The organism is Blautia sp. AM28-27 (genome assembly GCF_003480905.1).
GTDB lineage: Bacteria > Bacillota > Clostridia > Lachnospirales > Lachnospiraceae > Fusicatenibacter > Fusicatenibacter saccharivorans.
Map to the genome: position 1 here is coordinate 1 of NZ_QUJK01000001.1, position 112,640 is coordinate 112,640.

Here is a 112,640-nt window from a genome sequence, read left to right on the forward strand (position 1 = left end):
AAAAAGGCTCCTTTCGAAGCCCTATAGTAGTCCAGAATTTTGTCCGCACCCTCGAGTATGAAACTTTTTCTGTAAAATAATGTTTAGAAGGTTCTTCTATGATACAATAAATATCATTAGGAGGACCTTTTATTATGGCAAGACAAAAGAAACCGGTACATCGAGTACAAATGACCGAAGGAAAACGAAACATCATCCATCAGCTCCTGGAAGAGTATGATATCCAGTCTGCTGAAGACATCCAGGATGCGCTCAAGGATCTTTTAGGCGGTACCATTAAGGAAATGATGGAAGCGGAAATGGACGATCATCTCGGCTATGAAAAATCAGAACGTTCGGATCATGATGATTACCGCAATGGGTATAAGCGCAAACAGGTCAACAGCCGATATGGATCGATGGAAATCGAAGTGCCGCAGGACCGAAAATCAACATTTGAACCACAGGTGGTGAAAAAACGTCAGAAAGATATTTCTGATATTGATCAGAAGATTATTTCTATGTATGCCAAAGGAATGACTACCCGACAGATTTCCGAAACCATCGAAGATATTTATGGCTTTGAAACCTCGGAGAGTTTTATTTCCGATGTAACCGATAAGATCCTGCCACAGATCGAAGACTGGCAGAACCGGCCGTTGGACGAAGTCTATCCCATTCTCTACATTGACGCAATTCACTATTCCGTAAGGGATAATGGTGTGATCCGAAAGCTTGCAGCTTACGTGATTCTTGGAATCAACACGGAAGGAAAGAAAGAGGTTCTGACCATCAGCGTTGGCGACAACGAAAGCGCAAAATACTGGCTTTCCGTTATGAACGAACTGAAAAACCGGGGTGTCAAAGATGTATTAATCATCTGTGCAGATGGTTTAACCGGCATCAAAGAAGCAATCGCTGCTGCTTTTCCAAAAACCGAGTATCAGCGCTGTATCGTACACCAGGTAAGAAATACACTGAAATATGTCCCTGACAAGGACAGAAAAGCATTTGCAGCGGATCTGAAGACCATTTATCAGGCCGCAGATGAAAAGAAAGCGCTGGCAGCCTTAGATCGTGTAACTGAAAAATGGTCTCCCAAATATCCGAATTCCATGAAACGCTGGAAGGATAACTGGGATGCCATCTCTCCAATTTTCAAGTTTTCAACGACGGTCAGAACGGTGATTTATACCACCAATGCGATTGAATCCCTGAATTCCACCTACCGGAAGCTGAATCGGCAGAGAAGCGTATTCCCAAGCGATACGGCCCTTTTAAAAGCGCTGTACCTGGCCACTTTTGAGGCTACGAAAAAATGGACCAGTACGATTCGAAACTGGGCGCAGGTATATGGCGAACTGAGTATTATGTACGAAGGTCGTCTTCCAGAATAACGAGTAAACCGACGATCAAGACAGGCGGAAAACCGCCTGCTCTTGACATGCCATTCAACAACTGTTATATATAAAACAAGGGTGAAAAGCTCAAACTGTAAGCTCACCACCTTTGCATATCATAGAAGAATCTTATTTACAGACTTTTTCTCACAGTCTCGTAAAAGTCAGAGATTGACCTTTACCCGATTCTTTATTTCCAGATATTCATGTCAGACAAGATAGACATGGTTATTTCAGTTGCGTTGCTTCCGGTAGCACCGCTATCGGCTCCGATGTTGGTAGCAAAAAAGTATGTATTATCTGCAGTTTCAAGTAAGCCCACAAACCATCCATTCACATCCTGACCATCCACACGGCCGGTTCCGGTCTTTCCGTAGAATGTTCCGGCATCGGAAGCGGAAAGGCAGATGGCATCTTTTACCGCATTGATGTTTTCAGGGGCAAAGCCGAAGCTGTTATTCTGCAGCCTGGTTAAAAGTTCGACCTGTTCTACTGGCGAAATCTCCAAGGATGATTCCATCCAATAGGTGGAGAAATCTCCACTCATATTTTCATTTCCATACCCAATTTCTTGAATATAGCTGTAAATGTTAGAGGCTCCAAGCTGTTCATCCACGGATTGGAAATACCAGTTAACAGAGGAGTTCATTGCAGACTGTAAGGTCTGATTTGCATTCCATGCTTCAAATGGATAGGTTTCTCCACTCCATGCTATCAAGGAGTCATCTGGTGTAATGATGCCCTCTTCCAATCCGAACAAGGCATCATATATTTTGTAGGTGGAGTTTGGTGCAACTCGCAGGGTAGCATGCTCCATGTCGTGTATACTCCATGCATCATTTTCCAAATCATATAAAACAAAACTGCCTTCATATTTGCCAAAGTATGTAGAAAGGTCTACATAGGATATATTTTCTGATGAAGAATCCCATTGATAGTGGCTTCCATCTGCTGCGTATGTAGAAATAAAAGGTGCGAATCCCATGAGAAGAACAGCAGTCAGTATGAATGCAGTCATGCCTTTTACTCTTTTTATAAATGTTGGCTTCTCATAAGAGGCAATGTTGATAATTCTCCTCTTCATCTGCTTCATGTTTCCACCAAGGCCGGCAGCAAACGGAAAAGGAGTAAGAGAAACCTTTTCAGCAAAGTTGATCAGTGTATTGCCATAATCCTCGTAAGCATCCTCTTCAAGCATCTTTAAAACAGAGGTGTCACAGGCAACCTCTCTGTCATTACGCATTTCTTTCAGTGCGTACCAGACAAGAGGATTGAACCAATATATTACTCCGGCAAGGTTCATCAGATAACTGGCAACAGCATCTTTGTGATTATAGTGCTGCAGTTCGTGCAACAGCATGTACCGCATATCGGATTCGTTGTAATCAGAGATCAGATGAATCGGCAGATAAATACACGGTTTCAAAAGTCCCACAATAATCGGGGATTTTAAAAATGCGGTACTGTAAACGGGAATACTTCTGTGAATTCCCATTTCCTCCATACATCGATGATATAGTCTGCGGACTTCCGGGTTCTGAAGGGGAAGTGCAGATTTCTCCAAAGTGCGTAGACGGAGAGAGGATTTGATTACCAATATAATCATTGCAAAAATGCCTACAATCCATATTCCTAATAATATGTATCCGGCAATGGATGGTGTTTCACTATTTACAGAAAGTGAGAAATCATTCATCCAGTCTGTATTTCCGGTCGGATTAATTCCCACAGCTTCTCCCATAGCGGTTGCGGTGCCGGAAGCAGGAGAGCATCTTAAGCTACCGAGCCACGAGAAGATTTGCGGAAATCCGATTAGACGGAACGGTATAAAGGGAACTGCCAGCAACCCAAGAAGCAGAAACCACAGATTATACTGCATCCGGCTGGACAGGTTGTTTTTGAATATCTGCTTGGCTATCAAAAGAATTCCGATGATACCGCTGATAAACACATTGCATATTAAAAAGCGTATCATAAAATTAGCCACGTTAATTGCCTCCTTTTTGGTGCCTCTTGGAAAGAAGGGAGCGGAGAGTATCTATTTCTGTTTCAGACAGTCTGTCATTTTCTATATATGCAGACAGCATCGCAGTGATATCACCGTCATAATAACGTTCCAGAAAAGAATTGCTTTCCTGACCGATGTATTCGCTTTCTTTCACGACTGGGGTATAAACGAACACTCGGCTCTGTTTTTCATAAGTCAGAACACCTTTGGTCACAAGGCGTTTGATTAAAGTCTGTATCGTTTTCGGACTCCAGCTTGTGGTCTGTAATAGTTTATCTGTTATTTCATTGGTACTGATCGGCGCATGTTTCCATACGATTTTCATAACTTCAAATTCAGCTTCAGAAATCTGTGGTAAATCGCTCATTTCAAATCCCTCCTTAAATCTTACGGATGTAATAAATATATTATAGACGTTATTGGTATGATTGTCAATTTCATAAAATAGATATTGACTTGAAATCTTACTTGTGTAATAATTAAATATTACAAGAGTAAGATTTAGAAAAGGCAACAAAAAGAAAAGAACCAGAATCACAACGGATTAGCTGGTTCCTTTAATCGTTTGAATTACCTCTTTTATGTATGAGTGCTAAGAGGTATTCAATTGCTGGAAGAATCTCGGCTGCCTCTTGCTCATCACATTCCTGTAGCATCAATAACAGTTTTTGTTTTTTCAACCCGTCCGTGGCAGTGGCAGGGTGGAAAATTTGGTCTGCAGGAATGTGTAAATAAGCGATGATCTGGCACAATACTTCGAACTTGGGATTCCCACGGTCATTTTCAATATTCAGTATTGTACGTTCATCACAACCTATTTGTTCAGCTAATGCTGCTTGAGATAGATGGGCTTCTTCTCTGGCAGCCCGAACTACCTTCGCAAGATTTTTACATAGTCATGCATTACAATTCACCTCAGAGATAGTTTACACTACAGGTTGAATATTATGAATTACATCAAAGTACAGGTATGAGATGAAATAAATTACACCATAAAAGGAGAAATCACATGGACACAGGAAAGCAACGTAGAATGCGATGTTTGTTGAAGTTACTGAAATTTGCCCATGGATAAAAACGCATTGATAGGTGTATCGCAATTCACAGAACGATAGAATTGCGATACACCTATTTTATATTTCAAGAGAAAATAAAAAGGAGGCTCATGATGAAAGAGATGGAAGCAAAGACAGAAAACAGATATGAGTACAGAAAACCACAGGAAAAGAGGAAACATATGATAGCACCGGATTTATTTGAATTTGCATATGTACCGGATTGGTATGGACATTTAGCGGAATTGGAGAGGTTGGCTCTGCCGGAGTCTTGGAAATTCCGAAAGCCGAGCCGGGAAACAAAGAATACAGACACGCCCATTTTAGAACGTTACATACATACAATTTTTCGCAAGCAGGTTATTGACTTTAATTCAGAAAGTGATCCAAGAAAGGCAGACAGTATTTTTCATTTGGAAAACGAATGCGTCTGCTTCCATACTGGATTATACACACCTCAGTACAAGGGGATTTATGGTTATTTTGAAAGAAACAATTTTTCGGATTCTTTAAGAGATTGGTATTTTAGAGGTTTTTGTGATGAACTGTCTCCAAAGTTAAGATACATCGAGCCATTACCACAAAAGCCCGTCTATCATATGGCGCAGAGTGGCATTAACTTTAATCCAGAGTGGCCTATAAGAGTAAACGTAAATCACATATTGGGAGATGAAGAGAACCTGGAGCGAATTCCGGCTAAAATTCGGAAGGTGAAGAATCTGCCGCTATTGTTTGAAACAGCAGTAGAACTTGGAAGAAGGAAGTCGGTAATTGAACCGGGGCTTGTAGTCCCACAGGGATATCAGGGGAGAGTGCAGTATCTTCTTCCGGTTTATCTGACGAATATGCAGAAACCTGACCTTGCCATGACACTGACGGTTATGGATGGGTACTATTTGGGTAATACCTGTCTGACGTTGGAGATGACCATGATGCTATCATTTCAAAGCGGATATGGGAATGTGTACAGCTTGAAATAAAACGCAGGAAAAAGTACCTGGAGGAGCATGGGACAAACTCCTATTCCCACCGGCCGGAAAGCAATCCATTTGCATCCAAGATAATTTGTGGAGACTGCAATAAGGTATTTGCACGGAAAGGCTGGCGGAGCAGCACGGGCGTTGATCGTAAGGTATGGCAGTGCAGTGAACGCTACAAGGTCAAAGGAGTCATGGGATGTGCCAACCGCCACGTGGAGGAAGAAACGCTGATAAAGGCATATCTGATGGCTTGGAATGCGTTGGTGGAGAATCGAGAGGATTTCATGGGGCAGTGGACGGAACAGCTGCAGAGCGAGAACCTCTTGGAAGGTTATCGGGCAGAGAAGTTCATAGAATATACTGATGGGGCAGAGCCTTTGACGGAGATGGACACGGACTTCATGCTGAAAACACTGGACCACATCAAGGTCTTTGAAGATGGAACATTGTTGGTGGTGTTCTTGGACGGAACGGAGATTGAATGTAAAAATGAAGAGGAGTAAGAAAAGATGCCGATTGGGAGTTGCGATTCCTGATCGGCTTTTTTTCTTGCTCTTTTGCAGATGGTAAAAAAACAGGTGATATGGTAAAATAAAATAGATAGCTTGAACGAAAGGGAGGATTGCATAATTTGGAGAGACATCAAGGTAGTTGGAAGGTTGAAGGAGAAGAAGAGTATAATATTGGGGAATTAGTTATAGACAATGATTATATTGAATTTTTTGTAAGAGGTAAATCTATTCCTTGGGCTTGTACTTTTATAGGTTCAAATGGAGAACATCCAATAAAAGTGTATGCTAAAGGACCTGGAGAAACAAAACATAGGTCATTAAATATGAGTATTGGATATAGAGTAGTGAAGGTCGCTATGACAAATGCAGGATTTCAAGAGGGGTTTGAAATAAACAATATTAGTGCATTCTCATTTGAAATTCCAGAACTTGTTGATTGGTTAAAAATAAATAGTGTGTCAATAGGTTTTACAGAGGCGAACGAGTTATTTGCAATTGAAGAGAAAATAGAATCTATTATTATAAAAAATGAAAATCCACATATTGAAATATCATTTGGGCCTGCATCACCGTTTATGCCACCGGAAATAAATGATAGGGTAGAATATGTGGTAAAAAACTATCCAAGAGTTCATGTGTCATATGAGGAAATGGTAACTGATGAAAGAGTGTATGCAGATATACAAATTTTAATGCGTTTCTTTGGTATGCTTATAGGGTATGTTTCTTATGCGAAAGATATTCGATTAAATATTGAGGGTAAAGACTTAAAAACATGGATATGGTTTAATGAAGATTTTTCGCATAACCTAAGGCACCTTAACGGGATAGATAGATTCAGAACGGAATATTCTCAGGTGAAAGATGAATTAGCAAATTATTTTGAAAATTGGTATACATTTTCTAATGATGATTATTTCTTTTTGCCGAGACAGATGTTCTTTAATAGTAATAGAAAAAGAGAAATATTTGCAGAGGATTTGTTTGTACAGTATGTAAAAATTTTAGAAGGTTATCATCTAAGAATATCAGGTGATGAGAAAAAAGCGGAACAATTGGGTATAGAAATTTTAGAGCAGCTAAAAGATGAAAATGTAAAGAAGGTGTTAAGTGAGCCGTTCAAAAAAGCTGGTTCATCTTATAAGCCAAAGACAGTTGCTCAATGGATACAAGGAGGATTTTTGAGCCGAATTACCCTTGAAACACGATTGAAGAAATTAGACGAAGAACACGGTTCTATAGTGGCTGGAAACACCGAGTATGTATATAAAGAATCGAATGCAGACAAATATTTTAGTGCAATCGTAAAAACAAGAAATTACTATTCACATTATAAGCCTGATCGTGATGGAGTGCTGACATTTGGACAAATGTGTAATAGTATAGATGTGTTAAAATGTTTGATTATAATGATTTTGTTTAGTCATATGGGAATGGACATCGATACTGCGAAGCAGATAATGATACACGATGATAAATTGTGGATGTATACTTCTTGTATGAAGAAGGATCAGGATATAGAGGGGTAAACACTATCCCCCTAAGTGGGGTATAAACCTTTTCGCAAAAGGTGACGGTTTCGCTATTTAGTATAAGAAGTAACTTTCACCGCATGTGGAAACCGTGTGCTTCTTGAGCAGAAGAAAATAGATACAATAGTGGATGAATTGACAAAATCAAAACGAGGTTATTTGATTCGCAAAACTTAAAAGTCTATTATAGAAAACAATAGGAAGTTACAGGAGAATTTTGCAAATGAAAACAAGGAGATTAGGAAAAACCAATTTACAGGTCAGCGAGATCGGTTTCGGCGGCGAGTGGCTGGAACGCCATTCAGAGGAGGAAGGTGTGGAGCTGATCCACTATGCATCTGAGCAGGGAATCAATATTCTCGACTGCTGGATGCCGGATGCGAAATCGAGGGATATCATCGGAAATGGAATCAAGGAAAACCGTGACAAATGGTTCATTCAGGGTCATATTGGTTCGACGTTAAAAGACGGTCAGTATTACCGAACCAGAGATATGAAATATGTGCGCCCGGCGTTCGAGGATCTGCTGAAACGGCTGCAGACAGACTATATCGACCTTGGAATGATTCATTATATTGATTCCGAGGAGGAGTGGGATCAGATTCAGCACTCTGACTACATGGACTACGTGATGGAACTGAAAAGCAGCGGTGTGATCCGCCACATCGGCATGAGTTCCCACAACCCGAAAGTCGCTGTCAAAGCGGCGGAATCCGGCTATGTGGAGATGATTCTGTTCAGCATTAACCCGGCATTTGATATGCTTCCGGCCAGTGATAACATTGACCAGATGTTTGCCGAAAAATTCGACGAGGGACTGAAAGGAATCGATGCGGACCGTGCAAAATTATACAAAGTCTGTGAGCAGAACGATGTCGGAATTACCGTTATGAAGGGCTTTGCAGGCGGCCGTCTTTTTGATGAGAAACGCTCTCCGTTCGGCGTAAAGCTGACCCCGGTGCAGTGCATTCACTATGCGCTCACAAGACCTGCCGTCTGTTCCATCCTGTGCGGTTACGATACGAAAGAACAGGTGGATGATGCCGTTGCGTACGAGACAGCATTCGAGGAGGCGAAAGATTATGCATCCGTTATCGCCAATGCGCCGTTCCATTCCTATCGTGGAGAGTGTACCTACTGCGGTCACTGCAAACCGTGTGTCGCAAATCTTGATATCGCAATGATTAATAAATTCTATGATCTTGCGACGATGCAGCCGGAGGTTCCGGCAACCGTAAAATCGCACTATGAATTACTGGAACACACAGCATCCGAGTGCGTCGGATGTCACGCCTGCGAGACGCGCTGCCCGTTCGGTGTACCGATTGCGGAACGGATGGAAATAACAGCACAGCTTTTTGGATGCTGACAGAAAAGAAAAAGATGATAGAAGGAGAAGTTAAGCAATATGGCAGTAAATAAAAATGGAATTGTTGTATTAGGAGCAATTTTTGTGGATATCAAAGGTTTCCCGGAGGATATTTATGTCCCGGACGGAAGAAACGCAGGTCATGTGGAGTACATCCACGGCGGTGTCAGCCGAAACGTCGTAGAAGATATCGCAAACCTTGAGCTCCGCCCGACCTTTCTTGGAATCGCAGACAATACCGCGCTCGGCGAGGATGTTGTGCGCAAACTGCAGCGCCATAAAGTCAACACGGAATATATGAAAGAAATCCCGAACGGCATGGGAACGTGGCTTGCCGTCTTCGATCACAACGGCGATCTGGCAGGATCCATTTCCCAGCGGCCGAACCTGATGCCGATCCTTGGTATTCTGGAAGAAAACGGCGATGAGATCATTGCGAACTGCGATTCTGTTGTGGCAGAGATTGATATGGACAAGGACATCATCAAAAAGCTTGTCCAGCTCTGCGAAAAACATGAAAAAAAAATGTACGGTGTTGTCAGCAACATGAACATCGCAGTCGGAAGACGTGATCTTCTGCAGAAATTTGACTGTCTAATCTGCAATCAGCTCGAGGCGGGTGTATTCTTCTCTGATGATTACAGCGAAAAAACACCAGAAGAGATGGAATACATTCTTGCCGAGCGCCTGAAAGTGGCAAACGTTCCGGCGATGGTGGTAACGATGGGCGGCGAAGGCGCTGTCTACGCAGTGGCAAACGGGGAAAAAGGCTTCTGTCCGGCACAGAAGATCCAGGTAAAAGACACGACGGGAGCAGGGGATGCATTCTGTGCAGGCGTTTCTGCCGGCCTGACCTACGGAAAAACACTTGGCCAGGCTGTGGAAATCGGTACGCGTCTGGCTGCATCGGTCATCACATCCCCCGAAAATGTCTGCCCGCGCTTCCTGCCGGAGGAATTTGGCATTCAGGCGTAAGAAAGAGATGGAATGATTTTGGAGCAGACTACGAAAGCCTTTCGGGGCACGCTCCAGGAAAATGAAACAGGAGATTTAGGCTATGAAACTATTGTATGGAACCGGCAACCCTGCAAAACTCGATGTGATGCGCCGACGCCTTGCAGACCTTGGCATTGAGCTGATCGGACTGAAAGATCTTGGGGAGGTCAGGCTGCCGGAAATTATAGAAGATGGAAAAACGCCGCTGGAAAATGCCAGAAAAAAAGCGGAAGCTTACTTTGAAGCGCTTCACATGCCGGTATTTTCCTGCGATTCCGGCCTGTATTTTGACGATGTGGCAGAGGAAGACCAGCCCGGTGTCCATGTGCGGACCGTGAACGGAAAGTATCTGTCCGATGAAGAGATGACGGCACATTACGCTAATCTGGCGAAAAAGTACGGCGGTCTGACAGGACATTACCAAAACGCAATTTCACTGATTCTCGATGAAACTCATCGTTATGATGCGATGGAACCTTCGATGAAGAGCGCTTCGTTTGGGCTGGTTGGCACACCGCATCCAAAGAGCAAAAAAGGTTTTCCACTCGACCGTCTGTCGATCGATCTGCAGACAGGAAAGTATTATTACGACCGGAAGGAAAAAGAAACGGGGTTTGATCCACTCGATCAGCTTGCAGTAGAAAGCGGTTTTCCACAGTTCTTTGAGCGGGTCACGAAGGAATACAACAGAATGGAACGATATGAATTTCGCACGATCCGCCAGGAGGAGATGGAGCAGGGCGTTGCCATTGAACTTGCCTGTTTTCCGCCGAATGAGGCGTGCTCCGAAAAGAGCATGCGTGAGCGTGTGCAGTACGCGCCGGAGCTGTTTCTGGCGGCAGTAGACAAAGAGACTGGAAAAATCGCCGGAACACTGAACGGACTTGCAACAAACGAGACAAAGTTCCGCGATGCTTTTTTCGATGAGATCAGCCTGTACGATCCGGAAGGAGAAAACGTTATGCTGCTGGGGCTTAGTGTTCTGCCGGAGTACCGCGGCCGGGGAATTGCCCGCGCACTGATGGAGGAGTACTGCCGCCGGGAGCGGAAAAACGGAAGAAAACGGCTCATTCTGACCTGTCTGCAGGACAAAGTAGAGATGTATCAAAAGATGAATTTCCACGACGATGGAATCTCCGCATCCACCTGGGGCGGCGAAGCGTGGCATGATATGACGCGAGATATATAAAAATTTTATATATTCCTCTTGACAAACCACTTCCATAGTCTTATGATATATATAAAATTTATATATATAAATGTTTTATATATCAGAGACTTACGGAGGTGGTTTTTATGTATTTTCCGGTATCAGCACTGCTGATCGAATTTATGATCCTGTCGATTGTGAACCGGGAAGATTCCTATGGATATGAGATCAGCCAGACCATCAAGCTGGTTGCCGATATCAAAGAGTCGACGCTGTACCCGATTCTGAAAAAACTGGAAAAAGCAGGCTACGTGACGACGTATTCCGCAGAGTACCAGGGAAGAAAACGGAAATATTATTCGATTACAGAAGAGGGAAAAACACAGATGGTGTATCTGCAGGGCGAATGGAAGTCCTACCGTGACACCATCGACGACATCATCGAGGGGAGGAAAAAAGGATGACAAGTCAGGAATACTTGAATCAGCTGCAGAAGTATCTGAAAAAACTTCCGCAGAGTGATTACGAAGATGCAATGGAGTACTTCACTGAGTACTTTGCAGATGCCGGCCCGGAAAACGAGCAGGCGGTGATAGAGGAGCTTGGAACACCAAAGATTGCGGCCGCAGAGCTGATGATGAATCTTCTGGATAAAAAGATGGATGAACACACGGCTATGGAACAGGAGGAGAAAAGAAATGAAAAGAAAAAAACGACAGGCGCCAGCGTCATCTGGATCGCCGTTCTCACCCTGTTTGCGGCTCCCATCGGAGCACCGGTTCTGATCAGTGTCATCATTGTCCTGCTCTGCGTGGCGCTTTGTGTGGCGTTGTTCGACATGAGTATCTTTCTGGCCGCAGCGGTCGGCGTGGCAGGCGGAATAAAGCTGCTGCTGCGGGGAATTCTGGCAGTTACGGTTTCCTTCGGCGGCTTTTCTCTTATCACCGGAATGGGCATTTTACTGATTGGAATCAGTATTTTGTGTATTGTGTTCGGCGTATACCTTGCAAAATGGATGGGATGGCTTTTTGTGTTGTGCGCACGGAGAATAACAAGAAAAGGAGGCCGAAGATCATGAAAAAATGGACCAAGGCAGCATTGCTGACAGGCTGTGCATGCTGTATTGCCGGTGCAGCACTTATACTCTGCGGCTGGGCAGACGGCGGAAAAGCGTATGTGGAAACGTATGATCTGAATGCGTTTGACGGTTCGGCAACAAAGGAAGAAAGCATTTCCGTGCAGGAAAAAATAAAAATAGATAATTTTGACAAATTACAGACAGATCTTGCGATCGGCGATCTGCGCATCCTTCCGTCCGGTGACGATTCCTGTTATCTCGCCTGGCGGATTCCGTCGAAAAAAGGAGAGACTGCAGTGGAATATCGCGTGCGGGACGGTGTTCTGAGCATCGAAGAGAGAAGCGCAGTGTCCGATACGATTTACATTAATATTGACTTTGCGGAAGAAATCCTAAGCGGCGGTAAAGAGTCGGAAACAGGAGTGATTTTGTATGTACCGGAAAAGAAGGTACTGAAAAAAATAGAGGTAACGATGGGATTCGGCGATGTGCAGATGAATGGCATCCGGGCAGAAAGCGGAAACCTGCAAAATGCGGATGGAGATATCACACTTTTCGGATGTGACATGCAGAATATCAAATGCAAAGCAGATTACGGTGATGTGGAACTGAAGAGCGGAACGTGGGAGAATGGGTCGATCACGCTGGAGGATGGCGATGCGAAAATCCAAAACACGAAGCTTTCAGGAGACGTGTCGGTCAAAAACTCCTACGGCGATATTGACCTTGAACTGGGTGAAAAAGATCTGGAACAGCTGGAAATTACGGCAAAGACAGAGTTTGGGGAGATCGATGTACCGGATACCATGGAAAATCTGCTGCGGAAAGAGGAGGACGAGCAGAGCTTTTCCTATGCACCGGATCAGGCTGCGGGCAGAATCACACTGATGACAAAGGATGGTGATATCTCGATGGAAAACGATTAAGCGATGAAACAAAAGGCGGGACAAATAAGACAAAAGTGACAAAAACACAGGAGGCTGTTTGGAGGGTTTCACTAAAAAAGAGAGAAACACCCCAAACAGCCACTTTTTTTGTACTTAAAGTTTAAGTTTTTAACTTGATTTGTAGATTGCGGTGCTTTAAAATAAAAGTAATCAAGCATTGTGGAACGGGCTCCACAGACCGGCAGCGGGGGAAAAGCCGGAACGAGTCAGAGAAAACAGCCCAGTGTTAGAATAGGAGTTAGGAGAAACTATGGCAAGTATTAGAGATGTCGCGATCAAAGCGGGAGTAGGAATCGGAACGGTATCCCGTGCACTCAATGGAAGCGGGTATATTTCCGATGAAACAAAACAGAAGATCATGCAGGCGGTGGAGGAACTGAACTATAAACCAAATGAGCTTGCCCAGAACCTGTTCCGCAACAAGTCCGGTTTTATCGGAATTGTTGTTACAAATCTTTCACATCCGTTTATGGCATCTCTGGTTAAACATGTCGAGAATAATCTGTACACCAATGGCTACAAGTGCATGCTCTGCGAGGTTGGGGACAATCCGAACCGCATCGAGGAATTTGTGGAAATGCTGCAGCGAAATGTCATGGACGGCATTATCTGCTGTGCGGATATCCCGTCTTCTATCAGCCTGGCGGAAATTCACCGTCCGATTGTCATGATTGACCGCTACGTTACCGAAGGGATTCCGTGTATACATTCCGACCATAAGCGCGGCGGTGAGCTTGCGGCGCAGGCACTTTTGAGCGCAGGATGTAAGAACGTGCTCTATTTTGCATCGAGTGCAACAGAGCGTGGTTACTCCATGGATCGTTACCGACGGTTTGCGGAAGTCTGCAAACAGCATAAATGTAAAATTACAGCGATTGATGCCGGAAGCAAGATTCCGAATTTTCAGAGCGGCCCGACGATCTGGAAAAAATACATCAGCTATTTTGATGGAATTGATGGACTCTTTACAGCCGATGTCACAGCGGCAGCGTGCATGAAGATGTTGCAGAAAAAAGGGATTAAGATTCCGAAAAAACTGAAGGTGGTCGGCTACGACGGCCTGGATTTTACCCGCTTTTTGACACCGGAGCTGACGACGGTCCGTCAGAATGTGCCGGAAATCGCAAAGCGGAGCGTGGACACAATCATCCGCATGATTGACGGAAAGAAGATTGAGGAGATGGAGCAGATTGTGGATGTGACCTTCCGAAAAGGAGAAAGTACCTGAAGATAACAAAACAGGGAATTACCGAATTTTGCATCATTTTCCGGAATTGCGATAGAACAGAAGAAGAACAGATATCAGGGACACTCGATCTGAAAAGAGAGGGTGTCTCCTTTTTATGTATAAAATAAAAATGAAATAAAACCAACTTACATGCGGCAAAAGGACAGAAAGACTGAGTAAAAGGATATGAAATCGCTGCTGAAATAGTTGTAATTGTCGAAAAAATAGTGGAAAACAGAAAAGTGGAACATATGGAACAGAAAAAGCATGGAACAGCGGAATATGTGGAACAGGAGAATGGGAGAAGAAAGAAGATAAGTGTGAATTTTATGAAAAGCAGGATGCATATTGCACAAAAACATAAAATAAAAATTGTGAAAATGATAAAAATGACGAAAAAATATTGAGAACTTGTTGACATTGGACGAACTGCGTACTATGATACAGATATGGAACAGGTTCCACAAGACAAAGTGCCAAAACGGAAACAATGCGAATGTGGAACGAAAAGCGGTTGGTAAAGCTTTTAGAGAAATAAGGAGGGAACTATGAAGAAAAAAACGTCATCGCCGAAAACGGCAGAAAGTGGAAAATTGAAAAAAGCGCTCTCGTGCTGGCAGCTGTACATCCTGCTGATTCCTGCACTGATCTGGCTGATCGTTTTTGCTTACTATCCAATGTACGGCCTGATCATCGCCTTTAAGGATTTTAAAGGCCGCATAGGAATCATGGGAAGCCCGTGGGCAGATCCGATTTTCAAGTATTTCAAGATGTTCTTCAGTACCAGTATTGCCATGACGGCAATCAAGAACACAATCATCATCAGTCTGGAGAGCCTGATCATCGGATTCCCGATTCCGGTTATCTTCGCACTCTTACTGAACCAGGTACAGAGAAGCGGACCGAGACGAATCATCCAGACCATCTCCTACGCACCGTACTTTATGTCAAATGTAGTTGTAGTCAGCCTGATTTCCGTACTGTTTTCCGCAAACGGTCTTGTAAACCACGCGGTTATGGGAGCCGGCGGAAAAGCAATCATGTTCACCAGCCTTCCGGAGTACTTCCGTAAACTCTTCATCGGAAGTAACATCTGGCAGACGATGGGATTCAATGCCATCATCTTCATCGCAGCACTGACCGCAATCAGCCCGGAATATTACGAAGCAGCAACGATGGATGGTGCTTCCAGATTTCAGAAAATCCTTTACATTGATTTACCTCTGATTATGCCGACCATCATCCTGATGCTGATCCTTCAGGTAGGTAACATTATGAACGTGGGATATGAAAAAGCTTATCTGATGCAGAACGGTACCAATACAACCGTCAGTGAGATCATTTCGACATACGTATACAAAGTAGGTCTCCAGACCGCGCAGTACAGTTTTGCGACAGCCGTTGGCTTGTTTAACTCCGTTGTAAACTTCATTATTCTGGTTATCACAAACGCAGTTGCAAAGAAGACCAGCGATATCAGTATTTTCTAAGAGTCAGGGGGCTTGAAAAATGGCAAATAATAACACTGTGAAAAAGAAAAAAGTAAAAATGAGTACGGGAGACAAGGTCTTTGCCGTGATCAATACCATCATCATGATCCTTGTCTGCATTGCAATTGTATATCCTCTGTATTACGTGCTTCTGGCATCTGTTACAGACCCGGTTGTTGTAAGCTCCGGTAAATTCCTTCTCTATCCGGAAGCATGGTACACCAACGGATATGCAACCACACTGAAATATCAGCCGCTCTGGACCGGCTATGCAAATACCATCAAGTATACCGTAGTAGGAACGCTGATTTCCCTGGTATGCACCATTCCGGCCGGATATGCACTTTCCAGATACGATATGGTAGGAAGAAAACCAATCATGTTCCTGTTCACCTTCACGATGTTCTTCAGCGGCGGTATGATTCCGATGTACTTAACTGTACAGCAGCTGCACATCTACAACACAACATGGGCAATGATTCTTCCGGTAGCAGTATCCGCTTATAACCTGATCGTATGCCGCTCCTTCTTTGAAAGCGGTATTCCGGTCGAGCTTCTTGAAGCAGCAAAAATCGACGGTTGCAGCGACTTTGGATTTTTCTTCAAAATTGCAATTCCGCTGTCGAAAACGATCATCGCAGTTATGTGTCTGTTCTATGCGACTGCAATGTGGAACCAGTTCTTCAACGCGCTGATGTTCCTACAGGATGACAGCAAGATGCCTCTTCAGGTCGTTCTTCGAAATCTGGTACTGATGAATCAGTCCAACCAGATGGGAAGTAGTGCTTCTGAGATGGTAACAAAACAGAAACTGGCTGAGCAGTTAAAATACTGCGTTGTAGTTGTTTCTGCATTCCCGCTGCTGTGCGTATATCCTTTCCTGCAGAAATATTTCGCAAAAGGTGTTACAATCGGTGCAGTCAAGGGCTGATGCAGAACAGAAAATTTATTGTTGCAGAATTCATGGATATAGCAGACATGATTTATGTGTAGGAACACAAAAATACTAACGTATTTCACTGCCGGAAAAGGCAGCAAAATAAAGGAGGAACAATATGAAGAAAAAAATCGTATCCGTATTACTGGCAAGCCTTATGGTAACCAGCATGCTCGCAGGCTGTGGAAACAGCTCAGGCAGCTCAAGCAGCTCCGGTGCAGGAAGCACAGGAGGAGACACCACCTCTGCATCCGGTACAGAAGCAGGTGACACAGGTCTCACAGCAGAAGAGCAGGAAGCAGTAGACGAGGGAATCATCCAGCTCGACGGTACCCTTCCGATCATCAAAGATCCGGCAAAGTTCGAAGAAAAATACGGAAAAATTTCCGCTCTGATCGTAAACTCTGCAGACAGAACTGTAGAAGTAGGCGACCTTGCTATGTGCCAGAAATGGTTCGAGGACACAGGAGTAGAGTTTGACTGGCAGCCGATCCCGCAGGAGAGCGCAACAGAGAAAATCAACCTGATGCTTTCTTCCGGACAGGATCTTCCGGATGTATTCTGGAACTTCGGCGATGGTAAATCCGGAAACACCGTAGTTCAGTACGCAGACCAGGATGTATTCCTTCCGACCGAAGGCCTGATCGAAGAGTACATGCCGAACCTGAAAGCATTTCTCGATGACAATGAGCAGTATCAGCTTGAGATCACCGCTCCGAACGGCCATAAATATGGATTCCCGTACGTAGAGGAAATGAAGGGTCTTGTATTAACACCTGGACCATTCGTGATTAACAAAACATGGCTGGATAAAGTAGGCAAAGAAGTGCCGACAACCGTAGACGAGTGGGTAGACTGCCTGAAAGCATTCCGCGACGGCGGCGATCTGAACGGCAACGGCGAAGCTGATGAAATCCCAATGGCAACCTGGTTCGGTGCAACCGATACCTTTGGTTCCTACAACCTGTTCTATCGTTTCACGGGTGCATTCGGATGCGCTGACTCCTACTGCGGAGGAAATGCATATGCGGATCACTTAAGACTGGTTGATGGAAAAGTTACCTTCACTGCAACAGACGAAGCATTCAAGAAAACAGCAGAATTCTTCAATATGCTGTATGAAGAAGGACTGATCTGGAACGGCTCCTTCGAGGCAGACTCCAGTATGGCATTCAACGCTTCCCTGATCAAAGAGAACGTTGCAAAGATCGGTTCCTTCGGTGTTTGGGGCGATCAGGAAATTACAAACCAGGAAGTACATGATCAGTACGTAGCAGTTCCAAGACTGCAGGGCGAAGACGGTATGACCGGTTTCGAGTGTAACTACTCTGAGCTGCAGGATTCTTCCGATACAGCAATCACAACAACCTGCAAATTCCCGCACGTTGTTGCAAGATTTGTAGATTACATGGTAGGCGATCCGGAAATTTCTGTTACATCTAACTGGGGTGCAATCGGATACAACTATGAGAAAGACGAGGACGGCATTCTTCGTACACCACTTGATGAAAATGGAAACTACAAACCTCTGAATCCGGATTATAAGAACTTTGGTGAGGCTCGTGTAAACTCCACAACCTGCCGTGGTTCTATGATCGTTCAGAACGAGTACTATGACACCGTTTGCGGATACACCTTCGATGCAGTAAAACTTCTCGAGATGCAGAAAGAAAACGGTAAAGATGACATCATGGAAGAGTATGACACTATTCCGCGTGTTCTGATGACCCAGGAAGAGATTCAGCGTCTGGCACAGATTCAGCCGACCATCTCCGATATTGTTGATCGTTACATCACCACATGGGTAACTGGCGGCGTTGATGATGCAAGCTGGGATTCCTATAAAACAGAGCTGGAAGGCGCTGGCTTGAATGAACTGGTTGAGATTTACCAGGGCGCAGTAGATCGAGCAGCTTCTGCAGCAAACTAAAAATCGTGCGAAAAGCGGTTGCGAAAAAACAGTAACGTAAACGATTTGCAATTGATATTCTATAACTAAAGAAATTCTAAATGTGGCCATGTTGTATCCCATATAACATGGCCATATTTAAAAAGAAGACTATTTCGTTTGTATTTCTTTTTTGTTGAAGTTCCAAATGGAAAACGATAAAATAGGAAAAGAGAGAACAGGAAAAGAGGGATCACATGAGTAAACAGGGAAAAAGAGATTTTAGACCGAACATTCATTTTACACCGGAGAAAAACTGGAACAACGATCCAAACGGACTGATTTATATCGATGGTATCTGGCACCTGTATTATCAGTACAATCCAAATGACGTTGTATGGGGACCGATGCACTGGGGTCATGCAGTATCGAAAGACCTGATTCACTGGGAGCATCTGCCGGTCGCATTGTACCCGGATGAGATCGGAACGATGTACTCCGGAAGTATGGCATACGATGAAAATAACAGCAGCGGATTTGCGAAATACGGTGAGAAGCCGATGGTGGCTGTCTACACGGCGCACAATATGGAAACAGGTCTGGAGCAGCAGTGTATTGCATACAGTCTGGATCAGGGAAAGCATTTTGAAAAATATTATGGCAACCCGGTGATCAAAAACCCGGGCACACCGGATTTCCGTGATCCGCGCGTCTTCTGGAATGACAAAAAGGACTGCTGGAGCCTTGTTCTGGCATCCGGCGACCACGCAGAGTTTTATGCATCCCAGGATCTGAAAAACTGGAAGAAAACGGGCGAGTTCGGTGTTGGTGTCAATAAAGTGCCGACCGTATGGGAATGCACCGATCTGATCCGTGCTAAAACAGGAAATGAATTTGACGGATTCAAATGGATTCTGATAGTCAGCATGATACATCCGGGAACCGAAGGCCGTTCCAATATACAGTATTTCGTCGGCGATTTTGACGGAGATACCTTCCAGTGCACCGAGATCACAGACGAGCCGCTGTGGATTGACTTCGGATTCGACAACTATGCGGGCGTAACGTATGGAAACTACGACCGTCCGGTTTACCTTGGATGGGGCGTTAATCCGCTCTACGCGAATTTCGTTCCGACCGGTGAGTATTCCGGCCTGATGACACTGCCGAGAGAACTTTCACTCTGTGAGACCGAGGAGGGCTACCGCCTGAAAACAAAACCGTTCGGGATCGACGAGTACCGTGCGGGCGCATTCCCGATCGGAAATCAGAAACCGCTGCTGACCGAGAGCTTTGGACTTCTCGTGCAGGGTAATTTCGGAAGAATTGCACTGAAAAACAGCAGAGGTGAGGAAGTAGTCATCGAGGTAACGGTGGACAGCATCACGGTGGACCGCTCTAAGAGCGGCGACCTTAGTTACTTTGAGGATGTAGATCCGAAGCTCTTCAAAAAAGAGGATCTGCTGGTATCCACAACAAAACGTTACATGCGCGGAAATGTCAACATGGAGATTATTTTTGACGTTTCTTATCTGGAGATTTATGCAGATGGCGGTCTGGAGACCGCTTCCGTATGCGTTTATCCGGATGCACCGTATCAGGTGGTTTCCACAGACGGAGATCTGGAAGTGAAAATGTACACCATTAAAAAATAGGGGATATATTTATTTTGGAAGGTTTTACAAAAATGATGAAAAAAAGAGATTACAGACCGAAAATCCATTTTTCGCCGGAAAAAGGCTGGATGAATGATCCGAACGGTATGGTTTATGTGGACGGCGAATATCACTTCTTTTATCAGAAGTACCCGTATGATACCAGCTGGGGACCGATGCACTGGGGCCATGCAACATCACGCGACCTGATTCACTGGGAGCATCAGCCAATCGCACTTTATCCGGATGAACTTGGATTTATCTTTTCGGGAAGTGCTGTGTATGATACGCAGAATTCTTCTGAGTATGGTACCAATGAAAATCCGCCAATCATTGCTATTTATACCAGCCATCACAAGGACGGTTTGGAACAGCAGAGTATTGCATACAGCAATGATAAGGGCCGGCATTTTGAAAAGTCATATCTGAATCCGGTCATCAAAAACCCGGGAATTTCCGATTTCCGTGACCCGAAAGCGTTCTGGAATCCGGTCAGAAGATGCTGGAGTCTTGTTCTTGCAGCGCAGGACCGTGTCTTCTTCTACGCATCCCAGGATATGAAAAACTGGGAGAAAACTGGAGAATTCGGACCGGAAGGAAACCATGTGAAGGGTGTATGGGAATGCCCGGATCTGTTCCCGATTGAGTATAAAGGAAAAAATGTATGGGTTCTCGTTGTCAGCATGACGAAAGCTTCCGAAGATGACCACTGCAAAATGCAGTATTTCCTGGGTGATTTCGATGGAGAAAAATTCCTCTGCACCTATCCATCCGATGAGCCAAGATGGCTGGATGAAGGCTTCGACAACTATGCAGCCGTTACATTCCAGAATGCGAAAGATGTTCTGCTGATGGGATGGGGTATGAACTGGCAGTATGCAGCGCAGACTCCGACAGAAGGGTACTGTGGACAGGCAACTCTGGCAAGAAAACTGTCCCTGACAGAAGTAGATGGTGCTCTGACCCTTGCGGCTGCTCCGGCCGGACTGGAAAAATTCCGCCACAGCAGCTATCCGATCGAGAATCACACAACGATCCGCACAGAGACCTTTGGACTGAAGGTTTCCGGAAAAGGAGATGCGAAAATCTGTCTGAAAAACTCAGTGGGACAGAAATTGAAGATTTATGTAACTGACACCAAAATCACGGTTGACCGTACCATGGCGGGCTACAAAGAATTCAGTGAGCACTTCATGACGGAAAAATATTCCATCAGCACCGCAGCGAGAAAGAAAGACGGAGCATGGAATCTGGAGCTTGTTTTTGATGTTTCCATTCTGGAACTGTTTGCTGAGGACGGCGTAGATGCTATTTCTACAGTGGTTTATCCGGAGACACCGTACGACCGTATAAGCTGGAAGGGTGATCTTTCTGTTGAACTTTACGAAATTGATGCATAAGGGCTGCGAGAAAGGGGAAAAGCAAAATGGGATACTTTAAAGATGTGACACCGGAATCAGCTGGAATCAGCTCCAAAGGAATTTTGAATTTTCTCGACCGGATGGAAGAAAGCCAGATTGAGCTGCATAGCTTTATGGTGATCCGCCATGGACAGTGTGCAGCGAAGGGCTGGTGGAAGCCGTATGATGAAAAATTCCGTCATCCACTGTATTCGTTCAGCAAATCGTTGACAGCAACGGCGATTGGTTTTGCAGAGCAGGAGGGAATCTTATCGCTGGATGAGAAAATTGTCGATATCTTTCCGGACCTGCTGCCGGAAAATCCATCCGAAAATCTCAAAAAAATCACGCTGCATCACCTGTTGATTATGGGTTGTGGTCACGAGACGGAGATTATGGACAATTCCGAAAACTGGATTTCTACCTTTCTTCATCATCCAGTGCTCCATGAGCCGGGAACGTTTTATAAATACAATACAGCCGGAACTAACATGCTGGCTGCCGTTCTGAGGAAAAAAACGGGACAGAACGTCACAGAGTTTCTGAAATCCCGTCTGCTGGAGCCGCTTGGCATCACATCCCTTACCTGTGCGCTGCTCGGAGACGGAACGGAGCTCGGTGGAGGCGGTATGAAGATGGTGACGGAGGATATGGCAAAATTCACGTATTTTCTGTCCAGACAGGGCGAGTGGGAAGGAAAACAGCTGCTTCGAAAAGAATGGTTTGAACGCGCCTGCCGCAAACAGATTGAGACGGAGGGCGATTCGGAAGGCCACGTAAAAGACTGGGCGCAGGGCTACGGCTATCAGTGCTGGATGTGCCGTTATCCGGGCTCCTTCCGCGCAGATGGTGCGTACGGTCAGTTCGGCGTTGTGTTCCCGGATCTCGATCTGATTGTGATTCTGACAACAGCAACTGAGCAGACACAGGAGGAACTGAGCGCACTGCAGGAGGAACTGATCCCGTATGTGAAGAAAGAGGCAGGAGAGCTGCCACCGTCCCCACTTGCCGGTGCAGTAAAAGAGCGTACCGCAGATCTGGCTCTGCCGCCGCGCAGAGGAACGAGAAATCCGTTTATGGAAGAGAAGGTAAGCAAGCATGTTTATGTATCTGCCCCGCTGATGGGGAACCAGCAGCTGCCGGATTCCGCAGAAATTCTGATCGGCGGAAGCGGCCTGTTTTCGCTGGAGACAAGTCCGATTCAGGAGATGCGATTCTCCTTTGGCAGCGATAAGATGTACTGGAAAGTACAGGAAGGCGGGAAAGAAAAGGAATTTGTCCTCTCCATGCGCCGGGATTTTGCCTATAGTGAAGCGGATGGTCATATTTATGCTGGTTCTGCTGCATGGCGTACGCTAAATACGCTCGAGATGGAGATTCGGCGGATGGACGGTTTGAGTGGTGGTCGCATGATCGTCAGATTCCAGAAGGAAAATCTTCTGCTGGAGGCAGAGGATACGCTGATTAGTGTCGGTGGACTCGGTATTTCACCACGTCAGGCACTGACTGTATTTGGAATAAAAAAAGATTAAACAGGTCGAAAGAGAGAAAAACCGGCGGAATTTTCCGTCGGTTTTTCCATAACAGTGTGAAAATCCTGTAAAAAAAAAGAAAAACGATATGCAAAGCCGAACGGAAGAATTGCCAAGTCTCTCTGAACATGGTAAACTTTTACCTATATTGGAAAAGAATCGACACAAAATATCGAGATACAGGAGGCTCTATGTCAGTTTTTTCAGATTTATTATCCGAATATATCACCATGAAGGATGTCGGGGTTTACCCGCTTTCACAGTTCTGCGGACTCGATCGTTCTTTCATGTATAAGATCATCAATGGAAAACGAAATCCGTCCGGGGAGGATGTTGTGCGGAAGATGGCGCAGTTCATGCAGCTGACGCCGCAGGAAAAAATAGATTTCATGGATGCGTTTTACATTGCCCAGATGGGTGCGGAAGTTTATTACCGACGCAAATCAGTCGGAGAACTGATTGAAACGTTCAGCCGCCGCGAGGGGAAAAAGGAATATATCTTCCATGAGGCGGAGATTGCAAAACTGGAATTGAACGGGGGGGGGGTAGCGGAGAGATTCCCTTTCGGGGCACAGTGCATGTGCGGCATGCAATTTTACAGTTGTTTTCCGGCGAAGCTGTAAAAGAAAACGGAAAAATTTCCGTTCTGGTCCAGCCGGACTTCGATTTTGCCATGGAACTTCTGCAGGTATTCGGGGAACAGAACCCGAATTTGACGATTCAACATCTGTTCTGCATGAACAACAACGAGAAGATGGTTTCGATGCGGAAAAATTACAACCTGAGTTGTCTGCAGAAAATTCTCCCGATCTGTGCCTGCGGCTGCGATTACCGTGCGCGGTACTACTACGACAATGTGACGGCACGGCTGAATGAGTTCCGCCTTTTCCCGTACCTCATCCTGACGGAGCACTGTGCGCTTGCTTTCAGCGCCGATTACCAGAATGCACTTTTGTTCCGGGAGGAGACGACGCTGCGGATGATGCGCGAGATGTTTGAAGGCTATTTCAAACAGTCGGAGCCGTTGTTTGAACGTCTTGACACGGTACAGTCCCAGCTTGGCTATACGGAAACACTGATTCGTCACTTTATCGCATCAGATTCCCCGCGGTATTTCTTCCAGAGAATGCCGTGTCTTTCCGGCCTTCTGACAGCAGAAATGCTGGAGCGCCATCTCGTAAAAGAAATGCCGGGGCGTGAGCAGATGATACGGGCGGTTGCACAGTACGCAAAGGTGATGCAGACACAGGTACTGGATAAAAAAACGACGATGTTTTTTTCAGAGGATGGCATCAAAAGTTTCCTGGACACGGGCCGCGTGGATGAGTATCCAAAAGAGTGCTATTCTCCGCTGGACTTTGACGAGCGTATTGCCCTGATCCGCCGCTTTCTGGCGCTGCGGGATCGCGCGAATCTTCGTATGATCCGGGAAACGAAAGAGAGAGCAGAGCATGCGCTGAATATTTCGGTCAATGCAAACGAGGGCTATCTTCTGTTCCAGACGCGGACAGAGCGGCTGATTTACCTCAGCATCCGGGAACCGAGCATTCTTATGGCATTCTACGATTACCTGGAATCCATGAAACCGGAAGAACTCTGCACGGAAGAGGAGATGCTGGGACGTGTCGAAGCCATTCTGCATGAATTTGTGGCTTGTCATTCCAGAGAAGGTTCGATATAATAGAAAAAAGGATATTTCCAAACCGGTCATCTCGGGTGAGTTCCGGTGTGTGTCTGCTGAAAAGAAGGCTGGACACACACCGGGCGGAAACCTGTGGATGACCGGTTTTGACTGTACGAAAAAGAAATGGGGGTTTTTACGAATGAGTGCAGAAAGTAAGACAAGAATGACGGAGGGCAGCATTTCGAAAAAGATGATTCTGTTTGCGATTCCGCTGTTTCTTGGCAATCTGTTCCAGCAGTTGTACAACACGGCTGACTCACTGATTGTAGGAAATTTTCTGGGAAGCAATGCGCTGGCAGCGGTCAGCTCTTCGGGCAATCTGATCTTTCTGATGGTTGGTTTTATTAACGGTATCGCAATGGGCGCCGGTGTCGTGATTGCAAGGTATTACGGAGCGAAAAACCGGGAAGATCTGCAGAAAGCGATCCATACGACCGTGGCGTTCGGCCTGGCGGCCGGTGTAGCGCTGACTGTGCTTGGCATGTATCTGGCGCCGAAAATCCTTGTGCTGATGGGAACACCGTCCGATGTCCTGCCGCAGTCCGTCGAATATTTCCGTACCTATTTTGCAGGATCTCTTGGTTTTATCATGTATAACATTTTCGTCGGCATCCTGCAGTCCGTTGGCGACAGCCGTCACCCGCTGATCTATCTGATCGTATCGTCGTGCATCAATGTTGTGCTCGACCTGCTTTTTATCGGAGGGCTTGGCATGGGGGTCGGTGCGGCGGCGCTTGCAACGGTCATTTCCCAGTTCACAAGCGCGATTCTCTGCATGATCCATCTGCTGCGGACGAAGGAAGAGTATCGTCTTCATATCCGCAAAATCCGCTTCGATGGCAGAGCGCTCGGTGAAATCATCCGCAACGGTGTGCCGTCCGGTTTCCAGAACTCGGTTATTTCGATCGCAAACGTTTTCGTGCAGACGAACATCAATGTATTCGGGAAAATGGCGATGGCAGGCTGCGGTTCATATGCAAAAATCGAGGGTTTTGCATTCCTTCCGGTTACATGCTTTACGATGGCATTGACGACGTTTGTCAGCCAGAATCTCGGTGCAAAACAGTATGACCGGGCGAAAAAAGGAGCGCGGTTTGGCATTCTCTGTTCCATTACCATCGCCGAGCTGATCGGGTTTGTGATCTATGCGGCCGCACCGACTTTGATTGCGGCGTTTAACAGCGATCCGGCCGTTGTCCATTACGGCGTGATGCAGGCGAGAACGATTGCACTGTTTTATTTTCTGCTGGCGTTTTCTCATTGCATCGCGGCTGTGCTCCGCGGTTCCGGGCACGCCGCGGTTCCCATGGTTGTCATGCTCTGCGTCTGGTGCCTGTTCCGCGTCAGCTACATTACCGTGACGGTCCGGCTGATCCCGGATATCCGCGTGATTTTCTGGGCTTACCCGCTGACCTGGAGTATCAGTTCTGTCATTTTCCTGTATCTGTTTTTGAAAGGAAAATGGGTATACGGTTTTGAAAAAGGAGGAAAACAAAGATGAACGCAGAATCGACGAGAGAAGCGCTTGATGTGGCATCGCTGGCGGGAGACATCCTGCTGGCGAGCGGTGCGGAAATCTTCCGTGTGGAGGAGACGATCGACCGCATTGCGCGGGCGTATGGCGTTGACTCCAGCGATGCGTTTGTGTTGAGCAGTGGTATTTTTCTGACAGCTGAGAGCGGAAAAAAGCAGGAATTTGCCCGCGTGCGTCACATTCCGCTGTCGGCGGCGCGGCTCGACAAGGTAACGGCAGTCAACCAGCTCTCCCGCGAAATCGAGGAGGGGCTGCACGCGCCGAAGGAGGCGAAGGCCTGGCTGCTCGACATTCAGCGGATGCCGGACAAACCAAGATGGCACCAGGTACTTGCATCCGGTGTCGGAAGCGCGTGCTTCTGTTTTCTGTTCGGCGGCGATGTGGTGGACAGCATGGTAGCATTTCTGTCGGGCTTTGTTCTGTACTTCTATCTGCTGTACCTGCTGCGCGGCAGAATGTCAAAAATTGCGACGAATATTTCCGGCGGCGCGCTTGTCACACTGATTGCCGTTTTTCTGTATCAGGCGGGGATCGGCCATCATCTGGACAAGGTCATCATCGGTTCGATTATTCCGCTGGTGCCCGGTGTCAATTTCACGAACGCCATCCGTGATATTGCGGATCAGGACTACATCGCGGGTTCCGTGCGGATGCTCGATGCGCTGCTTGTGACATTCTGTATTGCGCTCGGCGTCGGACTGATTATCACAGGATATCATCAACTGGCGGGAGGGCTGCAGCTATGAGTGATACCATTCGTTTAATTGCGGAATTTTTTGCCGCCTGCGTCGGAACGATTGCGTTTGCGCTGCTGTTCCAGGTGCCGCGGAAATACTACCTGTACTGCGGACTGGCAGGTGCCTGCGGCTGGATCTGCTATAAACTGATCCTCCCGCATACGACAGAGCCGGTGTCCATCTTTTTTGCAACGGTGCTCGTCATCCTTCTGTCGCGCAGCTTTGCGGTGTACAAGCGCTGTCCGGTAACGGTATTTCTGATTGCGGGTATTTTCCCGCTGGTGCCGGGAAGCGGCATCTACTGGACTGCTTTTTACGTGGTAACCAATGATCTGGAGCGCGCCGGTGCAAGAGGATTTCTGACACTGAAGGATGCAGTTGCGATTGTGCTTGGCATTCTCTTTGTTTTTGAGTTTCCGCAGAGCTGGTTCCGTAAGGTGTTGACAGACAAAAGCAAATAACCTATTATTGTAGTAGAGATTATAAACAAGGAGGAAGGAAAACAAATGGCATTAAATCAGTTTTCCAGAACACAGCTTCTGCTCGGACAGGAGAGCATGGATCTTCTGGCGAATGCAACCGTTGCCGTTTTCGGTATCGGCGGCGTGGGCGGCTATACCGTGGAGGCACTGGCAAGAAGCGGTATCGGCCATTTTGTGCTGGTAGACGATGACAAGGTCTGCCTCACCAACATCAACCGTCAGATTATTGCGACGAGAAGCAGTGTCGGAAAATATAAAGTAGACGTAATGAAAGAACGCATTCTGGATATCAATCCGAAAGCGGAGGTAGAGGTATACAAATGCTTCTATCTGCCGGAAAATGCGGACGATTTTGATTTTTCGAAGTATTCATACGTGGTGGATGCTGTTGATACCGTGACAGCGAAGATTGAGATTATCATGCGCGCCAAAGCGTGCAATGTGCCGGTCATCAGCTGCATGGGAGCTGGAAACAAGCTGGACCCGACGAAGTTCCGCGTGGCGGATATCTATAAAACGAACATGTGTCCGCTGGCAAAGGTCATGCGGCGTGAGATGAAAAAACGCGGCGTGAAGAAACTGAAAGTGGTCTATTCAGAGGAAAAATCCCTCCGTCCGCTTGAGGATATGAGCATCAGCTGCCGGACAAATTGCATTTGTCCTCCGGGAGCTGCAAGAAAATGCACGGAGCGGCGTGATATCCCGGGCAGCGTAGCGTTTGTGCCGTCCGTAGCAGGACTGATTCTGGCGGGAGAGGTCATCAAAGATCTTTCCGGTGTCAGAGAGAGACGGCAGCTGCAGTAAAAAATAAGAATAAAAGGGACGAGCCCCGGAAAAGCAGTTGTGCTTTCCGGGGCTCGCCTTGTGTTTATGGAGATTTGAAATTTGAAAAATTACATTACGGCAACAACATCATATTCGGTGCAGCCTTCGGTGAGCGGAATCAGATTTCCTTCTACTGCGGTTCCGTTTACCGTGAGGGAAGAAATACCTTTCTCCCTGTGCTCCGGATTCTGGAAGGTGATGTTATACCATGCACCGCGGAAGTATCTGCGGATCTTGAACTCTTCCATATCGGACGGAATACACGGATTTAAGGAAAGTCCGTCGTAATCCGGCTGAATGCCGAGTATGTATTGGGAAACATTGACAAAAGTCCATGCGGCAGTACCGGTCAGCCAGGAGTTCTTTGCCTCACCGAAGTGAGCAGCGTCTTTTCCGGCGATCATCTGGGAGTATACGTACGGCTCAGTACGATGGATTTCACTGATGTCCTCGATATAAGCCGGGCAGATCTTACGGTACAGGTCAAAGGCGCGGTTGCCGTGACCTACCACCGTTTCGGCGATGGAAATCCATGGGTTGTTGTGACAGAAGATACCGGCATTTTCTTTGTATCCCGGCGGATAGGAGGAAACTTCACCAAGATTCAGGTAATATTTGGTGTAAGCCGGCTGCAGAAGAACGACACCGTACTTGGTTTCCAGAATATTTTTTACGGAAGTCAGAGCCTTTTCGGCCAGACCCTCTTTTACGCCGATTTCGGCAAGAACGCAGAAGCCCTGTGGCTCGATGAAAATCTTGCCTTCCTCACACTCTTTTGATCCGACTTTTTCACCTGCAGCGTCATACGCACGCAGGAACCACTCGCCGTCCCAGCCTGCATCGAGCACTGCCTGGTAAACTTTTTCGACTTCTTTTTCTGCGTAAACAGCTTCTTCCTCATTGCCTCTGCGGCGGCAGATGGTTGCGTACTCTTTGCCGTATTTTACGAACATAGCGGCGATGAAAATGGACTCAGCAACCGGTCCCTCGGAAGGTCCTGTCGTCTGGAACGGTTCGCCCGGCTCTGCAGAGAAGCAGTTCAGGTTCAGACAGTCATTCCAGTCAGCACGGCCGATCAGCGGCAGTTTGTGCGGTCCGAGATGGGTTACGGTAAAGTCGAAGGAACGTTTCAGGTGCTCCATCAGAGGCTGTGCCTTGGTGGAATCGTTGTCGAAATCAACCTGCTCATCGAGAATGGAGAAATCTCCGGTCTCTTTGATGTAGGCGGCGCATCCGGCAATCAGCCAGAGCGGGTCATCGTTGAAGCCGCTTCCGATATCCATGTTTCCTTTCTTGGTCAGCGGCTGATACTGGTGATATGCGCTTCCGTCTTCAAACTGGGTAGCAGCGATATCGAGCAGACGCTCTCTTGCGCGGTCCGGGATCAGATGAACGAAGCCGAGCAGATCCTGGCAGGAGTCACGGAAGCCCATGCCGCGACCGGTGCCGGATTCGAAGTAGGATGCAGAACGGGACATGTTGAAGGTAACCATACACTGATACTGGTTCCAGATGTTGACCATGCGTCCCAGTTTTTCATCTGCACAGGAGAGCGCATATTTTGCCAGCAGGCCTTCCCAGTAGGAAGCAAGCTCTGCAAGTGCTGCGTCAACCTGCTCGTCGGTCTGATAGTGGGAGAGCATCTCTTTTGCCGGTTTTTTGTTGATCACGCCAGGAGCTTCCCATTTGTCATCCGCTGCATTCTCACAGTAACCGAGAACGAAGATAAAGGAGCGGGACTCGCCTGGTTTTAAGGTAACGTCGATGTGGTGGGAACCGATGACACCCCATCCGCTGGCAACGGTGTTGCCTGCAGTGCCGCGCAGAACGGTCTCCGGGCGGTCATTTCCGCGGTAAGCGCCAAGGAAAGCGTCGCGGTCGGTATCGTATCCGTCGATCGGGCAGTTGACTGCATAAACAGCGTAATGTCTGCGGCGCTCGCGGTACTCAGTTTTGTGGTAAATTTCAGAACCCTGAATCTCAACTTCGCCGATGCTGAAGTTTCTCTGGAAGTTGGTCATATCGTCCACGGCGTTCCAGAAGCAGAACTCTACAAAAGAAGTCAGAGCCAGTGTTTTTTCTTCGGTGCCGTTGTTGGTCAGCATGAGACGGTTTACTTCGCAGGAATCTGCCAGCGGAACAAAAGCGGTCAGTTCAGCGGCAACTAAGTTTTTGGAAGAAACAAAGCGGCTGTAGCCAAGGCCATGATGGCACTCGTAGGAATCGAGCGGCGTCTGGGTCGGCTGCCAGCCCGGGTTCCAGACGGTATCGCCGTCCTTGATGTAGTAGTAGCGTCCGTTCTGATCGAGCGGCGTATCGTTATAACGGTAACGGGTCAGACGCAGAAGTTTTGCGTCCTTGTAGAAGCTGTATCCGCCGCAGGTATTGGAAATCAGAGAAAAGAAGTTCTCAGATCCCAGATAGTTGATCCACGGAAGCGGAGTCTTCGGGCTTGTGATGACATACTCTTTTTTCGCATCATCAAAATGTCCAAATTGCATGTGTGATACCTCCTTCGTCGTACAATGTAATTTCATTATACAGCCGAAAAAAGAAAAAACTAGCAAGAATTTGCTAAAAATATAAAAAAACGCCGAAACCGTTTTCGTGACAGTTTCGGCGTTTGTGGATATTCACGAATTGTTCCGCGATTCTGCAAACATTCGGAATCCGCTGGCGCTGCTTCCTCATGTTTGGCGGGTTCCAAATTCGAACGCTTTATCGTACAAGCACGAACAGCTTTCGAACTTTGAACCCTGGAATATCAGATCTTCTCGTGATTCTTAAATTTCTTAATAACTTTCTGAATACGATCCGCCGGATCCAGCAGTCCGCTGATGGAGGCGTCGTGATTCAGCTTGTCGATGATGAGAGCGATATATTTGCTCAGGTCGCAGCTGATGTAATATTCGCGGGAGAGAAGCTCCGGTGTCTGGTATACGACGTTGGTGGTCAGAACTTTTGTGAAGAGTCCTTCCTCATAAGCCTTGTCGAATTTCTCCAGTCCGCTGGTGAACAGTCCGAAGGTCGAGCACATGTAGATGTTGCGTGCCTCACGATCCTTTAAGAGTTTGGCAACTTCCAGCATACTCTCGCCGGAGGAGATCATATCGTCGATGATGATCATATCCTTACCTTTGACATCAGCACCGAGGAACTCATGGGCAACGATCGGGTTGCGTCCGTCAATGATGGTAGAGTAGTCACGGCGTTTGTAGAACATACCCATGTCAACACCGAGGTTGTTTGCCATGTAGATAGCACGGCCCATACCGCCCTCATCCGGGCTGATGACCATCAGATGATCCTTGTCGAGCTTCATATCCGGTGCATTGCGCAGGATGTTTTTGATGAACTGGTAAGCCGGCTGGATGGTTTCAAATCCATGCAGCGGAATCGCGTTCTGGACACGCGGGTCGTGGGCGTCGAAGGTGATGATGTTTTCTACGCCCATAGCAGTCAGCTCCTGCAGACCAAGTGCGCAGTCGAGAGACTCTCTTCCAGATCTCTTGTGCTGGCGGCTCTCATACAGGAATGGCATAATGACATTGATTCTGCGGGCTTTTCCACCGATGGCTGCGATGACACGCTTCAGATCCTGGAAGTGGTCGTCCGGAGACATGTGGTTGGTGTAGCCGCACAGAGAATAGGTCAGGCTGTAGTTGCAGACATCGAGCAGAATGTAGATATCGTCACCGCGGACAGATTCGTTGATGATACCCTTTGCCTCGCCTGAACCGAAACGCGGAACCTGAGACTGGATAATGTAGCTGTCACGCTCATATCCTTCATAGGCAGCGACATATTTTTCCGCAAATTCATTGCCGCGTCCCTTTCTCCAGCTGACCAGATAATCGTCGACCTTTTTTCCAAGTGCGGCGCTGCTGTTCAGCGGGATCAGTCCCAGTCTTCCGATTGGCAGTGTGTCAAAATGTCCTTCAGTTCCCTTACTCATGCTTTGGTTCCTCCCAAAAGTTTTTTCTGGATCCGAATATCGTTTCCAAAAAGTTTAATGATGGTGTAGTTACTTGAAATTCGTGAAAAGGTACGTTCCGAGTACGTCTCCATGAAGCGGTCAAGGGGCAGGTTCGTGGAGATGATCGTCGATTTCTTCCGCAGGATGCGTTCGTTGATGCAGAGAAAGAGCTGGGAAGAGACGAAGCTGTTGGTCAGTTCCGTACCTAAATCATCGATGATCAGAAGATCGCAGTCAAAGATATTGGCGTGAGCGTCTTTTGCTTCTTCTGAACTGGAAAAGGTGTAGCGTGCAAACAGGTCAAACAGATCAAATGCAGTAAAATAAATCACACAGAACGACTGCTCGATCAGCTCGCGGGCAATACAGTGCGAAAGAAACGTTTTTCCGACACCGGTGTCGCCGTAAAAGAAGAGATTTTCAAACGACGAGCCGAAATTGCGGACGAACGCCTGGCTTTTTTCGAGCGCGGCAGCAGCGGCCTCGCGGGAAGTGAGCGGTGTTCCGGTACTGGTCAGGCTGTCCGAGTAGTAATCCAGAGAGAACTGGCTGAAATTTTCGGCTTTCAGAAGCTCCTCCACGTTGGACTGCCGGTACAGAAGATCGACGGCAGCTTTTTTGAAGCAGGCGCATTTCTGCGTGCCGTTGATGTAGCCGGTGTCGCGGCAGAGCGGGCAGTCATACGTCAGCTCGAGATAGTCTGCCGGGTAGCCGTGCATGGAAAGGAGCGCCGCGCGTTCCTGGGAACGGTCACGGATGGCAGCATTCAGGTCGAGATCCATGGAAGCGTCTCCGTTCAGCATCGCTTTTGCTTTCCGAACCGAGAGGGATGCAATCTCGGCGTCGATTTCCGCAAGGCGCGGAATCTTTTCATAAGCAATGCGGATGTGCTCCTGCTGTTCTCTCTGGTGGCGGAGCTGCCGTTCGTTGTACATGCGCATAATCGCATCGTATTGCGGGTTTGTCAGTGCCATAGTTGTTTCGTCCTCCGGGCGTTATTTCAGAAGCTGTTCTTCTAACTTCTGGTAGTCGTATTCTCTCTGATGGAAATTGTTGAAGCGGTTACTTGAAGCAGCAGGAGCGGTTTTTCGTGCCGCATTCTGATCAGAAGCGGTTTTCTTCCTTTTCTGGTGCTCCGCATCGCGCTGTTCGACGTCTGCCATGGAGCGGACGCCCTGTTCCTTCCATTTGGAGAGAATGCCTTCCGCGTACTGGAAGCTCGGCTGGCCGATCTTGGAAACGGTGCGCTGACAGGCTTCGGTGATAAGATCAATCGTAAAACCGTAGGTATTCAGCCAGCGGTCCATCATCTCGGCTTCTTTTTCCACCGGTGCGCGGTTGCGGATGCCGAATGCTTTCAAAATTGTGTAGTAATGTTTGTTGAATGTCGTGGTCTCCTGTTTGGCAGAGGCAACATCGCGGATTCCGCTTTCCTGCCAGGCGAGTCCTACCTTTTTCAGGTAGTGGATGCTGGTGCTTCCCTTCGAAACACAGTATTCCACCAGGTATTCCAGAAGATCCGCGGAAAAGTGGAGATCATCATAGAAAAACATGATGCATTCGATTTCCGTCGGCGACAGAAGATGACCGAAATACGTCTGCGCAACGTAAAGAACGTGCTGCAGTTCTTCGCGGCTGCCGGGAGCGTGTTTTTTTTCTGCTGACTGTCTGGAAATACCGGAACTGGAAAGATCATCTGCCGGAGAAGAGGCAGATGGGGCAGAAACGGCCGGCTGTGGTGATGGAGCCGGGGTCTGTTCCGTCTGCGGGATTTCAACGGATACAGCAGAAACAGCCGGTGCAGCCGCAATCGGGCCGGAAATCGAGGATTCCGGTGTTGGAAGGATTCCGCTTTCTTCCTTCCGGACAAGCGGCAGAAAGGCGATTCCGGTCGGAACGCTTTCCCCGGCGGTGTAGGAGAGCGAGAGGAGTCCCTGCTTCTCCCAGTATTTCAGCGCACGGACGATATCGTTTTCCGTGCAGGAAAAAAAATCTGCCATCGATGACAGAGTGGAATCCTGCTGATGGTCTTTGACCAGCTTCAGCAGATAAAGGTACACTTTTACAAATTCTCCGTTGGCTGCGGGCATATATTGTTCCAGAAAAAGATCCGGCACAGCAGTCACACTGGCCAGGCAGTCATTGTTTAATGTCAGCATACTCAAAATTACACCATCCTGTTCTTATCGTGCGGCAGATTTTTACTTTTAGCGATCTGTTTTTTATTATACGTCTTGCCTTCTCATACACAATCAAGTATAACACAGTATTTTCGACAAGTGAATAGGTGTTTTGCGGAAAAAACATTCCGGGAAAAAGGCACGGTGGATGAAAAAGGACTGTGGACAATGTGGATAATGTGGAGAAATCCGTTTTGTGAAATATTATCATCTACCAAAAATGTTGAAAAATGGAGCAAAACAGGGAAGTATAGGACTTTCTGGTGATATCGTTATGTAAACAAAGTTATACACAGGAAATCCACATTGTGTGGATCGTAAAAATGTGTATAAAATTGTGGACAATGTGGATAACTCTGAAAACAGGCGAAAATACAGGAAAATAGCTGTGAATAAAAATGTGCGTAACTATTTGGCGAAAAGGCAGATTGTGTGGATTCGGAGCAAAAAAAGACCCTGTGGAAAAAAGGAAAACTCCATTTTCCACAGGGAGCAGGTAAAGCGAAAGAATGATTTTATTTTTCGGAAGCAAGAAGCTCCTCACCGATTTTTACAACGTCTCCGGCACCCATGGTGATCAGCATGTCGCCCTCGGCAAGATTTTCGTTCAGATAGTTTTCGATTTCCGCAAAGGATGGGAAATATTCGCAGGCAGTGCCGAGTTTTACAATGCGCTCCTGGATATCTTTGGAGGAGATGCCGAGCGTATCGGTTTCTCTGGCTGCGTAAATATCGGCGAGAACCACATGGTCTGCCAGGGAAAGAGCGGCGGCGAAATCATCGAGCAGCGCTTTCGTTCTGGTGTAGGTATGCGGCTGGAAGACGCACCACAGTGTTCTGTGCGCACAGTTTTCAGCGGCTTCCATCGTTGCACGGATTTCGGTTGGATGATGCGCATAATCGTCGATCACCTTTGCTCCGTGGTATGTACCTTTATACTGGAAACGGCGGTCGGTTCCGCGGAAGGTGGCAAAGCCTTCGTGGATAGCGTTTTCCGGCAGCTGCAGTTCATCGGCCAGTGCAATGGCAGCCAGGGCGTTGGAAACGTTGTGAAGTCCCGGAACCATCAGCGTATAGCGACCGCGCAGCTCGCCACGGCAGATGCAGTCGAAGGATGGGTGATCCAGCCCATCGTAGGTAATATTGGCAGCGGTATAGTCAGCAGCAGCCTGGTTCTCCAGCGCGTAGGTGACAACCTTACAGCCAAGACCTTCGGTCACGTAATCGTATTTCGGCGTATCGGCGTTGATAATCAGCATGCCGTCGGTCGGGAGCAGACGGGCAAACGCACGGAAGGAGTGGCGGATGTCATCGATATCCTTGAAGAAATCGAGATGGTCTGCATCCATGTTGAGGATAATGCCGATTTTCGGGAAGAAGCTTAAGAAACTGTTGGTGTACTCGCATGCCTCGGTCAGGAAGGTTTCGGAATGGCCGACACGGATATTTCCGCCGATGGACGGAAGAATACCGCCGACAGAAATAGTCGGATCGCAGTCAGCGGCCATCAGAATGTGGGAGAGCATAGAAGTTGTTGTCGTCTTTCCGTGTGTACCGGAAACGGCGATCGGTGTATCGTAGTTGCGCATGATCTGTCCGAGCAGCTCGGCACGGGTCAGCATCGGAACACCGGCAGCTTTTGCAGCGGCAAATTCCGGATTGTCCGGATGGATGGCTGCGGTATAAACAACAAGGTCGGTTCCCGGAAGAATGTTTTCTGCCTTCTGACCGTAGAAAACCTGTGCGCCAAGAGAAGTCAGGTGGCGGGTCAGGTCACTTTCTTTTGCATCGGAACCGGAAATTGTAAAGCTTTCTTTTAAAAGAATCTCGGCAAGGCCGCTCATGCTGATGCCGCCGATGCCAATAAAATGTATATGGATTGGTTTGCTGAAATCTACTTCGTACATGGTATCTCCTTCAATGTGTCTTTTCACTGAAAATGGGGAAATTTTCTCAATACATATTTTTCAATTAATATAGGAAAGAACAGAACGAAATGCAGCGCCGGTTCCCCGGAATCCGGCTGGAACTGTTCTGGCTAATAGTATACACGTATTTGCCGGAAAAGTAAAAGAAAAAAAGCGGATGAATTCGAAAATGAAATAAAAAACAATGGATAAGTATTATAAACCAGAACATATGCAAAAAGAAATATTGCAAACTAAAATGAACGAAATGTAACAAAAACTGGTAAAAATAAATGAATACGCTGTCGAAAATTGTAGAAAATCATGATACGATTTTTGACACAAATAAAATGCATAGTCAAAATCAATAAAATATAAGATAAAATAAAAGAAAAATTATAAAAAATGTTCACAATGAGACGGAAGTGTGATATAATTTTAATTGTAGTTATCAAAGAAGTGCGTGGATATGAAAAACCAGAACCGACAGCATGGTTGCTGTTTCGTACACAGGGAGACAGGTGCTGTTTCGCTGCGTGAGAAAGTGATTCAGGTGTAAGTAGCCCCTTCCTGCAAGGCAAAGCCTGAAGGGGGGCAGCGAAGGTTACCGTTCGCGGAAAAGCGGTGAACGGTAAGCGTAGAACCGTACATTCTTACAGTTACTGCAAATCTTTAGATACGACAAGAGGTGATTGCATGATTAAGAAAGAGATGATAGCAATGCTGCTGGCAGGCGGTCAGGGAAGCCGTCTCGGTGTGCTCACGGAGAAAGTGGCAAAACCGGCAGTAGCATTTGGCGGAAAGTATCGAATCATCGACTTCCCGCTCAGTAATTGTATCAATTCAGGAATTGATACGGTAGGCGTACTGACCCAGTATCAGCCGCTGCGGCTGAACACCCATATCGGAATCGGCATTCCGTGGGATCTCGATAAAAACGAAGGCGGCGTAACCGTTCTGCCGCCATATGAAAAAAGTACAAACAGCGAATGGTATACAGGAACTGCAAATGCAATTTACCAGAACATGGCTTATATGGAAACATACAATCCAGAATATGTTCTGATTCTTTCCGGCGACCACATTTACAAAATGGATTACGAGGTGATGCTTGACTATCACAAAGCAAACCACGCAGATGTGACCATCGCATGTATGCCGGTACCGATCGAAGAAGCAAGCCGTTTCGGTGTCATGATCACAGACGGAAACGGAAGAATTACCGAATTTGAAGAAAAACCGGAGCACCCGAGAAGCAACCTCGCTTCTATGGGCATCTATATTTTCAGCTGGAAAGCATTAAAGGAATCTCTGACAGCCCTGAAGGATCAGCCGAGCTGTGACTTCGGAAAACATATTCTGCCGTACTGCCGCGACAACGGAAAACGCCTGTTTGCGTATGAGTTCAACGGCTACTGGAAAGATGTCGGAACGCTTGGCTCATACTGGGAAGCAAATATGGAGCTGATCGATATTATTCCGGAATTCAATTTATATGAGGAGTTCTGGAAGATCTATACCAAAGGTGATATCATCCGTCCGCAGTATGTTTCCGGGGACGCTGTCATCGACCGCTGTATTATCGGCGAGGGCGCTGAAATCTACGGAGAGGTACATAATTCCGTCATCGGTGCGGATGTGCGCATTGAAAAGGGTGTTGTTGTAAGAGATTCTATTATTATGCGCCACAGCACAATCGGCGAGGGAACCCAGGTCAATAAGGCCATTATTGCAGAAAACGTACATGTCGGCAAACATGTTGTGATGGGCGTTGGCGAGGAAGCGCCGAACGTCTTAAAACCGAATATTTACGGATTCGGACTTGTGACCGTTGGAGAAAAGGCAGTCATTCCGGATGGCGTAACCATTGGAAAGAATGTCTGCATTTCCGGCGAAACTTCCCTTGAGGATTACCCGGATGGCACACTTCCGTCCGGCGGAGCAATTGTAGAAAAGGACGGTGAGTAATATGAGAGCATTGGGAATTATTCTTGCAGGCGGTAACAACAACAAAATGAGAGAGCTGTCCAATAAAAGAGCCGTTGCAGCTATGCCGGTCGCAGGCAGCTTCCGCAGCATCGATTTTGCGCTGTCAAGCATGGCAAACTCTCATATTCAGAAGGTGGCTGTCCTGACACAGTACAACGCCAGATCTTTAAATGAACATTTGAGCTCTTCCAAATGGTGGGATTTCGGAAGAAAACATGGCGGTCTGTTTGTATTTTCTCCAACCGTTACATCAGATAACAGCTGGTGGTACCGTGGAACGGCAGACGCGATCAGTCAGAACCTGAGCTGGCTGAAAAACAGCCATGAACCGTACGTAGTCATCGCATCGGGAGATGGCGTATATAAACTGGATTTCAATAAGGTACTGGAATACCATATTGCAAAACGTGCGGATGTTACCGTGGTATGCACGGATTCCAAGGAAGCAGATACCAGCCGCTTCGGCGTCCTGAAGATGAATGAGGACTGCCGCATTGAGGAGTTCGAGGAAAAACCGATGGTTTCGAGCTCCAACGTGATCTCTACCGGTATCTATGTCATCCGCCGTCGCCAGCTGATCGAAATGATTGAGCGCAGCGCACAGGAAGACCGCTACGACTTTGTAAAGGATATTTTGATCCGTTACAAAAACCTGAAACGGATTTACGGATACAAGATCAATACCTACTGGAGCAACATTGCTACCGTAGATTCCTATTACAGAACCAACATGGATTTCCTGAAACCGGAGGTAAGAGATTACTTCTTCGGCCAGTATCCGGGCATCTACTCCAAGATCGACGATCTTCCGCCGGCAAAATACAATCCGGGCTGTGCAGTGAAAAATTCTCTTGTATCCAGCGGCTGTATCATCAACGGACAGGTTGAGAACTCTGTTTTGTTCAAGAAGGTATATGTTGGAAACAACTGTGTGATTAAAAATTCTATCATCTTAAATGATGTATATCTCGGAGACAACACTCACATTGAAAACTGTATTGTGGAGAGCAGGGACACCATCCGTGCAAACTCCTATCACTGTGGGGAGGACGGCATCAAAATTGTTGTCGAAAAAAACGAAAGATACGCCATCTGATTATGGGGTGAAAGGGGCATAAAAGTTTATGAACATTACAGACGTGAGAGTACGCAAGGTAACAAAAGAAGGAAAAATGAAGGCGGTTGTGTCTATCACAATCGATGACGAATTTGTCGTACATGATATCAAGGTGATTGAAGGAGAAAAAGGACTGTTCATCGCAATGCCGAGCCGTAAGGCTACGGACGGGGAGTACCGCGATATCGCACATCCGATCAACTCCGGAACCAGAGAAAAAATTCAGACCATTATCCTGAAACAGTACGAACAGGCGATGGCAGAAGCGGAAGCAGAGGAAGCTGCTGCAGAGGCCTGAGCAAAAAGGAAGAAAGAATGCCCCCGGGCGGAAAACGGAAGTGGTTACGTTTTCCGCCCGGGGGCGTTTTTGTCAGTAAAAACAAAGATGACGATATACAAAAGTATATCGCCATCTTTTTATGAGGGGGGAGATAGTGAGTGGTTTATCAACTATCCGAGCTTTATTATAAAAGGAATATGTGAGCAAAGTGTGTCCAAATTCTAAAAGAAATGGAAAAAATATAAAGAAAAGAAGAAAAATTGTGGGAAGAGGTATGGACAGAAGAGAGAAGAGAGCGTAAAGTGAGAGAAAAATGTATCTTCGGAGTCTTTTTTTGTGCCTGTATTTGCGTGAGCTGAAAAATTCCGGGAGTACATCATAAAAAGAGGAGGAAACAGGATGAGACAGAAGAGAATCAGCGATTACGGATATCGGATCGGACATCATGAAAACGGACCGCGAAACAAAATTACGGATGTGCCCGGTGTGCGGGTAGGCCATGCGACGGTGGAAAGTGGAAATCAGCATACCGGAGTGACGGTGATTGTGCCGGGAGAAGGCAATCCGTTTCTGAAAAAGTACCTGGCGTCTGCCTATGTGCATAATGGTTTCGGGAAAACGTGCGGTCTTGTGCAGGTACAGGAGCTCGGAACTCTTGAAACGCCCATTGCCCTGACCAATACACTGAATGTCGGAAAAGTGGCGGATGCCATGATTTCATGGATGATACAGCAGACCCGAAAAGAAGGGGAAGATGTTTTTTCTATCAATCCGGTTGTCGGAGAATGTAATGATTCGAGAATCAATGAGATTTGTAACCGGGTAGTGGGGGAAAAAGAGCTGTATCAGGCACTGGAGCAGGCGGATACAGACTTTGCGGAAGGTGATATCGGTGCCGGAACAGGAACTATCTGCTATGGGCTGAAAGGGGGAATCGGATCAGCATCCCGCACGCTGGTGTTTGACGGAAAAACATATACCATTGGTGTTCTGGTACAGTCAAATTTCGGAGCAACCAGAGATTTGAAAATCAGTGGAAAACCGGCAGGAGAGAAGATTCTGGAGCGGATCCGGAAGGAAGAATGCGGAAGCAGCGCCGAAGACCGGGGATCTATTATGACGGTTCTGGCAACAGACCTTCCGGTATCGGAGCGGCAGCTGTACCGGATTATCCGCCGCTGTGGAGTCGGAATCGCCAGAACAGGAGCCTACACCGGCCACGGAAGCGGTGAAATCATGATCGGATTTACAACAGCAAACCGCGTAGACACAAAGAGTACATGTGAGGTGGAAGCGTGCGCCCGGATAAAAGAAGAAAAAATCAACGAGGCATTTGAAGCAGCGGCAGAGGCTGTGGAGGAAGCGATCCTGAACTCTATGGTAACCGCAAAGGAAAAAAGAGGCCTGGACGGAGCCAGATACCGCAGCCTTGCCGAATTTCTGGAAATACCGGGATTTCTGAAATGAATTATTTTTCCAGAACCATACGCCCCAGCTCGGAAATTTCACATCCGCCTTTTGTGCGGTGCACGATGAGATAACCGGCGGAAGAAAGCTCTCCGAGTACGGTGCGCAGAGCCGCTTCGGATACAAAGGTTTCTCCGTCGGCCAGTCCGTTTTTGATTGCCAGGCGGCCTGCTTTCGGATGCGTCGATACGAAAGAAAGAACCTGATATTGAAGGTCGGTGAGGGAAACGTCAGCCATCTGGCGGGAGCGGAGGTACGTCGGCAGATCGGAAAGCTGCAGCTTATGGCTGCTGTACCGGGTAAACAGGCTGCAGGACAGATTGTACAGCTCATGAATATTTCCGGGGTACGCATATTCCTTCAGAAAGCGCAGAAGCCCTTCCGAAAAGATCCGGTCGCAGGTCATATCGGTGTTGTGGAAAAACTGAAGCAGAAAGTAATTCAGAAGATCGGGAATATCCTCCCTGCGTCTGCGGAGCGGGACTGTCTGAAGCTCTGAAGTACTTAAAAGGTGAAAAAGTTCCCGCAGGAAGGTTCCTTTTTCTACTTTTTTGTAAAGGTTATCATCCGCAATAGCAATGATCCGCACATCGAAACGGCGGGTTTCCGGTGCGGAAAAGAAGTTACCATGAACATTGGTAAGAACATTGACCAGCAGATCCTGAATGGAAAGCGGAAAACGGTCCACCTGGGAAAGGACGAGTGTGCCATGGTTGGTTTCGGCAAGAAGCCGGAGCAGGGAGGCTTCGGTCAGATCATTTCCCGGAGAATGAAGAACGGAAAACGGATAATGATGGCGGCGCGAAAAATTGTGGATCGCACGTGCGAGTGTCCTGCGCTGTGTACCGCTTTCTCCCTGGATCAGAATTGGAAAATCAAAAAGTGCAAGATGTCTGGCCTGCGCCATCAGATTCTGGACGGAATCTGCGTGGGACAGGGAAAGTGAAAAGGTACGGGAGGAAGCAAAAAAAGTGCTTTCTTCCGTTTTTTCGTCTTTTGATACCGACATTTCCGTGGATCTGCTCTCGGGAAGAAACGCAAGAAAAACAGGTTCTGTATCCGGAAAAACCATAGAGAGAACGCTTAACGTGATCTGTGTTTTCTGATCCGAAAGGAGAATGGTCCAGTCACCGTTGCGGTCGAAAGCAGTGTCCGCGTAGGCAGGCGGAAGACATTCCGAAAAAGGCTGTCCTTCAAAGTTGGAGGAAGGAAGCGAGAAGGCATGTGCAAATTTAGCGTTCATGAACTGAATGCGGCCATCCGCACCAAACAGACAGATGCCAATGGGAAGAGAGAACAGGATCACCTGCATGAGCTGTTCGGTCTGTACATAATTTGTATAGTAAGTTTCTGAGGTCTTGACGGTGTGAAGAATCTGATTGACATAATTGCGCGATACACGGTTTACGGTCTGCAGAGGAATGTTGAAATATTCGCAGAGCTGTAAAATAGTGGAAATATCGATGATGCGGTTGCCAATATCCAGCACATTGGGAATGCGGGAAGGAACGAGCTGCGGCTCGCCGGCGGTGATGGCAAACTGAATGTCAGACTCGGTATCCTTGCATCCGGGATAAAACGGAACAAAGTCGTATTGTGTGATGCCGCATTCCTCAAGCTGGGAAATGATAGCGAGCGTGGAATATTTATCATCGTTTACCAGATAGACACGTTCGTGCGGCGGAATCTGAATGATTTTATCCAGGAACATATGGTTGAAAACGCGGTCGCAGGGGAGCTGCAAAATGGAGGAGTCAAGGGTAAGCGGAAAGGTTTCCATGGCGCGGACGGTTGGAAAAAGGACGCACTGGTATCCCCGGAAGAGAGAGGGGTCTGTGGCCTGCTCTCTTAAAAGGGTATTAAAGGTGAGATATTCACCGAGCACGGAGTGAAGATAAGACTGAAATTCGGAAAGCATTCGTTTCCGGGAAGAAATGATCAATACGTTGCCAAGCTTTTGTTTTCTGTTCATAAAGGGACCTCTTTTCCTGCTAAAAAGTGGTAATGGGTTAAAAATTAGGATAATTATATCATTTTTGACGAAAATAAACAACCTAAATGCAAAAAGACAAAAAAGAAAAGAAAAAATCAGGAAGAATGCTTTGACATAGTGACGCATTACATCTATAATACCGATTAAGCAAAGGGGCTGTAAAAAAAAGGTAAGGCATCTTTGCTCTTTTTTATATCATGGTTCTGTTATCTGTGAGAAGAAAGAACAAAGAAAACAGCAACACTTGCAGAAAAGGAGGAGACAACAATGAAAAAAAGACATGTAATGCGTGCTCTGGTTGCAGCAGCAACGGCACTGGCACTGACAGCATGTGGATCGACAGGTTCTTCTGACACAAGTAAGAGCACATCAACAGCATCTGCTGCATCGACCTCATCCGGTTCGGAAGCAGATACAGAGAATACCATCACGATTCCGGCAGGCGAGTCGGTATCCCAGGATTCTGATGTTACGGCAATGGTAGCTGTAGACTTTACCACTATGGATCCGATGGATACTTCCGATACACTTTCCGGTGGTGTACAGCGAATGATGATGGACGGTTTGTTTGGATTCGATGAGAATATGCAGATCATTCCGATGCTGGCAACCAGCTACGAAGCAAACGATGAAGCAACCGAGTATACGATCCATCTTCGTGAGGGCGTAAGCTTTACCGATGGAACTCCGTGGAATGCAGACGCCCTGATTGCAAACGTAAATAAATGGGCAGACAAGAGCCTTGGACTGAAACGTACTACATTCCTCTGCAATGTTCTGGATCATGCAGAGAAGATAGATGATTATACCGTTAAAATTTATTTATCACAGTCATTCGGTGCTTTCATCAGCAACCTGGCACATCCGGCTACGCTGATCATGAGCCCGAAACAGATTGAAGCAGGAGAAGATGCCTGTGCACAGGCACCGGTAGGAACCGGCCAGTACAAATTTGTTGAGTGGGTTGCCGGTGACCATATGAAGGTAGAGCTGAACAAAGACTGGTGGGGGTATGACGCAGACGTCTGCGGCGGAACTGCTCTGGCAGATGCAGATGCAGGATTTAAGAGCATCACATTCAAACCGGTTGCAGAAAGTGCTACCCGTGTATCTGCAGTTCAGGCAGGTGACGCACAGATTATGTGGTCTGTACCGACCGAAAGCGTTGACACCTTAAAAGGTGACAGCAACGTATCCGTTGGAATGGGCGACAGCATCACCGTATGGTACTTCTTCATGAATACACAGAAAGCACCGTTCAACGATGTTAAGGTTCGTGAGGCAATGGCTTATGCAATCAACAAAGAGGCATATATCCAGGTCGTTATGAACGGTTACGGTTCTGTGGCAACTTCTATGGTAGGAGAAGCAGTACAGCACTACAAAGGAAATGATCCGTATTCCTACGATCCGGAAAAAGCAAAAGAGCTGTTAAAGGAAGCAGGATATCCGGATGGATTTACCACAACACTGATGTACAGCAACACGACAGCAAATCAGAAAAAAGCAGAGTTCTACAAACAGCAGCTTTCTGAGGTTGGTATTGATCTGGAATTGAACGGAATGGAAAGTGCCGTTCTGAATGAAAAGGTTCAGGGAGCTGACTGCGCAGGAGCAGATGCCGAGGTTGACTGCTACTTAAGCGGATGGTCTACTTCCACCGGTGATGCCGACTGGGGACTTCGTCCGATGCTGGCAACCGAGTCTGAGCCGCCGATGAGCTACAATATCAGCTACTATGAGAATGAAAAAGTAGATCAGCTTCTCAAAGACGGTCTTGCAACTGCAGATGAAGACAAACGTGGTGAGATCTATGGAGAAGTACAGGATATCGTATGGAAGGATCTCCCGCTGCTCTGCATCGCAAACGATAAAAACATCTGGGCAACCAGCAACAACATTACCGGAGTATATCTGTTAGGCGATGGAAGCATCGGCATGAGAAATGCCAGAATGGCAGCCGAATAACGGCAGACTGAAACAAGGATATGAAAAAGACCCCGGCGTCCTTCCGTCAAAAGAGGGCGCCGGTTTCTTACAAACAGGAAAGCAGGCAGTGATCCGTGGGATTGTACCTGTAGGATAAGCATGAAAGTAGGAGATGCAATATGCCAAAATATATACTGAAGCGTATTGTGGGTACGATCCCCACACTGATTATTGTTGTTACATTTGTATTTTTCTTTGTCCGCCTGATTCCGGGAGATCCGGCGAGACTCGTTGCAGGAGAGCAGGCAACACAGGATGACGTAGAGGCAGTAAGAGAAGAGCTTGGCCTTAATAAATCCATTCCGACACAGTATGTTACCTATGTGACAGGACTTTTAAAAGGAAATCTCGGAACCTCCCTTCGAACAAAGCAGCCGGTTACAAAGGAAATTGCGGGAAGATTCGGAAATACCGTCCGTCTGGCATTTGTCACATTGCTGTGGAGCTCGGTTGTTGGTGTGCTCTTTGGTGTGTGGTCCGGAACACACCGGGGAAAATGGCAGGATTATACCGGAATGACGATTGCGGTCTCAGGTATTTCGCTCCCCTCGTTCTGGATCGGCTTTCTGCTGATTATGCTGTTTGCGGTAAAACTGCGAATTCTGCCGACAACAAGCGGAACAAGCCTGAAAAGTCTGATTATGCCGTCGATTACGCTTGGCGTTGGAATTGCAGCCGTGATCGCACGATTTACAAGATCCTCCATTATTGAGGTTTTAAAAGAAGATTACGTCAGAACAGCAAGAGCAAAAGGAATCAAAGAAAAGGTTGTGATCTGGAAGCATGTTTTCCGCAACTCCATGATCTCCGTCGTGACGGTTGTGGGTCTGCAGTTCGGCTTTCTGCTGGGAGGTTCTGTTGTCACAGAAACGGTATTTGCCTATCCTGGCCTTGGCTCCCTTCTGATTGAATCGGTCAATTACAGAGATTATCCGGCAATCCAGTCCCTGATTCTGATCTTTTCGCTGCAGTTTATCGTCATCAACCTGATTGTCGATATCCTCTATGCGGTTCTGAATCCGGAAATTAAACTTCAGTAGGAGATGAGTGGAATGAAAGAAAAGAAAAAAGTACAGACCGAGAACCAGGAGAGAATTAAAACTCCGTTTTCTGAGATGGTTCGAAAATTTAAAAAACAGAAAAATGCAGTAGTTGCGCTTTGTTTTATCATTTTTCTCATTTTCCTTGCGTTTTTCGGAAGCAAAATTGTGCCGTACGGAATCAATGAGTATGATTATAATGCGATTCTGCAGGGACCAAGTATGAAGCACCTGTTTGGAACGGATGAGTTTGGACGGGATCTGTTTTCCCGTATCGTCTGTGGAACCCGGATTTCACTTGCAGTCGGATTCGGCGCTGTTACGGTCGGTGCAGTCTGTGGTACCATTCTCGGACTTCTGGCCGGATATTACGGCGGATGGATTGATTCTATTATTATGAGAATCTGCGATGTCCTGTTTGCTTTTCCGGGACTGATTCTTGCAATCGCCATCGTGGCAATCCTCGGAAGCGGCATGACAAACGTTGTGATTGCGGTCGCTGTCTTTTCTACACCGACCTTCGCACGGCTTGTCCGAAGCAAAACGCTGACCCTGAAAAATTCCGTTTTTGTCCTGGCGGCACGGAACATCGGTGTTTCCGATGCGAGAATTCTGTTTCACCATATTCTGCCGGGAGCCATTCCGGACATCATTGTACAGTATTCCATGTCATTTGGATCTTCCATTCTGACGGCATCGAGCCTTTCCTTCCTGGGAATGGGAGCACAGCCGCCGACACCGGAATGGGGACTGCTTCTTTCCAACGGAAGAAACTATATGACGAGCGCAATGTATGTGACGATTTTCCCGGGTCTTGCGATTTTCCTTACCGTACTGAGCTTTAACCTGTTAGGCGACGGACTTCGCGATGCACTCGATCCGAAACTTTCCGATTGATAAGGAGGAGCAGAAGTGGCTACTGATAACGTACTTGAGATAAAAAATTTACATACGTATTTCTATACCGATGGCGGTGTGATCAAAGCAGTAGACGGTGTCGATGTGGAGCTTCGACGCGGCGCAACGCTTGGCATCGTAGGCGAGTCGGGAAGTGGAAAGAGCGTGACATCCCTCTCTGTGATGGGATTACTGGCCGGAACGAAAGGAAAAATTGCTGACGGCGAAATCCTGCTGGATGGCGATGACATTGTAAAGCTGACGAAGGAACAGCAGAGAAAGCTGCGCGGAAGCAAAATTTCCATGATTTTCCAGGAACCGATGACCAGTCTGAATCCGGTCATGAAGATTGGAGACCAGGTGGCAGAATGCGTTCTGCAGCACGAAAAAATATCAAAAAAAGAGGCACTGAAAAAGGCGGAAGATATGCTCCGGAAAACCGGTGTTCCGCGTGTGGAACATATGATGAAGGAGTATCCGTTCCAGCTTTCCGGCGGCCAGAGACAGAGGGTCATGATTGCCATGGCACTTGTATGCAAGCCGGAAATCCTGATTGCGGATGAGCCGACGACTGCACTGGATGTAACGATTCAGGCACAGATACTGGATCTGATGAATCAGCTGAAAAAAGAGACAGGTACATCGATCCTGTTTATTACACATGATCTTGGTGTTGTCGCAGAGGTCTGCGATGATGTTGCCGTTATGTACTGCGGCCGCGTGGTAGAGCGGGGAGATGTAAAAACAATTTTCGCCAATCCGTCCCACCCGTATACGAAAGGACTGCTGGGATCCATTCCGAGACTGGGAGACGCCGGAAAAGAACTGAAGTCGATTCCGGGTAACGTTCCAAACCCGAAATATATGCCGAAAGGCTGCAAATTTGAGCCGCGATGTCCATACGCTTCGGAAAAATGCCGCGAGGAAGAACCGGGATTTTTCCAGATCGAGGAAGGCCATATCAGCAGATGCTGGCTCTGCGAAAGCGGACAGCTCAAAACAGATCACGTAGAGAAGGCAGGTGACTAGGATGTCGGATACATTACTTAGAGTAGAGGATTTGAAAATTTATTATCCGGTTGCCGGAAGCGGATTTGGAAAAAAGGAATTCGTCAAAGCGGTAGACGGAGTTACCTTTGAGGTGAAAAAAGGCGAGGTATTCGGAATTGTAGGCGAGTCCGGCTGCGGAAAATCCACGCTGGGAAGAGGCGTCTGCAAACTGGAAAATCTGACATCGGGCCATGTGTATCTGGATGGAGAAGATATTACAGAGTACAATGACCGGAGAATGCGTTCCATCCGGAAAAAGGTACAGATGGTTTTTCAGGATCCGTATGCGTCCCTGAATCCACGGATGTCCGTTTTTGACATCATTGCAGAGCCGCTGCTGGTGCATCATCTGTATCAGGATAAAGCGGATCTGGAAAAGAAAGTGCTGGATCTTTTGCACCGGGTAGGACTGGATGACTACCATGCAAACCGTTATCCACATGAATTTTCCGGCGGTCAGCGTCAGAGAATCGGAATTGCCCGTGCACTTGCGGTAGAACCGTCTCTGATCATCGCAGACGAACCGGTTTCGGCACTGGATGTGTCTATTCAGGCGCAGGTTCTGAATCTTTTAAATGAACTGAAGCATGACCTGGATCTGACCTATATTTTTGTTGCACATGACCTGAGCGTTGTGGAATATATCAGTGACCGTGTCGGTGTTATGTATCTCGGCAATTTTGTGGAGGTCGGAGAAAAAGAGAAAATTTACAGCAATCCGATGCATCCGTATACGCAGGCACTGCTTTCCGCAGTTCCGGTTCCGGATCCGACGGCAAAAAGAGAAAGAATTCTGCTTGAGGGAAGTATCCCGTCCGCGCACAAGCCGCCGACAGGCTGCAAATTCCACACCAGATGTCCAAAATGCATGGAATGCTGTAAAACACAGGCGCCGGAGCGGTATGAAGTGGATGACGGACATTACGTATATTGTCATCTTTATGATAAAGAAAGAAGGGAACAGCAGAAATGAAGCTTTTTATCAGTGCAGACATCGAAGGATGTGCCGGAGTGGCGCTGACCGATGAAACGCATAAGAAGGAAAGCGTGTACCAGAAATTTGCAGAGGAGATGACCGAAGAGGTCGTTGCGGCATGCGAAGCGGCGCATGAAGCGGGGGCGGATGAGATCGTTGTAAAGGACGGTCATGGAGATGCATCTAACATTGACCCACTGAAAATGCCGGAGTATGTCACCCTGATCCGGGGAAAGAGCGGTCATCCGTACAATATGATGTATGGCATCGACGACAGCTATGACGGCGTGTTGTATCTTGGATACCATGCACCGGCAGGAGATCCGAATTTTTCGATCAGCCACACATCGACAGGAAACAGCCTGTATATCCATCTGAATGGAAAAGTGATGAGTGAGTGCATGCTGAACAGCTATACGGCAGCATCACATCACGTACCGGTGCTGTTTCTTTCCGGAGATGAAGAGATCTGCCGACAGGCCAAGGAACTGGTTCCGGGCATTACGACGGTGGAAACAAAGCATGGTGTCGGTGCGTCAACGTGGTGCAAAGCGAAAGAAAAAGTGATCTCCGAAATCCGGGAAGGGGTAAAAAAGGCAGTTACCGGACAGAAAAAAGAGTGTCAGGTGGCCCTTCCTGAGCACTTTACGTATGAGGTAACCTATAAAGACTGGAAAAAAGCGTACACGATGTCGTTTTATCCGGGAATGCAGAAGGTAGATACCTTCACAAATAAGCTGGAGACAGATCGCTGGATGGATATTGTCACAGCACACTGCTTTGTTGTATATTAAGAATATAAATCTGACAGAAACCCAAAGAAAAGAGGATAAAACAATGGATATAGAAATGTTTGGTAAGCTTTCCGATGCATTTGGACCAAGTGGATTCGAGGAGGATGTCATCCGTACCATAGCAGATTACTGCAAAGAATTTGATGTAGAAAATGACGCAATGAATAACCTGTATGTGCGGATGCCGGGAACAGAGAAGGATTCCCGTCCGGTCATCCAGCTGGATGCCCATCTGGACGCATGCGGTTTCATGGTACAGAATATCCAGGACAACGGATGCCTTGGCATTATTATGCTTGGCGGCTTTCATCTGACCAGCCTTCCGGCACATGCGGTATGGATCCGCACCAGATCCGGAAAAATGGTACATGGTATTATCTGTGCAAAACCGGTTCATTTCATGACAACAGCAGAACGCAACAGCCAGACTCTGGAAATTGAAAAAATGTATGTGGATGTCGGAGCAACCAGCCGCGAGGAGGTTGAAAACGTTTTCGGAATCCATATCGGTGATCCGATGATGCCGGATGTAACCTTTGAATACGATGCAGAGCATGAAATCTGCTTCGGAAAAGCATTTGACAACCGTGCCGGCTGCGCGTGCATCGTAGATACGATGAAACAGCTGGAAAAGGAGCAGGCTTCTCTTGCAGTTAATGTGGTCGGTGCCTTTGCGGCGCAGGAGGAGGTCGGAACTCGCGGTGCTGTGGTAACGAGCCAGATTGTAAAACCGGATCTTGCCATTGTATTTGAAGGATCTCCTTCCGATGACTTTTTCATCAGCGCAGGACAGGCACAGGGCTGCATGAAGAAGGGTGTTCAGATTCGTATCCTGGACAACAGCTATATTTCCAATACGCAGTTTATTTCACTGGCCGAGGAAGTGGCAGCAAAATGCGGAATCAAATACCAGGAGAGTGTAAGAAGAGGCGGAAGTACAAACGCAGCAAAAATCAGTGTGACAGGAAAAGCAGTTCCGTGTCTGGTGCTTGGTGTTCCATCCCGCTATGCGCACAGCCATTATAATTTCTGCGCAAGAGAAGATCTTGAAGCGGCAAGTGCGATGGCAGCAAATGTGATCCGGGCTTTGGATGAAGAAAAAATCCGTCATATCTGCCATCAGGATGTACTGTAAAAAAATCGGATAACGAAAGAAAAAGAATGCCGGAAGCGGGTTCACAGGAAAGGTGAAGCCGTTTTCGGCATATCTGGTAAAAAAAGGAGAGTTTACAAGTGGAAAAACCGATCATTGGAATCTTGGGAAATACGTATAAAACACAGCCGGGACTTTTTTCAAGTGCGGAGAGAATGTATGTCAACAGCGATTATATCGAATCAGTTCTGAACAACGGCGGAATTCCGATGGCAATTCCGGCAGTTGCCATGAAAGCGGATCCGGAAGGCATACTTGCTGTGTGCGACGGAATTCTGGTTCCCGGCGGAGAGGACTTAAATCCGTGGTATTATGGAGAAGAGCCAAAACCGCAGATCCAGACCATCCGCCCAGAGATCGACGAGGCATGGTTTGCACTTGGACGGGCAGCAAAAGAGATGGGAATGCCTATGCTTGGCATCTGCAAAGGAATTCAGTTTTTAAATGTCCTGTGCGGCGGTGATCTGTACCAGGATATCTATACACAGAAGGAAACTACAATTCTGCATCTGCAGTCCCTGGAGCGGTCGTATCTGCATCACCATGTAGAAATTAAAGAGGGAACCCATCTGGCAGAAATCCTTGGGGCGGGAACCCATGCGGTAAACTCCATGCATCATCAGGCAGTGCGTACGCCGGGAGAGGACATCGTGGTTTCAGCAACGGCGCCGGATGGAACCATCGAGGCGATAGAAAGCCGCAACGGACAGATTGTGGCCGTACAGTGGCATCCGGAAGGGCTGATCCACTCAGCGCCGGAGATGAACCGCCTTTTTGCGGATCTGGTAGAAAGAAGCAGCAGATACAGAGAAAAAAGGTAACGATTTGGAAGCATGTAAAAGGAAAGAAAAACCGGGATGGGGCTCTGAACCGTTACGAAAAAATAAGAATGGATAAGGATGCGATTCCAAAAGCAGAGAGAGGGAATCGTTCGGGAGGCAAAAAAAGAATGAACAGAACAATAAGAGTATCGGCGGCGGGTGATATTCTGATTATGAAACGGCTTCTGCCGGGGTATCAGGATGTTTTGCCGATTCGCGAATTTCTGATGCAGGGAGAAGTCCGGATGGCAAATCTGGAAACAACGATATCGGACGGCAGCTGTTACGCATCGGCGTATTCCGGCGGAACATGGCTGACGGCAGATGCGAAGTGTCTGGAAGACACCCTGCGTTACGGTTTTAATTTTCTTGGAATTTCGAATAATCATACGATGGATTATTCCTACGAAGGACTTGCATCTACGATCCGTGAACTGAAAAAAAAGGATGTGGCGTATGCCGGAGCAGGAAAAAATCTTTATGAAGCATCACGTCCTGCCATTCTGGACACAACGGCGGGACAGATTGCGGTGATTGATATCTGTTCTACCTTTGAAAATGCAGCCAGAGCGGGAAGCCAGACGGAACGACAGCCGGGCCGGCCGGGCTTAAATCCGCTGCGCTTTTCGGAAAAATATACCATTACGGAAAAACATGCGCAGGATCTTGCAAAGATTGCGGAGGTGACCGGAATCAACGGACTGCGGGATCTGCATCGGCAGGAGGGATTCATAGCTCCGCTTCCCGAGGGTGTCATGGAATTTGGCGGGAAAATGTTTGAAATCAGCAAGGACGGAACAGAGGGAAGAAGCTCCAGCCCGAATCCGATCGATGTGAAACGCACCGTCGATGCAATCCGGGAAGCGAAGATGACATGTGAGGCAGTCCTGGTTATGGTACATTCACATGAAATCCGTAAGGACAATGACGAGGAAGCGGATTATTTTCTGGAGGAATTTGCACACGCCTGTATCGATGCGGGAGCCAGTGCGGTGATCGGGGGCGGAACGCATCAGCTGAAGGGAATCGAACTGTATCATGACTGTCCGATTTTCTACTGCCTCGGAAATTTTATTTTTGAAAATCAGTATGTACGCCTTCTGCCTGCGGACTACATGGAAAAATATGGTCTGAATATTCACACGGCAGCATCCATCGGAATCGCCAGGCGGCAGGAGCAGTCCTCACATTCCCTCTACGAAATTCCGGAGGTCTATCGGAGTGTGCTGCCGTATTTCGAGATCTGTCAGGGAAAATGCACACATCTGGAGCTTCTGCCGGTCGAGCTTGGTATGGACAGGGAAAACGCAGAAAAAAATATTCCGTACGTGGCAGACGAAAAAACAGCAGAAAAAATTGCAGAATATCTCACCCGCGTGAGCAAGAGATATGGAACAGAATGGGAATACAAAGAAGGAAGGATTGTACTTCATGCGTAAAAAATGGGAAATAGAAGAGGAATACCGAAACTTTTGCCGGAACAACAAAGAACTTGCGCTGCAGACGCTGCGGGAGCTGACACTGACCCCGACGGAAACGGGAAAAGAGGATCAGAGAATCGCATATTGCATGGAATGGATGAAACAGCAGGGCATGGAGTCGGTTCATACGGATGAGCTTGGAAATGTAATCTGGGAGTATCGGCCGGAACAGGAAAAGAAGGTTCTGTATACGGCGCATCTGGACACTGTGTTTTCGCTGGAGGAGCCGCTGGAGATTAAAGAAGACGGAATGATCTGGCGTTGTCCCGGCATCACAGACGATACCGTGAATGTCGTGATGCTTCTGATGGCAGCAAAATACGTTCATGAGACAGAGCCGGAGCTTCCATGCGGTCTGATTTTTGCAGCGGATCTGGGAGAAGAAGGGCTTGGCAATCTGTGCGGAGTTCGCGCGCTTGTCGACCATTATGAAAAAAATCTGTGTGGAATGGCAGCCTTTGACCTGTATCGGGATAAAATGTATCCCATCTGCATCGGGTCTGTCCGGTATCGGATTTCGGCAAAAACAAAGGGCGGTCATTCTTTCCTGAATTTCGGAAGAAAAAATGCCATTGCAGAGCTTGCGGGTCTGATCGGAGAGCTTTACCGTTTTCAGACGGATGCAGCATCTCATACAACATACAATGTGGGAAAAATAGAGGGAGGAACCTCTGTTAATACGATTGCGCAGGATGCCTCCATGCTGTTTGAATTCCGTTCGGAGGATTACCGGAGTCTGGAAGCCTGCGAAACATATCTGGAGCAGACCATAGCAGCACGCCAGAGTGAGGAGGTACAGTATTCCTGTGAGCTCGTCGGAAAGCGGCCGTGCGCAAGAGAAACCGATCCTGTCCAGATGGCACGTATGACGCGGTGTGCGCAGAAAACGCTGAAGGCAGCCGACGGGGAAGAGCCGGTATGCTCTGAGGCATCTACAGACTGTAATATCCCATTGTCGCGGCATATTCCTGCCATCTGTGTCGGTTTCTGCCGGGGCGGGGGAGCACATACCAGAGAAGAATGGCTTGATGCCGCCAGTGTAGAAGATGGCATGTGTGCAGCCGTAGCACTCGTATGCCGGCTTCCGTGGATGTGCTGCGAGAGCAGAGTCGTTGTAAGGGACGGGATAGAGGACCCAAAAGAGAAAGAGGAAATCCGGCGGCTGCTGGAGCTGTGCGATCAGGATTTCGTTCCGCCGCTTTCCCACCGCAACAGTACATCCCAGACGAACTGGGCCGAGACAGAAGAAAAGACGGATGGAATTGCAGAATATCTGGAGAATATCTGCAGTCAGCATGTGGTGTTGTGGAAGGAAGAGGGAGTCGTGCGGGCCTTTATGACCTGGAAGGATCATTTTAACTGTGAAAATCTGGAAGCATATCCGGATTCCTGCTATCTGACCACCCTCTGCGTCTGGCCGGATTACCGCGGACAGGGAATTTCGGAGGTAATGTATGCAGAAGCAGAAAAGGACATCGCGGCAAAATTTCCGGGAAGCCGGATTACTCTCCGTACCTGGTCCACGAACGGGGCCCAGGAGCATATCCTGGACAAGCTGGGATATAGTCTTGTCCGGCGGCTGAAGGATGACAGGGGAGAAGGAATTGATACGGTTTATTTTGTAAAAAAGGAAGAAAACGACAGATGACATGGTGCTTGCAAATCGCAGCTGGAAGTGTCATAATCGGAAGCATAAGACAGCAAAAGGAGGGCTATAGCTATGCCTTGTACAACCATTTTAGTTGGAAAGAAAGCATCGTATGACGGTTCCACCATGATCGCGCGAAACGACGATTCCGGTGCAGGCCATTATACATCGAAAAAATTTGTAGTGATTCACCCGGAGGAGCAGCCGAGAACCTATAAAACCGAGATTTCTCATCTGACCATTGAGCTTCCGGACAATCCGATGCGGTACACTGCAGTGCCAAACGCAGAAAAAGGCGAGGGTGTCTGGGCGGCAAGCGGCGTGAATGCAGCGCAGGTCGGTATGACTGCGACCGAGACAATCACATCGAATCCGCGTGTGCTGGGTGCTGATCCGCTTGTCGTTTATCAGCCGGCGGAAGACGGAAAAGAAGAGGTTCCGGGCGGAATCGGCGAGGAGGACCTCGTTTATATTGTTCTTCCTTATATTAAAAGCGCCAGAGAAGGTGTCAAAAGACTGGGCAGCCTGCTGGAGCAGTACGGTACATACGAGATGAACGGCATTGCATTTCAGGACCACGATGAGATCTGGTGGCTGGAGACGATCGGCGGCCATCACTGGATGGCAGTGAAAGTGCCGGATGACCATTATGTGGCCATGCCGAACCAGCTTGGCATCGACCATTTTGATCTGGAGGATGCACTCGGCGAACAGAAGGAATATATGTGCTCAGCAGACTTGAAAGAATTTATTGAAACATATCATCTGGATCTTTCTATGGATGGAAATTTTAATCCGCGCGATGCTTTCGGAAGCCACGATGATTCCGATCACGTTTACAATACACCGCGTGCCTGGTTCATGGAGCGCTATCTGAACCCGCACACGAAAAAATGGGACGGACCGGATGCCGATTACACACCGGTATCTGACGATATTCCGTGGATGATGGTTCCGGAGAAGAAGATCACCGTAGAGGATGTGAAATACGTACTGTCCTCCCACTATCAGGGAACACCGTACGACCCGTATGCCGCATACGGCGATAAATCGTGGAAAGGGGCATACCGATCCATCGGTGTCAACCGGACCGATTTCCTTTCTGTCATCCAGATGCGCCCGGATCACAAAGGAGACAACGGCATTCTGCAGTGGATTGCATTTGCGTCAAATGCATTCAATGTGCTGGTTCCGTTCTACACCGATGTGACGACAACACCGGAGTATCTTTCCAACACAACGGGAGAGGTTTCCACAGATAACTTCTACTGGGCAAGCCGCATGGTGGCAGCAATGGCAGATGCATCCTATAAGTCTTCTATCTTCCACATTGAGCGGTATCAGGAAAAGGTGATGGCAAAAGGCCATGCACTGATCCATCAGTACGATGCGCTGCTTGCAGGGGAGACAGACGAAACAAAACAGACACAATTGAGAGAAGAAGCAAACAACAAAATCGCTGAAATGCTGAAAAAAGAGACGGGTGCAACACTGCACAAGGTACTCTTTGAACTCAGCAACCAGATGAAAAACGCGTATTCCAGATCGGATGCGTAAGGCTTTTTAAGGGAAAGAATAAGAGAATGGTTCTGCGCGCAGGAAAAATTGCGCGCAGAATCATTTCCTGTCCGGAACCGCCTCGAACAAACAGGGTGTTACAGTTCGCCGGACACCGGTGAACGATACGATCCTGATAAAAAATCTCAGCGTACTTTGGTGAATTTTGTTGACAACAGGCAGTTCCTGTGCTACAATAAACCAGCGACATGGAAGAAGGTCTTTTTTTTATGCCTGAAATTGCTGAAGTACGAGCAGCAAAAACAGGGCAGAAATGAAGAGACCGCCGCTGATCCGCAAGGATCACAAGCGATAACGCAAATACACAGTGGAGGTGGAAGTCGTGCGCGTAAAAATCACATTGGCATGTACTGAATGCAAACAGCGTAATTACAACATGACAAAAGAGAAAAAGAACCATCCTGAGAGAATGGAGACAAAGAAGTACTGCAGATTCTGCAAAAAGCACACAATGCACAAAGAAACCAAATAATCTTTGGTAAGAGGTGATCCAATGGCAGAAACTGAAAAAAAGGCATCCAAAAAGAGCTGGTTCAAGGGCTTGAAAGCAGAGTTCAGAAAAATCATCTGGGTTGACAACAAAACGCTGGGCAAGCAGACCGTTGCAGTCGTAGCGATCTCTGCAGTAACCTGCGGGTTAATCACCCTGGTTGACAGCGCTGTAATCGAGTTCGTCAATTTATTGATCAAATAAGGATAAAGGTGTCAGAATGTCAGAAGTAAACTGGTATGTAGTCCACACCTATTCGGGCTATGAAAACAAAGTAAAAGCCAATATTGAGAAAACAATTGAGAACCGTCATCTTGAGGATCAGATTTTGGAAGTACGTGTTCCTATGGAAGAAGTTGTTGAAGTCAAGAACGGAACCAAGAAACAGGTACTCCGGAAATTGTTTCCGGGCTACGTTCTGATCAACATGATCATGAACGACGATACCTGGTATGTTGTCCGCAATACCAGAGGTGTTACGGGCTTCGTAGGACCGGGATCCAAGCCGGTACCGCTTACGGATGAGGAAATGGTGAACCTTGGAATCACCGGTGGTGAGGAAAAGGTTGAGCTTGACCTTGAAGTCGGCGATGCAGTCGTTGTAACAGGCGGCGCATGGAAGGATACAACCGGACTGATTCAGAGTATCAACGATACAAAACAGATGGTTACCATCAATGTTGAGCTGTTCGGCCGCGAAACGCCGGTAGAAATAAGTTTCGCAGAAGTCAAGAAGATGTAAGAAATGCCCCAGGGGCGTTTCGTGGGAGGGAAATTCCCGCAATTACCACATTTATTTAGGAGGTGCCGTAAAATGGCAAAGAAAGTTACAGGATATATCAAATTACAGATTCCTGCTGGTAAAGCAACACCAGCACCACCGGTTGGACCTGCACTTGGACAGCACGGAGTAAACATCGTACAGTTTACCAAAGAGTTCAACGCAAGAACAGCAGATAAGGGAGACCTGATCATCCCTGTAGTTATCACTGTATATGCAGACAGAAGTTTCAGCTTCATAACCAAAACTCCTCCGGCAGCAGTTCTGCTTAAGAAAGCCTGCAACCTGAAATCTGGTTCCGGCGTTCCGAACAAAACGAAAGTTGCTACTATCTCTAAGGACAAAGTTCGTGAGATCGCAGAGATGAAGATGCCAGACCTGAATGCAGCAACTGTTGAGGCAGCTATGAGCATGATCGCAGGTACCGCAAGAAGTATGGGTATCGTTGTAGAGGACTAATTTAGAAGAAGAGTTTACATCTTCTCGTATTGACGTGGGAGGGAGATTCCCGCAACTACCACCAGGAGGTTATTAGACAATGAAACATGGTAAGAAATATTTAGAGGCTGCAAAAGCAGTTGATCGTAGCATTCAGTACGATCCGGCAGATGCTATTTCCACAGTTAAGAAATTAGCTACTGCTAAATTTGACGAGACAATCGAAGTTCACATCAAAACTGGTTGTGACGGACGTCACGCAGACCAGCAGATCCGTGGAGCAGTTGTTCTGCCGCACGGTACCGGAAAACAGGTTCGTGTACTTGTTTTCGCTAAAGGCGCAAAAGCTGATGAGGCTGTTGCAGCAGGTGCAGAGTTCGTTGGAGCTGAGGAGCTGATCCCGAGAATCCAGAACGATGGCTGGTTTGATTACGACGTTGTTGTTGCTACACCGGATATGATGGGTGTTGTTGGTCGTCTGGGCCGTGTACTTGGACCGAAAGGTTTAATGCCAAACCCGAAGGCTGGTACCGTAACTATGGATGTTACCAAAGCCGTTAAAGAGATCAAAGCAGGTAAGATTGAGTATCGTCTTGACAAAACAAACATTATCCACGTGCCAATCGGAAAAGCTTCTTTTACTGAGGAGCAGTTAAGCGACAACTTCCAGACGCTGATCGGTGCAATCAACAAAGCAAAACCGGCTACTCTGAAGGGACAGTACCTGAAGAGCGTTACTCTGGCTCCTACTATGGGACCTGGAGTTAAGGTTAATACTTTGAAGCTTGCATAATAAATGAAATACTGAGAACCCCCGGGGCTGTAATGGCTCCGGGGGTTCTTTGCGTTGAAAAACGGACGCAGGGGAAAGGCGAATTCCGATTCCTTAAGAAAGAGCTTTATTTCAATGGGAAATAATTGAAAAAGATCAAAATAGTGTTAGAACATGAAAATTAAGATCAAGTATTCTGCCCGAAATGTTAGTATAATACTAAGTAGAAAGCAAACGAAAACAGCAGAGCCCGCGTGCGCTTATGGGGCGGCGGGGGATGGAAAGGGAGGTTTTTATGCAGTATTTTGAAAAACAGGGAAATGCGCTGATTTTCCGGCAGGATGGGGAGACGGTCCGAATGGAGCCGTGGCAGAAGGACAGTCTTCGGGTGAGAGGTACGCTTCTTTCGGAGATAGAAGAGGGAAGCATTGCACTGCTTGATCCGGAACCGGTGGAAGCGGAAATTGAGCTGGTGGATGAACTGAAAGCGACGATCAAAAACGGTAAAATCCAGGCGGTTCTCGAGCTTCAGCCGTGGGGACAGAAGCTGCGGATTACGTTCCTGAATCAGAAGGGCGAGGTGCTGCTCTCCGAGATCGCGAACGGCGGAGCGCTCTGCCTGCGCGCACACGATTACCGTGCATTGAAGGGCGGCGCTTATCAGCTGAAAGTATCCTTCGATTCCAACCCGGATGAGAAGATTTACGGTATGGGACAGTATCAGCAGGAGCGAATGAACCTGAAGGGATGCAACCTGGAACTGGCGCACCGCAATTCGCAGGCGAGCATTCCGTTTTATGTATCGAGCCTTGGCTACGGCTTCCTGTGGCACAATGCAGCAGTCGGTGAGGTTCATTTCGGAACAAACACAACGGAATGGCTGGCACGCACCACAAAGCAGCTCGACTACTGGGTAACCGCAGGTGATACCCCGGCGGAAATTGAAGAGCACTTTGCAGATGCCATTGGTAAAGTTCCGATGATGCCGGAGTACGGCCTTGGCTTCTGGCAGTGCAAGCTGCGCTACTACAACCAGGAGCAGGTTCTGAACGTGGCGCGCGAGTACAAAAAACGCGGCATTCCGCTGGATGTTTTCGTGATCGACTACTATCACTGGCCAAGATGCGGTGATTACCGTTTTGACGAGGAATACTTCCCGGATCCGAAGGCAATGATCGACGAGCTGCACGAGATGGGCATTGAGACGATGGTTTCCATCTGGCCGCAGATCGACTGGAGAAGTGAAAATTACGAAGAAATGAAACAACAGGGACTTCTTGTGAAGAGTAATGCAGGTGTTGATGTTCAGATGCTGTTCCATGGAAATAATGTCTTTTTGGATGCAACGAATCCGAGAACGAGAAAGTATGTCTGGGAAAAAGTAAAGAAAAACTATGCAGATCTCGGCATCCGCACATTCTGGCTGGATGAAGCAGAGCCGGAGTTCTCGACGTACGAGTATGAGTGCTACCGCTACGCCGCAGGCCCGGTGGAAGAGATCGGAAATATTTATCCAAGAGAGTATTCCCGTATGTTCTACGAGGGCCAGAAAGAGAGCGGCCAGGAGGATATCGTCAACCTCGTCCGCTGCGCATGGCTCGGAAGCCAGAAATACGGAGCCCTTGTGTGGTCCGGCGATATTTTCTCAACTTACGAGGACTTCCGCAAACAGATCTGCGCAGGCCTTCATATGGGACTTTGCGGCATTCCGTGGTGGACAACCGATATCGGCGGATTCCACGGCGGTGTGACCGAAGATCCGGACTTCCAGGAGCTGCTTGTGCGTTGGTTCCAGTTTGGTACCTTCTGCCCGGTTATGCGTATTCACGGAAACCGAGGACCGAGAGAAGAAATCATCAACAAGGCTGGCGAAGTGCGTGAGGGAACCGGAGCTGACAACGAGGTATGGAGCTTCGGAGAGAAAAATTATGAAATCCTGACAAAATTCATCGGTGTCCGCGAAAAAATGCGCGATTACACGAGAAGCCTGATGGCAGAAGCACACGAAAAAGGAACACCGGTCATGAGAACGATGTTCTATGAGTTCCCGGAGGATGCAGCATGCTGGGACATCTCCGATGCTTACATGTTCGGCTCCGACATCCTTGTAGCACCGATTGTCCGGGCAAAAGCAACGAGCCGTACCGTTTATCTGCCGGCCGGTGCGTCCTGGACGCTGGCAAATACCGGTGATGTTTATGAGGGCGGAAAAGCCTATGAAATTGAGGCGCCGATCGAAACACTGCCGATCTTCCTGCGCAACGGAAAACAGGGATATCTGGTGGGAGAGATCTGATAAATCACAGAGCAGTTGTTTGGTTATGGGCAGGCAGCCAATGCGGATTGCAGATAGCTGCATGAAAAAAGAAAAGGAAAAGGGAAAAGCATTCCAGAAGATCGATAAGATCCAAAGGAATGCTTTTCCGATGTTATAAATCAATCACGGATCCGAAAAGGGGATTTTAGCCTTGTTCCGCATATGGGCAGGCGGACAGAAAAACTTACGGAAGCGGATGGCCTGCCGCCAGATACAGCTCATACCATTCTTCCCGCGTCAGCGTAATAGCACATGCCGCGATAATCTCTTTCAGGCGGTTTTCGCTTGCCGTACCTGTGACAAGCTGCATATTTGCCGGGTGGCGCAGAATCCACGCTGCCGCAATCGTGGTATCACTGACGCTGTATTTTTCGGCCAGTGCACGGATTTTCCGGTTCAGTTCCGGGTACTCGTCGCTTCCAAGAAAACATCCTTTCCATGATGGCATCTGGAACGGAGACCATGCCTGCAGGGTAATATCGTGCAGACGGCAGTAATCGAGCAGACTGCCATCGTGGTCAACCGAACCCGGTGTTTCCATGTTCACTTCCATGCCATTTGCAACAAGGTTGGAAACCGGAATGCTGAACTGTACCTGATTGGCAACGAGTGGCTGGCGGACATATTTCTGCAGCAGTGCAATCTGCATCGGCTTGTGGTTGGAAACACCGAAATGGCGGACCTTTCCGCTCTCAAACAGAACATCAAAGGCGGCAGCTACATCTTCTGGTTCTACGAGCGCATCCGGCCGGTGGAGCAGCAAAAGATCGAGGTAATCCGTCTGCAGACGTTTTAAAATACCATCGACAGATTCCAGGATGTGGTCTTTCGACAGATCATAGAAGCCCTGGCGGATGCCGCATTTGGACTGGAGAAAAATATCCTCCCGTTTCAGGGACGGATCGCCGGAAAATGCCTCACCGAACACAGTCTCGCTCATGCCGCCGCCGTAGATATCCGCGTGATCAAAGAAATATGCGCCCTGCTCCAGAGCGGAGTGGATAAAATGATTCATCTCGTCCTTCGATTTTTCGGAAAGCCGCATGCATCCGACTGCAATGGAAGGAACTTTTCGCAGGTGATTGCCTAAAATTGTTTCTTTCATAGTAGAATTTTCTCCTTTGCAATGCTTCTGTATTCGCAGAGGTTTTCGTAAAGCAGGCGTGGAAGGACTCTGGAAGTACAGAAAGAATAGTAATTACGTTGCTTTTAATATATCATTTAAGTGCACTTGAAAGTCAATGGTTTTTGAGGGAAAGAGAATAAAAAAATCGCCGGAATCGATCAGAATTCGACCAGAACACAGAAAATCCGTATTTTGTTAACAAAATCGGAACAAAATCGACAACAAAGTTTACTTGCATTTTCAGAAAAATGATGTAAGATAGGGGTATTCGAAAAAAAGATCCGACAGGATCTGTGAAGTGGTATTGAATCAGATAATGGAGGTTTTGCGATGGATGCAAAAATAATAGCCGGAATCCTGGCCGCGGGAGGCGCAGCCTTAGCTGTCGGCGGCATATATAGCATGAATAAGAAAACAGGTTATTTTAAAAAGGGAAATTCCGTCCGATACGATGTTTCCCGTATTCCGTTTAAAAAAACAAGTCCGTTAAAAGGAAAAACAGTTGTATTTTTGGGATCCTCCGTGACGAAGGGCTTTGCTGCCCACAACAATTCGTTTGCGGAGTACATAGCGAAGAAAGACAGCTGTACCTGCATCAAAGAAGCGGTCAACGGAACCACGCTGATTGATAATGGTGAGGATTCCTACATCGAGCGTATGCGCGACAGGCTTGATCCAAAGCAACAGGTGGATCTTTTTATCTGCCAGCTGTCCACTAACGATGCAACACGCAACAGCCCGCTCGGTGAAATTTCGGAATCCCGCGATCTGGAGAGCTTCGATGTCGAAACTGTCTGCGGCGCGATTGAGTATATCATTGCATATGCAAAAGAAACGTGGCATTGCCCGGTGATGTTCTATACGAATCCACAGTATGATTCCAAGCCGTACGCGAAGATGGTAGAGGCGCTTCTGAAAATTCAGGAAAAATGGCAGATCGGTGTGATCGATTTCTGGAATGACGAACAAATCAACCGTGTTTCCCCGGAAAAACGAAAACTGTATCTTCAGGATCCGATTCATCCGATGAAGGCCGGCTATGCCGAGTGGCTGGTGCCTGTGATGGAACAGCGGATTGGTGAATATCTGGAACAGCAGGTATAAGCAAAGAGGAAAATAAAAATACTTTCGTGGTTTCTTTTGAAAAGATTCCGCGAAAGTATTTTTTGATTTACAGGAAACTTCGTTGAATTTTCCTGTAAATTAAAAAAGCCCTCCGGGCAGGATCGCACTGCGGCGGAGTGGAATTATGTCGCCAAAGTGACCCGCCGCAGGCGGAGAATCCTGCCGTAGCAGGATTCTTTCTTTTCTACGAGAACAGTGAGGCGGGATCCGCGCCTGCATTTTCCGCGTTTTTTCGTTTCTTACGGATCCGGAACTGTTTGAAAATGCCACAGATGGCAGCGTAAAGCTCCGGTTTTAGTTCTTCAAGCGGAACCGGCTGCTGGTACAGGATAGCGTTGTAGCTTGTACCGCTTACAAGCTCCAGAATCATATAGAACATCAGCTCCGGTGAACGATACGTATATGCTGCATGAGAGAGCAGAGATTCATAGATAGTGTAGATGGCCGGCGTGTCGGCAAACGGAGCAAAGGTAAGAGAATTTTTGAAGAATCCCCAGCTCAGATGCTTGGAAATAAGCGTCACGAGGCTGTGGTTGGCGGCAAACTGGTCGAGGATATTGTCGGTGATAAAAAGCACCTGCTCTTCAAAATCATGGATATCCGGGTGGCGCAGCAGATCTGAGTAGGCGGCCTGAAATACCTGACTCGCCTTATGTGCAATCAGATGATTCCGAATATCGTACTTATCTTTGAAATAAAGATAGAAGGTACCTTTTGCAACGCCGGCGTTATTCACGATATCCGAAATGGATGTTTTACTAAAGCCGTTGTTGATAAAAAGTGAGAAAGCAGAGTCCAGAAGGGACTCACGTTTCATTTGTTTGTTGTTGTCAATTTTTCCCACAGAGAGTCTCCTTTCCTGAAAAATATCACATCATGTGTCATTTACTTAACTACAATTATAGTTAGAATACATGGAAACTGTCAAAGGGAAAATGACTAATTTTCTCATTTTTGTGACTATGCACGAAGAAAAAAATGACCGATCGTCAATTTTGTGCAGTATTTAATGTTGACTAAGAGTCATTTTTGCGTTATAACATTAGATGATTGAAAGGCATAGGAAAAACATCCTCGATCTGAGGGAAACAGTATCCCGCAGTATCTTACTCCGAGCGGGTTTTACTTCTCTTATGATCCTGGATTTCATCATAAAAAACCATTATAAAAACCACAGAAAGGAAGTTTATCACAATGAATAGAAACAGAAAACTGAGAAAACAGATGATGTCTGGTCTTGCTGTTGGTATGGCTGCTGTTATGGGAGCTGCTCCGGTTTATGCAGCGACAGGAGAGGACGCAGCGGTTTCCAAAGAAGAAACCGTATATGTAAATGCAAATGCAGACGGATCGGAAGATCAGATCACCGTATCCAACTGGCTGAAGAACGCAGGAACGGAAAAGAACCTGAAAGATGAGAGTGAACTGAAGGACATCAAAAACGTAAAGGGCGACGAGAAGTTCACCCAGAGCGGAAACAAGCTGACCTGGCAGACAGACGGCGAGGATATCTATTATCAGGGAACAACCACAAAAGAGCCTCCGGTTTCCGTGAAGTTCACCTATTATCTGGACGGCAAGGAAATCAAACCGGATGACCTGGCCGGAAAGAGCGGAAAACTGAAAATCAAAGTTGACTATACAAACAACACAAAGACAACGGTTGACATCAATGGCAAGAAAGAGACGATGTACACCCCATTCGTCCTGATGACCGGAATGATTCTTCCGCAGGATACTTTCTCCAATGTCAAGATCGACAATGGTAAAGTCATTTCCGATGGAAGCAGAAACATCGTAATCGGATTTGGTATGCCTGGCCTGCAGGAAAGCCTGGGATTAAATTCCGATTCCCTTGAAGATCTGGTATCCGGTGACAGCGATTTCGAACTGCCGGAAAGCCTGGAGATCACTGCAGATGTGGAGAACTTCTCTCTGGATTCTACCTTCACCGTTGCACTTGACGATGTTCTCGACACCATCAATACCGACAACATCACCGGATACGATGACCTGAAGGATGCACTGAGTGATCTTGAGGATGCTGCAATGGAACTGGTTGACGGTTCCAAGGCACTCTCCGATGGTGTGGATACTTTAAAAGACAGCTACAAAGAGCTGGATGACGGTATCGGAACGTTAAAAGACGGCGCTGACGAGCTGAACAGCGGAGCCGGCACACTGGCAAGCGGAGCCGGCACACTGGCAAGCGGAGCATCGACTCTGGCAAACGGAACTTCTACTCTGAACAGCGGAGCTTCTACCTTAAACAGCGGAGCAGCTACCCTGTCCAACGGAGCATCCACCTTAAGCAGCGGAGCTTCTTCCCTGGCAAGCGGCGTAAACTCCTACACCGAGGGCGCTGATACCCTGAATAAAGCAATCCAGACGTATCTTGGAAAGAACGGTGTGCTGACTGGAAGCGTAACCGAGTATGTAAACGGTGTGAATAAAGTCGTTGCAGGCGTAAAACAGTACACCGACGGAACAACACAGCTGTCCGACGGCGTTGCTTCTTATGTAGCAGGCGAGAAACAGCTTGCAGCAGGCGCTGAGCAGCTTCAGCCTCTGGCAGACGGCCTGACCGAGGTAAACAGTGCAATCGCAACACTGAACGCAGCACTCGACGGAAAAGATGAGAATGATATTTTTGCAGGAGCAAAACAACTCTCCGAAGGACTGACCAGTTTGAACGAGCAGCTGCAGAGCACCGATGTACAGAGCCTTCTGACGATGGTAGACGGTATGACCAGCACCGGTTCTACCCTGATCTCCGAGACCGAGGCACTCTCCGAGGTTCTGAACACCACAATCGCAGGATCTGTCAACAGCATGATGACAAACGGCAGCGAGCTGATGAGCCAGATGGATACGCTGTCCAAAGGACTTGAGAGCTACTTAAGCGGTCTGGAGGCACAGATCACGAATCAGGCAACGCAGATGGGAACCCAGATGGCAGCACAGGTTCAGGCATGGGCAGACGGAGCAGCAGCACAGCTGAACCAGGAAGCAACAGCAGCAGCACAGAGCGCAGCTGATACAGCAGCAAGCCAGGCATCCGCCGATGCAGCAAAACAGGCAAATGATCAGCTCTCTGCAGCAGCAGCTACACTGGATGCACAGATTTCCGCAGCTAAGAGCGCTGGAAATACAGAGCTTGCCGATTCCTTAAGTAAAGCAAGAAACCAGATCGGAAGTGTCAGCGTTTCCGCTTCCGCCGGAACCGTTTCGGTTACTCCGGTTACAGCTCCGCAGATTACCCTTCCGGAACTGAACTTCGAAATCGAGCGCCCGGATCTCTCCGGTCTTGCAGCAATGCAGCAGAAGATGAGCGACATCAAGAGCCAGTACAGTGATCTGCAGAAGACGGTTGCAGCTCTGATGCCGCAGCTTGAGACCATGAAGAAACAGATGCAGACCATCACCGATAATAAAGCAGTTGTTGAGCAGAATCTTGGTGCAATGCAGAAACTGACCGCAGGTGTGGCACAGCTTGATGCAGGCGGAAGCGCTCTGTACAAGGGCATCGGTACTCTGTCCGCAGGTGTGAGCCAGCTGTACAGCAGCACAAATGAGAGTTTTGCAAAAGCAACAGCAGGCATCAATGCACTGAACGCAGGATTCACTCAGCTGAGTGCTTACAATGATACGCTGCTTTCCGGCGCAAGCCAGCTGAAAGCAAATGCACCGGCTCTGGTTGAGGGTGTTACGACTCTGCAGGGCGGCACGACACAGCTGACCGCAGGTCTTGGACAGCTGGGAAGCCAGTTAAGCGATGGATCTGCAAAACTTTCTGCAAACAGCGGAAGCTTAAGAAGCGGTGCTTCTCAGGTAGCAGGCGGAGCATCCCAGCTGGCAAGCGGAGCATCTACGCTGGCGAGCGGAGCTTCTACACTGGCAAATGGAACTTCTTCTCTGGCAAGCGGAGCTTCTGATCTGAAATCGGGAAGCAGCAAGGTTGTTGATGGTATTGACGAGCTGTCCGATGGGGCGAAAGAACTGGCTGACGGTACGAAGAAGTTTGAAGAAGAGGGTACCAGCAAGCTGAAGAGTACCTTTGAGGATGATCTGGGAGATGTACTGGATCGGATTCAGGCGCTGAATTCGGATAAATGCGCTTATACTTCTTACAGTGGTAAGGCAAATGGAATGGATGGAAGCGTGAAATTTATTATCGAGACTGCAGCAATTGAAGCTGCGGAAGAGTAATGTGATTCCACGGTAGATTGTGAGGCCGCCTGCGGTCGGGATGTTTTCCCCGACCGCAGGCGGCATTTACGTTAGGTGGGTGCAAAAAGACAAAAAATAAGAACAGCCCGCGGATATGCGGGCTGCTCTTTCATAATGAGGGGGGAGATAGTTTTGAGTGGTTCATCAACTATCTAAGTTATAGTATAGTGAAGAAATGTGAGCAAAGTATGTCTATTTTCTAAAAGAAACAGTAAATTTCTAAAGAATAAGTGAATCCATCCATTGAGTAAATCACTTCCGTCCGCCAAAACGTAGATGGGTCCCCAGGGCGCAGCGGAGCGTCCGCCCCCCGCGGTGCCTGGGGGTCGTATCCTCCCGTCCTATTCAAAAGAAAGTTTCCGGTTCCCATAACTCTTCCGGTACTGTCCCGGCGTCATCCCGGTGAGCTTTCGGAAAGCCGTGGAAAAATTATGCGCATCCTGAAATCCAACGTTATAGGCAATCTGAGAGACAGTGTGATTCGTGTCCGTCAGCTCAGCCATTGCGCTGTCCGTTTTGGATTTCAGGATGAACTGCTTCAGTGTCATTCCGGTGCCCTCGTGGAAGAGGGAGGAGAGGTATTTGTCGTTGTAGCCGAAATAACGGGCGAGTTCGGTGACTTTGAGGGACTCGCTGCTGTGGTACTGGATGTAGCTGATAATGTCCTGCAGGATCTGCGTCCGCTGCGTTTCGGAAGTGTAGGTGCGGTAGAAGGGGCTCTGACAGTTGATTTCGCCGAGAACAGCGGCAGTCAGGCTGTTGTTGAGGAACGTGTTGTGGAAACGCAGGGAAGTGTCCTGGAGCTGCTTCATGAGGATGATGACGCGGTTCGGGGAGGAAAGCGTTCTCTGGAGCGGGATGCATAACGTTTCGGGGTAGTTGGATGGAAGCTGGGCGGGAGCGAGGTCCTCAAGGCGGTAGGAGGATGGCGGTGCAGCATGAAACTCATCCAGAACCGATCCGGCGGTCGGGTCAGAAGGAGCGACGATCGGTGCGGAGGGGATACCCGGGATAAAATGGAGCCAGTAGAAAGAGCAGCTTCCCTTTTTCGAGCCATGCTGATGGACGGTCGGCGGCAAAAGAAGATATTCGCCGGGGTGAACCTCGTAAGAGCGGCGTTCGTCCGCGATAAAAAGCGTTCCTTCCGTCACAACCATCAGTTCAAAATTGACGAGATTCCGTGTCAGGTGCATCCACTCCGGGGACGGGGACTGGAATTTGCCGCAGAGGTCGTAGGTAAAACAGGCGGCATCTGGAAATAAAACAGAGATCATATGACTATTTCAAACCTTTTCAAACATTCTTGTATTTTAAACGGAGATCCGTTTTGCTAAAATAAAACTATAGAAAAACAGGAAAACAGCCGTCAAAAGAAGTGTAACGCTTCCCATCCCTGAAAGCAAGGAAAATATCTTTTTCAAACCAGGAGGCGGCGGAAGACAACGAAAAAGGAGACCGAAAAAATGGATCAGAAAAACTTCAGCAAACCATTATCCCTGGCAAAAGTCCAGGTTACTGATGCATTCTGGAAAAAAGAGATGGAGCTTGTCCGCACCGAAGTAATTCCGTATCAGTGGAATGCCTTAAATGACAATGTTCCGGGAGCAGCACCGAGCTTCTGTATGCGGAACTACCGCCGCGCCGGTGAAGTTGAAAAAGAGCGGAAAGCAAAAGGAGACAAATTTGTTCAGATCAAATACCCGCTGGATACTTTTGAGACACTGCCGAAGGATGGCAAAATGGACGGAAGATTTTATGGCTTCCTGTTCCAGGATACCGATTTTACCAAATGGGTGGAGGCAGTTGCGTACTCCCTGACACAGCATCCCGATCCGGAGCTGGAAAAAACGGCAGATGAAGCAATTGAAGCTGTCTGCGCAGCACAGAGAGAAGACGGATACCTCGATACCTACTATCTGATCAACGATCAGGATATGATTTTTACAAACCTTAAGGACAACCATGAGCTGTACTGCTTCGGTCATCTGACGGAAGGCGCCGTAGCCTATTATCAGGCGACCGGAAAAGACCGTCTCTTAAAAGCAGCAGAGCGTTTCGCGGACTTTATTGCCAGCAAACTCGGTCACGGCGAGGGTAAAAAAGCAGGTTATCCTGGTCACGAAATTGCAGAGATGGCTCTGATGCGTCTCTATGATCTGACCGGCGAGCAGAAGTATCTCGATCTTGCAAAATACTTCATCGATGAACGCGGAACAAAACCATACTATTACGATATCGAGCGCGGTCTGACCTGCCCGGAGGGCGAGGAACGATATAGCTACAATCAGGCAAACCGCCCGGTGCGTCAGCAGGATGAGGTGCAGGGGCACTCCGTACGCGCCGTATATCTCTATTCCGGCATGGCGGATGTGGCAAGGGCAACGCAGGATGAGAGCCTGCTGAAAGCCTGTGAAACTCTCTGGAACAACATGGTGCATCAGAAAATGTACGTCACCGGCGGAATCGGTGCCACTCATATAGGAGAGGCATTCTCTTTCAACTATGACCTGCCAAACGATACCGCTTACGCAGAGACCTGTGCATCCATCGGTCTTGTGTTCTTTGCTCGCCGCATGTTGGAGATTCAGGCAAAAGCAGAGTACGCGGATGTGATGGAATTAGCCCTCTACAATGGCGTTCTCTCCGGAATGGCGCTCGACGGAAAGAGCTTCTTCTATGTCAATCCGCTGGAGGTACTGCCGGAGGCATGTCACAAGGATGAGCGGAAATTCCATGTAAAACCGATCCGTCAGAAATGGTTCGGCTGTGCCTGCTGCCCTCCGAACCTGGCAAGAACGGTAAGCTCAGTTGCATCTTATGCATACACGGAAAACGACACAACCCTGTTTGTCCACTTGTACATGGGTGGAACAGTGGAAGGAGAAAAAGTAAAAGCATCCATCACTTCCGAATTCCCGTGGGACGGCCATGTTTCCGTGACCTGCGAGAGCGATACCAAAGAGCCGTACACCTTTGCATTCCGCATCCCGGGATGGTGTGCTTCTTATGAAAAAGAGATTCCAAAAGGCGCAGAAGTGAAAGAAAAAGACGGGTATCTGTATGTGACAAAAGTATGGGCGGAGGGTGAGACGATCCGCCTGAACTTTCCGATGGAAATCCAGTTTTTGGCATCCAATCCGCTTGTACGCGAGGACGCCGGCCGTGTTGCCGTAAAACGAGGACCGGTTGTTTACTGTATGGAAGAAGCAGACAACGGAAAGAATCTGCATTTGACAAAACTCTGTGTGAATGGTGAAAAAACCGCAGAAGCAGCCGATGAGCTGGGCGAGCACTTTGTGCGCGTAACGGCCGAGGGACGTCGCATGAAGCTGGGCGATGCGGAAAAACAGCCGTTGTATCATCTGTATCAGAAAGAGGAAGAGGAAAAGACGAAACTGAAGCTGATTCCATATTATATGTGGAACAACCGAGGTGAGGGCGAAATGCAGGTATGGATCCGCGCATGTGAATGATTTTATTAAAGAAGAAATAAAAAACTCCGGAAAAGGGATGGCTCCTGATGCAGCCTCCCCTTTTTTTCCGGAGTTCTTGTTATGCCAAAATATGAGAATCCTGCAAAAAAGAAAGTGAATTTTTTGTAGGATTATTTGTGCTATTGGTACAGATTATTTTCTGCTTCTCATAGAAAGACTGCCGAAAGCAGAAGAAACGGCGGGCAGAATCACGAGGACGACCGCAAGAACAATCATTCGATCCACAAAGTCTGTCATGGCCTGTACAACGCAGACAGAGAGAGTCAGATTCATACCGAGGCTGTGAAGCAGCTGCACCAGCACAGTGGAGCCGGAGGAAGTAATTCCACCGAAAACAACCGCGGTGATTGTGGAACTTACCACAGTACCCGGAAGTGAGATCACAAGCGCTGCCGGAAACAGCTTCCAGCCCATGGAGCGGAGGGAAAGACTCTCGCTGCGGGATCCTGCCGTATGGGACGGGCGGAGTCTGCGGAATACAAGGCCGGCAACGAGACCGATGACAAGCTGCACCGGAATATAGTAAAACGCATAGACATCACTCGTCATGCCGGAAATGAGTCCGGAGATCAGTCCCGGAACGAGGCCTGCAGCAGGTCCGAACAGAGCGGCTGCCAGAACTGTTCCGATGGAGTCCAGATAAACCGGAAGACGCAGCAGCAGAGCAATGGTACCGCCGAGAATATTGATGACACCGCAGAGCGCGAGTGTCGTGAGTTTTAACGTACGGTTAGTATTCATCATGCCTCGCCTCCCTTCTGAAACATCGTCTCATGTGGGAAGACCGGCGGTGCGGTGAGAATCTGGTCGAGAACCGGTGCGGATTCCTCCTGCGGCACGCCGAGAACGCGCTCAAAGAACATCAGGAAGAAACGGCGCACATCGACCTGCGTCAGAATGTGGCTGTTCGGTGCTTTCTGATAAAAATTCATGGCATCCACAACCGTCTGTCCGATGCAGAGGCCTCCGGTTTCTACCTGCGTATACGCATCAAAACCGCTGCAGAGCGACGGATCCACAAGATAAGCGGCCGCGAGCGGATCGTTGATCACGCATCCGATGACCTTTTCCTGTTTCCAGTGGAAATCAAAGTAGAAGCGCGTCAGCTCCTCAATGCGGGTTCCGACTCCTGGATTTACGCATTTCATATATTCCACAAGATTCGGCGTCAGGACAATTTTTCGTGTGACATCCAGCCCGATCATATGAAGCTTTTTGCCTGCAAGCTGCGGCAGCTCGGAAAACGCGCGGAATACTTCGGCTGCGGCATCCGGGTCGCACCAGTAATTGTACTCGGCAACCGGGGAGCAGTTTCCATGGCTCTTATAGCTTCCGCCCATGGAGACAAGAGCCGTCAGGTTTGTCAGGCACTCCGGTGCGCGGGAGATGACTTTTGCAAGGTTCGTCATCGGTCCGAGGGCAAGAATGGTAACATCAGGGGTTGTTTTTAAGGTTTCGATCAGGAAAGAAACAGCGTCCTTGTTTGGCGTAAGGCCTTCGGCATCCGGCCAGCCCGATTCGCCGAGACCGTCCATGCCGTGGGTGTCCATCGCGTCCACGTAGTCGCGGACCAGAGGCGTCTCCTCGCCGACATAAACCGGGACATCTGGTTTTCCAATCATAGAAAGAATTTTGAGGGCATTTTTAGCGCCCATAGAAGCGGGTACATTTCCGCTGACTGTGGTGATGCCGACAAGATCCAGCTCTTTCGAAGCCGCGGCAAGCATCAGGGCGAGAGAATCGTCGATGCCCGGATCACAGTCGATGATCAGTTTTCTTGCATTCATTTTCCAATCTCCTTTGATGAAAATTTTGAGATACTTGGTTTTTTATACTGGGAAGTTCACGAACCAGTCCGGACACCCGCAAAAAGACGGGAAAATCCGATTGCATAAATGCACGGGAAAGAGTATAGCACAGATAAAAAAAAAAATCTAGTAAAACAAACCTTGCCTGTTTTGAAAAAATCGGTTATGGTATAGAAAAGCATACAGCAAATGAGAACATGGGAGAAAAGAAAATGGCAGATGGATTTTTAGCACCAACTGGGAAATTCTATCCCAAAACAGAAAATTTTCATGCGCAGACCGCGCGGGCGATTTTAGGTTCGGACGGCCAGACGGACGAGCCGATCCAGGAGCTTTTGCGCCGCGGTTATATTTTATTTGTAGGATTCCACAAACCAGGCGAACCGGAAAATCTCCATGCCGATATGGATTACGTCCTCGGCGGACCGGGGTATCCGGCGACCGAAGGGCAGAAGGCCTGGATTGCAGAACATACGGAAGAACTGTCGAGAAAGCAGCAGTTTGACATCAACAACGACGAGACAAACTTTGAGAACTTTTACATCAGCAATGTCCGCATGTTTCCCTGGTGCAAAGGGTGTGCCGAAGAGAAAGCGCGTGACCTCTGGGGCAATGCACAGAGCGAGGAGAAGCCGAAGCGGTGTGATGCGTGTCCGGCCTTCAGGAACCGTCCGCTTTAACGAAAAACAGAAAATGTCAGAAAATAATCTGGTGAGATTATAATAGGAAGAAAAAATACTTTTGCACAGTAATGCATCAATGGGGGAAATCCGCAGAAGCCGCGTAAATACGCGATTTTTTGCGAATTTCCCCCTTGACTTTTGAAAGGACAGACGCTATAATAAACGAGCGTGCGTAAAAGACTGTTTTTTGTGCGCGCAAAAGCTGCAAAGCAATTATGTTGAACTAAAGCAGCCGTATGAAACCCCGTGGGACACACGGAGAAATCTATCAGGAGGTGAAATGGAATGCCAACATTCAACCAGTTAGTAAGAAAAGGCCGTGAGACTTCCGTAAAGAAATCTACCGCGCCGGCACTGCAGAAAAGCTACAATTCTCTGAGAAAGAAATCCACAGATATGTCTTCTCCTCAGAAGAGAGGTGTGTGCACAGCTGTTAAAACTGCTACACCGAAAAAACCTAACTCAGCTCTTCGTAAAATCGCCAGAGTTCGTCTTTCCAACGGAATCGAAGTAACAAGTTACATCCCAGGAGAAGGTCACAACCTTCAGGAGCACAGCGTTGTTCTGATCCGTGGAGGAAGAGTTAAGGACCTGCCAGGTACCAGATACCACATCATCCGTGGTACACTTGATACTGCAGGTGTTGCTAACAGAAAACAGGCCCGTTCTAAATACGGTGCTAAGAGACCGAAAAAGAAATAATTAAGTAAAACGAGTTCGAGATATATCTAGTATCACAAAAAAGCGAAATGTTGTGCGTTATTCCATAAATCCCCACGGCTGCGGATTTATAGAGAATTTACACGCGCGGACATACTGCAAATAAGTGTGAGTACCGATGATTTAATCGAATGATGGTTAAGGAGGGAAGTAACGTGCCACGTAAAGGACATACTCAGAAAAGAGATGTTTTAGCAGATCCGTTATACAATAACAAAGTGGTAACCAAGCTGATCAACAACATCATGCTGGATGGTAAGAGAGGTGTTGCCCAGAAAATCGTATACGGCGCATTTGCTAAAGTAGAAGAAAAAGCTGGAAAACCAGCAATCGAAGTATTTGAAGAAGCAATGAACAATATCATGCCGGTTCTTGAAGTAAAAGCAAGACGTATCGGTGGTGCTACTTATCAGGTACCGATCGAGGTAAGACCGGACAGACGTCAGGCTCTTGGCCTTCGTTGGCTGACCGCTTATTCTCGTAAGAGAGGCGAGCGTACCATGGAAGACAGACTGGCAAACGAGATTCTGGATGCATCTAACAACACAGGTGCTTCTGTGAAGAAGAAAGAAGAAGTTCATAAGATGGCAGAGGCTAACAAGGCATTTGCTCACTACAGATTCTAAGAGGAGGAAAATCCGTTGGCTGGAAGAGAATATCCATTAGAGAGAACCAGAAACATTGGTATTATGGCTCACATCGATGCAGGTAAAACAACCCTGACCGAGCGTATCCTGTACTATACCGGTGTTAACTACAAGATTGGTGATACTCACGAAGGAACTGCTACCATGGACTGGATGGAACAGGAGCAGGAGCGTGGTATCACAATTACTTCAGCTGCTACAACCTGCCACTGGACTCTGGAAGAGAACTGCAAGCCGAAACCGGGCGCTCTTGAGCACCGTATCAACATCATTGATACCCCAGGCCACGTTGACTTTACCGTAGAGGTAGAGCGTTCTCTTCGTGTACTGGACGGCGCTGTCGGCGTGTTCTGTGCAAAAGGTGGTGTAGAGCCTCAGTCTGAGAACGTATGGCGTCAGGCTGATACCTACAACGTACCGCGTATGGCATTCATCAACAAGATGGACATCCTTGGTGCTGACTTCTACAACGCTGTAGATCAGATCAAGACCAGACTTGGTAAAAATGCTATCTGCCTTCAGCTTCCAATTGGTAAGGAAGATGAGTTCAAGGGAATTATCGATCTGTTCGAGATGAAAGCTTACATCTACAACGACGATAAGGGCGATGATATCTCCATCGTTGATATCCCGGAAGATATGAAAGACGACGCTGAGCTGTATCACACCGAGCTGGTAGAGAAAATCTGCGAGCTGGATGATGAGCTGATGATGCGTTATCTGGATGATGATATCCCGTCTGTAGACGAGATGAAAGCAGTTCTGCGTAAAGCTACCTGCGAGTGTACAGCTGTACCGGTATGCTGCGGTTCTGCATACAGAAACAAAGGTGTTCAGAAACTCCTGGACGCTATTCTTGAGTACATGCCGGCTCCGACCGATATCCCGCCAATCGAGGGTACCGATCTGGACGGAAACCCGATCGTAAGACATTCTTCCGATGACGAGCCGTTCTCCGCACTGGCATTCAAGATTATGACAGACCCATTCGTTGGTAAGCTGGCATACTTCCGTGTGTATTCAGGAACCATGAACTCCGGTTCTTACGTACTGAATGCAACAAAAGATAAAAAAGAGCGTGTTGGACGTATCCTTCAGATGCATGCAAACAAACGTATGGAGCTGGATAAAGTTTACTCCGGTGACATTGCAGCTGCAATCGGATTCAAGTTCACCACAACAGGTGATACCATCTGCGACGAGCAGCATCCGGTAATCCTTGAGTCTATGGAGTTCCCGGAGCCGGTTATCGAGCTGGCTATCGAGCCTAAGACAAAAGCAGGCCAGGGCAAACTGGGCGAGTCCCTTGCAAAACTGGCTGAGGAGGATCCGACCTTCCGTGCACACACCAATCAGGAAACTGGTCAGACCATCATCGCTGGTATGGGTGAGCTGCATCTGGAAATCATCGTTGACCGTCTGCTTCGTGAATTCAAAGTAGAGGCTAACGTAGGTGCTCCGCAGGTTGCATACAAAGAGACCATTACCAAACCGGCAGACATCGACAGCAAATATGCAAAACAGTCTGGTGGACGTGGACAGTATGGTCACTGTAAAGTTAAATTCGAGCCTATGGATGCAAACGGCGAAGAGATTTACAAATTCGAGTCTACCGTTGTCGGTGGAGCTATTCCGAAAGAGTATATCCCGGCTGTAGGCGAAGGTATCGAAGAGGCTATGAAAGCCGGTATCCTGGGAGGCTTCCCGGTAGTCGGTGTTCATGCAAATGTATACGACGGATCTTATCATGAGGTCGATTCTTCTGAGATGGCATTCCACATTGCTGGTTCTCTGGCATTCAAGGAAGCTATGCAGAAGGGTGCTCCGGTTCTTCTTGAGCCTATCATGAAAGTCGAAGTTTCCACTCCGGAAGATTACATGGGTGATGTTATCGGTGATATCAACTCCCGTCGTGGTCGTATCGAGGGTATGGATGACATCGGCGGCGGAAAGATGATCCGTGGATTCGTACCGCTGGCTGAAATGTTCGGTTACGCAACAGACCTTCGTTCTAAAACTCAGGGACGTGGTAACTACTCCATGTTCTTTGATAAATACGAGCAGGTTCCGAAAAACGTACAGGAAAAAGTTCTGTCTGCAAAAGCAAAATAATTTGAGAAAACGTACTGGTTGTGCAGTCCTTACCGGCTGCACAGCCTGAATGTATATCTTTTTCAAAGATTTCCCTTGCAAATAGGACAGAAATGCAATATAATCAGACTTAGCAGATTTACGATTCAGGTGGGTTCCTGCCACCAATTTAGTCTCAAAAAAGCCCACTGGGCGCAATTTTAAGGAGGACATTTTAAAATGGCTAAAGCTAAATTTGAAAGAACAAAACCGCATTGTAACATTGGTACCATCGGCCACGTTGACCATGGTAAAACAACTCTGACCGCAGCTATCACAAAAGTACTTTCTACCAGAGTAGAAGGAAACACTGCTGAGAACTTCGAAGATATCGATAAAGCTCCGGAAGAGAGAGAGCGTGGTATCACAATCTCTACTGCACACGTTGAGTATCAGACAGAGAAAAGACACTATGCACACGTTGACTGCCCAGGCCATGCTGACTATGTAAAGAACATGATCACTGGTGCTGCACAGATGGACGGAGCTATCCTTGTAGTAGCTGCTACAGACGGTGTTATGGCTCAGACAAAAGAGCACATCCTTCTGTCCCGTCAGGTAGGTGTACCTTACATCGTTGTATTCATGAACAAATGCGATATGGTAGACGACGAAGAGCTGCTTGAGCTGGTAGACATGGAGATCCGTGAGCTGCTGAACGAGTATGACTTCCCGGGAGATGACACTCCGATCATCCAGGGTTCTGCTCTGAAAGCTCTGGAAGATCCGGCTGGCCCATGGGGAGATAAAATCATGGAGCTTATGGATGCAGTAGATAGCTGGATCCCGGATCCGCAGCGTGACACTGATAAAGATTTCATCATGCCTGTAGAGGACGTATTCACCATCACTGGTCGTGGTACTGTTGCTACTGGCCGTGTTGAGGCTGGTGTTCTTCATCTGAATGAGGAAGTTGAAATCGCAGGTCTGAAAGAAGAGACCAAGAAAACTGTTGTAACTGGTATCGAGATGTTCCGTAAACTCCTCGATGAGGCTCAGGCTGGTGATAACATCGGTGCTCTGCTTCGTGGTGTTCAGAGAACAGAGATCGAAAGAGGACAGGTTCTGGCTAAACCAGGTACCGTTCACTGCCATACCAAATTTACCGCTCAGGTATACGTTCTGACAAAAGACGAGGGTGGCCGTCATACTCCATTCTTCAACAACTATCGTCCGCAGTTCTACTTCCGTACAACTGACGTAACAGGTGTTATCACTCTTCCGGAAGGAACTGAGATGTGCATGCCTGGCGATAACGTTGAGATGACCATCGAACTGATCCACCCGATCGCTATGGATCAGGGTCTTACCTTCGCTATCCGTGAGGGTGGCCGTACCGTTGGATCAGGCCGTGTTGCTACTCTGATCGACTAATTTCGGTTATCTATGAGCAGTGCAAATTCGGAGAGTAATGACCGGTGGGAGCTTGCTCACACAAGGGCATTAGTCGGAGAATTTATAGGGCGACAGCCCGACCGAGATGGAGCGAAGCGAAATCGAGGAAAGCACTGCGGGAAATAAAATATAATTGTATCGAAAGATACTTGTGCTCAAACGTAAGAGACCCCGGCGCCGTAAGGCGGCCGGGGTTTTTCTGTTTTTAACCAAAAGAAACTTATCATATATAGCAGGATATGATATAATTTTTATTAGTTGAAATAAAAGAGAATAAGAAAGGAAAAAAGGATGGACTACTTGGAGGCAATTGATGAAACCTCTTATTTATCAGTACCGAATGCAATGGAGAGAACTGCTGCAGTGCGTGGGAGTTGTGCCGGATAATATTTCTTCCATGGTACATGCGTTTGGAATTCGTTTGAAAAAACAGGAGATATGGCATCCAGCATATGAAGCCTTTTGCCGATGCGGGGAACCGTATGTGCTTACCATGGAAAATCTGAAGGGTATTACAGAAGTACAGCCTGTCGGAACGTGTGTATACATTGTGGAAAACGAAATGGTATTCAGCTATCTTATGGAACAGGTGCAGGGAAAGAATGTGTCGCTGCTGTGTACGTCGGGACAGCCGCGGTATGCAGCATTAAAACTGATTTCGTTGATCGTACAGAGTGGGATTCCCATTTACTACAGTGGAGATCTTGACCCGGATGGGATTGGAATTGCCGACAGACTCTGGCAGCGGTTCGGAAACAGAATCCAATTCTTTGGAATGTCACCAGAGGATTACCGGAACAGTCTTTCAAAAGAAGTATTTGGAGAGAATGGCAGAAAAAAGCTGGAACACATTTGGCACCCGTTATTAAGAGAAACGGCGGAACTGGTAAGGAAAACAGGAAAAGCGGGATATCAGGAAAATATTTTAAAAGAGCTTTCCGAGAAGCTTGTCGGATGTGATCAAAACCAGAATCTGTAAAATACGAATTGTGAATGATGGGAAAAGATAGAACAGAAAGGATTTTACCAGCATGATTACAAAGGCGGACATCAAACAGGAGACGAATTCCGTATCATATAACCGTGGAAAAAAGATTTATGAAGAACAGAAAGTGCATGCTTTTCAGGTACAGGAAATGAAGGATATTTTCGGATATCAACTGCATAAAATTACAGCTGTCGTAGACGGAAGCGGAAAAAATATGTATTGTGTCAGCGTTTCTGTAGATGAAGAAATGTCTGAAATTATGGAAGATGATTGTGATTGTCCGGCACATGAGCAGTACTGGGGATTGTGCAAACATTGTGTCGCTGTTTTGCTGTACTATCTTGAATGGCGGAAAAAAGAGAGAAAAAAACTGGAAGAAAAAGTGAGAAATGACGAAGAACATCAGGAACTGGAGCAGCTTCTTCGTGCTGTCGGCGTGAAAAAAGGAATGGAAGAATTCCAGGGAGAACATAAAATTGTCAGAAAAGTAGTAAAACCAATACCAAAAGCAGAGACAAGCCCCGGTTTTTCTGAACTGCTTTCACATTATGTGATGCGGGATCAGGTTGCTTTTCTGCCGAAAGCAAAAGCAGGTCAGGTTAAACTGGAAATTCATCTGGAGAGCCAGTTTGACGATTCCTTTCGGGCAGAATTTAAAATCGGAAGCAAAAGGATGTATGTATTAAAAAGTGTTTCCAAAATGACAGCAGCTGTAAAAAATATGGAAACGGTCAGCTACGGTGCGCAGCTTTCTTTTTTGCACTGTATGGATGCTTTTGAAGAAGAAAGCCGTCCGATGGTAGAATTTCTGAGTGCATATACCATGGAATGCGGCTCATGCTATCAGATAGGTACCGGCAGCTATGCGTCCTGTTTTGATGACCGTTATGTGATGATTTCTGTGCAGAATATGGATGAATTTTTTGAGGCTGTTGGCAGCCAGGAGTTCTTTTGTCGTACGAACTGGAGAGAAGAAAAACTGTGGCACTGCCAGGAGGGGATGCCGCAGTATGAAATGAAGCTTTTACGGAAAGCAGATGGCCTAAAGGTACAGATGTATGCGGATCCCATTTTTTATGGCAGAAAATATTTGTATTTTCTTTCAGAAAAAAATACAATTTACCGAATCCCAAGGGAAGAGATAGCAGAAGTCTGCGACTTCCTGGAATATATGGAGCGATGTCCGGACGGAGTCTGTGAAATTGCAAAAGAAGATATCCCGACCTTCTGCCAGGGACTTCTTCCGGTGTTGGAGGAACATTTTAAGGTAAAAAAAGAAGAAAAGCTGGAATTACAGCAGTATCTTCCGCCGCAGGTGGAATTTCAGATTTATCTGGATGCGCCGCAGCATGATATGATTACCTGCGAACTTCTGGCTGTCTATGGCGAGAAAAAATACAATGTTTTTGCAGATGCAAACGATATCCATCAGCTTTCCCATGGCCGTGATGTACGGAAAGAAGCGGCGGCAAACCAGCTCGTTCGATCCTGTTTCAGTGCCTATGATGCGCGGAAACATCAGATGCTTCTCCAGGGAGCCGATGAGATGTATGAGTTTTTAAGCAGCGGTATGGAAGATCTGCAGAAACTGGGCGAAATTTTTGTTTCTGACCGGTTAAAAGCGATCCGTGTCATCCCGTCCCCGAAAGTTTCTGTCGGTGTATCCCTCGCAGAAAATGTACTGGAACTTCATTTGAATCCGGGCAATTTTGGCATGGAGGAACTGGCAGAGATTCTTTCAAAATATGACCGGAAAAAGAAATTTTACCGCCTGAGGACCGGTGAATTTATGGATATGGACGAGGACGGTATCCGCGTTCTCTCGGAACTGCGGGAAAATCTGCAGATCTCCGAGGCAAAGCTGAAGAGCGGCGAGATCACAATTCCGAAATACCGAGCACTCTACCTCGATACCCGTTTAAAAGAGCAGGATGATCTTCAGGTTGAGAAAAACCGCGAGTTCCGTATGCTGATCCGAAATATGAAAACTGCAGAGGAGAACGATTTTGAACTTCCGGACAATCTGCAGGCACAGCTCCGTGAATATCAGAAAACAGGATTCTGGTGGCTGAAAACCTTATGCCAGAACGGCTTTGGCGGTATTCTGGCGGATGATATGGGACTTGGAAAGACGCTGCAGACCATCGCCTTTCTCTTATCTGAAATGCAGGAAGCACCCGAAGATGCAAATCGTCGTTCTTTGATCGTTGCACCGGCATCTCTCGTCTATAACTGGGAGAGCGAATGTGCCCGCTTTGCTCCGGAGCTGCAGACGAGACTCGTCGCCGGCACACAGGAACAGAGGAAAGAGATGATCCAAAATGCCGGTATGCAGGATATTTTGATTACCTCGTACGATTTGCTCCGCCGCGATATCGAACTGTATCAGGATCTCCCGTTCTTCTGCGAGATCATTGATGAGGCGCAGTTCATCAAAAATCACGCAACGCAGGGAGCAAAAGCCGTGAAAACGATCCATGCATCGTTCCGCCTGGCATTAACCGGAACACCGGTAGAAAACCAGTTAAGTGAACTATGGAGCATCTTTGATTATCTGATGCCGGGATTCCTCTATGGATATCAGAAATTCCGCGAGCAGTTTGAACTTCCGATTGTGCGGAACGGCGACGAAGAAAGATTAGAACGTCTGCAAAAGATGATCCGTCCGTTTATTCTGCGCCGTCTGAAGAAGGAAGTGCTGAAGGATCTGCCGGACAAAATTGAGAAAAATATGGCTGCCTGCATGGAACAGAAGCAGAAGGAGCTGTATCATGCACATGCCCAGCGGCTGGCGCTTATGCTGCAGAACCAGACAGAGGAAGAATTTGCCGATTCCAGGTTCCAGGTGCTCTCTGAACTGACGCGGCTGCGTCAGCTATGCTGTGATCCTGCGCTTGTTTACGAAAATTACGAAGGCGGTTCGGCAAAACTCGATCTCTGCATCGAGCTGATTCAGAGTGCCGTGGAATCCGGCCACAAAATCCTGCTGTTCTCCCAGTTCACTTCGATGATCGAGATCCTGACCGCACGTCTGCAGGAAGAAAGCATCAGCTGCTTTGTCCTGCAGGGAAGCACGAAAAAAGAGCAGCGTGCACAAATGGTGGAACAGTTCAACCGGGATGACACGTCTGTATTCTGTATTTCCCTGAAAGCAGGTGGAACCGGCCTGAACCTGACCGGCGCGGATATCGTCATCCATTACGATCCATGGTGGAATGTTGCTGTTGAAAATCAGGCGACAGACCGTGCACATCGTATTGGGCAGAAAAATGTTGTGACGGTATACAAATTGATTGCAAAAGGAACCATCGAGGAAAAAATCATCAAGCTTCAGCAGATGAAAGAAGAGCTGGCGGAAGAGATCCTTTCCGGTGATGAAATTAAGACAGCATCCTTTCAGAGAGAGGAACTGCTTGAGCTTTTGGAAGAACGGTTCTGAAACCGCGAAAAGCAGAAAAAGATTTGATGTAAGGACGAAATGCAGCAGCAATGCAGGAAAATATAAAAGGGATACGTTTCTGTCATACCCTGAAAACGGGCGGACAGGAAACGTATCCCTTTTACAGTAATCGTCTATTCGAAACCAATCTTACAGAAGCTGAATATTCATCACATCCATCACCTCTCGTGTCTCCATCGGCCATACCGAGCACTGTACCTCTCCGATGTGCGCTTTGCGCAGGAAAAACATACAGATACGGGACTGTCCGATACCGCCGCCGATTGTCTGCGGGAGAGTGCCGTTCAGAATGGATTTCTGGAAGGGAAGCTTCGCGCGGGACTGGCATCCGCATTCCTTTAACTGAGCGCGGAGAGCATCTGCGTTGACGCGGATACCCATGGAGGAGAGCTCAAGAGCGATGTCAAGCACTGGATAATAAACGATCAGGTCGCCGTTTAAGGACCAGTCGTCGTAGTCCGGGGAACGTCCGTCCTGACGCTCTCCGGAAGCAAGCACGCCGCCGATCTGCATAATAAAGACAGCACCTTTTTCTTTGGTGATTGTATACTCTCTTTCCTTTGGAGTCAGATCCGGATAGCGATCCTCAAGTTCCTGGGAAGTGATAAAGAAAATTTCATCCGGCAGAATGGTTTCGATGTAGTCGTACTGGTCTGCCATATGTTTTTCCGTGTTTTTCAGTGCCTCATAGATATCTTTTACGGTACTCTTTAAGAAATCAAGATTGCGTTCTTCCGGGGACATGATTTTTTCCCAGTCCCACTGATCCACGTAAACGGAGTGAATGTTGTCGGTCACCTCGTCCTGGCGGATGGCGTTCATATCGGTGTAGATGCCTTCTCCCTCAGAGAAGCCGTATTTGTGAAGTGCATACCGTTTCCATTTTGCCAGAGACTGAACAATTTCAGCGGTTTTCTTGGTACCCTGATCCTTTAACTCAAAAGAAACCGGGTGTTCTACGCCATTCAGATTGTCATTCAAGCCGGTTTCCGGCTGTACAAAAAGTGGAGCTGTTACACGGAGCAGATGCAGACGATGTGTCAGCTCATGCTGGAAATAATCCTTTACTGTTTTAATTGCCACCTGTGTATCGTGGAGGTTTAATGCAGATTTGTAACCCTGCGGAATAATAATTTCTCCCATTACTTTAAAACCCTCTTGTTTTAGATTTGCTTTTCGAATCATGCCTTCTCAAAAAGCTTCAAATTTAGTTTACCATGTTTTCCCTGGAAAGCAAGGAAAAGATACGAAAAAACCAAAGATAGTAAAGAATTTTTTCGATATATTTTCCTTGCTGAATTTCTCCCCGGAAATACGAAATTTTCCGAAAATCAGAGCGCTTATGAAAGAGGCGGAATTATTCGGAAACCCACTGGCGCAGAAATGCTGCGGACTGTTCGATGAACGATAACTGATCCGGCGCATCGAAATGCTCGATGGCGAGATAACCGTCGTAATCGCACGCTTCTAAATCTGTAAGAAGCTTTGCCATCGGCAGATATCCCGTTCCGGCCGGTGTCTGGCCAAGGCCGCGGCAGAAACGTCCGTGAACGAGCGGGCTTTCGGCACGATCCTTACAGTGAACATGGACAATATAATCCTTCAGAAGCCAGGCAGCATACGAAACATCCTCATCACTGAAAGCAAAATTTCCGATATCAAGCGTATACCGCAGCCCCGGCACGTGCTCCATAAACCAGAGCAGCGGATATGTGCGTGCAAACGGCTGTAAAAAACCGTCAAAGTCCTCTAAGGTAATCGAAACGCCACGTAAAGCCGCATATTCGGCGAGTGAGGAAAGCGCATGTACCATATTTTGAATCGATTTATTTTCGGCCATAAAAGTACTCGTTGCCTCATAGGTGCTGCTACAGGCTGCAAGCTCTGCCGCTTCGGCAGTTTCAAGCGCGCCTGCAACAAACAGGACACGCGAAACCTGCTGCGATGCCGCAGTATCGAGCATCTGCTGGGCTCTGCCAAGATCCGTATCATGGGAAAAATCAAAGGTTTCATGCATACAGCTGATCACCAGCCCCGCATTGGAAAGCATCGGGGCAATGACCTCTTTTTCTGATGTAAACAGACTGTAGTTCATCTCAACAGCCGAAATTCCCTGCTCCCTGCAGAACGCGAGCACTTCCGGAATCGTCTTACCGGACTGCTCACACGCCTGTAGAATGTGTTCGTAAAAAACGGAAAGCTTTCTCATATAACAGTTCCTCCTGATTTATGCAATGTGTACGCAGATTCCATCCGCGTATTGCAGAACATTTTTGATCGTGAAATCAGACCCCTGTTTTGAAAAAATCAAACGGGATACAGATATCGGTAAACTGCAGCTGCTATTTTTGGTGTGAAGAAAGATACACTTCCTCCGTAGATGGATTCACCCATGCATTATCCAGTGGTGCCGGTCTTCGTACTACAGGAACGCACCAGCGTACCCCATTTTTGATAATCTTCTGAATCACCGGCATATGGTAAATGGGGTATTCCTCGTGTCCCGGCTGAAAATAGAAAATTTTGCCCAGCCCACGTGTAAAGGTGCATCCGCTGCGGAACACCTCACCGCCTGCAAACCATCCCGTAAATACCACATCATCCGGTTTGGGAATATCAAAAAACTCCCCATACATCTCTTCCTCCGGAATATCCACCCATGCCGGAATTCCCTGCGCGATCGGATGGGTCGGACACGTACAGAACAGTCTCTCACGATCCCCATGCCGCCACCGAAGCGTCATACTTGTTCCGAGAAGCTTCCGCATAATCTTGGAATAATGCCCTGAATGCAGAACTACCAGCCCCATTCCGGCCAGCACATGACGCCGAACCCGCTCGGCCACATCGTCCGAGAACTCCTCCTGCAGCATATGATTCCAGAACACCAGCACATCGGTATTTGCCAGCACTTCTTCCGTCAGCCCATGCTCCTTCTCGTCAAACACAGCCGTCCGAACCGAAAGCTCCTCCTCCTGTCCCAGAAACTTTGCAATACAGGTGTGAATCCCGTCCGGATAAATCTCTTTCACTTTCTCCTGCGTTCGCTCATGCTGAAACTCATTCCAGACCGTAACTCGTATCATTCGTCCATCCTCCTTCTATAAGAAAAAAATGTATCATTTTCAAAAAGTTATCGATAGCAAATCTTGAAAATAATGAAAAAAGCAGTCGTTCACACTCTGCGGTACTGAATTTTTGCGTTATTTTCTGGCCTTACTATAAATTATACTCGTGCTATACCAATATTTCAATTCACAAATTCCTTGACATCCCCTCCGAAATCCCGTATACTAAACAATGCGCAGCCGGGGAGATAGCGGTGCCCTGTACCCGCAATCCGCTACAGCGGGGGTGATGCCAATCCGAGGGCTCTTTCATTGCGAAGCTGCCTTCTATAAGTGACGTTGACGTCTGGGTCTTACGCAACAGGACTCCATGAACCGTGTCAGGGCAGGAATGCAGCAGCACTAAGTGGAATCTCCTGTGTGCCGTGAGGGTGCCTGGGCCGAGTAGGCTGTAGGAGTAACGTTCGTGGTGAGAGTTCGAAGTGCGGCGCGCATAAAAAAGAAAATCCAAGGAAGCCTGAACCACAGACTTCCTTTTTTCGTACAAAAAATAGAAACTCCCGCGCTTTCTTCCCCCGAACTATTGTGAGAACGAAAAAAATAGGGTATAATGTAAACATTCCATAATACTGCCAAGAAACAAGAAGCAGTCGTGAAAATCTAATAAAGAACAGGATGGGAAAAGTCATATGTTAAGAATTGGTCTGTTAACAAGCGGCGGAGACTGCCAGGCATTAAATGCGACCATGCGCGGAGTCGTAAAAGGCCTTGCAAACAATGTAAAAGATCTCGAAGTATACGGATTCATGAACGGCTATAAAGGCCTCATCTACAGCGATTACCGCATGCTCAGTGCAAAAGATTTTTCCGGTATATTAACACAGGGAGGAACTATTCTCGGAACCTCACGTCAGCCGTTCAAGCTGATGCGTACCCCGGATGCAAACGGTCTGGACAAAGTGGAAGCAATGAAGCATACCTACCACAAGCTCCTTCTGGACTGCCTTGTCATTCTTGGCGGAAACGGAACCCAGAAAACAGCAAACCTCTTGAGAGAGGAAGGACTGAATATTATCCATCTTCCGAAAACCATCGATAATGATATCTACGGAACGGATATGACCTTCGGTTTCTACAGTGCCGTCAATATTGCATCCGATGCGATCGACTGCATCCATACAACAGCCTCCTCTCACCAGAGAGTTTTTATCGTAGAGGTTATGGGTCATAAAGTAGGCTGGCTGACGCTGTACGCCGGAATCGCAAGCGGCGCAGACGTTATCCTGATTCCGGAAATTCCATACGATATTGAAAAAGTATGCGAGGCCATCAACAGACGAAAAGAGCGCGGAAGCGGATTCACCATTCTTGCCGTTGCCGAGGGTGCAATTGCAAAAGAAGACGCAGCACTTCCGAAGAAAGAGCTGAAAAAACGTCAGGAAGAAATCGCAAAGAAATACCCGTCCGTATCCTACAAGATCGCAGAAGAGATCGAGGCAAAGACAGGCATGGAAATCCGCGTCACCGTACCGGGCCACATGCAGCGAGGCGGCAGCCCGTGTCCGTATGACCGTGTCCTTTCCACAAGACTCGGATCCGAGGCAGCACAGCTTATTCTGGACAAACAGTACGGCTACATGGTCGGAATGGTCAACGGAAAAGTAAAGAAAATTCCGCTGGGCGAGTGCGCCGGAAAATTAAAGACCGTAGATCCGAATGCACAGGAAGTCCTGCAGGCAAAACGGATGGGAATCAGCTTCGGCGATTGATGCGTTCCCGAAAAAAGGCAAGGAAAAAGAACGGAGGCCTTAAAGCAAGAAGAACAAGGTCTCCGTTCTTCTGTTGCACTGCTGTCCAAAAGAAACTGCCGGCGGCAGGCTTCCATGCCGATGCAATAAAAGGAGAAAAATTTTATGAGCTATACTGCTCTGTACCGAAAATTCCGTCCTTCCACCTTTGAGGATGTAAAAGGACAGGATCACATTGTAACAACATTAAAAAATCAGATCCGCGCGGACCGCATCGGTCATGCGTACCTGTTCTGCGGAACCCGCGGAACAGGAAAAACGACGATCGCCAAGATTCTCGCCCGCTCGGTCAACTGCGAACATCCCGTGGACGGAAGCCCGTGCAACGAATGTCCGACGTGTAAGGCGATTCTGGCGGGCGTTTCCACGAACGTCATCGAGATCGACGCGGCATCGAACAACGGTGTCGACAACATCCGTGAAATCCGTGAGGAGGTAGCCTACCGGCCGACACAGGGACGGTATAAAGTCTATATCATCGACGAGGTGCATATGCTTTCTACCGGAGCGTTCAATGCACTCTTAAAAACCCTGGAGGAGCCGCCGTCCTATGTCATCTTCATTCTGGCGACCACAGAGGCAAACAAAATCCCGGTGACGATCCTTTCCAGATGCCAGCGGTACGATTTCCGCCGCATCACGATCGACACCATTGCGGCGCGTCTTAGTGAACTGATGGAAAAAGAGGGCGTGGACGTCGAAGAAAAAGCCATCCGCTACGTCGCAAAGGCGGGCGACGGATCCATGCGAGACGCGTTAAGCCTCCTGGACCAGTGCATCGCCTTCTACCTCGGGCAGAAGCTGACGTACGATAAAGTCCTTGAGGTTCTCGGAACTGTTGATACCGAAATCTTCAGCCAGATGCTCCGCACGATCCTCGCCGGGGATGTAACGGGAAGCATCCGCACGCTGGAAACCCTTTTAAACCGCGGAAAAGAGCTGGGACAGTTCGTTACCGACTTTACGTGGTATCTGCGGAATCTGCTGTTGGTAAAAAGCGCAGATGAAACCGAAGAACTGCTCGACGTCTCTACAGAAAACCTGAAGCTCTTAAAAGAAGAGAGCACGATGGTAGACGATGAGACGCTGATCCACTATATCCGCGTTTTATCCGAGCTCTCCGGCCAGCTCCGCTATGCGGCGCAGAAGCGCGTGCTCGTTGAGGTGGCGCTCGTCAAACTCTGCAAACCGCAGATGGAGCAGAACCTCGAATCCGTGCTGGAGCGTCTTAGGATTCTCGAAGAAAAAATGGAGCGCGGAATCCCGATGATGGTGACAAATGCACCGGGAGCAGGAAACGGCAGTGCAGGAGGCTCCGGAGCGGCCGGAGACGGCTATGCGGCGGCAGAAACACCGCAGAGTGCACCGGCACCAGTGAAAGCCGCACCGGCGGATTTACAGCGCATCAGCGCGTCCTGGAAGGCAATTGTCGGCCAGACAAGCGGCATGTTCCGCCAGTTTCTGCAGAGCGCCGTTCCGAAATACAACAGCGAGACGGGCGACGCCAAACTGTTTGTTGAGTTTGCAGACCAGCTCGCATCCATCTACGTTGAGCGGCCGGAGGCAGCCGATGAGATCCGCACCATTATTGAACAGATGACTGGAAAAACCGTAGAGGTCCAGCTCATTTTAGCAGACCAGCATGCAAACGCCGCGCTCTCCACGATTTCCGTGGATGATGCACTGACGCAGGCGATTCATGGAATCCCGGTCGAGGAGGACGACGAGAGCGACTTCGACGACGGGGAAGAATAAATTAAAAACAAATTTTTCAGGAGGATATTACCATGGCAAAAAGAGGAGGATTCCCGGGAGGAATGCCGGGCAACATGAACAATCTGATGAAGCAGGCTCAGAAAATGCAGAAGCAGATGGAAGAGAACCAGAAAGCACTGGAGGAGAAAGAGTTCACTGCGACAGCAGGCGGCGGAGCCGTAGAAGTAACCATTTCCGGTAAAAAAGAAGTAACCAAAGTTAAAATCAGCGAAGATGCCGTAGATCCGGACGACGTAGAAATGCTCGAGGATCTGATCATGGCAGCAACCAACGAAGCACTGCGCAAAGTTGAGGACGAGGCAGCCAAAGCTATGGGCAAACTTGCCGGCGGACTCGGCAGCATGGGCGGAGGATTCCCGTTCTGATGGATTACTACAGCGGATACATCAATCAGTTGATCGAGCAGCTGTCCCATCTGCCTGGCATCGGTGTGAAAACCGCACAGCGACTGGCCTTTCATATTATGAATATGCCGGCCGACCAGGCAAAACGGCTGGCCGATTCGATCACAGAAGCAAAATCCCATGTCCAGTACTGTAAGTGCTGCCAGACCCTGACCGACAAAGAGCTGTGCCCGATCTGCGCAAATGTCAAGCGCGACCACAGCGTGATCATGGTGGTGGAGACGACGCAGGATCTTGCGGCATATGAAAAAACCGGAAAATACGACGGCGTTTACCACGTCCTGCACGGGGCCATCTCCCCGATGCTGGGGATTGGGCCGGACGACATCCGGTTAAAAGAGCTGATGCAGCGCCTCCAGGGCGATGTCTCGGAGGTTATCGTTGCCACGAACTCCAGCCTGGAGGGCGAGACAACGGCCATGTACATCAGCAAGCTGATCAAGCCGACCGGCATCAAGGTGACGCGGATTGCAAGCGGTGTTCCGGTGGGCGGCGATCTGGAAAATATTGACGAAGTCACCCTTCTGCGTGCGTTAGAGGGCAGAACGGAGCTGTAATTATGGGCAGAAAAAAAGTGACATCCAGTGATGTCGCAGCAGCCTCAGGCGTATCCCAGGCGACGGTCTCCATGATCCTGAACCGGCGGGAAAACGTTTCGTTCTCGCGGGAAACAGTAGAAAAAGTGGAGGCGGCGGCAAAAGAGCTGGGCTACCAGATTCCGCGGCGGAAGATGAGAAGAGAGTCGAACGGCAACAAGCTGATCGTCGTCTTCTGTCCGACGCTGACGAATCCTTACTATGTGATGCTGCTGCACGGCATCGAAGAAGTTGCAAAAGAGAAGAATTACGGGGTCTTTGTCTGCAATACGCAGAGGGACCTGAAAATCGAAGAGAATTATCTTCGGATGATGAAGAGTGTGCGCCCGCGCGGAATTATCTACACCTGCAATCCGAGCAGAAGCTGCAAGGAAAAAGTGGAGGAGCTGGCCGCGGAGATTCCGCTTGTCATCATCAACAACCGAGAAGAGCTGCTGGAAATTGATGCGGTCGAGCTGAACAATGCAAAACCCGGCAGGCTGATGGCACGCCACCTGCTGGAACTGGGACACCGGCATGTGGCGTTTGTTTCACCTCCGCTGACTTCCAAACAGGGCCAGCGCCTGAAACGCGTGGAGGGCTTTGTGCGCGAGTTTGAGGAGGCAGGATACGGCCACGGCGTGATCGTCAAATCGGCGGATGAGGACCTCGACGAGGTGATCCCGAGCATGGATTCTGAGTACAAGATGGGCTATTATCTGACGAAGGAACTGCTGCGGGAGGACAAGAACCTTACGGCAATCGTCGGCATGAATGATATGATCGCGTTCGGGATCATGGACGCCGTGCTCGAGAGCAAACTGCGCATTCCGGCGGATATTTCCGTAGTGGGATGTGACAACACCGTCTATTCCAGCTTCCGCTCGATTTCCCTGACGACGATTGACCACTATGTGCCATTGAAGGGCCGCGATGCGTGCGATATCATCCTGCGGAAAATCCAGTCTCTTCGGGAAAGCCAGGACGGCAATGAACCCTTAAGCACGTATCATGTCGAGTATGAGCCGAAACTGATCGTGCGGCGCAGCACTTCGTATGCAAGAACCGAAAAATTAAAAAATAAATAGGACGGCTGAAATTATTATTAATAATTTTGAATAAAACAGCTCCGACGCAAACCGGGAAAACACAAAGAAAAGGAAAAACCGGAAAAAATGAGAAAAAATCCGCCAGAGTAATTTATAAAATAGTATTTATAAATAATAAAATTAATTAATAAAAATGAGGCCGACTTGACGGAAAAACCAAACATATCTATACTGGAGATAACAGAAAAACGGAGCCGTTCTGCGGAAAACAACAGGCCCCGAAACCTTACGAAAGTATGAATATGGGAGGAAAAACAACATGAGATTTTTCATCGACACAGCAAAAGTAGAGGACATTAAAAAAGCAAACGACATGGGCGTTATCTGCGGCGTTACCACCAACCCGTCCCTGATCGCAAAAGAAGGACGTGACTTCAAAGAGGTCATCAAAGAGATCACCGAGATCGTAGACGGACCGATCAGCGGCGAGGTAAAAGCTACCACAACAGATGCAGAAGGCATGATCAAAGAAGGCCGTGAGATCGCAGCCATCCATCCAAACATGGTTGTTAAAATCCCGATGACCGTAGAAGGACTCAAAGCTGTTAAAGTTCTGAGCGCAGAGGGCATCAAGACAAACGTAACCCTGATCTTCTCCGCAAACCAGGCACTTCTGGCTGCAAGAGCAGGTGCAACTTATGTTTCCCCATTCCTTGGAAGACTCGATGACATCAGCACCCGCGGCGTTGATCTGATCCGTGAAATCGTTGAGATCTTCGACGTAGCCGGCATCGACACCGAGATCATCGCAGCAAGTGTCCGCAACCCGATCCACGTAACCGACTGCGCACTGGCTGGTGCAGACATTGCAACTGTTCCATACAACGTAATCGTACAGATGACCAAACATCCTCTGACCGACGCCGGAATCGCAAAATTCCAGGCTGACTACAAAGCTGTATTCGGCGAATAAGACCTAAACATGATTGCATAAAAGCTGGAAATATGGTATTGTGAACAAAGTGAACAATAGCGATATTTCCAGCTTTTGATTCCGATTCAACTAAACAAGGAGAAAAGACATGAACAAGTTAGAACTTCAGAAGACGGCCAATGAGATCCGCAAAGGGATCGTCAGCGGCGTTCATGCAGCAAAGGCCGGCCATCCGGGCGGATCTCTGTCTGCAGCCGATATTTTCACGTATCTGTATTTTGAAGAAATGAACGTGGACCCGAAAAATCCAAAAGATCCGGACCGCGATCGTTTTGTACTTTCGAAAGGCCACACAGCGCCGGGACTGTATGCAGCACTGGCTGAAAAAGGTTATTTCCCGAAAGAAGATCTGCTGACCCTTCGCCATCTTGGATCTTATCTGCAGGGACATCCGGATATGAAACATATCCCGGGCGTTGATATGTCAAGCGGTTCCCTCGGACAGGGAATCTCCGCAGCAGTCGGAATGGCACTCGGTGCAAAACTGCAGAACAAAGCATTTCGTGTTTATACACTTCTTGGCGATGGTGAAATCCAGGAAGGTCAGGTCTGGGAGGCAGCCATGTTTGCCGGAGCAAAACATCTGGACAACCTCGTTGTGATCGTAGACAACAACGGACTTCAGATCGACGGAAACGTAGCAGATGTCAACAGTCCGTACCCGATCGACAAAAAATTCGAGGCATTCAACTTCCACGTAATCAACGTAGCGGACGGCAACGATTTCGATCAGCTGAAAGCTGCATTTGATGAGGCGCGCACCGTAACAGGCATGCCGACCGCCATCATCACAAAGACCGTAAAAGGAAAAGGCGTTTCCTTCATGGAGAACCAGGTAGGCTGGCACGGAAAAGCTCCGAACGATGAAGAATACGCAATTGCTATGGCAGAACTGGAAAAGGCAGGTGAAGCGTTATGTCAGAAGTAAAGAAAATCGCAACAAGAGAAAGTTACGGTAATGCACTGGTTGAACTTGGCGCAGAGCATGACAATCTGATCGTACTCGACGCTGACCTTGCAGCAGCAACCAAGACTGGTGTGTTCAAAAAAGCATATCCGGACCGTCACATCGACTGTGGTATCGCAGAATGTAATATGATGGGAATCGCTGCCGGCCTTTCCACCACAGGCATCGTTCCGTTCGCAAGCACCTTCGCGATGTTTGCCGCAGGCCGTGCGTTTGAGCAGGTACGCAACTCCATCGGATACCCGCATCTGAACGTAAAAATCGGTGCTACCCATGCCGGAATTTCCGTAGGAGAAGACGGCGCAACACATCAGTGCAACGAGGATATCGCCCTGATGAGAACCATCCCGGGCATGGTCATCCTGAACCCGGCAGATGATGTAGAGGCAAAAGCCTGCGTGAAAGCAGCTTATGAATACAACGGACCGGTTTACCTTCGTTTCGGACGTCTGGCAGTGCCGGTGATCAACGACAGACCGGATTACAAATTTGAGCTCGGAAAAGGCGTTGTTCTCCGTGAAGGCAAGGATGTCACCATCGTTGCAACAGGCCTTTGCGTAAGCTCCGCTCTGGAAGCAGCAGAGAAACTTGCCGCAGACGGCATTGATGCCAAGATCATCAACATCCACACCATCAAACCGCTGGATGAGGAGCTGATCGTTGCAGCAGCAAAAGAGACCGGCAAAGTCGTAACCGTAGAAGAGCACTCGGTGATCGGAGGACTTGGAAGCGCAGTCTGCGATGCACTGGCAGAGAAATGCCCGGTTCCGGTGAAAAAAATCGGTGTACAGGACGTCTTCGGAGAGTCCGGCCCGGCAGCCGCTCTTCTTGCAAAATACAAACTCGACGGCGAGGGCGTTTACGAGCAGGTAAAAGAGTTCTGTAAATAAGATTTTTCGAAATAAATGACAAAAGAAAACAGGCAGAGGCCACACCGGAAAATGGTGCAGTCTCTGCCTGTTTTGCTGTCTGCAGTTTTTCTTAAAGCAGAAGTTCGCTTGTCCCGGCCGCCTCAAGTTCCCGGCAGGCGAGCAGGATTCCCTGCGAGATGGATTCCGCCATATGGAAAATCGTGGCAAGCCGGGTTGTCTGCAGAAGAAGCTGTTCAAAACTGCCCGATACATTCACAATGCCTGTGATAAAAATATCCCCGACCTCGGGCAGCGTCTTCCCTGCCCCCGCGCCCGGCCGGATCGCCCCGTTTCCGATCGTGATGTATCCCTGATGACGCCGCGAACCAAGCGAAGCATCAATCGCAACGAGCAGTGCCTCCGGGTGGCGGGAATGGATGTACGAAATCCGGTCCGGTAGATTCAGGGCGTGCACCGGGTCATCCAGCGTTCCATAGACATGAAAAATGCGGCTGCAGTACGGCGAAAGCTGGTACCCGATCAGCGGTCCTAAGGAATCCCCAGTGATCCGGTCGCTTCCGATGCAGAGAAATACCAGTTCACGGAACATGCGTCCGTCCTTTTGAATGCAGTAAGAAAACAGCGACGCCAGCTCTTCGCTGGCGCTGCGGCTTCGCTCATTGATGTAGTAAACTTCGGCGTCTTTTTTTCGAAACATGACCGGTACCTGCCTTTCAGAAGAATCATCCACAGTTTAACCGTATATGGTATAAACTATTCCTGCAATGAAAAAAACATGACATGCCCTCCGGTGCAGAAAAACGGGAAAACAGTCGGAAAAAACCGTGACAGCCCTGCCCCAAAACGATCTTTTTCGCGGAACATCCGTGATAAAGTAGGCAAAAAGGGGTGAAAAGCATGATTGAGATTGTCTATAAAGAAAACAAAGAGCAGGCGAACGGCAACGAGGGATACTTTCATCTGCCGAAAAATATCCGCCAGGTCGGTGATACGAACGGCAGGGAGCGGATTTATCTGGAAGATTATGTCGGAACCTTTCTGAAAAAATATTTTTCCGCACCAGAGGGACGTGCCGCCATGCTGTTCGGTGAATTTAAGTGGGCGGACGGAATTTCCTACTTTTTTATCCGCAGCGCGGCCGCGATTCATACGATGGAGCCGGCGCCGGATCACCTGGTCTTCGATGATGCAGTATGGACGGAGGTCCACGATGTGATGGAAAAATATTTCAAAAACCAGCAGATCCTCGGCTGGGCACTTTCTCTTCCGGGATACGGGGAGGATCTGAATGAACAGATCATCCGAGCGCATCTGAACCACTTCGGCGGAAATGACAAGACGCTGTTCCGCGTCAACGGACAGGAAAAAGAGGAAACCTTCTATACGTACGAGGGCGGCACCCTGCGGAGCACGGGAGGCTTTTACATTTATTATGAAAAGAATGAGCCGATGCAGTCGTATCTGATCGATCAGAATCAGAACCGGTCGATCGAAAACGGAGAGAGCGTGCCCGACCGCGCTGTCAGCGATTTTCGGAAGATGATTGAGGAGAAGAGCGGGGAGGAGCCGGAACACGATCACAGAAAGCCGATCCTCTATGCGATGACAGCATGCGCGGCTGCGGCGCTTCTTGTGACGGTGACGCAGAAATACGGAGATGCGCTGCCGTTTCCGGGGAAAACAAAGGAGCAGACGGTAGCAGTGGCGGGAAACGTACAGGGAGAGAAGACACAGACGGCGGAGAGTGCAGCGGAAGCATCAGCGGCGGAAGAGGGAAACACAGGGGAAAATACTTCGACACCGGAAAGCACAGGAACGGAACTGGAAACGGAAAATGAGAGCGGGAGCGCGGCGGTAAGTGAGGAGCAGAATTTATCCGGAACGGATCCGGCAGGCAGCGGAGAGCAAAGCACATCCGGCGGGGAGCAGACTGGTGCAGCGGAGAACAATACCGGTACGGTGCAGACAGATCCAGCACCGGGAGCAGAGCCATCGTCCGCCCCGGGAACTGCTTCCGGCAGTGAGACGGCAGAAACCGCCGCGCAGGTCTGGCAGGAGTACACCGTACAGAAGGGGGACAGCCTCTCGAAAATCAGTGAGAGATATTACGGAACGATGAGCAGAGTGAAAGATATCTGCGAACTGAACCAGATCGCGGTGGAAGATCTCATATATGCGGGGCAGAAAATATACCTCCCAAAATAGAGAAAAATATGGTACACTAGAGCGGAATCAAACTGCGGCCGAAAGGGCGGCAGAAAATAAGTCCGAAAAGAACATAAGGGGAATGAAAATGGACGGAAAAAACAGAGAAGAACAGGAGAACGGAGCAAAAGTCCGGGATCTTGAGGAGTATAAAGCAGAAAACAGAAAAAGAAAACGCAGACGCCGGATCACCGTTGGAATCCTTGCAGGAGCCATTCTCGCGGCCGGAATTGGTACAGGGGTATGGCTTCAGCTGCGTACTTTTCAGGGATACGACACAGTACAGGCAACAGAGACCGAGGACACCGATACGTATATGTTTCAGAAATCCGGAAATAAGATCGTGCGCTACGGTATCGACGGCATCGAACTGCGCGACCGGGAAAATCAGACCCTCTGGAGCGATCATTATACCATGGAAAATCCGCAGATGATATCCTGCGGCGATGCAATTGCCATTTACGATAAAAACGGAACCAAAATTGTTGTATACGATGCCGATGGAAAGGCCGGCGAAATTACCGCGTCGTATCCGATCGTGAAAGCATCCGTTGCAGGCCAGGGCGTCGTTGCGGCGATTCTGGAAAACAACGGGGAGAGCTGGATCAAATACTATAATACCGATGGAACGGAGATCGCCTCCTCTCACCCGAACATGGACAGCCCGGGCTATCCGATGGATCTCTCACTTTCCGCGGACGGACTCTGGATGGCGGTTTCCTACGCTTACGAAGACGGCGGCAAGATGAAATCACAGGTCGCTTTCTACAATTTCGGAAGCAGGGGCGAGGATCTGGTGGACAATCTTGCAAGCTCATCGAGCTACACCGATATGCTGTGCCCGCAGATCGAAACCGCGGGAACATCCTCATGGGTTGCCTTCTTTGACAACGGCTTCCGCGTTTATGAAGGAACAAACAAGCCGAAGGAAACGGTGAGCGTATCGGAAGATGGAGAAATTTTAAGCTGCGCGTATGCGGACGACCGCGTGGTTCTGATTCTGCGCGGGGAGAGCGACGATCATCCTTACCGGATGAAAATCTACAATCTGAAAGGAAAGCAGCTTGCGGATGAAAATCTGGATTTCTATTACCAGAACCTTCAGATAGAAGAAAAACAGATTCTGCTGACGAACCGGCAGGAGCTGTGTGTATATACCTTAAATGGAAGAAAGAAGTACAGCGGCGTGGTCAGCGAAACACAGATTCACGAGATCCTCGGCATGGGGCAGAACCGGTATCTGCTCGCGGAGGAGGACGGCGTTTCGATGATCCGGCTGAAATAGGAGAAGAAAAACATGAATTGGCTGAGATACGTATTACTTGCGGTGTGTATTCTTTCCGCGCTGGCTGGATATCGAAAGGGGCTGGTCCGGACAGTGCTGTCCATGGTGTCCCTGATTCTGGTGACAGGACTGGCGATCTGGATGAATCCGTATGTAACGGATGTGCTGAATGAGCGGACAACGCTGCCGCAGTATGTGGAGAAGAAATGTTTAGAGACATTTGAAAACAATGAATTTCTGTCGGGGGAAAACCAGGATGTGCAGAAGAAATGGCTGGAGAGCATGGGCGTGCCGGAGGAGCTGGTGAACCAGATCCTCGGAAGCGGCGCGGTGCGGGAGTACCAGGAGGAACAGCTGCACAGTTTGGCATCCTACGCGGCGAAGGCGGTATCGGAAAAGATTATGAAAGGGATTGCTTTCTTTCTGACGCTGGTGCTTGCCGTTGTTTTCGTGACGATTGCGGTGAAAATTGTGGAATTGATTGCGGAGATTCCGGGGATCAGCTTTTTGAACCGCATGGGAGGAGCAGGACTTGGTGTCGTGCGTGCGGTGCTGTGGATCTGGATTTTCTTTGCGGTGGTGTACTGCTTTCAGGCGACACACTGGGGGAATGTATGCATGAAGCAGATCCAGGGCGATATGGCGCTGGCATGGATTCGGGAGAATAATCCGGTGCTGATGCTGTTGAAGAATGTATTATAAGATGAGAAAAAACGGTTCCTTGTGGGGCCGTTTTTTGGTGGGAGGGGGGACGAGGAAAAGCGGGCGTCGTGTGGGCGGCGGATGCGGTGGGAGGGGAGAAACGTGCCGGGGTGCGGGGCTGTGATTTGGGTGGGGCGGAGACCTTGGCGTGGATGGGACGGAACGGGGGAGCACCGAGACAATTCGTCAGGAAAACTGATGTTTTCCCGACTCAGTGTCTCTTGAAATCCGGCTTTGTGAGCCGGATTTCATCTCCCCCGTTCCGTCCCGTCCGCGTCAGGTTCCGCTCCCACCCAAATCAATGCCCCGCGCCCCGGCACGTTTCTCCCCTCCCACCGCATCCGCCGCCCACACGCCGACCGCTTTTTCTCTGAAGTTGAGAGCGGAAGAATCTGCTAGATAGAAGGGGATAAGAATGGAAATGAAAGAACAAATAGGATATTAGTGGAAAAAGTTGAGAGTTGTGGAAAATATGGGGGTTGAACTGATATGAAAAGAAATATCTATAAATATACGTATTTATATAAAAAAAATTACATGTTTTTGTGAAAAAAATATTTATGTGAATTTATAATGAATAAAAACTGAAAATATGTACAAAAAGCACATTGAAAAAAGAAGAAATATAGATATAATGTAAGTATGTAGACGAAAAAGAAAAGCTGAACAAGACTATTTGCATATGAAAAATAAAAAAAACGATGGAAAATATGTAATTATAGATGACGGGACAGCAGGGGGGCTGTTTCTGAGTGAGAATGAATACTATGTTGATGAGAATAAAAAAGTTGTTTTGTGCAATTCTGAAAAAAAAGATAATCTGTTTAGAAAGAGATATAAACTAACACATGGCGATAAGTGTTATAGTATCATCAAATATTTTTGCCCAGAGGTAGAATTTATCTCTATAAAAATTATGGAAACAGGGGAAAGAGGTAGCATTGATTCATTCAAAGCGGCGTTAGAATGGTGCTTAAAAGAAAAGATAAAACTTGTGCATATGAGTGTTGGAACAACAAATTATATAGATGCAAAAAAGATAGAAAATATTATAAAACAAATGGTTTCTAATAAAATGATATTATGTGCAGCGCTATCAAATACAAACTTTCCTACATGGCCGGCATGCTTTGATGGGGTTTTCGGGGTAAGAAATTATATTGCTAAATTGCAGGAAAAAGAAATTTCGGTGTCTAAATCATTTCCTTTTTCGGAAATGAATTCGATACAGTTAAATTTTGATGACGTTTTAAAGAAGATTGTTGGGAAAGAATACAAATCAAATAGTTTTGCAGCTCCGATTATTACTGTGCTTTTGATATGTTATTTAAGGAAAAATAAAAAAGGTTCATACCAAGATGCAAAAAAATTTATTATGAATCATATAAACAAATGTATCTATGAAAAAGAATTGGAATGGAATGGGATTGTGAATAATAAAGCGTGGTCAATTCCGATAATTTTAACACGTACTGTTATTGGGGCAAAGTTGTTATATGAGTGTTTTGGGAAGGAAGACTATGAGTGTATAGTATTAACATCAGAAAAGAACCTAAAAGAGTCTTGCGTGGCAGAAATTCCATTAGAATTTTATACGCATGGGAATGTGACAGAGACGTTAATAATGGCAGTAAATACAATATACAATCCAGATGTGCTTATTATTCAAACGGATAAAAATATATTTGAAAGTAATAGTTTGATAGATTTTGAGGTTTTTGATAAAAAAGGATGGAATGTGAAAACAAGGATGGAGCAAATGCAGTTTGAAAATTGTTATAACGCATATAAATGGATAATAATGCAACTTTTAGACGACTAAAATTTACTGGATTACTTTTGCGATCGCAATGGGTAATAAAATTATGCTCGAAGGGAGGTATTCAAATGAAGAAAACGCTTAAAAAGAAAGAACATAAGGGAAGAAATAATGTGAGTGTTTATGCAAATGGACCGTGTTCATGCACATGCTTTTCTACGTGTGGGTCTGCCTATGTTCAGAAAGCTCAGGCGCAGAATCAGTTATACACAAGTGTATTTGGATCTAATGCTAATCACTAAAATGTAAGAAAGATGAGGGCAGCTACAGTGTTAATTAGTGGTAGTCCTCATTTTAATTAGAGGATAAGTTTAAAAGTTGATTTAAGCATTATAAAAAATCGTTTAAGAATATGGCTAGAAGTATTATAGATCCTTTGAAATAGCGTTTGTTAAAATGTTGATATGTTTGTTGTAGAGTAAAAATGCTGACAATAGTAGATTTGATGAAAGAGAATAGAAATGATAGAAGAAAAAGTGAAAGATATATTAAAGAAATATAGAAATTTAGAACAGAAAAAAGACTGGAAAAATCAAAAGCTTTTAGGAAATGATCTAAAATTCAGCGCAAGAGATTTGATAAATGTATATGTGGAGTTAGAAAAAGAATTTGATATTCATTTTAAGGAAAAAGATATTGTGGCTGGAAAATTTGATACATTTGATGACATAATAAAATTGATTAACAAAGAAATAGCATATAAAACAAGAGGAAAAGAACATGCATAAACCATTTATTCATTGTTTCAAAACTGCAAAAGAATATTATGTATATGATGTGAATACTGATAAAATTATTCAGGTGTCTTTCGAAACATATAATTTTTTGGAAAACAATATTTGGGATGAAAAAGCGGAAAGAGAAATAGAAAAGCTAATAAATGAAGGATATTTGAAAAGAACGCGGGTAGAAGAGGTAAAACATTTTGCTACGGACTTTTTAGAATCTTATTTAGAAAATAGAATGAATCAGTTAGTTTTGCAAGTGACACAAAAATGTAATTTGCGTTGCAGTTATTGTGTTTATTCTGGTGATTACAAAAATAGAAATCATAGTCAAAAAGAAATGAGCTGGGAAACTGCAAAAGAAGCAGTAGATTATTTGTATGGGCATTCGATGTCTAGCGAAGACATATATATATCATTTTATGGCGGAGAGCCATTATTAATGTTCAGATTGATAAAAGAAGTAGTTGAGTATGTGAAGAGAGAATATTGCCAAAGAACGGTACATTTTAATTTGACCACTAATGGAACGTTGTTTACACCAGAAATTGTTCAGTATTTTATTAAAAATAATATACAAATTATGTTTAGTTTGGATGGGCCTAAAGAAGTGCACGATAAAAATAGAATATTTGCAGGAAGTAATAGAGGATCATTTGAAAAATTGAGAGATAGCATGAAAATGATATATAGTATGGACAGAAAATATTATAAAAAAAATGTGTCTTTCAACACAGTGTTAGATCCCCAAAATGAGTTAAGAACAATATATGAGTTTTTGGATAAAGATAGGCTGATTTCGAAAAATTTGAGTAGAATATCTGTTTTGAATGATAATTATACGGATAAACAATGTGAATTTAGCGGAGAATTTGTTGAAGAACAGGAATATGAATATTTTAAATGTTTTCTTTCAAAATTAAAACGAATTAATGAAAAATTTGTGGCTAGAGCAGTAAAAGAAGAATTTGATAATGAAATGAGAGAAATTAAACAACATGAGGAAAAAATGCAAGAAGAGATTTCAAAGGTAAATCATCATAGTGGTCCCTGTATTCCAGGCGCGAAAAAAATTTTTGTAACAGCAGAAGGAAATATATATCCGTGTGAGCGAGTGAGTGAAATATCAGAAGTTTCCAAAATAGGTGATATAAAAAAAGGAATAGATAAAAACAAAGTGTTAAATTTGCTAAATATAGAACGATATTCGCAAGACCGGTGTAAGGATTGTTGGGCATATCAACATTGCACAATTTGTATAGCATGTGCAGATGACACTAAAAATATTTCAAATAAAGAAATAGAAAAACATTGCTGGAAGGTTAGAGGGGGATTTGAAGAGGCAATGAAAAATTACTGTACTTTAAAAGAACTTGGTTATAAATTTGAGGAGTATGAATGAAAATGTTAAAAAGAGTAGGTATATTTCCGGTAGATCAAGAAAGTATAACACTATTTGAGAACATACATGAATGTAGATATGGTGAAATTATGCATATTGCTTCAATAAAAGCATGGGGACTTTGCGGGAAAAAAATTCAACGTTGTGATGGTAGTGAGATAATAATAGAGGAGGGAATAGGTAATATTATAAAAGAATGTGAAGTGTTAATTCTTCTTGAAAGTTGGCACGATGCATCGCCTGAATATATAAAGAGCGTGGTGAAAACAGCAAAGCAGAAATCCATAACGATAGTTTCTATTAATAATATCAGGAACAGTTTAGAGATAGATCAGCATTATGAAAATGTCGTTGTTGCTAAAAAATTAAAAATTCAAAAAAAGTGTGACGATTTAAGAGTAAGAAAGATAAATATTCCGGTTATTTGCGTTTTGGGTTTGACACAAAATAGTGGAAAATTGAAAATGGAATTAGAACTGCAAAAATGTTTGAAACAAAAAGGATATAAAGTTGCAGCAATTGTTTCTGGATTAAATGGATTAATTGGGAAAGATACATTTTGCTTTGAAAAGAAATATTTAAATGGGAAAAATAGGAATGAAGAGATAATTATAAATATAAATGCGGCTGTAAAGCGGTTAGAACAAGATTATGATATTGTAATTGTTGGGATACCAGGAGCATGTCTCTCGTTTAATCCACAATATTCTAATGATTTTGGCATTACTACACAATTGTTTATGTGTGCAATAGAACCAGATTATAGTGTTTTGATGCTACCATATATGCGCTATGAAGAAGCGTTTATTAGTCATGTTAAAGATGAGGTTCAAAAAAGATATGATATTACAATTAATGATATTGGAATATCAGAATTTGCAATTGATATGGATGCGAGTTTTGAACAAAAAAAGATGTGTTTTTTAAAATTAATTGACAAGGAAAGGGATTTTGAGCATTTGAAAAAAATATCAGTTGTTGATATTAAAAGTGATTCTCAAATAGAAAAATTGAGCGATAGGATTATTTGGACACTTGAAAATTAAACATAAGCTTGTCGCATTTTGAAATATATAGGGGGAAGAAAGAATATGTTGAAAAGAGCGAGCAGAAAATTAAGAAGTACTCCTGCGAAAACATTGATGTATATCATACTGTTTTTAGTACTTTTCCTGGCGATATTTTCTATGCTGATGATTGGAATTGCAAGTGGAAATAAAGTGAAAAGAGCACAGGAAACATTGGCCAACTCTATTACTCTGCGCGGGCCGGCCGAGGGAGAAGCTGGAAAATCATGTACTGTATATGCGATCCCGTCCGCAATCGTAGAAAAGTTCATTGACAGCAATTATGTTCAGGGGTACACCATGGAAGCGGGAACATATTGGCTTGATCCGGTGGATACGGAAACATATATCAGCGAGGAGACACAACAGCGCCTAAAAGGTTATCTGAAAGATTCAGGCATGTATACGATGACGGCTGTTGGAACACTGGACTGCGCATACGATACCTATTTTCTGGCAAAGGGTTACAGGATTGTGGAAGGAAGCGGACTGAGCTACGGAGAACGGGGCAAATACGAAGCTGTGGTAGGAGAAAAATACGCCGAAAAAAATCATCTCCATGTGGGCGATACTGTTAAATATAAAATGGAGCAGGGAACGATCGAATACTATAAAGTAAGTGCCCCGGAAGAAATTAGTTTCAAAATTCGAGGCATTTACAGAACTCCAGAGGTTTATCAGTCCGATTCCGTTGTGAATGACTGGCACAATAATTTAATTTTTATTCCACTGGATATTTTCTGCGAGTATTCTATGAAAGCATTAAAAATTCAAAATGTGGGATTTAATACAGTTACGGTCTATTTGAAAGATACAAAATCAGTTGAACCATTCATAGAAGAAACAAAAAACAAAATAAAAATAGGAAGTGTGGATGATGTTGTACAGACCGATGAAAATGGAATACGTTCCAGCGTAAAGCCAATGGTAATATCACAGCAGGATTTGGAATCTGGAGAATGGTCCTATCAGTTGATTCGAAACAAGGAATGGTATGAGATGGTTGCGAAACCTGTTGAAAAATTGAATCGTCTGATAGGATATATGATCGTAGGATTTGTGACTGCCGGAATTTTACTGTTCGGCATTCTGACCAGCCTGTCAGTCAAAGGGCGAAAACGTGAGATTGGAATTTTACTTTCGATGGGGGAACACAGAAAAAGGATTTTAGGACAGTTCGTTTTGGAGAATTTGGTTCCGGTTTTGATTGCCCTGGTTTTTGCGGCGCTGTGTGCGACACCAACAGCAGAGTATTTCGCAGATCGGATGATTTCGAATCAGGCTGAGAAAGTGGAGCAGGAAAATGAAGATCTGTCGGGAAATATTAAAAACGCGCTCCCGACAAGCGAAATAGCTGCGTATGAATCAACGGGAGTAACTGTTGATACGGATTTGTCCATTGAGTGGAACTGGAAAATCATGACGGGGATGATTCTTGGTATTTTAGATCTTTTCCTTTTGATATTAATTCTGCAAGTCGGCAAAATAACTAGAGAAAGCCCGGCATCTATATTGCTGGACAGAAAGTAGGTGTTCATGAAGAAAAAAAGAATGATAATGATCGTAGCGATGGTTCTGGTGCTGGTATGGCGGGAAGACGTTTTTGCAGTGGAATCTGGAACGACACAGGTTTCGCTACAGGCAGACTGGCTCCAAGAGGGAGATTACCAGTATAGCGTGGAAGAAGATGAAACTGTAACTTTACGAAACTATATCGGGACGGAAAGCGTGATTGTCACACCGAAAGAAGTAGGTGGGAAAGAAGTGACGAGAATCGGAGATTCCTGCTTTTTGAGAAAAACGGATCTTCGGGCAGTGCAGATATCCGAAGGCATTGTTGAAATCGGGGAATCTGCCTTTGCGGAAGATGGTCAGTACAGTGATACAACTGCTGGGTTTATCAGCATTGTAATGCCAAAAACACTAAAAAAGGTAGGAAAAAGCGCATTTCAGGGAACTAGAATCACACAGATTTATTTTTATGATGGTTTAGAGAGCATTGGTGATAATGCCTTTATGTATTGCTCTTCTTTGTCAAAAATACGGATTCCAGATAGCGTGGAGAAAGTAGGACAATTTTTATTTTTGGGAGCTGGAAAACCCTATGAAGAAAGTCAAGATAGTGCGATGAAGATTTTTGGCGGAAAAATAGCGGAAGAACTTGCAAAAGATAATCAAAGAGCCGAATATGGTGGTGAAGAAATGCAGGAAATTTCGATCCAGTATTGGCTTGAGAAGAAGGAGAATGAAACGAAAGAAGAGGTTATAGGACAAAAATATTTTGATAAAAATGATACAGGCTTTGAAAAAGTATTTTTTAAGGCTCCTTCGAGTGGAGAAAAGCAAAGTGGGAAAATAGTCTGGATGGACATATTTCTTGGGGTGTGTATGGTTGGACTAATAGGAATCAGTGTTTGCTTAAAGGATTAAAAATATTATATTTGTGAACAATGAAGAAAATAATAGAGAATAATAAATGTTTATATTTTTTAAAAGAGTTACTCAAATATAAAAAAGAAATAGGTATTTTGAGTATAAGCACTATTGTTTCTACAGTAACTGTATTTCTGCAACCATTATTGATAAAACAGATCACAGACATCGGAATACTCGAAAAAAATATGCCCCAAATTGTTAATGGAGTAGCCGGTTTATTTGTTTGTGTGCTGGTATATTTAATGATTGAAGTTGTGCAGGCAAAAACTTTTGCAGAAATACATAATTCATTCTATAAGAACTTGTATTGCAATGTATTTCGAAAATTATTGCATTTAAAAAAACATTATTTTCAAATGAAAAATAGTATGGAAATAGTGCAAATGTTACAATGCGATGTATCTCAGGTTGCGTCTATGACAGATAGATATGTAGTGATGAGCTTTTCGTATGTTTTTCGTGTAATTAGTGGACTTGCTGGACTTATGCTGTTGAGTCCTGAACTGTTATGCATTGTAGTGATAGTAATTCCAGTGAAATACGTGTTAGTAAAATGTCTTGCTAAAAAGCGTGAGAAAAACATGAAAATGTATATTCAAGTTGAGCAACAATTTGGAGGATGGCTTGGCGATACAATTAATACTGTGGAAGAAATTAAATTGTGGAATCTATATGAATTAAGAAAATGCGAATTTTTAAAACAGATTTGTAAATCGTTAGCGGTTGAAATGAAAGGAACCATGATTGAGACATGGAATATTTTTGGGGATGCTGTTTTAGAGTGGGGTGTAACAATTCTTATTTATTTAGTTGGTGGATATTTGGTGTTCGTGGGAAAAATTTCCATAGGTTCAGTTTTTGCTTTTGTTTCTTATTCTAGTTATGTTACAAGACCGGTAAATAGTTTAATTGATCTGCGTATGCATTTTGCAAGTGTCAAACCGTCCGCTGAACGACTTTATACATTTTTGAATATGGAAGAGGAACGAAGTGGAAGTAAAAGAGTGGAAAAAGAGATTTCGCCAATATTAGAATTTAAAAATGTGAGATTTCAGTATACAAAGGATAGGGAAGTGTTAAAGAAAGTATCTTTTAAACTTGAGCCGGGAGAAAAAGTGGCTATTATTGGAAAAAATGGAAGTGGAAAATCAACAATTTTGGAATTACTATTACGATTTTATGAACCGGAAGAAGGAGAAATTTTATGTAATGGTGAAAATATAAAAGTGCTAAAATTATCAGAATACCGAAGCCTTTTTTCTGTTGTGAGTCAGAAATCAGCGTTGTTTTTGGGGGACATTGTGCAGAATATAGATTTGGAGGGGAAAGCAGACAGACAAAAACTGAATGAGGTACTAAGGAAAAGTGGCGTGAAAAAATACTTGCAACGTTTTCCAGAAAAAGAAAAAACACAAATAGGAGATGATGGAGCATTTCTTTCAGGAGGAGAAAGACAAAAGCTTGTGGTTGCACGGGCACTATTGAAAGATGCGCCGGTTATGCTTTTTGATGAAGCGTCCAGTGGATTTGATGTAGAAGCCAATGAATATCTTTATAAAATTATAACAGAAGAAATGCCGGAAAAATCTGTGATTTTTATTACACATCATTATGATAAACTGGAAAAATTTGATAAAGTATATTTGGTAAAAGATGGGTTTCTTACGGAAGTGAGAACTGGAAAAATGTAGAGGCGACTAGATTATAGTAGAAAGGAACAATATGGCAGAACTGGAATTAAAAGAGGTAAGCTATTTTTACGAGAGCGGCGGAAAGAGAATTGATATTTTGGATAAAGCCAGCTATTCATTTGAGAAGGGTACTCTTTACACGATTGTTGGTCCTTCTGGATCGGGGAAAACAACGACGCTGACTTTGGCGGGTGCGCTGGAAGAACCTAAGAGCGGCTGCGTGTGCTTTGAAGGAAAAGATATCCGGGAAATTGGCTATACAAGATATCGAAACAGCAAGATTGGAATTGTGTTTCAGGCGTATAATCTGCTGCCTTATCTGACCCCGCTGGAGAATGTGCTGGCGGCAATGGAAATTACGTCAAATCCGATTAAAAACAAAAAAGAACGGGCGCGGGAACTTCTGACACGAATGGGAATTACAGAAGATCAGATGAACCGCAATATCAATAAACTTTCAGGAGGCGAACAGCAGCGCGTAGCGATTGCGCGTGCGATTTCGACAAATGCAGAGGTGATTCTTGCGGATGAGCCGACGGGAAATCTGGACGTTGATACGGCGGCTGGCATTGTGAAAATTTTCAAAGAGCTGGCTCATGAAGATAAGAAATGTGTAATAGCAGTTACACATTCGGAAGCATTTGCCGCGGAGGCAGATGTGGTGGTACGGCTGGAAAAGAAAAAATTGCAGGATTAAACATGAGGGGGAGGGAAAGTTTTTATGAACTGGATCAAAAGAGCATTTCGCAGTATTTCTTATCATAAAAAAAATACAATTCTGATGTTTTTAAGTTTCCTGATTTTATCCATCCTGATCCTGTTTGGCTTATGTATCCGCGCGGCAAGTCGGGAACGGATATGGGAGATTCGGACGAGCATCGGAGGAAGCGTGCTTGTATCGAATGAGCGTCAGATATACAGTGAAGAGCCGCGCGGTGTGAATTCGATTTCACATCAAAAATATTTGGAACTCTGCGCTGATGAAAGAATTCGGTTTGGCAGCTGTAATACGGTGACAGCTGCTCTGGCGGATAACTTTACAGCTGAAATTATGGACGGACAGGAAGAAAATGGAACAGAAAATATTTATGTGGAGGGATCATCTGATCCTGTCGAGTATTTTAGTTCTGTTTCTTCTGTAGTTACACTGATTTCGGGACATGTACCGCAGAATGCAGAAGAAGCGGTAGTCAGTGATGGGATTGCGGAACGGAATGGACTGGGAATAGGAGATACCATAGCTGTTCTTTCACCATACACAAAGGAGCGGTATACATTTAAAATCAGTGGTATTTACAGTACGAACGAGGCAGCTTACAGTGGAAATGTGGTATATAATAACCCAGCAAATGCTATCTATACCCTGGATACACCAGTTTATGAGATGAATGAAAATGATAATGTAAAAGAAATTACATTGCAGTTGAAGGACCCGGAAGAAGGAAGAGCGTTTGCTGAAGATGCGAAAAAAATGCCGGAATATATCAAAGAAGAATATGATATGGACTATACGGTAAATGTTTCAGCTTATAAAGCGGTGGCCGACAGCCTGAAGAGCCTGGCAGGGATTTCGAATCTCATGGTGATAGTTTCCGTAATCCTTGGAACTATCACATTAAGTTTTTTGATTCTTATGAATTTGCGGGATCGCATGTTTGAGATTGGCATTCTTCTTTCTGTTGGAGAAACAAAGATGCGGATTATGCTGCAGATGTTGATGGAATCTTTTTGCCCGGTATTGCTGGCAATTACAGCGGGGGTAATTTTTTCTTATCCTTTGGCGAATGTGATAAAAATAGCTGTAGATCTTTCGAACGGTGTGCAGGCTGCAATTAAGACACAGCAGATTATAATATTGTATCTTTGTGGAATGGGGGTTGTGCTGGCTTCTTCTATGGTTATGGTATACCAGATTGTACGATATCAGCCGAAAAAGATTTTGATGATGGAGTAAAAAAAGAAATAGTCAGATAAAATACTGAATATGCAGAATTGACCGTATTTTTCTAAAAATAAGAAAATTCGAAAAAAGGTGTTGACTTTTGCTTTCGGGGGTGTTATTATAACTAAGCTGTCAGCGAGAGCTACAGTAAAAGAGTTTCTTTGAAACAGAAAAACCTAGTTCGGAGCCGGGTGGCTGCCGCGGGTTGCAAAACTACTTCAAAAAAACTTGAAAAAAGTTCTTGACAAAAGCAAATGAGTTTGATAGAATAAACGAGTTGCTGATCGAGAGAACGGCAGAGAACAAAACGTTCTCAGGAAGTTCGAAAGAGCTTCAAAAAAATAAATTAAAAAAGTTCTTGACAAATGAAAAGCTCTGTGATAAAATAAACGAGCTGATCCGAGTCGGAACGGCAGAGATCCTTGATAATTAAACAGTGAAACACATCCTCGAAAGTTCTGAATAAGTAATTCAAAACGATCGAAAGATCCTTTAAAACAGTAAAAGGGATAAATTAGCTAGTATGTTGATTTTGAACTTGGAACAAACATTTTATCAGAGAGTTTGATCCTGGCTCAGGATGAACGCTGGCGGCGTGCTTAACACATGCAAGTCGAGCGAAGCAGTTAAGTTGATTTCTTCGGATTGATTCTTAACTGACTGAGCGGCGGACGGGTGAGTAACGCGTGGGTGACCTGCCCCATACCGGGGGATAACAGCTGGAAACGGCTGCTAATACCGCATAAGCGCACAGAGCTGCATGGCTCGGTGTGAAAAACTCCGGTGGTATGGGATGGGCCCGCGTCTGATTAGGCAGTTGGCGGGGTAACGGCCCACCAAACCGACGATCAGTAGCCGGCCTGAGAGGGCGACCGGCCACATTGGGACTGAGACACGGCCCAAACTCCTACGGGAGGCAGCAGTGGGGAATATTGCACAATGGGGGAAACCCTGATGCAGCGACGCCGCGTGAGCGAAGAAGTATTTCGGTATGTAAAGCTCTATCAGCAGGGAAGATAATGACGGTACCTGACTAAGAAGCCCCGGCTAACTACGTGCCAGCAGCCGCGGTAATACGTAGGGGGCAAGCGTTATCCGGATTTACTGGGTGTAAAGGGAGCGTAGACGGCAAGGCAAGTCTGATGTGAAAACCCAGGGCTTAACCCTGGGACTGCATTGGAAACTGTCTGGCTCGAGTGCCGGAGAGGTAAGCGGAATTCCTAGTGTAGCGGTGAAATGCGTAGATATTAGGAAGAACACCAGTGGCGAAGGCGGCTTACTGGACGGTAACTGACGTTGAGGCTCGAAAGCGTGGGGAGCAAACAGGATTAGATACCCTGGTAGTCCACGCCGTAAACGATGAATGCTAGGTGTTGGGGAGCAAAGCTCTTCGGTGCCGCCGCAAACGCATTAAGCATTCCACCTGGGGAGTACGTTCGCAAGAATGAAACTCAAAGGAATTGACGGGGACCCGCACAAGCGGTGGAGCATGTGGTTTAATTCGAAGCAACGCGAAGAACCTTACCAGGTCTTGACATCCCGATGACCGGCCCGTAACGGGGCCTTCTCTTCGGAGCATTGGAGACAGGTGGTGCATGGTTGTCGTCAGCTCGTGTCGTGAGATGTTGGGTTAAGTCCCGCAACGAGCGCAACCCTTATCCTCAGTAGCCAGCAGGTAAAGCTGGGCACTCTGTGGAGACTGCCAGGGATAACCTGGAGGAAGGTGGGGATGACGTCAAATCATCATGCCCCTTATGATCTGGGCTACACACGTGCTACAATGGCGTAAACAAAGGGAGGCAAAGCCGCGAGGTGGAGCAAATCCCAAAAATAACGTCTCAGTTCGGACTGCAGTCTGCAACTCGACTGCACGAAGCTGGAATCGCTAGTAATCGCGAATCAGAATGTCGCGGTGAATACGTTCCCGGGTCTTGTACACACCGCCCGTCACACCATGGGAGTTGGTAACGCCCGAAGTCAGTGACCCAACCTTTTAGGAGGGAGCTGCCGAAGGCGGGACTGATAACTGGGGTGAAGTCGTAACAAGGTAGCCGTATCGGAAGGTGCGGCTGGATCACCTCCTTTCTAAGGAAGAACAAGTAAAGAATGGGTTTCATTGTTTAGTTATTAAGGAACAGCAAAAGCTGTAGACTTTACAGTTTCAAAAACTGAATAACTATTGCTGGTGGCGATGCGCTTAGGGGACACACCCGTTCCCATCCCGAACACGATGGTTAAGACCTAAGCGGCCGATGGTACTGCACTGGAGACGGTGTGGGAGAGCAGGTGGCTGCCAGCTTCAAACGGGGACGTAGCTCAGTTGGGAGAGCACCTGCCTTGCAAGCAGGGGGTCGAGAGTTCGAATCTCTTCGTCTCCATCCGGAAAGAAAACTTCCGGGCGTCGGAAACGACTGAGGGCTTATAGCTCAGCCGGTTAGAGCGCACGCCTGATAAGCGTGAGGTCGGTGGTTCGAGTCCACTTAAGCCCACTGGATTTGAGTGAATCAAGTCCAAA

92 protein-coding genes, 2 tRNA genes, 2 rRNA genes, 1 other RNA gene, 1 pseudogene and 1 riboswitch are annotated in these 112,640 nt (G+C 46.9%); of the genes and pseudogenes, 80 read left to right on the forward strand and 18 right to left on the reverse strand.

Annotated elements, in window-relative coordinates:
- Window positions 1-134 precede the first annotated feature (134 nt).
- The gene (locus tag DW743_RS00005; RefSeq protein WP_117761756.1) at window positions 135-1,376 is read left to right on the forward strand and encodes an IS256 family transposase; all 1,242 of its coding nucleotides are present in this window, start codon (window positions 135-137) and stop codon (window positions 1,374-1,376) included.
- Between the two features lie 193 nt (window positions 1,377-1,569).
- Here the strand turns inward: DW743_RS00005 and DW743_RS00010 are convergent, their stop codons facing one another.
- From DW743_RS00010 to DW743_RS18850, 3 genes and pseudogenes are all read right to left on the reverse strand, one after another.
- On the reverse strand, window positions 1,570-3,366 hold the full coding sequence (locus DW743_RS00010; protein WP_009320917.1) for a BlaR1 family beta-lactam sensor/signal transducer: 1,797 nt from the start codon (window positions 3,364-3,366) through the stop codon (window positions 1,570-1,572).
- A gap of 1 nt (window position 3,367) precedes the next feature.
- Window positions 3,368-3,754, reverse strand: a complete 387-nt coding sequence (locus DW743_RS00015; protein WP_117761755.1) for a BlaI/MecI/CopY family transcriptional regulator — start codon at window positions 3,752-3,754, stop codon at window positions 3,368-3,370.
- A gap of 190 nt (window positions 3,755-3,944) precedes the next feature.
- Window positions 3,945-4,291: pseudogene (locus DW743_RS18850) on the reverse strand (helix-turn-helix transcriptional regulator).
- 264 nt (window positions 4,292-4,555) lie between these two features.
- On the opposite strand from DW743_RS18850, the gene DW743_RS00025 reads away from it, so the two are divergent.
- The 23 genes from DW743_RS00025 to DW743_RS00130 all read left to right on the forward strand — a co-directional run bounded on the left by DW743_RS00025 (window position 4,556) and on the right by DW743_RS00130 (window position 28,377).
- Entirely contained in the window at window positions 4,556-5,422 is an 867-nt protein-coding gene (locus tag DW743_RS00025; protein ID WP_117761754.1) for a DUF3825 domain-containing protein, read from the forward strand.
- A gap of 17 nt (window positions 5,423-5,439) precedes the next feature.
- Window positions 5,440-5,925 carry a zinc ribbon domain-containing protein gene (locus DW743_RS18595; RefSeq protein WP_227093982.1) on the forward strand — a complete coding sequence of 162 codons (486 nt, stop codon included), beginning with the start codon at window positions 5,440-5,442 and terminating at the stop codon, window positions 5,923-5,925.
- A 128-nt stretch (window positions 5,926-6,053) separates the two neighbouring features.
- On the forward strand, window positions 6,054-7,463 hold the full coding sequence (locus DW743_RS00035; protein WP_117761753.1) for a HEPN domain-containing protein: 1,410 nt from the start codon (window positions 6,054-6,056) through the stop codon (window positions 7,461-7,463).
- A gap of 226 nt (window positions 7,464-7,689) precedes the next feature.
- Window positions 7,690-8,835: an aldo/keto reductase gene (locus DW743_RS00040; protein WP_117761752.1), complete on the forward strand. Its 1,146-nt coding sequence runs from the start codon at window positions 7,690-7,692 to the stop codon at window positions 8,833-8,835.
- Window positions 8,836-8,874: 39 nt separating this feature from the next.
- Complete coding sequence (locus tag DW743_RS00045; RefSeq protein ID WP_117761751.1) at window positions 8,875-9,810, forward strand: carbohydrate kinase family protein; 936 nt, start codon at window positions 8,875-8,877, stop codon at window positions 9,808-9,810.
- A gap of 82 nt (window positions 9,811-9,892) precedes the next feature.
- Complete coding sequence (locus DW743_RS18680) at window positions 9,893-11,020, forward strand: non-canonical purine NTP pyrophosphatase (protein WP_117761750.1); 1,128 nt, start codon at window positions 9,893-9,895, stop codon at window positions 11,018-11,020.
- 107 nt (window positions 11,021-11,127) lie between these two features.
- The gene (locus DW743_RS00055) at window positions 11,128-11,445 is read left to right on the forward strand and encodes a PadR family transcriptional regulator (RefSeq protein ID WP_117761749.1); all 318 of its coding nucleotides are present in this window, start codon (window positions 11,128-11,130) and stop codon (window positions 11,443-11,445) included.
- Window positions 11,442-12,059 carry a DUF1700 domain-containing protein gene (locus DW743_RS00060; protein WP_117761748.1) on the forward strand — a complete coding sequence of 206 codons (618 nt, stop codon included), beginning with the start codon at window positions 11,442-11,444 and terminating at the stop codon, window positions 12,057-12,059. Before DW743_RS00055 ends, DW743_RS00060 begins: the two co-directional genes overlap by 4 nt.
- A complete protein-coding gene (locus DW743_RS00065; protein ID WP_158568571.1) occupies window positions 12,056-12,985 on the forward strand; it encodes a DUF4097 family beta strand repeat-containing protein in 930 nt (309 codons plus the stop codon). The genes DW743_RS00060 and DW743_RS00065 overlap by 4 nt, the downstream gene beginning before the upstream one ends.
- A 271-nt stretch (window positions 12,986-13,256) precedes the next feature.
- Entirely contained in the window at window positions 13,257-14,234 is a 978-nt protein-coding gene (locus DW743_RS00070) for a LacI family DNA-binding transcriptional regulator (RefSeq protein WP_117761746.1), read from the forward strand.
- A 251-nt stretch (window positions 14,235-14,485) separates the two neighbouring features.
- Complete coding sequence (locus tag DW743_RS17905) at window positions 14,486-14,641, forward strand: hypothetical protein (RefSeq protein ID WP_158568570.1); 156 nt, start codon at window positions 14,486-14,488, stop codon at window positions 14,639-14,641.
- Window positions 14,642-14,782: 141 nt separating this feature from the next.
- Entirely contained in the window at window positions 14,783-15,724 is a 942-nt protein-coding gene (locus DW743_RS00075) for an ABC transporter permease (RefSeq protein ID WP_117761745.1), read from the forward strand.
- 19 nt (window positions 15,725-15,743) lie between these two features.
- On the forward strand, window positions 15,744-16,655 hold the full coding sequence (locus DW743_RS00080) for a carbohydrate ABC transporter permease (protein ID WP_117761744.1): 912 nt from the start codon (window positions 15,744-15,746) through the stop codon (window positions 16,653-16,655).
- A gap of 124 nt (window positions 16,656-16,779) precedes the next feature.
- The gene (locus DW743_RS00085) at window positions 16,780-18,591 is read left to right on the forward strand and encodes an extracellular solute-binding protein (RefSeq protein ID WP_117761743.1); all 1,812 of its coding nucleotides are present in this window, start codon (window positions 16,780-16,782) and stop codon (window positions 18,589-18,591) included.
- Window positions 18,592-18,806: 215 nt separating this feature from the next.
- Window positions 18,807-20,204 (forward strand): glycoside hydrolase family 32 protein, encoded by a 1,398-nt coding sequence (locus DW743_RS00090; RefSeq protein WP_117761742.1) that lies wholly within the window; start codon window positions 18,807-18,809, stop codon window positions 20,202-20,204.
- A gap of 32 nt (window positions 20,205-20,236) precedes the next feature.
- Window positions 20,237-21,604 (forward strand): glycoside hydrolase family 32 protein, encoded by a 1,368-nt coding sequence (locus DW743_RS00095; protein WP_147345108.1) that lies wholly within the window; start codon window positions 20,237-20,239, stop codon window positions 21,602-21,604.
- A 26-nt stretch (window positions 21,605-21,630) separates the two neighbouring features.
- The gene (locus DW743_RS00100; protein ID WP_117761740.1) at window positions 21,631-23,136 is read left to right on the forward strand and encodes a serine hydrolase domain-containing protein; all 1,506 of its coding nucleotides are present in this window, start codon (window positions 21,631-21,633) and stop codon (window positions 23,134-23,136) included.
- Between the two features lie 191 nt (window positions 23,137-23,327).
- Window positions 23,328-23,759 carry a helix-turn-helix domain-containing protein gene (locus tag DW743_RS00105; protein WP_117761739.1) on the forward strand — a complete coding sequence of 144 codons (432 nt, stop codon included), beginning with the start codon at window positions 23,328-23,330 and terminating at the stop codon, window positions 23,757-23,759.
- Window positions 23,717-24,817 carry a hypothetical protein gene (locus tag DW743_RS00110; RefSeq protein ID WP_147345107.1) on the forward strand — a complete coding sequence of 367 codons (1,101 nt, stop codon included), beginning with the start codon at window positions 23,717-23,719 and terminating at the stop codon, window positions 24,815-24,817. Before DW743_RS00105 ends, DW743_RS00110 begins: the two co-directional genes overlap by 43 nt.
- A 142-nt stretch (window positions 24,818-24,959) precedes the next feature.
- Window positions 24,960-26,321, forward strand: coding sequence for an MATE family efflux transporter (locus DW743_RS00115; protein WP_117761758.1), 1,362 nt, complete (start codon window positions 24,960-24,962; stop codon window positions 26,319-26,321).
- Window positions 26,318-27,100: a threonine/serine exporter family protein gene (locus DW743_RS00120; protein WP_117761737.1), complete on the forward strand. Its 783-nt coding sequence runs from the start codon at window positions 26,318-26,320 to the stop codon at window positions 27,098-27,100. Before DW743_RS00115 ends, DW743_RS00120 begins: the two co-directional genes overlap by 4 nt.
- Entirely contained in the window at window positions 27,097-27,552 is a 456-nt protein-coding gene (locus DW743_RS00125; RefSeq protein ID WP_117761736.1) for a threonine/serine exporter family protein, read from the forward strand. The genes DW743_RS00120 and DW743_RS00125 overlap by 4 nt, the downstream gene beginning before the upstream one ends.
- A 45-nt stretch (window positions 27,553-27,597) precedes the next feature.
- Window positions 27,598-28,377 carry a tRNA threonylcarbamoyladenosine dehydratase gene (locus DW743_RS00130; RefSeq protein ID WP_117761735.1) on the forward strand — a complete coding sequence of 260 codons (780 nt, stop codon included), beginning with the start codon at window positions 27,598-27,600 and terminating at the stop codon, window positions 28,375-28,377.
- Window positions 28,378-28,466: 89 nt separating this feature from the next.
- On the opposite strand, the gene DW743_RS00135 is transcribed toward DW743_RS00130, so the two are convergent.
- The 5 genes from DW743_RS00135 to murC form a co-directional block, all read right to left on the reverse strand.
- Window positions 28,467-30,899, reverse strand: coding sequence for a GH36-type glycosyl hydrolase domain-containing protein (locus tag DW743_RS00135; RefSeq protein ID WP_118760252.1), 2,433 nt, complete (start codon window positions 30,897-30,899; stop codon window positions 28,467-28,469).
- A gap of 263 nt (window positions 30,900-31,162) precedes the next feature.
- Entirely contained in the window at window positions 31,163-32,353 is a 1,191-nt protein-coding gene (locus DW743_RS00140) for a ribose-phosphate pyrophosphokinase (RefSeq protein WP_022463223.1), read from the reverse strand.
- Window positions 32,350-33,348, reverse strand: a complete 999-nt coding sequence (locus DW743_RS00145) for an ATP-binding protein (protein WP_055219220.1) — start codon at window positions 33,346-33,348, stop codon at window positions 32,350-32,352. The genes DW743_RS00140 and DW743_RS00145 overlap by 4 nt, the downstream gene beginning before the upstream one ends.
- A 21-nt stretch (window positions 33,349-33,369) precedes the next feature.
- Window positions 33,370-34,533 carry a DnaD domain protein gene (locus tag DW743_RS00150; RefSeq protein ID WP_117761733.1) on the reverse strand — a complete coding sequence of 388 codons (1,164 nt, stop codon included), beginning with the start codon at window positions 34,531-34,533 and terminating at the stop codon, window positions 33,370-33,372.
- Between the two features lie 536 nt (window positions 34,534-35,069).
- Entirely contained in the window at window positions 35,070-36,461 is a 1,392-nt protein-coding gene (murC, locus tag DW743_RS00155) for a UDP-N-acetylmuramate--L-alanine ligase (RefSeq protein ID WP_117761732.1), read from the reverse strand.
- Between the two features lie 696 nt (window positions 36,462-37,157).
- Here murC and DW743_RS00160 point away from each other — a divergent pair.
- The 4 genes from DW743_RS00160 to DW743_RS00175 all read left to right on the forward strand — a co-directional run bounded on the left by DW743_RS00160 (window position 37,158) and on the right by DW743_RS00175 (window position 41,314).
- Complete coding sequence (locus DW743_RS00160; RefSeq protein ID WP_022463227.1) at window positions 37,158-38,429, forward strand: glucose-1-phosphate adenylyltransferase; 1,272 nt, start codon at window positions 37,158-37,160, stop codon at window positions 38,427-38,429.
- Window position 38,430: 1 nt separating this feature from the next.
- Window positions 38,431-39,546, forward strand: a complete 1,116-nt coding sequence (gene glgD / locus DW743_RS00165) for a glucose-1-phosphate adenylyltransferase subunit GlgD (RefSeq protein WP_117761731.1) — start codon at window positions 38,431-38,433, stop codon at window positions 39,544-39,546.
- 28 nt (window positions 39,547-39,574) lie between these two features.
- A complete protein-coding gene (spoVG, locus tag DW743_RS00170) occupies window positions 39,575-39,865 on the forward strand; it encodes a septation regulator SpoVG (protein WP_022463229.1) in 291 nt (96 codons plus the stop codon).
- A gap of 381 nt (window positions 39,866-40,246) precedes the next feature.
- Entirely contained in the window at window positions 40,247-41,314 is a 1,068-nt protein-coding gene (locus DW743_RS00175) for a P1 family peptidase (protein WP_117761730.1), read from the forward strand.
- A gap of 1 nt (window position 41,315) precedes the next feature.
- On the opposite strand, the gene DW743_RS00180 is transcribed toward DW743_RS00175, so the two are convergent.
- Window positions 41,316-43,286 (reverse strand): sigma 54-interacting transcriptional regulator, encoded by a 1,971-nt coding sequence (locus tag DW743_RS00180; protein ID WP_158568569.1) that lies wholly within the window; start codon window positions 43,284-43,286, stop codon window positions 41,316-41,318.
- 288 nt (window positions 43,287-43,574) lie between these two features.
- Between DW743_RS00180 and DW743_RS00185 the strand changes: the two genes are divergently transcribed.
- From DW743_RS00185 to DW743_RS00265, 17 genes are all read left to right on the forward strand, one after another.
- Window positions 43,575-45,275 (forward strand): glutathione ABC transporter substrate-binding protein, encoded by a 1,701-nt coding sequence (locus DW743_RS00185; protein WP_117761728.1) that lies wholly within the window; start codon window positions 43,575-43,577, stop codon window positions 45,273-45,275.
- Between the two features lie 140 nt (window positions 45,276-45,415).
- Window positions 45,416-46,336, forward strand: a complete 921-nt coding sequence (locus DW743_RS00190) for an ABC transporter permease (protein WP_022463233.1) — start codon at window positions 45,416-45,418, stop codon at window positions 46,334-46,336.
- Window positions 46,337-46,348: 12 nt separating this feature from the next.
- On the forward strand, window positions 46,349-47,233 hold the full coding sequence (locus tag DW743_RS00195) for an ABC transporter permease subunit (RefSeq protein ID WP_055226724.1): 885 nt from the start codon (window positions 46,349-46,351) through the stop codon (window positions 47,231-47,233).
- A 15-nt stretch (window positions 47,234-47,248) separates the two neighbouring features.
- Complete coding sequence (locus DW743_RS00200; RefSeq protein WP_117761727.1) at window positions 47,249-48,262, forward strand: ABC transporter ATP-binding protein; 1,014 nt, start codon at window positions 47,249-47,251, stop codon at window positions 48,260-48,262.
- Between the two features lies 1 nt (window position 48,263).
- On the forward strand, window positions 48,264-49,256 hold the full coding sequence (locus tag DW743_RS00205; protein WP_055219243.1) for an ABC transporter ATP-binding protein: 993 nt from the start codon (window positions 48,264-48,266) through the stop codon (window positions 49,254-49,256).
- A complete protein-coding gene (locus tag DW743_RS00210; RefSeq protein ID WP_117761726.1) occupies window positions 49,253-50,053 on the forward strand; it encodes a M55 family metallopeptidase in 801 nt (266 codons plus the stop codon). Before DW743_RS00205 ends, DW743_RS00210 begins: the two co-directional genes overlap by 4 nt.
- Window positions 50,054-50,096: 43 nt before the next feature.
- Window positions 50,097-51,188, forward strand: coding sequence for a M42 family metallopeptidase (locus DW743_RS00215; RefSeq protein WP_117761725.1), 1,092 nt, complete (start codon window positions 50,097-50,099; stop codon window positions 51,186-51,188).
- Between the two features lie 98 nt (window positions 51,189-51,286).
- Entirely contained in the window at window positions 51,287-52,027 is a 741-nt protein-coding gene (locus tag DW743_RS00220; protein WP_117761724.1) for a gamma-glutamyl-gamma-aminobutyrate hydrolase family protein, read from the forward strand.
- A 128-nt stretch (window positions 52,028-52,155) separates the two neighbouring features.
- Window positions 52,156-53,466 carry a CapA family protein gene (locus DW743_RS00225; protein WP_158568568.1) on the forward strand — a complete coding sequence of 437 codons (1,311 nt, stop codon included), beginning with the start codon at window positions 52,156-52,158 and terminating at the stop codon, window positions 53,464-53,466.
- Window positions 53,459-55,156 (forward strand): M20/M25/M40 family metallo-hydrolase, encoded by a 1,698-nt coding sequence (locus DW743_RS00230; protein WP_158568567.1) that lies wholly within the window; start codon window positions 53,459-53,461, stop codon window positions 55,154-55,156. The genes DW743_RS00225 and DW743_RS00230 overlap by 8 nt, the downstream gene beginning before the upstream one ends.
- Before the next feature lie 72 nt (window positions 55,157-55,228).
- Window positions 55,229-56,713 carry a C69 family dipeptidase gene (locus tag DW743_RS00235; RefSeq protein WP_117761721.1) on the forward strand — a complete coding sequence of 495 codons (1,485 nt, stop codon included), beginning with the start codon at window positions 55,229-55,231 and terminating at the stop codon, window positions 56,711-56,713.
- Between the two features lie 343 nt (window positions 56,714-57,056).
- A complete protein-coding gene (gene rpmG / locus DW743_RS00240; protein ID WP_055219257.1) occupies window positions 57,057-57,206 on the forward strand; it encodes a 50S ribosomal protein L33 in 150 nt (49 codons plus the stop codon).
- A 21-nt stretch (window positions 57,207-57,227) separates the two neighbouring features.
- On the forward strand, window positions 57,228-57,428 hold the full coding sequence (gene secE / locus DW743_RS00245; RefSeq protein ID WP_022463243.1) for a preprotein translocase subunit SecE: 201 nt from the start codon (window positions 57,228-57,230) through the stop codon (window positions 57,426-57,428).
- A gap of 16 nt (window positions 57,429-57,444) precedes the next feature.
- Complete coding sequence (nusG, locus tag DW743_RS00250) at window positions 57,445-57,966, forward strand: transcription termination/antitermination protein NusG (RefSeq protein ID WP_022463244.1); 522 nt, start codon at window positions 57,445-57,447, stop codon at window positions 57,964-57,966.
- Window positions 57,967-58,038: 72 nt separating this feature from the next.
- A complete protein-coding gene (gene rplK, locus DW743_RS00255; RefSeq protein ID WP_022463245.1) occupies window positions 58,039-58,464 on the forward strand; it encodes a 50S ribosomal protein L11 in 426 nt (141 codons plus the stop codon).
- 79 nt (window positions 58,465-58,543) lie between these two features.
- Window positions 58,544-59,236, forward strand: a complete 693-nt coding sequence (rplA, locus tag DW743_RS00260) for a 50S ribosomal protein L1 (protein WP_022463246.1) — start codon at window positions 58,544-58,546, stop codon at window positions 59,234-59,236.
- A gap of 274 nt (window positions 59,237-59,510) precedes the next feature.
- Window positions 59,511-61,511, forward strand: coding sequence for a glycoside hydrolase family 31 protein (locus DW743_RS00265; protein ID WP_117761720.1), 2,001 nt, complete (start codon window positions 59,511-59,513; stop codon window positions 61,509-61,511).
- A gap of 205 nt (window positions 61,512-61,716) precedes the next feature.
- On the opposite strand, the gene DW743_RS00270 is transcribed toward DW743_RS00265, so the two are convergent.
- Window positions 61,717-62,637 carry an aldo/keto reductase gene (locus DW743_RS00270; protein ID WP_117761719.1) on the reverse strand — a complete coding sequence of 307 codons (921 nt, stop codon included), beginning with the start codon at window positions 62,635-62,637 and terminating at the stop codon, window positions 61,717-61,719.
- Between the two features lie 351 nt (window positions 62,638-62,988).
- Between DW743_RS00270 and DW743_RS00275 the strand changes: the two genes are divergently transcribed.
- Window positions 62,989-63,762: an SGNH/GDSL hydrolase family protein gene (locus DW743_RS00275; protein ID WP_117509910.1), complete on the forward strand. Its 774-nt coding sequence runs from the start codon at window positions 62,989-62,991 to the stop codon at window positions 63,760-63,762.
- Window positions 63,763-63,967: 205 nt separating this feature from the next.
- On the opposite strand, the gene DW743_RS00280 is transcribed toward DW743_RS00275, so the two are convergent.
- The gene (locus DW743_RS00280) at window positions 63,968-64,627 is read right to left on the reverse strand and encodes a TetR/AcrR family transcriptional regulator (RefSeq protein ID WP_117509909.1); all 660 of its coding nucleotides are present in this window, start codon (window positions 64,625-64,627) and stop codon (window positions 63,968-63,970) included.
- Window positions 64,628-64,977: 350 nt separating this feature from the next.
- Between DW743_RS00280 and DW743_RS00285 the strand changes: the two genes are divergently transcribed.
- A complete protein-coding gene (locus tag DW743_RS00285) occupies window positions 64,978-67,992 on the forward strand; it encodes a hypothetical protein (protein ID WP_117761718.1) in 3,015 nt (1,004 codons plus the stop codon).
- A gap of 362 nt (window positions 67,993-68,354) precedes the next feature.
- Here DW743_RS00285 and DW743_RS00290 read toward each other — a convergent pair whose 3' ends face one another.
- Window positions 68,355-69,287 carry an AraC family transcriptional regulator gene (locus DW743_RS00290; RefSeq protein WP_117761717.1) on the reverse strand — a complete coding sequence of 311 codons (933 nt, stop codon included), beginning with the start codon at window positions 69,285-69,287 and terminating at the stop codon, window positions 68,355-68,357.
- Between the two features lie 189 nt (window positions 69,288-69,476).
- On the opposite strand from DW743_RS00290, the gene DW743_RS00295 reads away from it, so the two are divergent.
- Window positions 69,477-71,486 (forward strand): glycoside hydrolase family 127 protein, encoded by a 2,010-nt coding sequence (locus DW743_RS00295; protein ID WP_117761716.1) that lies wholly within the window; start codon window positions 69,477-69,479, stop codon window positions 71,484-71,486.
- Window positions 71,487-71,639: 153 nt separating this feature from the next.
- On the opposite strand, the gene DW743_RS00300 is transcribed toward DW743_RS00295, so the two are convergent.
- Window positions 71,640-72,251, reverse strand: coding sequence for an ECF transporter S component (locus DW743_RS00300; protein WP_022463255.1), 612 nt, complete (start codon window positions 72,249-72,251; stop codon window positions 71,640-71,642).
- Window positions 72,248-73,294: a nucleoside hydrolase gene (locus DW743_RS00305; RefSeq protein ID WP_117509905.1), complete on the reverse strand. Its 1,047-nt coding sequence runs from the start codon at window positions 73,292-73,294 to the stop codon at window positions 72,248-72,250. Before DW743_RS00305 ends, DW743_RS00300 begins: the two co-directional genes overlap by 4 nt.
- Window positions 73,295-73,322: 28 nt before the next feature.
- A riboswitch (PreQ1 riboswitch) is annotated at window positions 73,323-73,367 on the reverse strand.
- 160 nt (window positions 73,368-73,527) lie between these two features.
- Here DW743_RS00305 and DW743_RS00310 point away from each other — a divergent pair.
- From DW743_RS00310 to DW743_RS00340, 7 genes are all read left to right on the forward strand, one after another.
- Complete coding sequence (locus DW743_RS00310; protein WP_117761715.1) at window positions 73,528-73,995, forward strand: hypothetical protein; 468 nt, start codon at window positions 73,528-73,530, stop codon at window positions 73,993-73,995.
- 288 nt (window positions 73,996-74,283) lie between these two features.
- Window positions 74,284-74,700: a 30S ribosomal protein S12 gene (gene rpsL, locus DW743_RS00315; RefSeq protein WP_022463258.1), complete on the forward strand. Its 417-nt coding sequence runs from the start codon at window positions 74,284-74,286 to the stop codon at window positions 74,698-74,700.
- 173 nt (window positions 74,701-74,873) lie between these two features.
- Complete coding sequence (rpsG, locus tag DW743_RS00320) at window positions 74,874-75,344, forward strand: 30S ribosomal protein S7 (RefSeq protein WP_022463259.1); 471 nt, start codon at window positions 74,874-74,876, stop codon at window positions 75,342-75,344.
- A gap of 15 nt (window positions 75,345-75,359) precedes the next feature.
- On the forward strand, window positions 75,360-77,477 hold the full coding sequence (gene fusA, locus DW743_RS00325) for an elongation factor G (RefSeq protein WP_055219269.1): 2,118 nt from the start codon (window positions 75,360-75,362) through the stop codon (window positions 77,475-77,477).
- Window positions 77,478-77,675: 198 nt separating this feature from the next.
- On the forward strand, window positions 77,676-78,869 hold the full coding sequence (tuf, locus tag DW743_RS00330) for an elongation factor Tu (RefSeq protein WP_022463261.1): 1,194 nt from the start codon (window positions 77,676-77,678) through the stop codon (window positions 78,867-78,869).
- Window positions 78,870-79,203: 334 nt separating this feature from the next.
- Window positions 79,204-79,869, forward strand: a complete 666-nt coding sequence (locus DW743_RS00335; RefSeq protein WP_055226843.1) for a DUF2399 domain-containing protein — start codon at window positions 79,204-79,206, stop codon at window positions 79,867-79,869.
- A 52-nt stretch (window positions 79,870-79,921) separates the two neighbouring features.
- Window positions 79,922-83,317, forward strand: coding sequence for a DEAD/DEAH box helicase (locus DW743_RS00340; RefSeq protein ID WP_117761714.1), 3,396 nt, complete (start codon window positions 79,922-79,924; stop codon window positions 83,315-83,317).
- 150 nt (window positions 83,318-83,467) lie between these two features.
- On the opposite strand, the gene asnA is transcribed toward DW743_RS00340, so the two are convergent.
- From asnA to DW743_RS00355, 3 genes are all read right to left on the reverse strand, one after another.
- Window positions 83,468-84,481, reverse strand: coding sequence for an aspartate--ammonia ligase (gene asnA, locus DW743_RS00345; protein WP_022463264.1), 1,014 nt, complete (start codon window positions 84,479-84,481; stop codon window positions 83,468-83,470).
- A 214-nt stretch (window positions 84,482-84,695) separates the two neighbouring features.
- Entirely contained in the window at window positions 84,696-85,547 is an 852-nt protein-coding gene (locus tag DW743_RS00350; protein ID WP_117761713.1) for a sugar phosphate isomerase/epimerase family protein, read from the reverse strand.
- Window positions 85,548-85,680: 133 nt separating this feature from the next.
- On the reverse strand, window positions 85,681-86,424 hold the full coding sequence (locus DW743_RS00355; RefSeq protein ID WP_117761712.1) for a ThuA domain-containing protein: 744 nt from the start codon (window positions 86,422-86,424) through the stop codon (window positions 85,681-85,683).
- Window positions 86,425-86,638: 214 nt separating this feature from the next.
- Between DW743_RS00355 and ffs the strand changes: the two genes are divergently transcribed.
- The 9 genes from ffs (at window position 86,639) to DW743_RS00400 (ending at window position 94,869) form a co-directional block, all read left to right on the forward strand.
- Window positions 86,639-86,901, forward strand: an RNA gene (gene ffs / locus DW743_RS00360) — signal recognition particle sRNA large type.
- Between the two features lie 194 nt (window positions 86,902-87,095).
- Window positions 87,096-88,175, forward strand: a complete 1,080-nt coding sequence (locus DW743_RS00365) for a 6-phosphofructokinase (RefSeq protein WP_022463267.1) — start codon at window positions 87,096-87,098, stop codon at window positions 88,173-88,175.
- A 144-nt stretch (window positions 88,176-88,319) separates the two neighbouring features.
- Window positions 88,320-89,969, forward strand: coding sequence for a DNA polymerase III subunit gamma/tau (gene dnaX, locus DW743_RS00370; RefSeq protein ID WP_055265662.1), 1,650 nt, complete (start codon window positions 88,320-88,322; stop codon window positions 89,967-89,969).
- 32 nt (window positions 89,970-90,001) lie between these two features.
- Window positions 90,002-90,355, forward strand: coding sequence for a YbaB/EbfC family nucleoid-associated protein (locus tag DW743_RS00375; RefSeq protein ID WP_022463269.1), 354 nt, complete (start codon window positions 90,002-90,004; stop codon window positions 90,353-90,355).
- Window positions 90,355-90,951, forward strand: coding sequence for a recombination mediator RecR (gene recR / locus DW743_RS00380; protein ID WP_022463270.1), 597 nt, complete (start codon window positions 90,355-90,357; stop codon window positions 90,949-90,951). Before DW743_RS00375 ends, recR begins: the two co-directional genes overlap by 1 nt.
- A gap of 2 nt (window positions 90,952-90,953) precedes the next feature.
- Entirely contained in the window at window positions 90,954-92,057 is a 1,104-nt protein-coding gene (locus tag DW743_RS00385; RefSeq protein WP_117761711.1) for a LacI family DNA-binding transcriptional regulator, read from the forward strand.
- A gap of 280 nt (window positions 92,058-92,337) precedes the next feature.
- Window positions 92,338-92,991 carry a fructose-6-phosphate aldolase gene (gene fsa, locus DW743_RS00390; protein ID WP_022463272.1) on the forward strand — a complete coding sequence of 218 codons (654 nt, stop codon included), beginning with the start codon at window positions 92,338-92,340 and terminating at the stop codon, window positions 92,989-92,991.
- A gap of 109 nt (window positions 92,992-93,100) precedes the next feature.
- Window positions 93,101-93,940 (forward strand): transketolase, encoded by an 840-nt coding sequence (locus DW743_RS00395; RefSeq protein ID WP_055219293.1) that lies wholly within the window; start codon window positions 93,101-93,103, stop codon window positions 93,938-93,940.
- Window positions 93,928-94,869 (forward strand): transketolase family protein, encoded by a 942-nt coding sequence (locus tag DW743_RS00400; protein WP_055219295.1) that lies wholly within the window; start codon window positions 93,928-93,930, stop codon window positions 94,867-94,869. Before DW743_RS00395 ends, DW743_RS00400 begins: the two co-directional genes overlap by 13 nt.
- Window positions 94,870-94,960: 91 nt before the next feature.
- Here DW743_RS00400 and yyaC read toward each other — a convergent pair whose 3' ends face one another.
- A complete protein-coding gene (yyaC, locus tag DW743_RS00405) occupies window positions 94,961-95,548 on the reverse strand; it encodes a spore protease YyaC (RefSeq protein ID WP_055226856.1) in 588 nt (195 codons plus the stop codon).
- Window positions 95,549-95,748: 200 nt separating this feature from the next.
- Between yyaC and DW743_RS00410 the strand changes: the two genes are divergently transcribed.
- The 16 genes from DW743_RS00410 (at window position 95,749) to DW743_RS00490 (ending at window position 112,614) form a co-directional block, all read left to right on the forward strand.
- Complete coding sequence (locus tag DW743_RS00410) at window positions 95,749-97,056, forward strand: LysM peptidoglycan-binding domain-containing protein (protein WP_055226858.1); 1,308 nt, start codon at window positions 95,749-95,751, stop codon at window positions 97,054-97,056.
- An 88-nt stretch (window positions 97,057-97,144) separates the two neighbouring features.
- Window positions 97,145-98,341, forward strand: a complete 1,197-nt coding sequence (locus tag DW743_RS00415; protein WP_055226860.1) for a DUF5711 family protein — start codon at window positions 97,145-97,147, stop codon at window positions 98,339-98,341.
- Window positions 98,342-98,353: 12 nt separating this feature from the next.
- Window positions 98,354-99,043: a CvpA family protein gene (locus DW743_RS00420; RefSeq protein ID WP_055265670.1), complete on the forward strand. Its 690-nt coding sequence runs from the start codon at window positions 98,354-98,356 to the stop codon at window positions 99,041-99,043.
- Window positions 99,044-99,725: 682 nt separating this feature from the next.
- Complete coding sequence (locus DW743_RS00425; protein ID WP_055226864.1) at window positions 99,726-100,865, forward strand: hypothetical protein; 1,140 nt, start codon at window positions 99,726-99,728, stop codon at window positions 100,863-100,865.
- A gap of 458 nt (window positions 100,866-101,323) precedes the next feature.
- Window positions 101,324-101,590, forward strand: coding sequence for a hypothetical protein (locus DW743_RS00430; protein WP_055226866.1), 267 nt, complete (start codon window positions 101,324-101,326; stop codon window positions 101,588-101,590).
- Window positions 101,583-102,989 carry a Cys-rich peptide radical SAM maturase CcpM gene (gene ccpM, locus DW743_RS00435; RefSeq protein ID WP_055265672.1) on the forward strand — a complete coding sequence of 469 codons (1,407 nt, stop codon included), beginning with the start codon at window positions 101,583-101,585 and terminating at the stop codon, window positions 102,987-102,989. The genes DW743_RS00430 and ccpM overlap by 8 nt, the downstream gene beginning before the upstream one ends.
- 2 nt (window positions 102,990-102,991) lie before the next feature.
- Window positions 102,992-104,035, forward strand: a complete 1,044-nt coding sequence (locus tag DW743_RS00440; protein WP_055226872.1) for a DUF1611 domain-containing protein — start codon at window positions 102,992-102,994, stop codon at window positions 104,033-104,035.
- A gap of 141 nt (window positions 104,036-104,176) precedes the next feature.
- Window positions 104,177-105,586, forward strand: coding sequence for an ABC transporter permease (locus DW743_RS00445; RefSeq protein ID WP_158554998.1), 1,410 nt, complete (start codon window positions 104,177-104,179; stop codon window positions 105,584-105,586).
- Between the two features lie 6 nt (window positions 105,587-105,592).
- The gene (locus DW743_RS00450; RefSeq protein ID WP_022463281.1) at window positions 105,593-106,486 is read left to right on the forward strand and encodes a leucine-rich repeat domain-containing protein; all 894 of its coding nucleotides are present in this window, start codon (window positions 105,593-105,595) and stop codon (window positions 106,484-106,486) included.
- Between the two features lie 20 nt (window positions 106,487-106,506).
- Window positions 106,507-108,183 (forward strand): ABC transporter ATP-binding protein, encoded by a 1,677-nt coding sequence (locus DW743_RS00455; RefSeq protein ID WP_055226874.1) that lies wholly within the window; start codon window positions 106,507-106,509, stop codon window positions 108,181-108,183.
- 31 nt (window positions 108,184-108,214) lie between these two features.
- Window positions 108,215-108,880 (forward strand): ABC transporter ATP-binding protein, encoded by a 666-nt coding sequence (locus DW743_RS00460; protein WP_055226876.1) that lies wholly within the window; start codon window positions 108,215-108,217, stop codon window positions 108,878-108,880.
- Between the two features lie 24 nt (window positions 108,881-108,904).
- A complete protein-coding gene (locus DW743_RS00465) occupies window positions 108,905-110,137 on the forward strand; it encodes an ABC transporter permease (protein WP_055226878.1) in 1,233 nt (410 codons plus the stop codon).
- 540 nt (window positions 110,138-110,677) lie between these two features.
- A 16S ribosomal RNA gene (locus DW743_RS00475) occupies window positions 110,678-112,210 on the forward strand.
- Window positions 112,211-112,306: 96 nt separating this feature from the next.
- A 5S ribosomal RNA gene (rrf, locus tag DW743_RS00480) occupies window positions 112,307-112,424 on the forward strand.
- Between the two features lie 6 nt (window positions 112,425-112,430).
- Window positions 112,431-112,503, forward strand: a tRNA-Ala gene (locus DW743_RS00485).
- 37 nt (window positions 112,504-112,540) lie between these two features.
- Window positions 112,541-112,614, forward strand: a tRNA-Ile gene (locus tag DW743_RS00490).
- Window positions 112,615-112,640: the final 26 nt, after the last annotated feature.

Coding starts and splice junctions, on each gene's coding strand:
- DW743_RS00135 (WP_118760252.1), bottom strand. CDS start 30,899: ATGCAATTTGGACATTTTGATGATGCGAAAAAAGAGTATGTCATCACA.
- DW743_RS00295 (WP_117761716.1), top strand. CDS start 69,477: ATGGATCAGAAAAACTTCAGCAAACCATTATCCCTGGCAAAAGTCCAG.
- DW743_RS00300 (WP_022463255.1), bottom strand. CDS start 72,251: ATGATGAATACTAACCGTACGTTAAAACTCACGACACTCGCGCTCTGC.
- DW743_RS00090 (WP_117761742.1), top strand. CDS start 18,807: ATGAGTAAACAGGGAAAAAGAGATTTTAGACCGAACATTCATTTTACA.
- DW743_RS00420 (WP_055265670.1), top strand. CDS start 98,354: ATGAATTGGCTGAGATACGTATTACTTGCGGTGTGTATTCTTTCCGCG.
- DW743_RS00105 (WP_117761739.1), top strand. CDS start 23,328: ATGTCAGTTTTTTCAGATTTATTATCCGAATATATCACCATGAAGGAT.
- DW743_RS00210 (WP_117761726.1), top strand. CDS start 49,253: ATGAAGCTTTTTATCAGTGCAGACATCGAAGGATGTGCCGGAGTGGCG.
- DW743_RS00400 (WP_055219295.1), top strand. CDS start 93,928: ATGTCAGAAGTAAAGAAAATCGCAACAAGAGAAAGTTACGGTAATGCA.
- DW743_RS00285 (WP_117761718.1), top strand. CDS start 64,978: ATGAATAGAAACAGAAAACTGAGAAAACAGATGATGTCTGGTCTTGCT.
- DW743_RS00445 (WP_158554998.1), top strand. CDS start 104,177: ATGCTGATGATTGGAATTGCAAGTGGAAATAAAGTGAAAAGAGCACAG.
- DW743_RS00205 (WP_055219243.1), top strand. CDS start 48,264: ATGTCGGATACATTACTTAGAGTAGAGGATTTGAAAATTTATTATCCG.
- murC (WP_117761732.1), bottom strand. CDS start 36,461: ATGTACGAAGTAGATTTCAGCAAACCAATCCATATACATTTTATTGGC.
- DW743_RS00125 (WP_117761736.1), top strand. CDS start 27,097: ATGAGTGATACCATTCGTTTAATTGCGGAATTTTTTGCCGCCTGCGTC.
- DW743_RS00365 (WP_022463267.1), top strand. CDS start 87,096: ATGTTAAGAATTGGTCTGTTAACAAGCGGCGGAGACTGCCAGGCATTA.
- DW743_RS00415 (WP_055226860.1), top strand. CDS start 97,145: ATGGACGGAAAAAACAGAGAAGAACAGGAGAACGGAGCAAAAGTCCGG.
- DW743_RS00215 (WP_117761725.1), top strand. CDS start 50,097: ATGGATATAGAAATGTTTGGTAAGCTTTCCGATGCATTTGGACCAAGT.
- DW743_RS00385 (WP_117761711.1), top strand. CDS start 90,954: ATGGGCAGAAAAAAAGTGACATCCAGTGATGTCGCAGCAGCCTCAGGC.
- DW743_RS00410 (WP_055226858.1), top strand. CDS start 95,749: ATGATTGAGATTGTCTATAAAGAAAACAAAGAGCAGGCGAACGGCAAC.
- DW743_RS00460 (WP_055226876.1), top strand. CDS start 108,215: ATGGCAGAACTGGAATTAAAAGAGGTAAGCTATTTTTACGAGAGCGGC.
- DW743_RS00115 (WP_117761758.1), top strand. CDS start 24,960: ATGAGTGCAGAAAGTAAGACAAGAATGACGGAGGGCAGCATTTCGAAA.
- DW743_RS00175 (WP_117761730.1), top strand. CDS start 40,247: ATGAGACAGAAGAGAATCAGCGATTACGGATATCGGATCGGACATCAT.
- nusG (WP_022463244.1), top strand. CDS start 57,445: ATGTCAGAAGTAAACTGGTATGTAGTCCACACCTATTCGGGCTATGAA.
- DW743_RS00335 (WP_055226843.1), top strand. CDS start 79,204: ATGAAACCTCTTATTTATCAGTACCGAATGCAATGGAGAGAACTGCTG.
- DW743_RS00095 (WP_147345108.1), top strand. CDS start 20,237: ATGATGAAAAAAAGAGATTACAGACCGAAAATCCATTTTTCGCCGGAA.
- DW743_RS00310 (WP_117761715.1), top strand. CDS start 73,528: ATGGCAGATGGATTTTTAGCACCAACTGGGAAATTCTATCCCAAAACA.
- glgD (WP_117761731.1), top strand. CDS start 38,431: ATGAGAGCATTGGGAATTATTCTTGCAGGCGGTAACAACAACAAAATG.
- DW743_RS00150 (WP_117761733.1), bottom strand. CDS start 34,533: ATGCTGACATTAAACAATGACTGCCTGGCCAGTGTGACTGCTGTGCCG.
- DW743_RS00265 (WP_117761720.1), top strand. CDS start 59,511: ATGCAGTATTTTGAAAAACAGGGAAATGCGCTGATTTTCCGGCAGGAT.
- dnaX (WP_055265662.1), top strand. CDS start 88,320: ATGAGCTATACTGCTCTGTACCGAAAATTCCGTCCTTCCACCTTTGAG.
- DW743_RS00140 (WP_022463223.1), bottom strand. CDS start 32,353: ATGAGTAAGGGAACTGAAGGACATTTTGACACACTGCCAATCGGAAGA.
- DW743_RS00270 (WP_117761719.1), bottom strand. CDS start 62,637: ATGAAAGAAACAATTTTAGGCAATCACCTGCGAAAAGTTCCTTCCATT.
- DW743_RS00235 (WP_117761721.1), top strand. CDS start 55,229: ATGCCTTGTACAACCATTTTAGTTGGAAAGAAAGCATCGTATGACGGT.
- DW743_RS00065 (WP_158568571.1), top strand. CDS start 12,056: ATGAAAAAATGGACCAAGGCAGCATTGCTGACAGGCTGTGCATGCTGT.
- DW743_RS00225 (WP_158568568.1), top strand. CDS start 52,156: ATGAACAGAACAATAAGAGTATCGGCGGCGGGTGATATTCTGATTATG.
- DW743_RS00130 (WP_117761735.1), top strand. CDS start 27,598: ATGGCATTAAATCAGTTTTCCAGAACACAGCTTCTGCTCGGACAGGAG.
- DW743_RS00160 (WP_022463227.1), top strand. CDS start 37,158: ATGATTAAGAAAGAGATGATAGCAATGCTGCTGGCAGGCGGTCAGGGA.
- DW743_RS00375 (WP_022463269.1), top strand. CDS start 90,002: ATGGCAAAAAGAGGAGGATTCCCGGGAGGAATGCCGGGCAACATGAAC.
- DW743_RS00340 (WP_117761714.1), top strand. CDS start 79,922: ATGATTACAAAGGCGGACATCAAACAGGAGACGAATTCCGTATCATAT.
- DW743_RS00055 (WP_117761749.1), top strand. CDS start 11,128: ATGTATTTTCCGGTATCAGCACTGCTGATCGAATTTATGATCCTGTCG.
- DW743_RS00430 (WP_055226866.1), top strand. CDS start 101,324: ATGATAGAAGAAAAAGTGAAAGATATATTAAAGAAATATAGAAATTTA.
- rpsL (WP_022463258.1), top strand. CDS start 74,284: ATGCCAACATTCAACCAGTTAGTAAGAAAAGGCCGTGAGACTTCCGTA.
- secE (WP_022463243.1), top strand. CDS start 57,228: ATGGCAGAAACTGAAAAAAAGGCATCCAAAAAGAGCTGGTTCAAGGGC.
- rplA (WP_022463246.1), top strand. CDS start 58,544: ATGAAACATGGTAAGAAATATTTAGAGGCTGCAAAAGCAGTTGATCGT.
- DW743_RS00045 (WP_117761751.1), top strand. CDS start 8,875: ATGGCAGTAAATAAAAATGGAATTGTTGTATTAGGAGCAATTTTTGTG.
- DW743_RS00040 (WP_117761752.1), top strand. CDS start 7,690: ATGAAAACAAGGAGATTAGGAAAAACCAATTTACAGGTCAGCGAGATC.
- DW743_RS00100 (WP_117761740.1), top strand. CDS start 21,631: ATGGGATACTTTAAAGATGTGACACCGGAATCAGCTGGAATCAGCTCC.
- DW743_RS00120 (WP_117761737.1), top strand. CDS start 26,318: ATGAACGCAGAATCGACGAGAGAAGCGCTTGATGTGGCATCGCTGGCG.
- DW743_RS00395 (WP_055219293.1), top strand. CDS start 93,101: ATGAACAAGTTAGAACTTCAGAAGACGGCCAATGAGATCCGCAAAGGG.
- DW743_RS00145 (WP_055219220.1), bottom strand. CDS start 33,348: ATGGCACTGACAAACCCGCAATACGATGCGATTATGCGCATGTACAAC.
- DW743_RS00070 (WP_117761746.1), top strand. CDS start 13,257: ATGGCAAGTATTAGAGATGTCGCGATCAAAGCGGGAGTAGGAATCGGA.
- DW743_RS17905 (WP_158568570.1), top strand. CDS start 14,486: ATGGAACAGAAAAAGCATGGAACAGCGGAATATGTGGAACAGGAGAAT.
- asnA (WP_022463264.1), bottom strand. CDS start 84,481: ATGGGAGAAATTATTATTCCGCAGGGTTACAAATCTGCATTAAACCTC.
- rplK (WP_022463245.1), top strand. CDS start 58,039: ATGGCAAAGAAAGTTACAGGATATATCAAATTACAGATTCCTGCTGGT.
- DW743_RS00005 (WP_117761756.1), top strand. CDS start 135: ATGGCAAGACAAAAGAAACCGGTACATCGAGTACAAATGACCGAAGGA.
- recR (WP_022463270.1), top strand. CDS start 90,355: ATGGATTACTACAGCGGATACATCAATCAGTTGATCGAGCAGCTGTCC.
- DW743_RS18680 (WP_117761750.1), top strand. CDS start 9,893: ATGAAACTATTGTATGGAACCGGCAACCCTGCAAAACTCGATGTGATG.
- DW743_RS00440 (WP_055226872.1), top strand. CDS start 102,992: ATGTTAAAAAGAGTAGGTATATTTCCGGTAGATCAAGAAAGTATAACA.
- ccpM (WP_055265672.1), top strand. CDS start 101,583: ATGCATAAACCATTTATTCATTGTTTCAAAACTGCAAAAGAATATTAT.
- DW743_RS00465 (WP_055226878.1), top strand. CDS start 108,905: ATGAACTGGATCAAAAGAGCATTTCGCAGTATTTCTTATCATAAAAAA.
- DW743_RS00025 (WP_117761754.1), top strand. CDS start 4,556: ATGAAAGAGATGGAAGCAAAGACAGAAAACAGATATGAGTACAGAAAA.
- DW743_RS00275 (WP_117509910.1), top strand. CDS start 62,989: ATGGATGCAAAAATAATAGCCGGAATCCTGGCCGCGGGAGGCGCAGCC.
- DW743_RS00075 (WP_117761745.1), top strand. CDS start 14,783: ATGAAGAAAAAAACGTCATCGCCGAAAACGGCAGAAAGTGGAAAATTG.
- fsa (WP_022463272.1), top strand. CDS start 92,338: ATGAGATTTTTCATCGACACAGCAAAAGTAGAGGACATTAAAAAAGCA.
- DW743_RS00080 (WP_117761744.1), top strand. CDS start 15,744: ATGGCAAATAATAACACTGTGAAAAAGAAAAAAGTAAAAATGAGTACG.
- DW743_RS00305 (WP_117509905.1), bottom strand. CDS start 73,294: ATGAATGCAAGAAAACTGATCATCGACTGTGATCCGGGCATCGACGAT.
- DW743_RS00060 (WP_117761748.1), top strand. CDS start 11,442: ATGACAAGTCAGGAATACTTGAATCAGCTGCAGAAGTATCTGAAAAAA.
- DW743_RS00230 (WP_158568567.1), top strand. CDS start 53,459: ATGCGTAAAAAATGGGAAATAGAAGAGGAATACCGAAACTTTTGCCGG.
- yyaC (WP_055226856.1), bottom strand. CDS start 95,548: ATGTTTCGAAAAAAAGACGCCGAAGTTTACTACATCAATGAGCGAAGC.
- DW743_RS00190 (WP_022463233.1), top strand. CDS start 45,416: ATGCCAAAATATATACTGAAGCGTATTGTGGGTACGATCCCCACACTG.
- DW743_RS00450 (WP_022463281.1), top strand. CDS start 105,593: ATGAAGAAAAAAAGAATGATAATGATCGTAGCGATGGTTCTGGTGCTG.
- DW743_RS00290 (WP_117761717.1), bottom strand. CDS start 69,287: ATGATCTCTGTTTTATTTCCAGATGCCGCCTGTTTTACCTACGACCTC.
- DW743_RS00015 (WP_117761755.1), bottom strand. CDS start 3,754: ATGAGCGATTTACCACAGATTTCTGAAGCTGAATTTGAAGTTATGAAA.
- spoVG (WP_022463229.1), top strand. CDS start 39,575: ATGAACATTACAGACGTGAGAGTACGCAAGGTAACAAAAGAAGGAAAA.
- DW743_RS00455 (WP_055226874.1), top strand. CDS start 106,507: ATGAAGAAAATAATAGAGAATAATAAATGTTTATATTTTTTAAAAGAG.
- DW743_RS00185 (WP_117761728.1), top strand. CDS start 43,575: ATGAAAAAAAGACATGTAATGCGTGCTCTGGTTGCAGCAGCAACGGCA.
- DW743_RS00355 (WP_117761712.1), bottom strand. CDS start 86,424: ATGATACGAGTTACGGTCTGGAATGAGTTTCAGCATGAGCGAACGCAG.
- tuf (WP_022463261.1), top strand. CDS start 77,676: ATGGCTAAAGCTAAATTTGAAAGAACAAAACCGCATTGTAACATTGGT.
- DW743_RS00195 (WP_055226724.1), top strand. CDS start 46,349: ATGAAAGAAAAGAAAAAAGTACAGACCGAGAACCAGGAGAGAATTAAA.
- DW743_RS00425 (WP_055226864.1), top strand. CDS start 99,726: ATGAAAAATAAAAAAAACGATGGAAAATATGTAATTATAGATGACGGG.
- DW743_RS00180 (WP_158568569.1), bottom strand. CDS start 43,286: ATGAACAGAAAACAAAAGCTTGGCAACGTATTGATCATTTCTTCCCGG.
- DW743_RS00350 (WP_117761713.1), bottom strand. CDS start 85,547: ATGAGAAAGCTTTCCGTTTTTTACGAACACATTCTACAGGCGTGTGAG.
- DW743_RS00085 (WP_117761743.1), top strand. CDS start 16,780: ATGAAGAAAAAAATCGTATCCGTATTACTGGCAAGCCTTATGGTAACC.